Source organism: Pseudomonas sp. A2 (assembly GCF_023100865.1).
Lineage (GTDB): Bacteria > Pseudomonadota > Gammaproteobacteria > Pseudomonadales > Pseudomonadaceae > Aquipseudomonas > Aquipseudomonas asiatica.
Window position 1 is genome coordinate 1431338 of the sequence record NZ_CP039127.1, and the last position, 115343, is coordinate 1546680.

The 115343-nt window shown below is 63.0% G+C and carries 101 protein-coding genes, 4 tRNA genes and 1 pseudogene (2 of these 106 running past the window's edge); 68 read left to right on the forward strand and 38 right to left on the reverse strand.

Annotation, left to right across the window (positions count from 1 at the left end; all coding sequences use genetic code 11):
- The 9 genes from cobT to E5221_RS06740 form a co-directional block, all read left to right on the forward strand.
- A protein-coding gene (cobT, locus tag E5221_RS06705; RefSeq protein WP_182328617.1) for a nicotinate-nucleotide--dimethylbenzimidazole phosphoribosyltransferase crosses the window boundary here: on the forward strand, nt 1-1025 show its 3' portion. It extends 31 nt beyond the left edge of the window; only the last 1025 of its 1056 coding nucleotides appear in the window; its start codon lies beyond the left edge, outside the window; the stop codon is at nt 1023-1025.
- Nucleotides 1022-1588 carry an alpha-ribazole phosphatase family protein gene (gene cobC / locus E5221_RS06710; RefSeq protein ID WP_003257717.1) on the forward strand — a complete coding sequence of 189 codons (567 nt, stop codon included), beginning with the start codon at nt 1022-1024 and terminating at the stop codon, nt 1586-1588. The genes cobT and cobC overlap by 4 nt, the downstream gene beginning before the upstream one ends.
- Before the next feature lies 1 nt (nt 1589).
- The gene (locus E5221_RS06715) at nt 1590-2312 is read left to right on the forward strand and encodes an adenosylcobinamide-GDP ribazoletransferase (RefSeq protein ID WP_061552261.1); all 723 of its coding nucleotides are present in this window, start codon (nt 1590-1592) and stop codon (nt 2310-2312) included.
- 225 nt (nt 2313-2537) lie between these two features.
- Complete coding sequence (locus E5221_RS06720; RefSeq protein WP_247847726.1) at nt 2538-3653, forward strand: cellulase family glycosylhydrolase; 1116 nt, start codon at nt 2538-2540, stop codon at nt 3651-3653.
- 60 nt (nt 3654-3713) lie between these two features.
- A complete protein-coding gene (locus tag E5221_RS06725) occupies nt 3714-4118 on the forward strand; it encodes a MarR family winged helix-turn-helix transcriptional regulator (protein ID WP_013971386.1) in 405 nt (134 codons plus the stop codon).
- A 73-nt stretch (nt 4119-4191) separates the two neighbouring features.
- Nucleotides 4192-5385 (forward strand): MFS transporter, encoded by a 1194-nt coding sequence (locus tag E5221_RS06730; RefSeq protein ID WP_161551462.1) that lies wholly within the window; start codon nt 4192-4194, stop codon nt 5383-5385.
- A complete protein-coding gene (locus tag E5221_RS28795; protein WP_013971388.1) occupies nt 5382-5504 on the forward strand; it encodes a hypothetical protein in 123 nt (40 codons plus the stop codon). Before E5221_RS06730 ends, E5221_RS28795 begins: the two co-directional genes overlap by 4 nt.
- Nucleotides 5505-5550: 46 nt before the next feature.
- The gene (locus E5221_RS06735) at nt 5551-6102 is read left to right on the forward strand and encodes a glutathione peroxidase (protein WP_182328615.1); all 552 of its coding nucleotides are present in this window, start codon (nt 5551-5553) and stop codon (nt 6100-6102) included.
- A gap of 635 nt (nt 6103-6737) precedes the next feature.
- Nucleotides 6738-7073 (forward strand): hypothetical protein, encoded by a 336-nt coding sequence (locus E5221_RS06740; protein ID WP_247847025.1) that lies wholly within the window; start codon nt 6738-6740, stop codon nt 7071-7073.
- Here E5221_RS06740 and E5221_RS06745 read toward each other — a convergent pair.
- Nucleotides 6980-7240 (reverse strand): DUF2798 domain-containing protein, encoded by a 261-nt coding sequence (locus E5221_RS06745; protein WP_061303109.1) that lies wholly within the window; start codon nt 7238-7240, stop codon nt 6980-6982. The genes E5221_RS06740 and E5221_RS06745 overlap by 94 nt on opposite strands.
- A gap of 114 nt (nt 7241-7354) precedes the next feature.
- On the opposite strand from E5221_RS06745, the gene E5221_RS06750 reads away from it, so the two are divergent.
- On the forward strand, nt 7355-8284 hold the full coding sequence (locus E5221_RS06750; RefSeq protein ID WP_247847027.1) for a LysR family transcriptional regulator: 930 nt from the start codon (nt 7355-7357) through the stop codon (nt 8282-8284).
- Between the two features lie 41 nt (nt 8285-8325).
- On the opposite strand, the gene E5221_RS06755 is transcribed toward E5221_RS06750, so the two are convergent.
- The 3 genes from E5221_RS06755 to E5221_RS06765 all read right to left on the reverse strand — a co-directional run bounded on the left by E5221_RS06755 (nt 8326) and on the right by E5221_RS06765 (nt 10710).
- The gene (locus tag E5221_RS06755; RefSeq protein WP_039614588.1) at nt 8326-9606 is read right to left on the reverse strand and encodes an outer membrane protein transport protein; all 1281 of its coding nucleotides are present in this window, start codon (nt 9604-9606) and stop codon (nt 8326-8328) included.
- Between the two features lie 147 nt (nt 9607-9753).
- The gene (locus E5221_RS06760) at nt 9754-10236 is read right to left on the reverse strand and encodes a hypothetical protein (RefSeq protein ID WP_003257336.1); all 483 of its coding nucleotides are present in this window, start codon (nt 10234-10236) and stop codon (nt 9754-9756) included.
- 249 nt (nt 10237-10485) lie between these two features.
- Nucleotides 10486-10710 carry a hypothetical protein gene (locus tag E5221_RS06765; RefSeq protein WP_003257337.1) on the reverse strand — a complete coding sequence of 75 codons (225 nt, stop codon included), beginning with the start codon at nt 10708-10710 and terminating at the stop codon, nt 10486-10488.
- A gap of 951 nt (nt 10711-11661) precedes the next feature.
- On the opposite strand from E5221_RS06765, the gene E5221_RS06770 reads away from it, so the two are divergent.
- Nucleotides 11662-12081 (forward strand): SEL1-like repeat protein, encoded by a 420-nt coding sequence (locus E5221_RS06770; protein ID WP_024086418.1) that lies wholly within the window; start codon nt 11662-11664, stop codon nt 12079-12081.
- Nucleotides 12082-12373: 292 nt separating this feature from the next.
- Nucleotides 12374-13747 (forward strand): DNA recombination protein RmuC, encoded by a 1374-nt coding sequence (gene rmuC, locus E5221_RS06775; protein WP_176483534.1) that lies wholly within the window; start codon nt 12374-12376, stop codon nt 13745-13747.
- Here rmuC and E5221_RS06780 read toward each other — a convergent pair.
- Both E5221_RS06780 and E5221_RS06785 read right to left on the reverse strand, forming a co-directional pair.
- Complete coding sequence (locus tag E5221_RS06780) at nt 13719-17195, reverse strand: hybrid sensor histidine kinase/response regulator (protein WP_247847028.1); 3477 nt, start codon at nt 17193-17195, stop codon at nt 13719-13721. The two genes, rmuC and E5221_RS06780, sit on opposite strands and share 29 nt — an antisense overlap.
- A gap of 231 nt (nt 17196-17426) precedes the next feature.
- Complete coding sequence (locus tag E5221_RS06785; RefSeq protein WP_247847029.1) at nt 17427-18605, reverse strand: MFS transporter; 1179 nt, start codon at nt 18603-18605, stop codon at nt 17427-17429.
- Nucleotides 18606-18865: 260 nt separating this feature from the next.
- Between E5221_RS06785 and E5221_RS06790 the strand changes: the two genes are divergently transcribed.
- Nucleotides 18866-20743, forward strand: coding sequence for an MFS transporter (locus tag E5221_RS06790; protein WP_015269262.1), 1878 nt, complete (start codon nt 18866-18868; stop codon nt 20741-20743).
- A gap of 9 nt (nt 20744-20752) precedes the next feature.
- Here E5221_RS06790 and sugE read toward each other — a convergent pair whose 3' ends face one another.
- The 3 genes from sugE to rdgC form a co-directional block, all read right to left on the reverse strand.
- Nucleotides 20753-21070, reverse strand: a complete 318-nt coding sequence (gene sugE / locus E5221_RS06795; protein ID WP_009686221.1) for a quaternary ammonium compound efflux SMR transporter SugE — start codon at nt 21068-21070, stop codon at nt 20753-20755.
- A gap of 230 nt (nt 21071-21300) precedes the next feature.
- A complete protein-coding gene (locus E5221_RS06800; RefSeq protein WP_039614584.1) occupies nt 21301-22266 on the reverse strand; it encodes a bile acid:sodium symporter family protein in 966 nt (321 codons plus the stop codon).
- Nucleotides 22267-22391: 125 nt separating this feature from the next.
- Nucleotides 22392-23312: a recombination-associated protein RdgC gene (rdgC, locus tag E5221_RS06805; RefSeq protein ID WP_013971401.1), complete on the reverse strand. Its 921-nt coding sequence runs from the start codon at nt 23310-23312 to the stop codon at nt 22392-22394.
- A 217-nt stretch (nt 23313-23529) separates the two neighbouring features.
- On the opposite strand from rdgC, the gene E5221_RS06810 reads away from it, so the two are divergent.
- From E5221_RS06810 to E5221_RS06825, 4 genes are all read left to right on the forward strand, one after another.
- Nucleotides 23530-23605: transfer RNA gene (locus tag E5221_RS06810), tRNA-Val, on the forward strand.
- Between the two features lie 13 nt (nt 23606-23618).
- A tRNA-Asp gene (locus tag E5221_RS06815) sits at nt 23619-23695 on the forward strand.
- 170 nt (nt 23696-23865) lie between these two features.
- Nucleotides 23866-23941: transfer RNA gene (locus E5221_RS06820), tRNA-Val, on the forward strand.
- A 13-nt stretch (nt 23942-23954) separates the two neighbouring features.
- Nucleotides 23955-24031: transfer RNA gene (locus tag E5221_RS06825), tRNA-Asp, on the forward strand.
- 207 nt (nt 24032-24238) lie between these two features.
- Here the strand turns inward: E5221_RS06825 and map are convergent.
- Nucleotides 24239-25087: a type I methionyl aminopeptidase gene (gene map / locus E5221_RS06830; RefSeq protein ID WP_080676024.1), complete on the reverse strand. Its 849-nt coding sequence runs from the start codon at nt 25085-25087 to the stop codon at nt 24239-24241.
- A 266-nt stretch (nt 25088-25353) separates the two neighbouring features.
- Between map and E5221_RS06835 the strand changes: the two genes are divergently transcribed.
- From E5221_RS06835 to E5221_RS06870, 8 genes are all read left to right on the forward strand, one after another.
- Entirely contained in the window at nt 25354-29379 is a 4026-nt protein-coding gene (locus E5221_RS06835; RefSeq protein ID WP_247847031.1) for a bifunctional nitrate reductase/sulfite reductase flavoprotein subunit alpha, read from the forward strand.
- Between the two features lie 292 nt (nt 29380-29671).
- Nucleotides 29672-32224: a nitrite reductase large subunit NirB gene (nirB, locus tag E5221_RS06840; RefSeq protein WP_061550808.1), complete on the forward strand. Its 2553-nt coding sequence runs from the start codon at nt 29672-29674 to the stop codon at nt 32222-32224.
- Nucleotides 32224-32586 carry a nitrite reductase small subunit NirD gene (gene nirD, locus E5221_RS06845; RefSeq protein WP_061550809.1) on the forward strand — a complete coding sequence of 121 codons (363 nt, stop codon included), beginning with the start codon at nt 32224-32226 and terminating at the stop codon, nt 32584-32586. The genes nirB and nirD overlap by 1 nt, the downstream gene beginning before the upstream one ends.
- Before the next feature lie 151 nt (nt 32587-32737).
- Nucleotides 32738-33670 (forward strand): pca operon transcription factor PcaQ, encoded by a 933-nt coding sequence (pcaQ, locus tag E5221_RS06850; protein WP_182328610.1) that lies wholly within the window; start codon nt 32738-32740, stop codon nt 33668-33670.
- Nucleotides 33671-34005: 335 nt separating this feature from the next.
- Entirely contained in the window at nt 34006-34770 is a 765-nt protein-coding gene (locus E5221_RS06855) for an FKBP-type peptidyl-prolyl cis-trans isomerase (RefSeq protein WP_003257347.1), read from the forward strand.
- Between the two features lie 292 nt (nt 34771-35062).
- Nucleotides 35063-35503 (forward strand): YkvA family protein, encoded by a 441-nt coding sequence (locus E5221_RS06860; protein WP_003257348.1) that lies wholly within the window; start codon nt 35063-35065, stop codon nt 35501-35503.
- Nucleotides 35504-35614: 111 nt separating this feature from the next.
- Nucleotides 35615-35953, forward strand: coding sequence for a helix-turn-helix transcriptional regulator (locus E5221_RS06865; RefSeq protein WP_003257349.1), 339 nt, complete (start codon nt 35615-35617; stop codon nt 35951-35953).
- The gene (locus E5221_RS06870) at nt 35950-36318 is read left to right on the forward strand and encodes a hypothetical protein (protein WP_013971408.1); all 369 of its coding nucleotides are present in this window, start codon (nt 35950-35952) and stop codon (nt 36316-36318) included. Before E5221_RS06865 ends, E5221_RS06870 begins: the two co-directional genes overlap by 4 nt.
- 48 nt (nt 36319-36366) lie before the next feature.
- Here the strand turns inward: E5221_RS06870 and E5221_RS06875 are convergent, their stop codons facing one another.
- The gene (locus E5221_RS06875; protein WP_061550812.1) at nt 36367-37347 is read right to left on the reverse strand and encodes an EAL domain-containing protein; all 981 of its coding nucleotides are present in this window, start codon (nt 37345-37347) and stop codon (nt 36367-36369) included.
- A gap of 116 nt (nt 37348-37463) precedes the next feature.
- Nucleotides 37464-39545, reverse strand: coding sequence for a carboxy terminal-processing peptidase (locus E5221_RS06880; RefSeq protein ID WP_013971410.1), 2082 nt, complete (start codon nt 39543-39545; stop codon nt 37464-37466).
- A 144-nt stretch (nt 39546-39689) separates the two neighbouring features.
- On the opposite strand from E5221_RS06880, the gene E5221_RS06885 reads away from it, so the two are divergent.
- On the forward strand, nt 39690-40652 hold the full coding sequence (locus E5221_RS06885; RefSeq protein ID WP_061550813.1) for an NAD(P)H-quinone oxidoreductase: 963 nt from the start codon (nt 39690-39692) through the stop codon (nt 40650-40652).
- A 123-nt stretch (nt 40653-40775) separates the two neighbouring features.
- Here E5221_RS06885 and E5221_RS06890 read toward each other — a convergent pair whose 3' ends face one another.
- From E5221_RS06890 to E5221_RS06915, 6 genes are all read right to left on the reverse strand, one after another.
- The gene (locus E5221_RS06890; protein ID WP_061550814.1) at nt 40776-41429 is read right to left on the reverse strand and encodes an HAD family hydrolase; all 654 of its coding nucleotides are present in this window, start codon (nt 41427-41429) and stop codon (nt 40776-40778) included.
- Nucleotides 41430-41443: 14 nt separating this feature from the next.
- Nucleotides 41444-42433, reverse strand: coding sequence for an ABC transporter ATP-binding protein (locus E5221_RS06895; protein ID WP_182328607.1), 990 nt, complete (start codon nt 42431-42433; stop codon nt 41444-41446).
- Nucleotide 42434: 1 nt separating this feature from the next.
- The gene (locus tag E5221_RS06900; RefSeq protein ID WP_013971414.1) at nt 42435-43229 is read right to left on the reverse strand and encodes an ABC transporter permease; all 795 of its coding nucleotides are present in this window, start codon (nt 43227-43229) and stop codon (nt 42435-42437) included.
- Nucleotides 43219-44070 (reverse strand): ABC transporter permease subunit, encoded by an 852-nt coding sequence (locus tag E5221_RS06905; protein WP_247847032.1) that lies wholly within the window; start codon nt 44068-44070, stop codon nt 43219-43221. Before E5221_RS06905 ends, E5221_RS06900 begins: the two co-directional genes overlap by 11 nt.
- Nucleotides 44067-44873, reverse strand: a complete 807-nt coding sequence (locus E5221_RS06910; protein WP_025338062.1) for an alkaline phosphatase family protein — start codon at nt 44871-44873, stop codon at nt 44067-44069. Before E5221_RS06910 ends, E5221_RS06905 begins: the two co-directional genes overlap by 4 nt.
- A gap of 147 nt (nt 44874-45020) precedes the next feature.
- Nucleotides 45021-46085 (reverse strand): ABC transporter substrate-binding protein, encoded by a 1065-nt coding sequence (locus tag E5221_RS06915; RefSeq protein ID WP_024086428.1) that lies wholly within the window; start codon nt 46083-46085, stop codon nt 45021-45023.
- A 315-nt stretch (nt 46086-46400) separates the two neighbouring features.
- On the opposite strand from E5221_RS06915, the gene phnR reads away from it, so the two are divergent.
- The gene (gene phnR / locus E5221_RS06920; protein WP_013971418.1) at nt 46401-47114 is read left to right on the forward strand and encodes a phosphonate utilization transcriptional regulator PhnR; all 714 of its coding nucleotides are present in this window, start codon (nt 46401-46403) and stop codon (nt 47112-47114) included.
- A gap of 100 nt (nt 47115-47214) precedes the next feature.
- Here the strand turns inward: phnR and E5221_RS06925 are convergent, their stop codons facing one another.
- From E5221_RS06925 to minC, 7 genes are all read right to left on the reverse strand, one after another.
- Entirely contained in the window at nt 47215-49344 is a 2130-nt protein-coding gene (locus E5221_RS06925; RefSeq protein ID WP_013971419.1) for a mechanosensitive ion channel domain-containing protein, read from the reverse strand.
- A gap of 44 nt (nt 49345-49388) precedes the next feature.
- Entirely contained in the window at nt 49389-49556 is a 168-nt protein-coding gene (locus E5221_RS06930; RefSeq protein ID WP_003260099.1) for a hypothetical protein, read from the reverse strand.
- Nucleotides 49557-49771: 215 nt separating this feature from the next.
- Nucleotides 49772-51061 carry a M18 family aminopeptidase gene (locus E5221_RS06935; RefSeq protein WP_247727188.1) on the reverse strand — a complete coding sequence of 430 codons (1290 nt, stop codon included), beginning with the start codon at nt 51059-51061 and terminating at the stop codon, nt 49772-49774.
- Between the two features lie 169 nt (nt 51062-51230).
- Nucleotides 51231-51866 (reverse strand): RluA family pseudouridine synthase, encoded by a 636-nt coding sequence (locus E5221_RS06940; RefSeq protein ID WP_011532730.1) that lies wholly within the window; start codon nt 51864-51866, stop codon nt 51231-51233.
- A gap of 155 nt (nt 51867-52021) precedes the next feature.
- Complete coding sequence (minE, locus tag E5221_RS06945; protein ID WP_025338068.1) at nt 52022-52276, reverse strand: cell division topological specificity factor MinE; 255 nt, start codon at nt 52274-52276, stop codon at nt 52022-52024.
- Nucleotides 52277-52279: 3 nt separating this feature from the next.
- Nucleotides 52280-53092 carry a septum site-determining protein MinD gene (minD, locus tag E5221_RS06950; RefSeq protein WP_013971423.1) on the reverse strand — a complete coding sequence of 271 codons (813 nt, stop codon included), beginning with the start codon at nt 53090-53092 and terminating at the stop codon, nt 52280-52282.
- A 101-nt stretch (nt 53093-53193) separates the two neighbouring features.
- Nucleotides 53194-53952, reverse strand: coding sequence for a septum site-determining protein MinC (gene minC, locus E5221_RS06955; RefSeq protein ID WP_023660587.1), 759 nt, complete (start codon nt 53950-53952; stop codon nt 53194-53196).
- Between the two features lie 111 nt (nt 53953-54063).
- On the opposite strand from minC, the gene E5221_RS06960 reads away from it, so the two are divergent.
- Together E5221_RS06960 and E5221_RS06965 are read left to right on the forward strand one after the other, a co-directional pair.
- Complete coding sequence (locus E5221_RS06960) at nt 54064-54999, forward strand: lipid A biosynthesis lauroyl acyltransferase (RefSeq protein ID WP_024086430.1); 936 nt, start codon at nt 54064-54066, stop codon at nt 54997-54999.
- 149 nt (nt 55000-55148) lie between these two features.
- Nucleotides 55149-56297, forward strand: a complete 1149-nt coding sequence (locus tag E5221_RS06965; RefSeq protein ID WP_013971426.1) for a patatin-like phospholipase family protein — start codon at nt 55149-55151, stop codon at nt 56295-56297.
- Nucleotides 56298-56396: 99 nt separating this feature from the next.
- On the opposite strand, the gene E5221_RS06970 is transcribed toward E5221_RS06965, so the two are convergent.
- Nucleotides 56397-57221: a VacJ family lipoprotein gene (locus E5221_RS06970; protein WP_013971427.1), complete on the reverse strand. Its 825-nt coding sequence runs from the start codon at nt 57219-57221 to the stop codon at nt 56397-56399.
- Entirely contained in the window at nt 57214-58512 is a 1299-nt protein-coding gene (locus E5221_RS06975) for a hypothetical protein (protein ID WP_003260096.1), read from the reverse strand. The genes E5221_RS06970 and E5221_RS06975 overlap by 8 nt, the downstream gene beginning before the upstream one ends.
- A gap of 190 nt (nt 58513-58702) precedes the next feature.
- Here E5221_RS06975 and E5221_RS06980 point away from each other — a divergent pair, with 190 nt between their 5' ends.
- On the forward strand, nt 58703-59071 hold the full coding sequence (locus E5221_RS06980; protein WP_196184696.1) for a hypothetical protein: 369 nt from the start codon (nt 58703-58705) through the stop codon (nt 59069-59071).
- An 85-nt stretch (nt 59072-59156) separates the two neighbouring features.
- On the opposite strand, the gene E5221_RS06985 is transcribed toward E5221_RS06980, so the two are convergent.
- Nucleotides 59157-60722, reverse strand: a complete 1566-nt coding sequence (locus E5221_RS06985; protein ID WP_247847033.1) for a beta (1-6) glucans synthase — start codon at nt 60720-60722, stop codon at nt 59157-59159.
- Between the two features lie 197 nt (nt 60723-60919).
- Here E5221_RS06985 and E5221_RS06990 point away from each other — a divergent pair, with 197 nt between their 5' ends.
- From E5221_RS06990 to E5221_RS07000, 3 genes are all read left to right on the forward strand, one after another.
- Nucleotides 60920-61780: a glycine betaine ABC transporter substrate-binding protein gene (locus E5221_RS06990; RefSeq protein ID WP_013971431.1), complete on the forward strand. Its 861-nt coding sequence runs from the start codon at nt 60920-60922 to the stop codon at nt 61778-61780.
- Between the two features lie 249 nt (nt 61781-62029).
- Nucleotides 62030-62341 (forward strand): DUF485 domain-containing protein, encoded by a 312-nt coding sequence (locus tag E5221_RS06995; protein ID WP_003260090.1) that lies wholly within the window; start codon nt 62030-62032, stop codon nt 62339-62341.
- Nucleotides 62338-64002 carry a cation acetate symporter gene (locus tag E5221_RS07000; RefSeq protein ID WP_013971432.1) on the forward strand — a complete coding sequence of 555 codons (1665 nt, stop codon included), beginning with the start codon at nt 62338-62340 and terminating at the stop codon, nt 64000-64002. The genes E5221_RS06995 and E5221_RS07000 overlap by 4 nt, the downstream gene beginning before the upstream one ends.
- Nucleotides 64003-64056: 54 nt before the next feature.
- Here the strand turns inward: E5221_RS07000 and E5221_RS07005 are convergent, their stop codons facing one another.
- Nucleotides 64057-64209, reverse strand: coding sequence for a DUF3309 family protein (locus tag E5221_RS07005; protein ID WP_013971433.1), 153 nt, complete (start codon nt 64207-64209; stop codon nt 64057-64059).
- A gap of 281 nt (nt 64210-64490) precedes the next feature.
- On the opposite strand from E5221_RS07005, the gene E5221_RS07010 reads away from it, so the two are divergent.
- Complete coding sequence (locus E5221_RS07010; protein WP_247847034.1) at nt 64491-65300, forward strand: SDR family oxidoreductase; 810 nt, start codon at nt 64491-64493, stop codon at nt 65298-65300.
- 120 nt (nt 65301-65420) lie between these two features.
- The gene (gene csrA / locus E5221_RS07015; RefSeq protein WP_003259056.1) at nt 65421-65609 is read left to right on the forward strand and encodes a carbon storage regulator CsrA; all 189 of its coding nucleotides are present in this window, start codon (nt 65421-65423) and stop codon (nt 65607-65609) included.
- Between the two features lie 52 nt (nt 65610-65661).
- Here the strand turns inward: csrA and E5221_RS07020 are convergent, their stop codons facing one another.
- The 5 genes from E5221_RS07020 to mnmC all read right to left on the reverse strand — a co-directional run bounded on the left by E5221_RS07020 (nt 65662) and on the right by mnmC (nt 73201).
- Entirely contained in the window at nt 65662-65889 is a 228-nt protein-coding gene (locus E5221_RS07020) for a YheU family protein (protein WP_247847035.1), read from the reverse strand.
- An 82-nt stretch (nt 65890-65971) separates the two neighbouring features.
- Nucleotides 65972-67156 (reverse strand): osmoprotectant NAGGN system M42 family peptidase, encoded by a 1185-nt coding sequence (locus tag E5221_RS07025; RefSeq protein ID WP_061550822.1) that lies wholly within the window; start codon nt 67154-67156, stop codon nt 65972-65974.
- A 129-nt stretch (nt 67157-67285) separates the two neighbouring features.
- Nucleotides 67286-69031 carry an N-acetylglutaminylglutamine synthetase gene (gene ngg, locus E5221_RS07030; protein ID WP_096010050.1) on the reverse strand — a complete coding sequence of 582 codons (1746 nt, stop codon included), beginning with the start codon at nt 69029-69031 and terminating at the stop codon, nt 67286-67288.
- A gap of 3 nt (nt 69032-69034) precedes the next feature.
- Complete coding sequence (locus E5221_RS07035) at nt 69035-70822, reverse strand: N-acetylglutaminylglutamine amidotransferase (protein WP_013971438.1); 1788 nt, start codon at nt 70820-70822, stop codon at nt 69035-69037.
- Nucleotides 70823-71236: 414 nt separating this feature from the next.
- Nucleotides 71237-73201: a bifunctional tRNA (5-methylaminomethyl-2-thiouridine)(34)-methyltransferase MnmD/FAD-dependent 5-carboxymethylaminomethyl-2-thiouridine(34) oxidoreductase MnmC gene (mnmC, locus tag E5221_RS07040; protein ID WP_247847036.1), complete on the reverse strand. Its 1965-nt coding sequence runs from the start codon at nt 73199-73201 to the stop codon at nt 71237-71239.
- Between the two features lie 153 nt (nt 73202-73354).
- Between mnmC and pap the strand changes: the two genes are divergently transcribed.
- The gene (pap, locus tag E5221_RS07045; RefSeq protein ID WP_013971440.1) at nt 73355-74848 is read left to right on the forward strand and encodes a polyphosphate:AMP phosphotransferase; all 1494 of its coding nucleotides are present in this window, start codon (nt 73355-73357) and stop codon (nt 74846-74848) included.
- Between the two features lie 254 nt (nt 74849-75102).
- On the forward strand, nt 75103-76065 hold the full coding sequence (locus E5221_RS07050; protein WP_247847038.1) for a DMT family transporter: 963 nt from the start codon (nt 75103-75105) through the stop codon (nt 76063-76065).
- Between the two features lie 123 nt (nt 76066-76188).
- On the opposite strand, the gene E5221_RS07055 is transcribed toward E5221_RS07050, so the two are convergent.
- Complete coding sequence (locus E5221_RS07055; protein WP_247847040.1) at nt 76189-77583, reverse strand: class II fumarate hydratase; 1395 nt, start codon at nt 77581-77583, stop codon at nt 76189-76191.
- Between the two features lie 155 nt (nt 77584-77738).
- Here E5221_RS07055 and E5221_RS07060 point away from each other — a divergent pair, with 155 nt between their 5' ends.
- The 7 genes from E5221_RS07060 (at nt 77739) to E5221_RS07090 (ending at nt 85702) form a co-directional block, all read left to right on the forward strand.
- Nucleotides 77739-78263 carry a DUF2059 domain-containing protein gene (locus tag E5221_RS07060; protein WP_003259051.1) on the forward strand — a complete coding sequence of 175 codons (525 nt, stop codon included), beginning with the start codon at nt 77739-77741 and terminating at the stop codon, nt 78261-78263.
- Nucleotides 78264-78273: 10 nt separating this feature from the next.
- The gene (locus E5221_RS07065) at nt 78274-78570 is read left to right on the forward strand and encodes a BolA family protein (protein WP_003252644.1); all 297 of its coding nucleotides are present in this window, start codon (nt 78274-78276) and stop codon (nt 78568-78570) included.
- A 227-nt stretch (nt 78571-78797) separates the two neighbouring features.
- Nucleotides 78798-79730, forward strand: a complete 933-nt coding sequence (locus E5221_RS07070) for a rhodanese-related sulfurtransferase (RefSeq protein WP_247847042.1) — start codon at nt 78798-78800, stop codon at nt 79728-79730.
- Nucleotides 79731-79733: 3 nt separating this feature from the next.
- The gene (locus tag E5221_RS07075) at nt 79734-80366 is read left to right on the forward strand and encodes a DsbA family protein (RefSeq protein ID WP_015269296.1); all 633 of its coding nucleotides are present in this window, start codon (nt 79734-79736) and stop codon (nt 80364-80366) included.
- Nucleotides 80359-82191, forward strand: a complete 1833-nt coding sequence (locus tag E5221_RS07080; protein WP_039614565.1) for an ABC transporter ATP-binding protein — start codon at nt 80359-80361, stop codon at nt 82189-82191. Before E5221_RS07075 ends, E5221_RS07080 begins: the two co-directional genes overlap by 8 nt.
- Nucleotides 82192-82429: 238 nt before the next feature.
- Nucleotides 82430-84886, forward strand: a complete 2457-nt coding sequence (locus E5221_RS07085) for an EAL domain-containing protein (protein WP_247847045.1) — start codon at nt 82430-82432, stop codon at nt 84884-84886.
- Nucleotides 84887-84916: 30 nt separating this feature from the next.
- Nucleotides 84917-85702 (forward strand): iron-containing redox enzyme family protein, encoded by a 786-nt coding sequence (locus E5221_RS07090; protein WP_247847047.1) that lies wholly within the window; start codon nt 84917-84919, stop codon nt 85700-85702.
- Nucleotides 85703-85828: 126 nt separating this feature from the next.
- Here E5221_RS07090 and E5221_RS07095 read toward each other — a convergent pair whose 3' ends face one another.
- The 3 genes from E5221_RS07095 to ubiG form a co-directional block, all read right to left on the reverse strand.
- Nucleotides 85829-86569: a YciK family oxidoreductase gene (locus E5221_RS07095; RefSeq protein WP_015269300.1), complete on the reverse strand. Its 741-nt coding sequence runs from the start codon at nt 86567-86569 to the stop codon at nt 85829-85831.
- Nucleotides 86570-86721: 152 nt separating this feature from the next.
- Entirely contained in the window at nt 86722-87393 is a 672-nt protein-coding gene (gene mupP, locus E5221_RS07100; RefSeq protein ID WP_024086445.1) for an N-acetylmuramic acid 6-phosphate phosphatase MupP, read from the reverse strand.
- Nucleotides 87394-87395: 2 nt separating this feature from the next.
- Nucleotides 87396-88094 (reverse strand): bifunctional 2-polyprenyl-6-hydroxyphenol methylase/3-demethylubiquinol 3-O-methyltransferase UbiG, encoded by a 699-nt coding sequence (gene ubiG / locus E5221_RS07105; RefSeq protein ID WP_003260863.1) that lies wholly within the window; start codon nt 88092-88094, stop codon nt 87396-87398.
- A 111-nt stretch (nt 88095-88205) separates the two neighbouring features.
- On the opposite strand from ubiG, the gene mtnA reads away from it, so the two are divergent.
- The 24 genes and pseudogenes from mtnA to E5221_RS07225 form a co-directional block, all read left to right on the forward strand.
- Nucleotides 88206-89282 carry an S-methyl-5-thioribose-1-phosphate isomerase gene (mtnA, locus tag E5221_RS07110; protein ID WP_247847049.1) on the forward strand — a complete coding sequence of 359 codons (1077 nt, stop codon included), beginning with the start codon at nt 88206-88208 and terminating at the stop codon, nt 89280-89282.
- A 366-nt stretch (nt 89283-89648) separates the two neighbouring features.
- A complete protein-coding gene (gyrA, locus tag E5221_RS07115) occupies nt 89649-92414 on the forward strand; it encodes a DNA gyrase subunit A (RefSeq protein WP_085721640.1) in 2766 nt (921 codons plus the stop codon).
- A 267-nt stretch (nt 92415-92681) separates the two neighbouring features.
- Entirely contained in the window at nt 92682-93767 is a 1086-nt protein-coding gene (gene serC, locus E5221_RS07120) for a 3-phosphoserine/phosphohydroxythreonine transaminase (RefSeq protein WP_015269304.1), read from the forward strand.
- Entirely contained in the window at nt 93767-94861 is a 1095-nt protein-coding gene (gene pheA / locus E5221_RS07125; RefSeq protein WP_013971453.1) for a prephenate dehydratase, read from the forward strand. Before serC ends, pheA begins: the two co-directional genes overlap by 1 nt.
- Before the next feature lie 211 nt (nt 94862-95072).
- Nucleotides 95073-97280, forward strand: coding sequence for a bifunctional prephenate dehydrogenase/3-phosphoshikimate 1-carboxyvinyltransferase (locus tag E5221_RS07130; RefSeq protein WP_247847727.1), 2208 nt, complete (start codon nt 95073-95075; stop codon nt 97278-97280).
- On the forward strand, nt 97277-97963 hold the full coding sequence (cmk, locus tag E5221_RS07135; protein ID WP_003260862.1) for a (d)CMP kinase: 687 nt from the start codon (nt 97277-97279) through the stop codon (nt 97961-97963). The genes E5221_RS07130 and cmk overlap by 4 nt, the downstream gene beginning before the upstream one ends.
- Nucleotides 97964-98087: 124 nt before the next feature.
- The gene (rpsA, locus tag E5221_RS07140; RefSeq protein WP_003252673.1) at nt 98088-99764 is read left to right on the forward strand and encodes a 30S ribosomal protein S1; all 1677 of its coding nucleotides are present in this window, start codon (nt 98088-98090) and stop codon (nt 99762-99764) included.
- Nucleotides 99765-100171: 407 nt separating this feature from the next.
- Complete coding sequence (ihfB, locus tag E5221_RS07145) at nt 100172-100471, forward strand: integration host factor subunit beta (protein WP_013971456.1); 300 nt, start codon at nt 100172-100174, stop codon at nt 100469-100471.
- Between the two features lie 19 nt (nt 100472-100490).
- The gene (locus tag E5221_RS07150) at nt 100491-100754 is read left to right on the forward strand and encodes a lipopolysaccharide assembly protein LapA domain-containing protein (RefSeq protein WP_016715026.1); all 264 of its coding nucleotides are present in this window, start codon (nt 100491-100493) and stop codon (nt 100752-100754) included.
- Between the two features lie 102 nt (nt 100755-100856).
- The gene (locus tag E5221_RS07155) at nt 100857-102281 is read left to right on the forward strand and encodes an MBL fold metallo-hydrolase (protein ID WP_247847050.1); all 1425 of its coding nucleotides are present in this window, start codon (nt 100857-100859) and stop codon (nt 102279-102281) included.
- Nucleotides 102282-102515: 234 nt separating this feature from the next.
- A complete protein-coding gene (locus tag E5221_RS07160) occupies nt 102516-103577 on the forward strand; it encodes a Wzz/FepE/Etk N-terminal domain-containing protein (RefSeq protein WP_137188617.1) in 1062 nt (353 codons plus the stop codon).
- Between the two features lie 80 nt (nt 103578-103657).
- Nucleotides 103658-104218, forward strand: a pseudogene (gene rfbC, locus E5221_RS07165) (dTDP-4-dehydrorhamnose 3,5-epimerase); the annotation flags it as partial.
- 27 nt (nt 104219-104245) lie between these two features.
- The gene (locus E5221_RS07170; protein WP_223998121.1) at nt 104246-104632 is read left to right on the forward strand and encodes an FdtA/QdtA family cupin domain-containing protein; all 387 of its coding nucleotides are present in this window, start codon (nt 104246-104248) and stop codon (nt 104630-104632) included.
- Nucleotides 104625-105092, forward strand: coding sequence for an acyltransferase (locus E5221_RS07175; protein ID WP_061550832.1), 468 nt, complete (start codon nt 104625-104627; stop codon nt 105090-105092). The genes E5221_RS07170 and E5221_RS07175 overlap by 8 nt, the downstream gene beginning before the upstream one ends.
- Nucleotides 105085-106197 carry a DegT/DnrJ/EryC1/StrS family aminotransferase gene (locus E5221_RS07180; protein ID WP_061550833.1) on the forward strand — a complete coding sequence of 371 codons (1113 nt, stop codon included), beginning with the start codon at nt 105085-105087 and terminating at the stop codon, nt 106195-106197. The genes E5221_RS07175 and E5221_RS07180 overlap by 8 nt, the downstream gene beginning before the upstream one ends.
- Before the next feature lie 3 nt (nt 106198-106200).
- Nucleotides 106201-107472, forward strand: a complete 1272-nt coding sequence (locus E5221_RS07185; RefSeq protein ID WP_061550834.1) for an O-antigen translocase — start codon at nt 106201-106203, stop codon at nt 107470-107472.
- Nucleotides 107473-107478: 6 nt separating this feature from the next.
- A complete protein-coding gene (locus tag E5221_RS07190) occupies nt 107479-108912 on the forward strand; it encodes a hypothetical protein (RefSeq protein WP_247847052.1) in 1434 nt (477 codons plus the stop codon).
- A 2-nt stretch (nt 108913-108914) separates the two neighbouring features.
- Nucleotides 108915-110180, forward strand: coding sequence for a hypothetical protein (locus E5221_RS07195; RefSeq protein ID WP_247847054.1), 1266 nt, complete (start codon nt 108915-108917; stop codon nt 110178-110180).
- Entirely contained in the window at nt 110119-110988 is an 870-nt protein-coding gene (locus E5221_RS07200; protein WP_236222635.1) for a hypothetical protein, read from the forward strand. The genes E5221_RS07195 and E5221_RS07200 overlap by 62 nt, the downstream gene beginning before the upstream one ends.
- Nucleotides 110985-112103, forward strand: a complete 1119-nt coding sequence (locus E5221_RS07205) for a glycosyltransferase family 4 protein (protein WP_247847056.1) — start codon at nt 110985-110987, stop codon at nt 112101-112103. Before E5221_RS07200 ends, E5221_RS07205 begins: the two co-directional genes overlap by 4 nt.
- Nucleotides 112093-113202 (forward strand): DUF1972 domain-containing protein, encoded by a 1110-nt coding sequence (locus E5221_RS07210; protein ID WP_282189724.1) that lies wholly within the window; start codon nt 112093-112095, stop codon nt 113200-113202. Before E5221_RS07205 ends, E5221_RS07210 begins: the two co-directional genes overlap by 11 nt.
- Entirely contained in the window at nt 113202-114191 is a 990-nt protein-coding gene (locus E5221_RS07215) for an SDR family oxidoreductase (protein WP_247847059.1), read from the forward strand. The genes E5221_RS07210 and E5221_RS07215 overlap by 1 nt, the downstream gene beginning before the upstream one ends.
- The gene (locus tag E5221_RS07220; protein ID WP_247847060.1) at nt 114188-115201 is read left to right on the forward strand and encodes a glycosyltransferase family 4 protein; all 1014 of its coding nucleotides are present in this window, start codon (nt 114188-114190) and stop codon (nt 115199-115201) included. Before E5221_RS07215 ends, E5221_RS07220 begins: the two co-directional genes overlap by 4 nt.
- Nucleotides 115202-115259: 58 nt before the next feature.
- Nucleotides 115260-115343: the 5' end (the start) of a nucleoside-diphosphate sugar epimerase/dehydratase gene (locus E5221_RS07225; RefSeq protein WP_247847061.1), read on the forward strand. Its footprint extends 1914 nt past the window's final position; only the first 84 of its 1998 coding nucleotides appear in the window; it begins with the start codon at nt 115260-115262; the stop codon falls past the right edge of the window.

A 115343-nucleotide genomic window follows, 5' to 3' on the forward strand; every position in this document is an offset into this window, starting at 1 on the left:
AACCTCTCGACAACGCCGCCATGGACCAGGCCCGCGCCCGTCAGCAGCAGCTGACCAAACCTGCCGGTTCGCTAGGCCAACTGGAAGGATTGGCCATTCAGCTGGCCGGCCTGCAGGGGTGTGAACGGCCGACCTTGGATAACGCCGCAATCAGCATTTTTGCCGGTGACCACGGCGTGGTCGAGGAAGGCATCTCGGCCTACCCGCAAGCGGTGACCGGGCAGATGCTGCGCAACTTCGTCGGTGGTGGCGCGGCAATCAGCGTGCTGGCGCGCCAGCTGCAGGCGAGTCTGGAAGTGGTCGACCTGGGCACCATCGACCCCCACCTGGAACTGCCTGGCGTGCGCCACCTGCGCCTTGGCGCCGGTACCGCCAACTTCGCCCGCCAGCCGGCGATGACCGAGGGCCAGCTGCAGGCCGCCCTGCAGGCCGGTCGCGATAGTGCCCTGCGCGCCGCCGAACAGGGCGCGCAGCTGTTCATCGGGGGCGAGATGGGTATTGGCAACACCACGGCTGCCGCTGCCCTGGCCAGCGTGTTGCTCGGCTGCCCGCCGGCTGAATTGAGTGGTCCGGGTACCGGCCTGGACCACGCCGGGGTGCGGCACAAGGCCGAGGTCATCGAGCGTGCGTTGAGCCTGCATGGCCTTAGCGCCAACGATCCATTGCAGGCACTGGGCTGTGTCGGTGGTTTCGAGATCGCGGCCTTGGCCGGTGCCTACATTGGCTGCGCGCAGGCGGGTATCGCGGTACTGGTGGACGGCTTCATCTGCAGTGTCGCCGCGCTGCTGGCGGTGCGCCTCAACCCGCAGTGTCGGGCCTGGTTGCTTTTCGCCCACCAAGGCGCAGAGCCTGGGCACAAAGCCTTGCTCGACGCCTTGCAGGCCGAGCCGTTGCTGGCCTTGGGACTGCGCCTGGGCGAGGGCAGTGGGGCTGCCCTGGCCGTGCCGCTGTTGCGCCTGGCCTGTGCGTTGCACGGGCAGATGGCGACCTTTGCCGAGGCTGCTGTGGCGGACCGCCCGGCATGATTCTCGACCTGCTACGCCATGGCGAAACCGAACAGGGCGGCTTGCGTGGCAGCCTTGATGATGCCTTGACCGACAAGGGCTGGGCGCAGATGCGTCAAGCCGTGGCCGAAGCCGGCCCGTGGGAGGTGCTGGTCAGTTCGCCGCTGCAGCGCTGTGCCCGTTTTGCCGAGGAACTGGGCGAGCGGCTGAACCTGCCTGTGCAGCGCGAAGCGGCATTGCAGGAGCTGCATTTTGGCGACTGGGAGGGCCGTAGTGCCGCGCAGATCATGGAAGACCAGGCGGACGCGCTGGGGCGCTTCTGGGCGGACCCTTACGCGTTTACACCGCCCAATGGCGAGCCGGTTGAGGCGTTCGCCGAGCGAGTACTGGCGGCTGTCGAGCGCTTGAGCCAGCAGCATGCTGGCAAGCGTGTGCTGCTGGTCACCCATGGCGGCGTGATGCGGCTGCTGCTGGCCCGTGCCCGTGGTTTGCCAAGGGCGCAGTTGCTGCAGGTCGAAGTCGGCCACGCTGCGCTAATGCGATTGGTGCCGGGTGACGACGGCCAGTGGGTCGAGGGGCGCTGACATGTTGCCGTTGTGGATTGCCTTGCAGTTTCTCAGCAGCCTGCCGGTGAGTCTGCCGGGCATGCCGGCGCCGCGTGAGGTGGGGCGCTCGCTGCTCTGCTACCCGCTGGTCGGGTTGCTGTTCGGCCTGTTGCTGTGGCTGGCCAGCTACCTGCTGCAGGGCACGCCTGCGCCGCTGCACGCGGCCCTGCTGCTCACGTTGTGGGTGTTGCTCAGTGGCGCCTTGCACCTGGATGGCCTGGCGGACAGCGCCGACGCTTGGCTTGGCGGTTTCGGTGACCGCGAACGCACCTTGCTGATCATGAAGGACCCACGTAGCGGGCCGATTGCCGTGGTCACCCTGGTGCTGGTGCTGTTGCTGAAGTTCTGCGCTTTGTGGGTGCTGGTCGAGCAGGGCATTGGCGCACAGTTGCTACTGGCACCGTTGATCGGGCGGGCGGCGATGCTCGGGCTGTTCCTGAGTACGCCATATGTACGGCAGGGCGGTTTGGGGCAGGCGCTGGCCGAGCACCTGCCCCGGCATGCGGCCGGCTGGGTGCTGCTGGGCTGTGTGCTTTTTTGCCTGGTCCTGGGCGGGTGGGTCATGGTACTGGCGTTGGCGGTGTTTGCCTGGTTGCGACAACTGATGTGCCGGCGCCTGGGCGGGACTACCGGCGATACCGCTGGTGCAATGCTGGAGTTGCTCGAACTGGCCGTGGTGCTGGGGTTGGCGTTGGGCCTCTGAGCCTTGCTCTGGGCCCTGCAGGAGCGCAATCAGATGTGTCTGTAGGGCGTTTCTGAGCCTAACGTGTCGGTAAATTCCTGAAAAAACTCAGCAAGAACCGGCATCTTTTCAATGGCGTATGCTTGCCCCTCCCGCAAACTGTCGAGGAGTGTCGGCACCATGCGTCATGTCATTCTTGCTGCGTTTTTGTTGGCCATGGGGCCTGCCGCCGTGGCAGCCGATCTCATGGCTTTCTGGAACACCCCCCGCCACGGTGGCAACAGCTTCAACCGGCTGCCACCTGACCAAGCCTACTTCGACGCCTTGAGCGGTTATGGCGCGACCTGGGTGCGGCTGTCCTACGACAAATGGCAGCCGGCGGAACGCGATTTCCTCATCGGCGATGCCGATGCCTACCAAGGCCTGCCTGCCGCCGACCTGGCCACGCTGCGAGCTACCCTCGACCGCGCCCACCAGGCCGGCCTCAAGGTGGTCATCTCACCGCTCTCGTTACCCGGTATGCGCTGGTCGCAAAACAACCAGGGCCAGTTCGACGACCGCCTCTGGCAGGACAAACGCTACTGGTTGCAGTCTGCGGCCTTCTGGCGGGATCTGGCCCGTGAGCTGAAAGGTCACCCGGCCATCGCCGCCTACAACCTGGTCAACGAGCCCGCCCCGGAGAAGCACGGTGGCCTGGCCGAGCATGCCAACCCTGGGCAAATGCAGCAGTGGTATGCAGGGCAGCAGGGCACTGCGCGTGATCTGCCGGCCCTGTATCGGCAGTTGATAGCGGCTATTCGCGAGGAGGACGCGGACACGCCGGTCATGCTCGATGCCGGCTGGTTCGCCGCCGCCGACGCCTTCGGTTACTGGCCGGCTCCCCTGGAAGACCAGCGGGTGCTGTACAGCGTGCACATGTACGAGCCCTATCTGGTGACCAGTGCACCGAACATGACGCGCAAGCAACCCATCGCCTATCCCGGCCCGGCACCGTTTGCGGGCCAGACGCAGCAGTGGGATGGCCAGCGTGTGGCGCAATACCTGCGCCAGCCGCTGGATTGGGCCGCGGCCATGAACGTGCCCCGCTCTCGGTTGGTGGTGGGAGAGTTCGGCTGCATGCGCAGGCTGCCGGGCTGCCGGCAATACCTGGAAGACGTGCTCAGCGTGCTGGATCGCCACCAGTTGCACTGGGCCTTCTACAGCTTCCGTGAAGACAACTGGGATGGCATGGACTATGAGCTGGGCTCGACCAAGGTGCCGTGGCGCTATTGGCAGGCAATCGAGCAGGGCGCTCCAGACCCGCTACCGCGCAAGGCCACGGTGGAGTTCGAGCCGATTCGCAAGCGGCTGAACCCAGGCTGAGGTGTCTGGCAGTCGTGAAAACTCTTGCAATACACATGATGCGGGTATATACACGTATCCATGTTGACCAGTGAATGCATCTGCACCCATCTGCGTCGCGCCGCCCGTGGGGTGAGCCGGCATTACGACGAGGCCCTTGCCAGCTTTGGGGTCAATGTCGCCCAGTTTTCCCTGTTGCGTCATCTGCAGCGGCTCGATCGTCCCAGTATCACCACCCTGGCGGAGGCCATGGGCCTGGAGCGCAGTACCCTGGGCCGCAACCTGCGGGTGCTGGAGGCTGAAGGGCTGGTGGCCTTGGCCGATGGTGACGACCAACGCAACCGCGTGGTGCTGCTGACCGAGGCCGGTACCCAATTGCTGCACGCGGCCCATCCGGCCTGGGAACAGGCACAGGCAGAGTTGGTGGAGCGGCTGGGGGCAGGGCAGCGGGATGAACTGGTCCGTTTGCTGAATCAGCTGGCTTGAAATTGGTACGACTATAAGCGGGTATATACCCGTAAAACCTTGCGATGTGCTGGAGATAACGACAATGACTTCGGTGTGGCGAACCAGCGGGTGGGTATTGGTGGGGGCAGCGCTGATCCTGGCGCTATCCCTGGGTGTGCGGCACGGCTTCGGCCTGTTCCTGGCGCCTATGAGCGCGGACTTCGGCTGGGGGCGTGAGGTGTTTGCCTTCGCCATCGCCTTGCAGAACCTGATCTGGGGCCTGGCGCAACCGTTCGCCGGCGCCCTGGCTGACCGCATGGGCGCGGCGCGGGTGGTGATCATTGGCGGTATTCTCTACGCTGCCGGGTTGGTGCTGATGGGTATGGCCGACTCGGCCTGGTCGTTGTCGCTGAGTGCCGGCTTGTTGATCGGTATCGGTCTGTCCGGCACCTCGTTCTCGGTCATCCTCGGCGTGGTCGGGCGTGCCGTGCCGGCGGAAAAGCGCAGCATGGCCATGGGCATTGCCAGTGCTGCTGGTTCTTTTGGCCAGTTCGCAATGTTGCCGGGCACGCTCGGCCTTATCCAGTGGCTGGGCTGGTCCGCAGCGTTGCTGGTCCTGGGCCTGATGGTGGCGCTGATCGTGCCTTTCGTCGGCCTGCTGCGCGACCGGCCTCTGCCCACTCATGGAGCCGAACAGACCCTGAGCCAGGCTTTGCGCGAGGCTTGCTCGCACTCCGGCTTCTGGTTGCTGGCGCTGGGCTTTTTCGTTTGTGGTTTCCAGGTGGTGTTCATTGGCGTGCATCTGCCGGCCTACCTGGTCGACCAGCATCTTGCCGCGACTACCGGCACCACGGTGCTGGCGCTGGTAGGCCTTTTCAATATCGTCGGTACCTTCACTGCCGGCTGGCTGGGCGGGCGCATGTCCAAGCCGCGCCTGCTGACCGGGCTGTACCTACTGCGTGCGGTAGTGATCGTGCTGTTCCTCTGGGCGCCGGTGACCGAATTCAGTGCTTATCTGTTCGGCATCGCCATGGGCCTGCTGTGGTTGTCCACGGTGCCGTTGACCAACGGCACCGTGGCTACCGTATTCGGCGTGCGCAACTTGTCCATGCTTGGCGGTATCGTCTTCCTGTTCCACCAGCTGGGTGCCTTCCTGGGCGGTTGGTTGGGCGGGGTGGTGTATGACCGCACCGGCAGCTACGACCTGGTCTGGCAGATTTCCATCCTGCTCAGCCTGCTGGCTGCCGCCCTCAATTGGCCCGTGCGCGAACGCCCGGTCGCCCGCCTGCAGGCCCAGGCCGCATGAACCGCTACCTGGCTCGAGGGCTACTGGCCCTCGCCGCCCTGTCGTTGCTGGCGCTGGTGTGGTGGGGCTGGCACAAGGGCGGGATGGCGTTGATGCAACTGGGCATGAGTGTTTGTTAGGCGCTACCCTGCAAGTTCAAGGATTGTCTTGCGGGAGAAACGAGTCATGCGTGCACATTGGTTGACGGTGCCGGTGCTGGCCCTGCTTGCCGGCGCATCGAGCTGGGCTGCCGATTGCCCGGCGTTGTTGCAGGGTAGCCTGCCAGAGTTGCGGGGCAAGGGGCAGGTGGACCTGTGCGAGCGCTTTGCCGGCAAGCCCTTGGTGGTGGTGAATACAGCCAGTTACTGCGGTTTCGCGCCGCAGTTCGAGGGGCTTGAGGCGACCTACAAGGAATATCACGGGCAAGGCTTGGAAATGCTTGGCGTGCCGTCCAATGACTTCAAGCAGGAGGACGCCGACAGCGAGAAGACTGCCAAGGTTTGTTATGCCAACTATGGCGTCACCTTTACCATGACCAAGACACAGGCGGTTCGGGGCGCGGATGCGATACCGCTGTTCGCGGAGCTTGCCAGCCAGAGCAGTGCGCCGAAGTGGAATTTCTACAAGTACGTGGTGGACCGTAAAGGCAAGGTGATAGGTAACTTCTCCAGCCTGACCAAGCCGGATGATCCAGCGTTCCGGGCAGCCATCGAAAAGGCCATTGCCTCCCAGCCATAACCTAGCAGCTCTTGCTCTTGCTCTTGCTCTTGCTTTTGCTTTTAAGCGCGCGATAGTTCAGGCACCGCCGATTGCGACTTCAGGAGGCCGAGCGAAGGGACTGCGGAGGGAGGTGACGGGCATGGATGCCCGTCAAGCGCTGAGGCCCCATGGATGGGGCCTGCAGCGCGTACTCCCGGGAGCAGGCCCGTAGCGAGGGGACCCCGGAGCGCAGCGTAGGGGCCGGATGATAGGAGCCAGCGTTTTTTGGTTACTTTTTGTCGCGTTTGACAAAAAGTGACCCGCCGTAAGGGCGGAAAGGTGATTAAGCGCCACCTTCGAAAATGAATGTTGACCTTGTTGTTGATGCCCACGCTTGAAAGCGAAGAGCGAAGAGCGAAGAGCGAAGAGCGAAGAGCGGAAAAGTACTGGTCTTGATATCGCGCATAGTCCATTTACGATGGCGACGCATACTCACCTTTTCGCCCTTACGGCGAGTCACTTTTTGCCAAACGCGGCAAAAAGTAACCAAAAAACGCTGCGCTCCCATCATCCGGCCCCTGCGCTGCGCTCCGGGGTTCCCTCGCGCCGGTCTTGCTCCCGGGAGGACGCGCTGCAGGCCCCATCCATGGGGCCTCAGCGCTTGACGGGCATCCATGCCCGTCACCTCCCTCCGCAAGACCTCTGCTCGGCCTCCTGAAGTCGCGAAGATCAAGATCAAGATCAAGATCAAGATCAAGATCAAGATCAAGATCAAGATCAAGAGCAAGATCAAGATCAAGATCAAGATCAAGAGCAAGATCAAGAGCAAGAGCAAGATCAAGAGCAAGAGCAAGAGCAAGAGCAAGAGCAAGAGCAAGAGCAAGAGCAGGGGGCTTGCCTGGGCTTTGGGGTTACTTCACTTTGCATGCACAGTAATCGCCACCAACCGCACAACCACCGGCCTGACCATCAATACACAAACGAACGCCACAGGCATCGCCAACTGGTAAGCCTTCAGCACGTTGCCAAGGTACTCAGGGTTGACCCCCGCATTCGCTGCCGTGATCACGAAACACATCAATAGCGCCATGATCGACGACATGTAAAAGGCAAAAACGTAAGGCGTGGCGGCGGGATGCAATTTGCGTCGGCTGCGTGCCTGGGACAAGTTGCTCATGCGAACTCCTGAAAAGTAAGTAGAGACGCAGGTTAGCAACGCACCCGGCAGCAGCTGTAGACCAGCCGCATTGAGTTCTTTATAAAGATATTCTTACGAATCCAAGGGCTCAGCATGGACCTGCTCAACGCCATTCGCAGTTTCATCAAGGTGGTCGAAGCCGGCAGCATCGCCGCCGGTGCCCGCAACCTGGGCCTGAGCCCGGCCGCGGTTAGCCAGAACCTGGCACGCCTGGAAGGCCACTTGCAGGTTCGCCTGCTCAGCCGCACCACCCGCAGTATGGCGCTGACACCCGCCGGCACCCAGTATTACGAACGCGTCAGGCACATCGAGCGCGACCTGGCCTTGGCCGAACAGGCCGTCACCACCCCCGACAGTGAGCCCCAAGGGCGGCTGTGCATTGCCTCGACGTCCGCCTTCGGTCGCCACGTGCTGGCGCCATTGATACCTGCGTTCAGCGCCCGCTACCCACTGCTTTCGATAGAGTTGGTAACGACTGATCGCCGGGTCAACCACGCGCGGGAGGATGTGGACGTGAGTCTGCGCATTGCCCCGCAACTCGAAGACCAGTTGCTGGCCCGGCATATCGCCCGTATACCGTTCATATGCTGTGCCTCGCCCGGTTACCTGCAAAGCGCCGGCGTGCCGGCCATGCCCGAGGCCTTGCGTGACCACCGCTGCCTGGTGTTCCGCTACCCGGTGGATGGGCGCTTCCTGCGTTGGGGGTTCATGCGCGACGGGCTGCGGTTCGAGGCAGAGTTCGGCGGTGTCCTGATCAGCGACGACATCGATGCCCTGACCCAGATGGCGCTGCACGATGGCGGCATCACCCGCCTTGCCGAGTTCATCGTAAGGCCGCATCTGGATAACGGGGCGCTGGTGCCGTTGTTCGAATACAGCGATAGCGGCCAGGCCTATGCCCAGACCGAACCGATGGATATCTATCTGTGCCTGGCCGACCGCTTTGCCATGACCGCAAAAGTACAGGTGTTCATGGACTACCTGCGCGAATGCCTGGGCGATGACTGGCAGGTGAAGGTGTAAAAAAACCGCCACGAGGGCGGTTTTCATGTCACGCGTATGAATCAGAAGCGGTAGGTAAGGGATGCACCAATACCGTGAGCACTGTTCTCATACTTGGCCTGATAGGTGCCTTTCAGCGCCTGTTGTGTCGGCGAGCCGGACACATTGTTCACCTTGGTATCCTCTTCCCACAGATACGAGTAGGCAACATCGATGGTCATGTCGTCGTTCGGGCTCCAACCGGCACCAAAGCTGACAGCCTTGCGGTCGCCGGTAGGAATGCGCGGCGAGCGATCATGGTTGTTGGTGGGCGACTGGTCGACGGAGAAGCCTGCACGCAGGGTCCACTCCTTGTTCACCTTGTAGGCAGCACCAATGGCGTGTGCCCAGGTGTCATGCCAGTTTTGCTCTTCGGTGATGGTCTGCAGTGGGTAGCCCGTCGGTGCTTCGTTCTTGACAACGATGCTCTCCAGGCGGCTCCAGCGAGTCCAGGTACTACCCGCATAGAGTGTCCACTGGTCATCCAGTTCATGGGTGATCGAGAAGTCCACCGATTCTGGCGTCTTTATTTTCAGGCTGGCGTCGAATTTGCCGTTCAGGCCGAGGGCTGCAATCGGGTACGACACTCGCGTGTCGCCTTCAAGCTTGTAGTCGACCATGGAGTGATAGGTCAGGCCCAGGCGGGTACGGTCTGTGGCTTGCACGAGGACGCCAATGTTGTAACCGATCGCGGTGTCGTCGCCCTTGATCTTGATTTCGCCATCCGGCCCGTTCGGGCCCAGCAGCGCCTTGCTGGACAGATTCGAGCCCAGTTCACCCTTGATACGGTTGATGGTCGGACCGAAACCGATCGACACCTTGTCGTTGAAGGCATAGCTGATGGTTGGCTGGAAGGTGACAACCTCGACCTTGCTCTTCTTGCCCCAGTAGCGTGCCGCGTCGTCGCTGCCGTAGTCCGTGATCAGGCCGTATGGCACGTAAACGCCGAAACCGACGCTCCAGTGATCATCGATAGGTTTGACGTAATAGCCCATGGGTACACCCACGACCGGGACCATGTCGCCATCGGTTTCCCCCCCGAAATTGCTACCACGACCTGAAATATCAGTTTTGGCAATGACAGCCGCGCCACCCACGGTGACCTGTTCGCGCTTGAGGCGAGACATGCCCGCAGGGTTGCCATACACCGTGCTGGCATCTTCGGCAGAAGACGAACGTCCCGCAAAACCGGTTCCCATGCCGCTGATGCTTTGTTCGTTCAGCGCGAAACCTGCGGCGAGCAGTTGGCTGGAAGCAAGTGCAACGGCTACGCCGAGGGAGGCTTTGAGCATTACTTTTTTCATTATTAGAAAACTCCTTGGGATCTCCGGGGCGAAAAGCTACCAACAAATCACGCGCCGCGCTATAGCCTCAATCGCAGGAGATAGAGCGGTTTTGTAGGACAATCCGACCAAAATTCCCTTTTTTCCGGGCACGTTGTAGGACGCGTCTTAAGATGCCTGCGGCAATCTCTGATCTATGCAGGTATGCCAGGCGTGTGTGAAGTCGCGCAGGCGACCTTGGGGGTTGAAAATCTGTCGCCAGATTCGCGCAAGTGCGAGAAGGTCATCGGCGGCCGGCAGTGGCGTGGCCTGCTCTTCGATGAGCATCCAGGCAATCGCGGTTGAATAACGCAGGTTGACGGTGAGTTCCAGGTGCGGGCCGCCGAGGAAGGCGTGCTGGCTGGCCAGGCCGCGGACCAGGCTGGCCAGGTCGGGGTCACGGGCAAGATAGTCGTCCCAGATAGCCTGGTGACGGTGTTCGCCGATACGGTACAGACCGTGCCCACGACGGTCGTGCAAGGCCGACCCCAGGGCCGACTGGCTGGCGGCGATGCCAAGCAACAAGGCTTCGGCGCTGGCACAGTGACGGTTCAGGTAGACCAGGGTGGGTCGGATCACATACTGACACAATTCATTCGCCGCGATACCCATGATGCCCTCGAGCAGTTAAGGGCCGGACGGGCGCTGGAGCTTGGCAGCTGGTGAGTGATCAGGCCCGCCGGAAGCGGCAAGCACCGCTCGAGTTGAAGTGTAGTGTGATAATCGTGGTGTAAAGGGCTGTTTTTAAATCGATTGCTGCCTGACGTACTTGGCTATATGCCTTAAGGCAATTACGCCACGAACGTTCAGGCAGGCTTGCGATGGCATGATTCAGCGCTTGAATACCGCAGCATTCGCCGCTCACGCGGTGAGCGACTGGCGGGTTCGGGCGATGACCGCCTGCAGCGGTTCGCTGCGGCTGTACTGTTCGGGGTACAGGCGCTCGGTGTGGCAGGCGACGCCGTGTTCGTCTACCAGGGTGAAGCTAAAGCTGCCTTTGCGAGGGGCAACGATAAGGCACTTCAACGGCGAGAAGGCCTGGGAGAGGGTGCCAATGGCAGCCTGAATCTGATGATGAGTTTGCATATTGTTGGAGGTTCCTGCTTTAAACACGGGGTTATGATCCGTGCATGATAGAAACGTTCCAGTGACGCCTTTATTAAGGGACGAACGAACCTGACTGGAACAGGGCAGCCAGAGGGAGCGCAATCAAAGGTGGGCGCGTGGGCTGACTGGTAGGTACTTCAGAGGGCAGGCAGCACGCCGGGGCCATGGTTCTAGGCCGTCGGGGTGGGATCCTGATCAATCTGTCACGTGATTCGTGCTTGAACAGCGCTGGGCTGGCGAGTGAATCATCGAATGGGCCGGTCCTGGTTTCAGCAGCGCCACCCTTGGGAGGAGTGTGTCTGCAAGGACGCTTGAGGCCAGAATTGACTTTCAGCTTGGTACTAACGATGCGCACCTTAACGAAAATACAGGTGCTTGGCAAGGACTTCGTGTAAGTACAGGTTAGCCGCGCAGTATGGCGCGTATTTTCCCTGATGGGAAGGGTCTGCAAAAGGCCCGTATCCGGCCTGATGTACCGATTTCGTGCATTCAATTGAAGGTTTTTGGTGCACTTGTTCACATTCGGAGCAGCGCTTGCAACTGCCTTGCAGCATGCCATGACAGCCTCGCCAATGCCTTGACTGGCCGGTTAAGTCAATGAAAAAAAACACTATTTTTAGCTGGTGAAAAAATCGTCAGTTTGAGCGAAAGCCCCAATTCATAGGGGTTTGCGAGGGATGCCAGGGGGTTGTCCACCGAGTTATCCACAGGAACTGTGGATTGTCCCTGGCGCTTGCTCTAGGACGGGCGTGCCAGCAATACAGTGAACTGTCCGACAATCGACATGCTTCAGGAACCTAGTTGGTCATCCACTTGAAAACGTCAAGAAAAGATCATTGAAATTTTTTTCAATCCTGCAGAAATCGGAAGGCCATGTCGCAAAAAAAAGGGTAGAGTGGCGCGCCTTTCGAGTTGCCAATCCTGTTGCTCATGAAGTTTCGCGGTAAACACCTCGCCAGCCCTGCTGCATCGACGCCTGCGCCTCCCCCCAAACGTTTCTCCCTCAAAGTGGCCTTGTGGTTGCTCGACAACCCGCGCCTGGGTGACAAGCCGCAGGTCAAGCACTTGGCCGGGCGCCTGTTGAAACAGCCGGCGCGTCAGGGTGTGGTAGTGGCGCAAAGCCGCCTGGGACAGATGTTGTGCCGTGATTGCGGCAATGCCCGTGACCGGCGTATTGGCCATGAACTGCTGCGCCAGGCGGCCCGCGCCGGTGATCGGCGGGCGCAGCTGGAGTATGCGCGGCTGTGCCAGCACAACGAGCCGGAGCAGGCGCGGTACTGGCTGGAACTGGCGGCGGGGCAGGGGTCGCAGGAAGCGCGGCGGCTTTTGCGGCAGTGGTTCCATGCCTGAGGTGTGTTGCCAGCACTGGCCTTTTCGCGGGTAAACCCGCTCCCACAGGAATAGCTATACCTCGGATACTGTGCAATCCCTGTAGGAGCGGGTTTACCCGCGAAGAGGGCTGAACAGGCAACACACCGCTCAGGCTGATAAGCTGCGATGCATTCATCCAGGATCATTCGGGGTAAGCATGACAGTGGATCTGGCCAGCATTCTGCTGGGCTTGGTGGCAGGTGCATTACCTTGCCTGGGTTGGGCCATGCAGTTGCAGCGTCGCCAGGGCACGCGGCAAGGCGAGCAGGCTTTGCTCGAAGAGCGCCTCAGTGCTGCCCAGCTGGCCCTGGCCGGCCTGCAGGCGCAACTGGACGCCTGCCGCGATGAAATCAGCGATCTCAGCGAAGCCAACACCGTCAAGCAGACCCAGCTGGCCGCCCAGGGCCGTGAGCTGGAACTGCTGCAGATCGACCGTGACAATGCCCGTGATGCCGCTCACGCCTGGAACCTCGAACGTGCCAACCGCGAAGCCGAACTGCGTCGCCTGGAGGCCCAGACCGCACGCCTGGACGCCGAGCTGCGCGAGCAGCAGGAAAGCCACCAGCAGCGCCTGGAAGACCTGCAGGAAGCCCGCGACACCCTGCGCGCCCAGTTCGCCGACATGGCTACCAAGATCTTCGACGAGCGCGAACAGCGCTTCGCCCAGACCAGCCAGCAGCATCTCGGCCAGTTGCTCGACCCGCTCAAGGAGCGCATCCAGGCTTTCGAAAAACGCGTGGAAGAGAGCTACCAGCAGGAAGCCCGCGAGCGCTTCTCGCTGGGCAAGGAGCTGGAGCGCCTGCAGCAACTCAACCTGCGCCTGTCCGACGAAGCCACCAACCTGACCCAGGCGCTGAAGGGCCAGAAAACCCAGGGCAACTGGGGTGAGCTGATCCTCGAACGGGTATTGGAGCATGCCGGCCTGGAAAAGGGCCGCGAATACCAGACCCAGGTCAGCTTGAAGAGCGCCGATGGCGAGCGCTTCCAGCCTGACGTTCTGATCATGCTGCCCGGCGACAAGCAGGTAGTGGTGGATGCCAAGGTCAGCCTCACCGCCTACCAGCAGTTCGTCGCCGGCAATGACGAGGCTGCGCTCAAGCAGCATGTGCAGTCGCTGCGCAGCCACGTCAAAGGCCTGTCGAGCAAGGACTACAACCGCCTCGAAGGCCTGCATAGCCTGGATTTCGTGCTGCTGTTCGTGCCGATCGAGGCCGCCTTCTCGGCAGCCCTGCAGGCCGAGCCGAACCTGTTCCAGGAAGCCTTTGACCGGCAGATCGTGATCGTCAGCCCGACCACCTTGCTGGCCACCTTGCGGGTGATCGACAGCCTGTGGAAGCAGGAACGCCAGGGCCAGAACGCCCGCGAGATCGCCGAACGCGCCGGCTGGCTGTACGACAAGTTCGTGCTGTTCATCCAGGACCTGGACGAGTTGGGCAGCCGCCTGCAGCAGGTGGACAAGGCCTATGCTGCCGCGCGTAACAAGCTATGCGAAGGGCGCGGCAACCTGGTCAGCCGCAGCGAACAGTTGAAGCTGCTGGGCGCCCGCGCCAGCAAGAGCCTGCCGGCCGACCTGCTGGAGCGGGCGCTGTCCGATGAGGCGTTGCCGGACGAAGCGCTTACTGAACCAGGCTCAGATGGCGATTGAGCATGGCACGCAGGGCCGCCGGCTTGACCGGCTTGGCCAGGTAGTCCAGGCCAGAGGCATGCACCATGGCGATGGTTTCCTTGCTGCCGTCAGCGCTGATCACCACGCCCGGCACCGGCTCGCCAAGGCGCGCGCGTAGCCAGCCCATCAGCCCGGTACCAGTTTCGCCGTCGTCCAGGTGGTAGTCCACCAGCGCCAGGTGCGGGCGCATGCCCTTGGCCAGCAGAGCTTCGCATTCGGCGCGGTTGCGCGCGGTCCACACCTGGCAACCCCAGCGGCTGAGCAGGCTGTTCATGCCGATCAGGATGCTGTCTTCGTTATCCACGCACAGTACCTGCAGCCCGGCCAGTGGCTGGCCGCCCTGTTCCACCGGGGCGGCGGGCGCCGGTGCGGCCTGGTGGGCAATTGGTACGCTGACGCGGAACACCGTGCCCTTGCCCGGCCACGAGCGCACTTCCAGCTTGTGCCCCAGCACCCGGCACAGGCCGTCGGCGATCGCCAGGCCCAGGCCCAGGCCCTTCTCGGCACGGGTCTGGTGGCTGTCCAGGCGCTTGAACTCCTGGAAGATCACCTGCAGCTTGTCGTCGGCGATGCCGGGGCCGCGGTCCCACACTTCAAGCCACAACTGTTCACCCTGGCGCCGTGCGCCCAGCAGGATCGGGCTCTTGCCGTAGCGCAGGGCGTTGGTCAGGAAGTTCTGCAGCACCCGGCGCAGCAGCTTCATGTCACTGTCCACCCGCAGGCGGCTGCCGCGCAGGCGGAATTCCAGGCCCTTCTCGGCGGCCAGCACCTTGAATTCGGCACCCAGGGTGTCGAACAGCTCGTTGAGGGCAAAGGGTTTGGCATCCGGGGTAATCTTGCCGTTTTCAAGGCGTGAGATGTCCAGCAGGTCGCTGATCAGCTCTTCGGCCGAGCGCAGCGAACTGTCCATGTGCTGCACCAGCTGCCGGGCCTCTTCATTCATGCCCTCGGCCTGTTGCGACAAGGCGGCGGAGAACAGCCGGGCCGCGTTCAGCGGCTGCATCAGGTCATGGCTGACCGCAGCCAGGAAACGGGTCTTGGACTGGCTCACCGCTTCTGCACGGCTCTTGGCTTCGGACAACGCCTGGTTCAGTTGCGACAGCTCCTGGGTGCGTTCCGCCACCCGTTGCTCCAGGCGTTCGTTGGCATCGCGCAGGGCCTGCTCGGCCTCACGGAACGGGGTGATGTCGGTGAAGCTCATGACGAAACCGCCGCCCGGCATCGGGTTGCCGATCAGCTCGATCACCCGGCCATTGGGGAACAAGCGCTCGGAGGAGTGCGCCCGGCCCTGACGCATCCAGTGCAGGCGACGCGCCACGTGCACCTGCGCCTCGCCCGGTCCGCACAGGCCACGCTCGGCGTTGTAGCGGATGATGTCGGCGATCGGCCGGCCCACGCTGATCAGCCCGTCGGGGTAGTTGAACAGTTCCAGGTAACGGCGGTTCCAGGCCACCAGGTGCAGGTTCTGGTCGACCACGCTGATGCCCTGGTTGATGTTCTCGATGGCCCCTTGCAGCAGGGCGCGGTTGAACTGCAGCACCTCGCTGGCTTCGTCGGCGATACGCACCACGTCTTCCAGCTGCATGTCGCGGCCTTCGATGGCGGCCTTGACCACGGCGCGGGTCGACGACGTGCCGAGTACGCCGGCCAGCAGGCGTTCGGTATGTTCGATCCAGTCGCCGTCGGCGTTCTGGTTGGGGTTGAAGCCCTTGCCCTGGCGGTAGGCGAAGCGGATGAAGCTCTGCCGGGCGCGTTCTTCACCAACGAAGCGCGAGGCCAGGGTCAGCAGGTCGTCGATCTGCACCGCCAGCAGCGGCTTGCTGCTGGGCCTGGCGCTAGTCTGCTGGCCGATGAAGCGGCCGGCCTGCCAATGCTCGGAAACCCGCGTGCGCGAAAGCACCGAGACCCAGGCGAACAGCGTGAAGTTACCCGCCAGCGACAGCACCACGCCTTGGGTCAGCGGGCTGATCGGCAGGTTTAGCGGATTGCCGTGCAGCCACGCCAACCCCGGAAACAGCTGTAGCGACCATCCCAGGCTGTGCGCCGCGATCGGCAGGACGAGGGTGTAGAACCAAAGGAAGATACCTGCAGCCAGGCCGGCGAATACGCCGCGGCGGTTGGCCTGCTTCCAGTACAGCGCACCGAGCATGGCCGGGGTCAGCTGGGTCACGGCGGCAAAGGCGATCTGGCCGATGGTCGCCAGGCTGGCGGTGGAACCCAGCAAGCGGTAGCTGACATACGCCAGCAGCAGGATCACCACGATGGTCACCCGGCGTACCGAGAGCATCCAGTGGCGGAATGCCTCGAACGGCCGCTCGGCGTTGGTACGGCGCAGCAGCCAGGGCAGCAGCATGTCGTTGGAGACCATGGTCGACAGCGCCACGGCCTCGACGATGACCATGCCCGTGGCCGCCGATGCACCACCGATGAATGCCAGCAGGGCCAGGCTCGGGTGTGCCTCGGCCAGAGGAAGGCTGATGACGAACGAATCGGAGATCACCGTGTCCGGCAGCAGCATCTGCCCGGCCAGGGCGATCGGCACCACGAACAATGCGGCGAGTGCCAGGTACATCGGGAATACCCAGCGCGCCAGGCGCATGTCCTGGGGTTCGATGTTCTCCACCACGGTGACGTGGAATTGCCGTGGCAGGCAGATGATCGCCATCATCGCCACGGCGGTCTGCACCACCATCGACGGCCAATTGATGGTCTCCTGCCAATAGTCCTGAAGGTGGATCGACTGGCGCGCCTGGCTGAACAGGTCGTCGAAGCCGTCATACAGGTTGAAGACGACGAAGATGCCCACGGCGAGGAAGGCCAGCAGCTTGATCAGTGATTCGAAGGCAATCGCCAGGACCATGCCACGGTGGTGTTCGGTCACGTCCAGGCTGCGGGTACCGAAGACGATGGCGAACAGTGCCAGCACCAGGGATACAACCAGTGCGGTGTCCTGTACGCGGGTGCCGGTGGCGTCGGCGTTGGCGCCGATCAGCAGGTTCACGCCCAGCACGATGCCCTTGAGTTGCAAGGCGATGTACGGCAGCACGCCTACCAGGCAGATGAGCGCCACGACCACCGCCAGGGACTGCGACTTGCCATAGCGCGCGGCGATGAAGTCGGCAATCGAGGTGATGTTCTGTTGCTTGCTGATCAGCACCATCTTCTGCAGCACCCAGGGCGCGAAGATCAGCAGCAGCACCGGGCCCAGGTAGATCGGCAGGAATGCCCAGAGCTGTTCGGCGGCCTGGCCGACCGCGCCGAAGAAGGTCCAGCTGGTGCAGTAAACGGCCAGCGACAGGCTGTACACCCAGGCACGCAGCTTCGGCGGCAACGGGGTGCTGCGGCGGTCGCCGTAGAAGGCGATGGCGAACATGATGGCCATATAGGCCAGGGCGACCACGGCGATCAGCCCGCTGGACAACGACATGAAGACTCCGAAGCAAAAAGATAACGCGGTCCCGATCAATCAGTCTGGCACGCAGGTGCCGCTTCGTCAGCGCAGACGATGGTCGCAGTGGCAGGTGGTCGCAGGGTTCTCTTTAACCTGTGCCGGCCCTTTCGCGGGTGAACCCGCTCCCACAGGTACTGCACAGGCTTCGAAAGCGGCGCTGTCCCTGTGGGAGCGGGTTCACCCGCGAAGAGGCCAGCAGAGCGGACATCATCCTTTGCGGGTACCCAGCCAATAAAACACCCCCGCCAGTATCACCGACAACACCAGCAGGTAGAAGATCGCCCCCGGCCACAGATGTACCAGGGCAAACCCCACCATCACCGGCCCCAGCGCCGCACCGAGGTTGGACAGGTTCTGCGCACCGTAATACACCCCACGCAAATGCTCCGGTGCGATCAGGTCGATGAACATGTACTCGGCCGGGATCACGATGATCTCGCCCAGGGTGAACACCAGCATCGCCAGGCACCACGCCAGCGCCGAACCGGCCAGGGCAAAGCCCAGCAGCCCGGCGATGAACAGGCCCATGCCGGCCAGCAGCCAGGGCATCAGGCGCTGGCGGCTGATGCGGCGGCCGATCAGGTACTGCAGGGCAATCACCGTCACCGCGTTGGTGGTCACCAGGTAACCGATCAGGCGCGCCGCCTCGGCCGGGCTGCTGGTTATCACCAAGTACTGCGACAGGTAGGCAGTGAACTGGCCGAATACTACCGCGCTCAGCACCCCGCCCAGGGTGAAGCATACCAGCCGTCGGTCACGGGCCAGACCCAGCGCCACCTGGCCAAAGCCGACCCCGGGTTTGTCCGGCACACTGGCCTGCAGGCCGCGGTCCCCCAAGCGCCAGTAGGTCAGGCACATACCCAGGCCGAGCAGGGCGGAGGCAATGAACGGCATATGGTCGTTCAGCTCCAGCATGGCCACGCCCAGCAGCGGGCCGGCGGCGTAGCCGACGTTGCTGAGGGTGTACTTGATGGCGAACACTTCGGCCCGTGCCTCCACCGGCAGCAATGCGCAGAAGCCCGCCTTGGCAGCGATGTCGACCACTGCCAGGGCCAGGTTGATCAGTACCAGGCAGATAAAGAACAGCAGCGCCGAGTTACTGGCGACCGCGCCGACGAAAGCCAGGGCAAACAGCAGGGTGCTGGCGCTGACCAGGGTGTGGTTGCGCAAGGTATCCACAAGGTGGCCGCCATACAGGCTCAGCAGCGAGGCGATGATCAGCGCACCACCGATCAGCAGGCCGATCTGGCTGATCGGCAGCTGGAAGTTGTCAGCCAGGTACACCACCAGGTAGGGCAGGGTAAGGGCACGGGCGACGGTGAGGGTGAAGGTGGTGCCGAGCAGCAGGCGCACACTGTGCGGGTAGCGTTTTATGGCGGCGAGCATTACACATCCTTGTTGTTCTGTTTTGCCGGGGGCCAGCATATGCCAACAGAGGCCTGCTGCGCAGGCCTTTCGCGGGCACACCCGCTCTCACATACCCTCAAGGCATGTGATATCCCTGTGGGAGCGGGCGTGCCCGCGAAAGGGCCGGTACAGCCCTCCAAAATCCTTGAGCGCTTGCCAGTCAGTGCATTTCCCATGCAGATTTGTGGCTTGTCGCGCCCTGCGCGCCTCCAATTGAAAAGCCCTCAGGACCAAGGACGATGAGTCACTCCTCGCAATTCACCTTGCTCGGCAAGCGGCGTTTCCTGCCGTTTTTCATCACCCAGTCGCTGGGTGCCTTCAACGACAACCTGTTCAAGCAGTCGCTGATCCTGGCGATCCTGTTCAAGCTCAGCCTGGGCGACGGCGACCGTTCGATCTGGGTCAACCTGTGCGCCCTGCTGTTCATCCTGCCGTTCTTCCTGTTCTCTGCGCTGGGCGGGCAGTTTGGCGAGAAGTTCGCCAAGGATGCGCTGATCCGGGCCATCAAGTTGGCCGAGATCGCGATCATGGCGGTAGGCGCGCTCGGTTTCATCACCAACCACCTGGCACTGATGCTGGTGGCGCTGTTCGGCATGGGAACCCACTCGGCGCTGTTCGGCCCGGTGAAGTACTCGATCCTGCCGCAGGCCCTGCGCGAGGAAGAGCTGGTCGGCGGCAACGGGCTGGTGGAAACCGGTACCTTCCTGGCCATCCTCGCCGGCACGATCGGCGCCGGGGTGATGATGTCGGCCGACAGCTATGCCACCGTGGTGGCTGGTGGCGTGGTCGGCACCGCCGTGCTCGGCTACCTGGCCAGCCGCTGGATCCCGCGGGCCGCTGCCGCTTCACCGCAAATGCCGCTGGACTGGAACATCTTCAGGCAGTCGTGGGCGATCCTGCGCATGGGCCTGGGGCAGCCGCCGGCGGTGTCGCGCTCGATCGTCGGCAACTCGTGGTTCTGGTTCGTCGGTGCCATCTACCTCACGCAGATCCCGGCCTACGCCAAGGACTGGCTGCACGGTGACGGCACGGTGGTGACCCTGGTGCTGACCCTGTTCTCGGTGGGGATTGCCTTGGGTTCGCTGCTGTGCGAGCGGCTCAGCGGGCGCAAGGTGGAAATCGGCCTGGTGCCGTTCGGCTCGTTCGGGCTGAGCCTGTTCGGCCTGCTTTGGTGGTGGCACTCCGGCGATGTGCCGGCTGCGGCGGCACCGCACGACTGGCTGGCGCTGTTGGGCATGGGCCAGGCCTGGTGGATCCTGCTGTCGATCGTCGGCCTTGGGGTGTTCGGCGGCTTCTACATCGTACCGCTGTATGCACTGATCCAGGCCCGCACCGCCGAAGACCAGCGCGCCCGGGTGATCGCGGCCAACAACATCCTCAATGCCCTGTTCATGGTGGTGTCGGCAGTGCTCACCATCATCCTCCTGGGCCTGGCCGAGCTGACCATCCCGCAGCTGTTCCTGGTGGTGTCGCTGCTCAACATCGCGGTCAACGCCTATATCTTCAGGATCGTGCCCGAGTTCACCATGCGCTTCCTGATCTGGCTGCTCAGCCATTCGATGTACCGCGTGCAGCACCGCGACCTCGAACGCATCCCCGACGAAGGCGCGGCGCTGCTGGTTTGCAACCACGTGTCGTTCGTCGATGCGCTGCTGCTGGGCGGGGCGATTCGCCGGCCGATCCGCTTCGTCATGTACTACAAGATCTACAACCTGCCGGTACTCAACTTCGTGTTCCGCACCGCAGGCGCCATCCCGATTGCCGGGCGCAACGAAGACCTGGCCATCTACGAACGTGCTTTCGCGCGCATTGCCGAGTACCTGGCCGATGGCGAGCTGGTATGCATCTTCCCTGAAGGCAAGCTGACCGGGGATGGCGAAATCGACGTGTTCAAGGGCGGCGTCAACCGCATCCTCGAAGAAACCCCGGTGCCGGTCATTCCGTTGGCCTTGCAGGGGCTGTGGGGCAGCTTCTTCAGCCGTGACCCGGCCAAGGGCTTTTTCAAGCGCCTGTGGTCGCGGGTGACCATCGTGGCAGGCGCCGCCATCCCGGTGGAGGCGGCGCAGCCAGAAGCCTTGCGTGAGCAGGTCAGCCGCCTGCGCGGCAACCTGCGCTAGGGGAGGGCGTCAGCTGGCGCTGACTTTCAGGCCGACCAGGCCGGTAATGATCAGCGCCACGCTGACCAGGCGTACCAGGGCCATGGACTCGCCGAACAGGATGATACCGGCGATCACCGTGCCGACGGCGCCGACGCCGGTCCAGATGGCATAGGCGGTACCCAGCGGCAGCTCTTTCATGGCCAGGCCCAGCAGGCCCAGGCTGATGGCCATGGCGGCGACGGTGAGGACGGTGGGCAGTGGCTTGCTGAAGCCGTCGGTGTATTTCAGGCCGACGGCCCAGCCGACCTCGAACAGGCCGGCGAAGAACAGGATGATCCAGGACATGGTGCGTCTCCATCGTTGTGAATGATGGGGCCGTCCCCGGAATGGTCACGCGGTGCGTCGTGAGGTCGTCCTCACAGTGGGTGCCATGGTGCACATATGCAGCCCTCTGGGCAAGCCTGCGCGGGCCTCTTCGCGGGTAAACCCGCTCCTACAGGGATCTCCACAATTTTCAGACCTGTGCAGTACCTGTGGGAGCGGGTTTACCCGCGAAGGGGCCAGTTCAGGCAACATCAATGCCTGGCCGGCTCCCCACCTTCGGCTTCTGCCACAGGTTCCCCCATGCGCCGGAACCAGGTAGACAGCAGCGCCCCGGAAATATTGTGCCAAACGCTGAACAACGCACTCGGCACCGCAGCCAGCGGCGAAAAATGTGCCGCCGCCAGTGCCGCGCCCAGCCCGGAGTTCTGCATGCCCACCTCCAGCGCCAGCGACTTGCGCTGTGCCAGCGGTAGCTTGCACAGCCTGCCGGTCAGGTACCCCAGCAAGTAGCCGAAGCTGTTGTGCAATATCACCACCGCCATGATCAGCAGCCCCGACTCGGCGATCTTCGCCTGGCTGGCCGCCACCACCGCGCACACGATCATCACGATACTCACCACCGACACCAGCGGAAGTACCTGCACCGCCGCCTGCACCCGCGCGCCAAGCAGCCGCTGGGTCAGTACGCCGAGCACGATCGGCAGCATCACCAACTGCAGGATCGACCAGAACATGTCCATGAAGGACACCGGCAGCCAGGCCGAGGCCAGGAACCAGATCAGCGCCGGAGTCAGCAGCGGGGCGAGCAGGGTGGTGACCGCAGCGATGGCCACCGCCAGCGCCAGGTCGCCGCGTGACAGCCAGACCATCACGTTCGACGCCGTGCCGCTCGGGCAGCAGCCAACCAGGATCACGCCCACGGCGATTTCCGGCGGCAGGTGGAACAGCTGGCACAGCAGCCAGGCCATGCCCGGCATGATCACGAAGTGCGCGACCACACCCAGCATCACCCGCCAGGGCTGGCGGGCGAGGGCGGCGAAGTCATCGAGCTTGAGGGTGAGGCCCATGCCGAACATCACCAGGCCCAGCAGCGGCACGATGGCCACCTTCAGAGCGATGAACCATTGCGGTTGCAGGAAGGCCAGTACGGCGAACACCAGCACCCACAGGGCGAAGGTATTGCCGACGAAGCGGCTGAGGGTGGCGAGGGCACGCATGGGGGGCAATTCCTTTTTGTTTTATCGCTTCAAGAATTTCACTGGCCTCTTCGCGGGCAAGCCCGCGAAAGGGCCAGTACGGTCTGAGGATATCTCCCAGGCCAGCACCGGCATTTCAAAACCAGTCAGACCCCTTGCGGAATCTCTTCCCCACCCAGCGCCTCGAACAGCACCGGCAGGAATTCGGCAAAGGTCATCATCATCAGCTGGAAGCTGGCATCGAACTGTTGCGCAGCCTCATCGCCACCATCCTGTTCGGCCTGCTCCTGCAGCAGCTCTTCGAACTTCAGGCGCTTGATCACCATCTTGTCATCCAGAATGAACGACAGCTTGTCCTGCCAGGCCAGGGCCAGCTGGGTGACCACCTTGCCAGTGCTCAGGTGCAGCTGGATTTCCTCGCCGGTCAGGTCCTGGCGCTTGCAGCGCACGATGCCGCCGTCTTCGGCGGTGTCGCGCAGTTCGCACTCGTCCAGCACATAGAAGCCTTCAGCTGCTTCCTGCGACTTGACCCACTCGGTCATGGTGGCAACCGGTGCGATTTTCACGGTGGCCGGACGCACCGGCAGCGAGCCCATCACTTCACGCAAAGTCGACAGCAGGTCTTCGGCACGCTTGGCGCTGGCCGAGTTGACCAGAATCACGCCCAGGCGCGGGGCGATGGCGGCGAAGATCATCGAGCGGCGAATGAACGCGCGCGGCAGGAAGGCCTGGATGATCTCGTCCTTGATCTGGTCGCGTTCTTTTTTATAGACCTTGCGCATCTGCTCGGTCTCGATCTCTTCGACCTTTTCCTTCACCGCGTCGTTGACCACGCTGCTGGGCAGGATGCGTTCCTCCTTGCGCGCGGCAATCAGCAGGTACTCGCCGCTGACATGCACCAGGGGAGCGTCTTCGCCCTTGCCGAATGGCGCGACGAAACCGTAGGTGGTCAGCTCCTGGCTGGCGCAGGGGCGGGCCGGCTTGCTGGCCAGGGCCGCTTCTAGCGCTTCAGGCTCGAACGGGACTTCCTGGGTCAGACGGTAGGTCAGCAGGTTCTTGAACCACATGAGGGGCAATCTCTCCTTAATGCATAAGGCGGGCATTATTCTCCGAGCGGTGCTCTCAGGCCAACCCTGTCGGAGTGCCAGTAGCTGTAGCTGAATGTAAAGATGCACGTGGCAGCGCTAGGTCTTTGAAAGGCCTGAGGTTTTTTTTGAAAAAAGTTAAAAAAGTGCTTGCCAGGGTACGGGGTCGTCCGTAGAATGCGCGCCACACCGAGACGAAGGGTGATTAGCTCAGCCGGGAGAGCATCTGCCTTACAAGCAGAGGGTCGGCGGTTCGATCCCGTCATCACCCACCACTCGATGTTTAGCGCAGCGGTAGTTCAGTCGGTTAGAATACCGGCCTGTCACGCCGGGGGTCGCGGGTTCGAGTCCCGTCCGCTGCGCCATATTTCACTTCCAGGGCCTACTGAACACCCGGAAGTAACAGAGAAAGCGACCTCAGGGTCGCTTTTTTTGTGCCTGCGATTTGGTGTTTTCGCGAATTTTGCAAAAAGTTTGATAAGTGCTTGCCAGAGCGCCAAGTCGCCCGTAGAATGCGCGCCACACCGAGAGACATGGGTGATTAGCTCAGCCGGGAGAGCATCTGCCTTACAAGCAGAGGGTCGGCGGTTCGATCCCGTCATCACCCACCACTCGATGTTTAGCGCAGCGGTAGTTCAGTCGGTTAGAATACCGGCCTGTCACGCCGGGGGTCGCGGGTTCGAGTCCCGTCCGCTGCGCCATATTCCACTTCCAGGGCCTACTGAACACCCGGAAGTAACAGAGAAAGCGACCTTAGGGTCGCTTTTTTTGTTTCTGCAAAAAACCATCAGGCGCTGCCTGGCCCCTGTGGGAGCGGGTTTACCCGCGAAGGATGCGACACGGTGCATGGCACCGGCTTTGCCGGTGTTCGCGGGTGAACCCGCTCCCACAGAGGATCTGTAGCAATTTCAGCGGCGACGCTCTTCTTCCCGTAAGGTCAGCACCTCGACCCCATCCTCGGTCACCGCCACGGTATGCTCCCACTGCGCCGACAAGCTGTGGTCGCGGGTAATCACTGTCCAGCCGTCCTTCAGCGTGCGCGTCCCGCGTCCGCCCTGGTTGATCATCGGTTCGATGGTAAACACCATCCCCGGCTTCAACTTCAGGCCCATCCCGCGCTGGCCAATGTGCAGCACCTCGGGCCCTTCATGCATCTGTTGGCCAATGCCATGCCCGCAGTACTCACGTACGACGCTGTAGCCCGCCGCTTCGGCATGGGTCTGGATGGCATGGCCAATATCACCCAGCGTAGCCCCGGGGCGTACCTGTTCGATGCCTTTCCATAGCGCGTCATAGGTGGTGTCGACCAGGCGCTGCGCCTCATCGCTGATCGGCCCGATGCTGTACATCTTCGACGAGTCGGCGATATAGCCGCCTTGTTCCAGAGTGATGTCGACGTTGATGATCGAGCCTTCCTTCAGCACTTCATCGACCTTGGGCATGCCATGGCACACCACATGGTCCACCGAGGTGTTGAGCGAATAGGGGAAACCATACTGGCCCTTGCTCGCCGGGCGGGCCTTGAGCGTGCCGACGATGAACGCCTCGGCGCGGTCGTTGATCTGCATGGTGGTCACGCCGGGGCGGATGAAGCTGTCGAGGTCGGCGAACACCTGGGCAAGCAGCTGGCCGGCGCGGCGCATCAGGTCGAGTTGGGCGGGGGTCTTGATAATCACCTGGGACATGGGGGGAGGGCAGTGGCTCATGCTGGAATGTGCCCCAGCATAGCGCCATGGGGTGCGGGGTTGCCATCGCATGGTGCACGGCCTGTACCAGCCTCTTCGCGGGCACGCCCGCTCCCACAGGTGCAGCACCGCCCTCAGGCCTTGCGATATCCCTGTGGGAGCGGGCATGCCCGCGAAAGGGGCGGCACAGCTGGCCCATAAATTGCTGTTTCACCTCCATCCAGGGCTATCAACGTCGACAGCCCACAAAACTTCACGACAAAGGCGCCGTGTTGTCCCGCTTGCCCAGCAAGCAGGGGCAGCCGGCGCCTTTTTGCGTTCCCTACAGGAGCCCGCCCATGGCCAACAGCGAAGTACGCAGCGTCTGCCCCTACTGCGGCGTCGGTTGCGGCATCGTCATGAGCGTCGCCGATGGCAAGGTCGGCAAGATCAGCGGCGACAAGCAGCACCCCAGCAACTTCGGCCGCCTGTGCACCAAAGGTCTCACCGCACACCTGCCGCTGACTGCTGCCGGGCGCATGGAGGATGCCTATGTGCGCCACCAGCGCAGCCAGCAGCCAGCGCGTACCGGCATCGACCAGGCCATCGCCGCAGCCGCCGGGCGTTTGCGCGGCATCATCGACCAGCACGGCCCCGACGCCGTGGCGCTGTACGTGTCCGGGCAGATGTCGCTGGAGGCGCAGTACCTGGCCAACAAGCTGGCAAAGGGCTTTATCCGCACCCGCCACATCGAGTCCAACTCGCGCCTGTGCATGGCCAGTGCCGGCAGCGGCTACAAGCTGTCGCTCGGTGCCGATGGCCCGCCCGGCAGCTACCAGGACTTCGAGCACGCCGACGTATTCCTGGTGATCGGCGCCAACATGGCCGACTGTCACCCGATCCTGTTCCTGCGCCTGCTCGACCGGGTCAAGGCGGGGGCCAAGCTGATCGTCGTCGACCCGCGGCGCAGTGCCACCGCCGACAAGGCCGACCTGTTCCTGCAGGTGCGCCCCGGCAGCGACATGGCCTTGCTCAATGGCCTGCTGCACCTGCTGCTGCGTAACGGCCACACCGACCCCGGCTTCATCGCCCGCCACACCGAAGGCTGGGATGAACTGCCGGCTTTTCTCGATGACTACACCCCTGACCGCGTGGCTGCCGTCACCGGGTTGGCCGAGGCCGACATCATCAAGGCCGCCGAATGGATCGGCAGTGCCCGCAACTGGATGAGTTGCTGGACCATGGGCCTGAACCAGAGCATCCATGGCACCTGGCACACCAATGCGATCTGCAACCTGCACCTGGCCACGGGCGCGATCTGCCGCCCGGGCAGCGGCCCGTTCTCGTTGACCGGCCAACCCAATGCCATGGGCGGCCGCGAGATGGGCTACATGGGCCCCGGCCTGCCAGGCCAGCGCTCGGCGCTGGTAGCGCAAGACCGTGCCTTCGTCGAGCAGCAGTGGCAACTGGCCCCAGGCAGCCTGCGCAGCGAAGGCGGTGAGGGCACGGTGGCGCTGTTCGAGCAGATGAAAAGCGGCGTGGTAAAGGCCTGCTGGGTCATCTGCAGCAACCCGGTGGCCAGTGTCGCCAACCGCCAGCAGGTGATCGACGGCCTGCGCCAGGCTGAACTGGTGATTACCCAGGATGCCTTCCTCGACACCGAGACCAACCGCTACGCCGACATCCTGCTACCAGCTGCGCTGTGGGCCGAAGGCGAGGGCGTGATGATCAACAGCGAGCGCAACCTCACCCTCATGCCACGTGCCGTCGAACCGCCCGGGCAGAGCCTGCCGGACTGGCAGATCATCGCCCGGGTCGCCTGTGCCATGGGCTATGCCGACGCCTTCGACTACCCCGATGCCGAGGCGGTGTACGAGGAAATCCGTCGCTTCCACAACCCGGTCACCGGCTACGACCTACGGGGTATCGGCTATGCCGAACTGCGCGAGCAGCCACACCAGTGGCCCTGCGCCCCAGGCAACAACAACCCGCGAAGCCCGCTGCGCTACCACAACGACGGCAGCAGCCAGACGCTGTTGCGCGATGCCCAGGGCGAGTGCCCGGTGTTGGCCTTCCCGACCGCCAGCGGCAAGGCCCGCTTCTTCGCCCGGCCCTGGTTGCCGGCGGCGGAGCTGCCGGATGCCGATTACCCCATGGTGCTGAATACCGGCCGCGTGCAGCACCAGTGGCACACCCTGACCAAGACCGGCAAGGTCCCGGCGCTGAACAAGCTGGAGCCCGGCCCCTTCGTGGAAATCCACCGCGACGATGCTGCCCGGCTGGGCATTGCCGAAAAGGACCTGGTGGCCATTCGCTCGCGCCGCGGGCAGGCCGTGCTACCCGCGCGAATCAGCGACCGGGTCATGCCTGGCAACTGCTTTGCCCCGTTTCACTGGAATGACCTGATCGGCGAGCAACTGGCGATCAACGCCGTGACCTGCGATGCGGTCGACCCGCTGTCGCTGCAGCCGGCGTTCAAGCATTGTGCCGTGACCCTGGAGCGGGTTGCCGGTGAGCGCATCGAAGCCCTTGATCTGAACACTGCCCATCCGGAGCCTGCCCGCATGCCGACCGCCACCCTGTCCCGTCTGCTTGGCCTGGACACCCTGCCAGCTCCGGTGCTGGCCGAGGAAGAGCGCCATTACCTGCAAGGCTTTCTGCTGGGCCTGGACCAGGCCCGCGCCGAGGGCGTGCCCTGTCTGCCGGCCAGTGCGCCGCTGGCCGCCAACCGCCGGTTGTTCGTCGATGGCTTGCTGGCCGGGCTGTTCGCCCAGCCGGCGGTGCTGCCCGATGCGGCGTTGATGGCACCACGGCACCAGGTGCTGTGGGCTTCGCAAACCGGCAACGGCGAGCTGTTGGCCGAACGCTGTGCCGAGCGCCTGCGCGGTGCCGGCCTCGACGTGCAGCTCAGCTGCATGGAAGCGGTCAGCCCGCGCCAGCTGCAGGGCGCCGCCAGCGTGGTGCTGATCGCCAGCACCTTTGGCGATGGTGACGCGCCCGACAGCGCAGCGGCATTCTGGCAAGCCTTGCAGGGCGAGGAGGGCGCCCACTGCGCCGAACTGCCTTTTGCCGTGCTGGCCCTGGGCGACTCCAGTTACGACCAGTTCTGCGGCTTTGGCCGCAAACTCGACCAACGCCTGGCCGAGCTGGGCGGGCGGCGCCTGCTGCAGCGGGTGGACTGCGAGCCGGACTTCGACGACGCCTTCGCCGCCTGGCTGGATGCGCTGCTGCCCACGCTAAGCAGCGCTGCTGCACCGCAACCGGTCACCGAGCCTGCGCCCGTGGCGGCCTATGGCAAGCAGCAACCCTGGGCTGCCACCTTGCTGGAAAACCGCCTGCTGAACGGCCCGGGTGCTACCAAGGAAACCCGTCAACTGGTGTTCGACCTCAGCGGCAGCGGCTTCACCTATGCCGCCGGTGATGCCCTGGGCGTGTGGCCGCGCAACTGTCCCGCCCTGGTCGACGAACTGCTGGCGCTAATACAGCTCGATGGCCAGACCATGGTCGAGCTGAAAGGCCAGCCCGCCATGCCGCTGACCGAAGCCCTGCAAGCGCACCTGGAAATCGCCAAGGTCACCACGCAGCAGCTGCAGGCCTTCGCCGGCAATGCTCCGGACCTGCAGCGCCTGCTGCAGCCCGAGTGCAAGGCCGAGCTGCAGGACTGGTTGTGGGGGCGGCAACTGGTCGATGTGCTGCGCGCCTTCCCCCAGCAACTGCCGCTGGCCAGCTGGCTGGAGCTGCTCAAACCGTTGCAGCCGCGCCTGTACTCGATCAGCTCCAGCCCGCTGGCGCACCCGCAGCAGGTGCACCTGACCGTGTCCACGGTGCGCTATGGCGCGCGCAAAGGGGTGTGTTCAAGCTTCCTTGCCGACCGTGCGCAGGCGCTGAAGGTTGCCATCTTCCCGCAGGTGTCGAAGCACTTTCGCCTGCCCGAGGACGACAGCGTGCCGGTGATCATGGTCGGTCCCGGCACCGGCATTGCGCCGTTCAGGGCCTTTCTCGAAGAACGAGAGGCACGTGGGGCGAAAGGGGCTAACTGGCTGTTCTTTGGCGAGCAGTACGCGGCAACCGATTTCTATTACCAGGAGCAGCTACAGGCCTGGCAGGCTGCAGGGCACTTGCGCCTGGACACAGCGTTCTCGCGCGACCAGGCCGAGAAGGTCTACGTGCAGCAGCGCATGCTCGAGCACGGCGCGCAGTTGTGGCAGTGGCTGGAGGCGGGCGCGTACTTCTATGTGTGTGGCGATGCGCAGCGCATGGCCAAGGATGTGGATGCGGCGTTGCGGGTCATCGTCGCCGAGCATGGCGGCATGGATGCCGCGGCGGCTGCGGCTTATGTCGAGGATTTGAGCAAAGCCAAGCGCTATCGGCGCGACGTGTACTGAGTGCACCGGGATGGGGTGTGGTGCACCCCGGTTGTGCAGTTTGATCGCTTGTGCCGGCCTCTTCGCAGCACAAGGCTGCTCCTACAAGGGGGCGCGAAACCTGTAGGAGCAGCCTTGTGCTGCGAAGAGGCCGGCACAGGCAACCCAGTTGGCACACTCCCTGCTTTACCCTGGATACAACAAAGCCCACTGATCAACGGCGATCAACCCGGGCCCCCTACCGTGATGAATACAGGCAAAGGCGCCTGGAGCTTCGGCTCCAGGCGCTTTTTTTTTGATCGAGGATCGGCTTATGAAGGCAACAGCGAGCAGCGGGCAACGAGAGCGACTGGTCATCGTCGGCAACGGCATGGTCGGCCACCATTGCGTCGAACAACTGGTCAGCCGCGGCGCCTTGCAGCGCTTCGAAGTGCATGTGTTCGGCGAAGAGCGCCAGCGTGCCTACGACCGCGTGCACCTGTCCGAGTACTTCGGCGGCAGCTGTGCCGAAACCCTGGCCCTGTGCGGGCAGGACTTCTACGGCGCCAACGGTGTGCACCTGCACCTCGGCGAAGCAGTGCTGGAAATCGACCGTGAGCGCGGCGAACTGGTTACCGCCGAGGGCCGCTACGGCTACGACCAGCTGGTGCTGGCCACGGGTTCCTATCCCTTCGTGCCACCGATCGAAGGCTCCAGCGGCAATGCCCGCCTGGTCTACCGCACCCTCGACGACCTCGACGCCATCCGCGCTGCCGCAGCCAGTGCCCGACGTGGCGTGGTAGTGGGCGGTGGCTTGCTTGGCCTGGAAGCAGCCAACGCCCTCAAGTCGCTGGGCCTGGAAGCCCACGTGGTGGAATTCGCCCCACGGTTGATGCCGGTGCAGCTGGACGGCGAGGGCGGTGCCGCGCTCAAGGCACAGATCGAAGCGCTGGGTGTTGGCGTGCATCTGTCGCGGGCCACCCAGTCGATCAGTGCGGGTGAAGACTACCGCTACCGCATGAACTTCGATGGCGGCGAGCACCTGGAAACCGACCTGATCGTGTTCTCCGCAGGTATACGCCCGCAGGATGCCCTGGGCCGTGCCTGTGGCCTGGACATCGCCGCGCGTGGTGGCGTGGTGATCGACAACCACTGCCGCAGCAGCGACCCACGCATCTTCGCCATCGGCGAGTGCGCCTCGTGGAACGGCAGCGTGTTCGGCCTGGTCGCCCCGGGCTACAGCATGGCGCGCAACCTGGCGGCATTGCTGATGGGCGAAGCCGCTGGCGAATTCACCGGTGCCGACATGTCGACCAAGCTCAAGTTGCTGGGCGTGGATGTCGGCTCCATCGGCGATGCCCATGGCGCCACTCCGGGCGCACGCAGCTACCGCTTCATCGACGAAGCCAACAGCGCCTATCGCCGGCTGGTGGTGGATGCCAGCGGCAAGCACGTGCTCGGTGCGGTGCTGGTGGGCGACAACAGCTACTACGACACCCTTCTGCAATACGCCCAGAACGGCATCGCCCTGCCAGCCGACCCGGCGGCACTGATCCTGCCGCAAGGCGGCGGTGCACCGGCCCTGGGTGCCGATGCGCTGCCCGACAGCGCGACCATCTGTTCCTGCCACAACGTCAGCAAGGGCGCGGTCTGCGCCGCCATCGACAGCGGCTGCGGCGACCTTGCCGCAGTCAAGGGCTGCACCAAGGCCGCCACCGGTTGTGGTGGTTGCGCGGCACTGCTCAAGCAGGTATTCGAGCACGAGCTGACCGCTCGCGGCGTGGCGGTGGACAAGAGCCTGTGCGAGCACTTCGCCTACACCCGTCAGGAGCTGTACGGGCTGGTGCGGGTAGAGGGTATCCGCACCTTCAACGAACTGCTCGAACGCCACGGCAAGGGCCACGTTGGCTGCGACATCTGCAAGCCGGCGGTGGGCAGTATTCTCGCCTCGTGCTGGAATCAGCCGATCATGGACCCGGCGCTGGTGCCGCTGCAGGACACCAACGACACCTTCATGGCCAACATGCAGAAGAACGGCACCTACTCGGTGGTGCCGCGCATCCCCGGTGGTGAAATCACCCCCGACAAGCTCATCGTGATCGGCCAGGTGGCGAAAAAGTACGACCTGTACACCAAGATCACCGGCGGCCAGCGCATCGACCTGTTCGGCGCCCAGTTGCACGAGCTGCCGCTGATCTGGGGCGAGCTGATCGAGGCCGGCTTCGAAACCGGCCACGCCTACGGCAAGTCGACCCGCACGGTGAAATCGTGCGTCGGCAGCACCTGGTGCCGTTACGGCGTGCAGGACAGCGTCGGCATGGCCCTGCGCCTGGAAGACCGCTACAAAGGCCTGCGCAGCCCGCACAAGCTCAAGTTCGCGGTGTCCGGCTGCACCCGCGAATGCGCCGAAGCACAGAGCAAGGACATCGGCGTGATCGCTACCGACAAGGGCTGGAACCTGTACGTATGCGGCAACGGCGGCATGCGCCCGCGACACGCCGAACTGTTCGCCACCGACCTCGACGACGAAACCCTGGTGCGCCTGATCGACCGCGTGCTGATGTTCTACATCCGCACCGCCGACAAACTGCAGCGCACCTCGGTGTGGCGCGAGAACCTGGAAGGTGGGCTGGACTACCTGAAGCAGGTGATCCTCGACGACAGCCTGGGCCTGGCCAGCGAGCTGGAGGCGCAGATGCAGCATGTGGTCGACCAGTATGAATGCGAATGGGCCAACGCCCTCAACGACCCCGAGAAGCTCAAGCGCTTCCGTACTTTCGTCAACGACCGCCGCGCCGACCCGGACGTGCACTTCGTGCGCGAACGCGAACAGCGCCGGCCTGCTGCGCCACTGCACCTGATCCCAACCGTCGAGGAGGCTGTCTGATGAACTTGTCCAATGCTGCTGTGAAAACCCACGAGAACTGGCAGGTGGTGTGCCAGGCCGATGACCTGGTGGCTGATTCCGGGGTGGTGGTCTGGCTCGACGGGGCCCAGGTGGCGCTGTTCTACCTGCCGGGGCAGGCGCAGCCGCTGTACGCGGTGGACAACCGTGACCCGCGATCCGGCGCCAACATCATCGGCCGCGGCCTGGTTGGCAGTGTGCAGGGCGAGCTGGTGGTGGCCGCGCCGTTGTACAAGCAGCACTTCAGCCTGGAGAGCGGGGAGTGTCTGGAAGATGCCGGGCAGCGTTTGCGGGTGTGGCCGGTGCGTTTGAACGGGGAGGCGGTGGAATTGGCTGTGGCCTGATATTCATCTGCCGCCTGCACCGGCCTCTTCGCGGGCACGCCCGCTCCCACAGGTACTGCGCAGGTCTGGAGAGCTGTGGAGATCCCTGTGGGAGCGGGTTCACCCGCGAAAGGGCCGGTACAGGCTATCTGCATGCGGTAAGCTTGAGCCCATGAACCTCGACACCCGCATCAAGTACCGCCACCTGCTGTGCTTCCTGGAGATTGCCCGGCAGGGCAGCCTGGCCAGGGCTGCCGACATCCTGGCAATCAGCCAGCCAGCCATCTCCAAGACCCTCAAGGAACTCGAAGACCTGCTGGAAACGCGCCTGTTCGCGCGCAGCCGTCAGGGCGTCGAGCTGACCCCGGCCGGCACGCGTTTCATGCGCTACGCCGGGCCCAGCGTGCAGGCCCTGCGCGATGGCGTCAGCAGCCTGCGTGGCGAGGCGCGGGCGCCGTCGCAGGTGCGCATCGGTGTGCTGTCCACGGTCGAAGGCCTGCTCATGCCCGAAGTGCTGTGCCGCCTGCACCAGCGGCATGAGGCGCTGGTGATCAGTGTGGTCACCGGAGTCAGCGCGCAGCTGCTCGGCCAGTTGCGCCTCGGCGAACTGGAACTGGTGGTCGGGCGCATGACCGACAGCCCGCAAATCCAGGGCCTGTCGTTCGAGCACCTGTACAGCGAGTCGATGAGCCTGGTGGTGCGGCCAGGCCACCCGCTGCTGGCCAGCAAGCCAGTAGAGCGCGGGGAGGTTGGACATTACCCGCTGGTGCTGCCGCCAGCCGGCACCACCATCCGCCAGCATGCCGACAGCCTGTTCGTGCAATGTGGCATCCAGATGCCCGCCCAGCGCCTGGAAACCCTGTCGCTGGCGCTGAGCCGGCGCTACCTGCTGGGCAGCGATGCCATGTGGGTGGCACCGCGCGATGCGGTGCTGCTCGACCTGCGCCGGGGCGAGCTGGTCGAGCTCGACCTGGGTGTGCGCGAGCCGGGCGGCTCGGTCGGCATCTGTCGCAATGCCGCCTTGCCGCAGAGCCTGCCTGGGCAGTGGGTATGCGAGGTGTTGCGCGAGGTAGCGGGGCAGTACCGAGAGGGCAGCTACCCCTGAACGCAGGTTTTTTTAGCCCTTTCGCCGGCAAGCCACACACAGGGATAGCAACTGCTTCCGGGCCTGTGGTGAACCTGTGGGAGCTGGCTTGCCGGCGATAGGGCCAGTGCAGGCTTCTCAGCATTCAGCTAAATAAATCCGCCGCAAAACCGGGCAAAGGCGCCGCAACCGATCAATACTGGCCAGTGGCTGCACATCCTTTGATGAATAAGCGTTTAACTACTGAACTTCCTTACCAAAACCCGCTCCTATGCCGGTAGCCATTGGTCATGGCCGCCTGCTAAGCTCGCGGCTTTACCCTGATTGCCCTTTTGGCGCATGAACAAGGAAATAGCATGAAACAGCATCGTTTGGCGGCTGCGGTTGCCCTGGTAGGCCTGGTACTGGCTGGCTGTGATCAACAGACCAGCAGCCCCGAGCTGAAGACTCCGGCACAGAAAGCCTCCTACGGTATCGGCCTGAACATGGGCAAGAGCCTGGCTCAGGAAGGCATGGAAGACCTTGATTCGAAAGCAGTAGCCCTCGGCATCGAAGACGCCGTTGGCAAGAAGGAACAGCGCATCAAGGACGAAGAGCTGGTAGAGGCCTTCACTGCGCTGCAGAAGCGTGCCGAAGAGCGCCTGGCCAAGGCCAGCGAAGAAGCCGCCTCCGCCGGCAAGAAATTCCTCGAGGAAAACGCCAAGAAGCCAGGCGTGGTCACCACTGCCTCGGGCCTGCAGTACGAAGTGGTCAAGAAGGCCGACGGCCCGCAGCCCAAGGCGACCGACGTGGTCACCGTCCACTACGAAGGCAAGCTGATCGATGGCAAGGTGTTCGACAGCTCCGTCGAGCGCGGCAGCCCGATCGACCTGCCGGTCAGCGGCGTGATCCCGGGTTGGGTCGAAGGCCTGCAGCTGATGCACGTCGGCGAGAAGTACAAGCTGTTCATCCCGGCTGAACTGGCTTACGGCGCACAAAGCCCAAGCCCGCTGATCCCGGCCAACTCGGTACTGGTATTCGACCTGGAACTGATCGCCATCAAGGATCCGGCCCAGCTGCAAGGCGCCGAGCCGGAAGCGGAAGCTCCTGCCGAGGCCCCGGCCGAAGCGCCTGCCAAGTAACACTGGCTGGCCCACGCAAAACGCCCCGTCCCGACGGGGCGTTTTCGTTTGTGCCGGGTAGTTGGACGAACCTGCAACTGCTGATACTGTCCGAGGAAATGCAGCGTGAAGAAGCAGAATGCTTCTGACGCAAACCGTTTGCGGCGTACGTACCCAAGGTGTGAAACGACTGTGTAAAAAACGCCCGATCTGACCGAGGCCCTTGCCTGGCAGGCACCTGGGGTCAGAAACGTCCCCCTGTTCACAAGGTTATCCACAATAAATGTGGATAACCTTTTCCTCTGGAGGCTCCATGAGCGCACCCTGGAATTTTGCCCGTTTCCTGCCGTTGGCCGAGCGCCTGCTCAGCCGCGGCCGGTTGCCCGCCTTGCTGTTCGCGGTAGCTCGCAAAGGCCCGCGCATCGGCCAGCTGCGTGAAGACGTGAAGCTGCTGCAGTCGTTGTGCCTGGCCTGGTGGCGCGGCGAGTACCGTGCCATCAGCCCCAAGGCGCTGGTCACCATCGTCGCCGGGCTGCTGTATTTCGTCAGCCCCATCGACGCCATTCCCGACTGGCTGCTGGGCGTGGGTTTCCTCGATGACATCGCGGTGCTGGGCTGGATACTGAAGACCGTGGCTGACGAACTGGCGCGCTTCAAGGCCTGGCGCGACAGCCAGGCGCCCGAACGGCTGCGCGTGGTCGAGCGCCTGCCGGCCACCCCCGAAGCGCTGCGGTTGGAACGCAACACGCAGTGAAACTGGCCGCAACCGCAGCGCAACTGCACAGACCCCAGAGTTGGTAATATAATTGGCATAAGGGTTATGCCTACGGATTACATGCTGTAATCCTTTTTAAAGGGGTTTGTAATGGGTATTCAGGTCATCAGCCGGGACGGTCAACCCGAGTACGCCGTCGTTCCCTGGGAACAGTACCAGGCACTGCTCAAGGCCGCTGGGCAGGCACCAGCCGAGGTGCTTGCCAGTGAAGCGCAGGGCGATGTGGCCAGTGCGCCATTGCCGGCCTTCAGCGAAGTGGCACAGATTCGCCAGGCCAAGGGCATTGCCCCTGAGCAACTGGCGCGCAATGTCGGGGTAAGCCCGGCATACCTGGCCATGATCGAATCAGGTGAACGCCAGCCGGATGCTGCTATCCGCCGTGCTCTGGCCTGGCATCTGGGGGTGGCTGGCTGGAGCGAACCATCATGAGCCAGGTCAGGATCAGCCGTCAGCACTGGGATAACCTGCTGGGCGAGCTTGACCTGGCCCGTCGTCAACGTCACTTGCTGACCTATCGAGCGCTGATCGAGCGTTTGCAGTTGCCCAGCCCGGCCATGCAGACGCTGACAGCCGCGCTGGAGTACCTGGCGGTGCTGGATGCCCGCGCCGAGCAGCCATTGCGCAGCTCGCTGGTGATCAGCCAGGGTGCCAGCCGTTTGCCGCGTACCGGGTTTTTTGAGTGCGTTGAACGGTTGGGCCGATTTTCCGGGCCGGTCGACGGCATGGAAGCAGCCTCATGGCATGCCTCCGAGGTGGTCAGGGTGTTCGAGTACAGCTATCCCGAAACGGCCTGATTCGTTGCCTGTCCCGGCCTCTTCGCGGGTAAACCCGCTCCCACAGGTTCACCACAGGTCTTGAGCCTTGTGTTGTACCTGTGGGAGCGGGTTTACCCGCGAAGAGGCCGGAACAGGCAAAGCATCTCTGTGGATCAGCCCACAAGCCCTGCCATCGGCATCCACCACCTCCAATACCTCCAGGTGCCGGTGCCGGCCAAACAACTTCAGTAACTGCCCAATCGTCGCATTGAGCCGCACCGTCGGCTGTTCGGCCTGCGGAACGTTCATCAGCGCCGGTAGTGGCCGGCTTTCGCGCGCCCCCAGCTCCTGCGGCCGCCCCAGCAGGTAGCCCTGCACCAGGTCCACCCCCATCTCCACCAGCACCGCCAGCTCCTCCGCCATTTCGATGCCTTCGGCAATTACCTGCGCCTTCGACGCTCGGGCAATCTGCAATATCGAACCGACAAATTCACGCTTGAGCGGGTCGCGGTGGATGCCGTCGATGAAGTGGCGATCGATTTTCACATATTCGGGGCGCAGCTCCGACCACAGGCGCAGGCTCGAATAACCCGCTCCCAGATCGTCGATGGCAATCGAGAAGCCCATGTCCCGGTAGTGGTGCAGGGCGTTGGACAGCAGCTGGAAGTCGTCGGTCGGGGTGTGTTCGGTCAGCTCGATTACCACCCGGCTAGGCGGCAGGCCGACCTGTCCGAGCAGTTTCAGGGTCTGCCCGGACGGGTAGTGCGGCTCGAGCAGCGATTCTGGCGAGATGTTGAGAAACAGTTTGCCCTGCAACTGCTGTTCGCTGAAACGCCGGCAGGCGCTTTCCCGGCAGGCAGCCTCCAGTTCGGTCAGGCGGCCGGCCTGGCGGGCGATGGTAAACAGGTTCAGCGGTGCGTGCAGCGGGCTGTTGGACGGCCCGCGGCTCAACGCCTCATGGCCGAAAACCCGTTGCTCGCTCAGGCACATGATCGGCTGGAACAGACTGTGGATGCTGCGTTGAGCCAGGATGGCACTCAAGGCACTGAGCTGTTCGGCGACGGTCATGGCGTATTCCTGAAAATGAAAGGGCCGGGCGATTCCACGCCCGGCCCCTCTATTTCACGACAGCGCGATGACTGTTTAATGACAAGTAGAGCTAATTTGCCATCATTCCTACAGTCTTACTTCTTGGCCACCTTGGTGCTTGCACTCAGGTAGTCGATAAGGATGCGGCCGGTTTCCGACAGGTAGGCATCGTCTTCCGGCTTGGTGTTTTCATCCTCGGTCGGCAGCGCGTCCTCGTCCTCTTTCTTCAGCTCCTTCAGCGGCTCTTCACCCTTGGCCTTGCGGCGGATGTTCTCCAGTGCCAACTGCTTGGCCTCGATTGCATCGTGGCGTGCACGACGGTCCTGCTCGTTGAGGCTGACGGTCTTTTCGTTCATCAGCTTCTGGGTCAGGGCCAGGCGGTCGCGGATGTAGGTGAACTCTGCATCCTTGTCGCTGCGCGCTTCATGCTGGGCCTTGAGTTGGGCCAGGAACGGCTTGAACGGGTCGGCCGCCGGCTTGACCACCGGGCGAATGGTGTCCCACGGCATGGCCTCGGGCAGGGCGCTCTCGCCGATCTCTTTGGTATCGATGATCGACGGGTAGTCGATGTCCGGCAGCACGCCCTGATGCTGGGTGCTCTGCCCGGAAACCCGGTAGAACTTGGCCAGGGTAAGCTTCAGTTCGCCATGGTTGAGTGGCTGGATGGTCTGCACGGTGCCCTTGCCGAAGGTCTGGCCGCCGATGATCAGCGCACGGTGGTAGTCCTGCATGGCACCGGCGAAGATCTCCGAAGCCGAGGCCGACAGGCGGTTGACCAGCAGTGCCAATGGGCCTTTGTAGAAGGCACCGGGGTTTTCGTCTTCCAGCACGTCTACACGGCCGTCGCTGTTGCGCACCAGCACGGTCGGGCCTTTCTCGATGAACAGGCTGGTCAGCTCGGTGGCTTCCTGCAGCGATCCGCCGCCGTTGTTGCGCAGATCGATGACCACGCCGTCGACTTTTTCTTTCTGCAGCTCGGTCAGCAGCTTCTTCACGTCACGCGTGGTGCTCTTGTACTCCGGGTCACCGGCGCGATAGGCCTTGAAGTCGAGGTAGAAGGCCGGGATCTCGATGATGCCCAGCTTGTAGTCACGCCCGTCCTGCTTGAGCTTGAGTACCGACTTCTTCGCTGCCTGCTCCTCGAGCTTCACCGCCTCGCGGGTGATCGACACGATCTTGCTGGTCTGGTCGCTAGGCGCGTTGCTGGCAGGGATGATCTCCAGGCGCACCACCGAGCCTTTCGGGCCGCGGATCAGCTTGACCACTTCGTCCAGGCGCCAGCCGACCACGTCGACCATCTCCTTGTTGCCCTGGGCCACACCGATGATCTTGTCGGCCGGTGCCACCTGCTTGGTCTTGGCCGCCGGGCCAGCCGGCACCAGGCGCACGATTTTGACCTGGTCGTTGTCGCTTTGCAGCACTGCGCCGATGCCTTCCAGCGACAGGCTCATGTTGATGTCGAAGTTTTCTGCGTTGTCCGGCGACAGGTAGTTGGTGTGCGGGTCGTAGGACTGGGCGAAGGTATTGATGTAGGCCTGGAAGATGTCCTCGGCACGGGTCTGGTCCAGGCGCGACAGTTGGTTCTTGTAGCGCTTGGTCAGGGTTTCCTGGATCTGCTTGGGTTCCTTGCCGGCGATCTTCTGGCGCAGCACTTCGTCCTTGACGCGTTTGCGCCACAAATCGTCGAGCTCGGCCTGGTCCTTCATCCACGGGGCGTCCTTGCGGTCGATCAGCAAGGTTTCCTTGGCGTTGAAGTCGATCTTGTCCACGCCCTTGTTCAGCTCGGCCAGGGCGAAGTCCAGACGTTGCTTGACGCGGTCCAGATAGCGTTTGTAGATGGTGAAGCCCGGGTCCAGGTTACCGCTCTTGAGGAAATCGTCGAATTGCGTTTTCCACTTGTCGAATTCGGCGATGTCGGCAGCGGTGAAGTAGCTGCGCGCCGGGTCCAGCAGCTTGATGTAGCTGTCATAGATGATGACCGAACGGGCGTCGTCCAGCGGCGGCTTGCTGTAGTGGTGGCGCTTGAGCAATTCCACCACGTTGAGGCTGGCGACGATCTCGTCGCGGTCCGGCTGCAGGCTGTCCCATTTGTTGGCGGCCGCCGCATTGCCGCCGAGCGTGAGGCTGCCCAGGCCGATCATCAGCGCCAGGGCGGTGCTTGGGAGGAAATGCTTCATGCTGATTCGACGTGGAGACAATTGATCACGCATAGTAGGCCGTCTTTTCTGTTCACCGGTTGCAAAAAACCGGATGCATACTGCAAAAAGCCTGGGGACTTGGCGTTCCCAGGCTCGGTCATATGATTCAACTATGGAGGCACTGTGAAGGCATTGCAAGGCGTTGACGGACATGTGGCTTGGGTCGAGGCCGAGCGCCCGGCCTGCGACGCGGGTCAAGTGCGCATTCGCGTGGCTGCTGCGGGGCTGAACCGCGCCGATCTGCTGCAGATGAAAGGTTTGTACCCACCACCGCCAGGCGCCAGCCCGTACATGGGCCTGGAGTGCTCCGGGGTGGTCGAGGAAGTGGGGGCCGGTGCCGACTGGCGGGTGGGTGACCGGGTGTGCGCATTGCTGGCCAGCGGCGCCATGGCCGAGGAAGTGGTGGTGGATGCCCGCCACGTGCTGCCGGTGCCCGAAGGCCTGAGCCTGCACGAAGCGGCGGCGTTGCCGGAGGTATATGCCACTGCCTGGCTGAACATCTTCCAGCTGGGTGGCGTGAAAGCTGGCGAGAAGGTGCTGGTGCACGCTGGCGCCAGCGGCGTTGGCTCGGCCGCCATCCAGCTGTGCAAGGCGTTCGGCAGCCCGGTGTGGGTCAGCGTCGGTTCCCAGGACCGCCTGGCCTACTGCGAGGCGCTGGGCGCCGCCGGTGGTGTGGTACGTAACGAAAACCTGGAAGCGCTGGAAGGTTTTGGCCCGTTCGACGTGATTCTCGACCCGGTGGGCGCCAGCTACGGCGAGCTCAACCTCAAGCTGCTGGCGCGTGACGGGCGCTGGGTGATCATCGGCCTGATGGGCGGGCGCAAGTTCGAGCTGGACCTGGCACAGGTACTGGGCAAGCGCCTGGAGATTACCGGCTCCACGCTGCGCAACCGCGATGACGGCTTCAAGGCCGAACTGCTGCGCGATTTGCAGCAGCAGGTTTGGCCGCTGTTTGCCGAAGGGCGCCTGTCGCCGCAACTGGTGGATACCTACCCGGTGGAGTTTGCCCAGGCGGCGTATGCCGAGCTTGAGACCAACCAGGTGTCGGGCAAGCTGGTGATGGTGATAGACCCTAGCCTGGTGTAAGCAGGCCTGGCCTCTTCGCGGGTGAACCCGCTCCCACAGGGATTACCACAGGCTTGAAAACTGTGTGGTCCCTGTGGGAGCGGGTTTACCCGCGAAAGGGCCGGTGCAGGCGATGCGATTACCTCAGGCCCAGCTCAGGATCGGCCACTTGTTGATCTCGGCATGCTCCCGCAACACCGCATCCGGGTTCACCACATGCGGATGATCCACCTTCAACAACAACGGCAAATCGTTGCGCGAGTCGGAATAGAAAGTCGCTCCTTCCAGGTTCTCCTGCTCCTGGTCCAGCCATTCCAGCAACCGCGTGATCTTCCCTTCGCGATAGGTCAGCACCCCGTGGGTCTTGCCGGTATAAACCCCGTTCACCGCCTCCAGTTCGATCGCCAGGTATTCGTCCACCCCCAGCCGCGCCGCAATCGGCCCGACCAGGTGCGTACCCGACGCCGAAATGATCAGGATGCGATCCCCGCGCTTGCGGTGCTCGGCAATGCAGCGGCAGGCGTCGCCGTAGATGATCGGCTCGATCACCTCTTCGACCCAAGGCGCCACCAGGTGCTCGACCTCTTCCAGGGTGCGCCCGGCAATCGGCTCCAGGCTGAAGGCCATGTACTCCTCCATCCGCAGGTGGCCCTTGCCGTAGGCTTCCATCAACTCATGGTCGCGGCGCAGGAAGGCTTTGCCGTCGACCCAGCCCAGCCGGGCCATCTGCTCGCTCCACAGCGACGCGCAGTCGCCGTGGATCAGGGTTTCGTCCAGATCGAAAATTGCCAGTGCCATGGTGTTGATTCTCCTTAGGCCACTTCTCGTAGCGCCGTGGGGTCGATCGACAAGCTTACCCGTTGCCCGTCCGAGTGCAGGTCGGACGGTGAGCGGTTGAGCACATCGACCACCAGCTCCACCCCGCGTACCTGCACCCGGTAGCGGATCACGTTGCCCAGCAGGCTGTGGCTGCGCACCTCGGCGTCCATTTCGCCGTTCACGCTCAGGGTGATCGATTCGGGGCGGATCGCCAGGCGGCTGGCCACCGGGCGCTGCAGCAGGCGGCTGGCGCTGTCGGCGTCGAGCAGGTTGTAGTTGCCGATGAAGCCCGCGGCAAACAGGTCCACCGGCGCTGTATAGAGTGTTTCGGCATCGCCGCTCTGGACGATGCGCCCCTGGTTCATCAGGAAGATGCGGTCGGACATGGTCAGCGCCTCTTCCTGGTCGTGGGTGACGAAGATGGTGGTCAGCCCCAGCTCGCGCTGGATGGCACGGATCTGCTCGCGCAGGTGCTTGCGGATGCGCGCATCCAGCGCCGACAGCGGCTCGTCGAGCAGCAGCAGGCGCGGGCGGGTGACCAGCGAGCGGGCCAGGGCAACGCGCTGGCACTGGCCGCCGGACAACTGGTGCGGGTAGCGCCCGGCGAAGTTGCCCAGTTCCACCAGTTCCAGCGCCTCGCGCACCCGGGCCTGACTTTCGTCGGCCTTGACCTTCTGCATGCGCAAGCCGAAGGCGACGTTCTGCTCCACGGTCATGTTGGGGAACAGCGCATAGCTTTGAAACACCATGCCGATGCCACGCTTTTGCGGGCTCAGCGGTACGATGTCATGGCCGTCGAGCAGGATCTGCCCGCTGTCCACCGGGGTCAGCCCGGCGATGCAGCGCAGCAGCGTTGACTTGCCGCAACCGGACGGGCCAAGCAGGGTGACGAACTCACCGCGTTCGATATGGCAGTCGATGTTCTCGAACACCGGGCTGCCGGCGTAGCTTTTTTGCAGTTTCTGTACGCTGACGAAGCTCATGTCAGGTCTTGTCCTTGTTCAGGCGGTTGGCGACCCAGGTCAGTACCAGCACGAAGGCGAAATACGAGATCACCAGCGCGCTGTTGAAGTGGCCGCTGCTGTTGCGCATGTTGTTCAGGTACACCTGCAGGGTCTCGTAGCGGGTGCCGACCAGCAGGTTGGCGAACACGAACTCGCCGAACAGGAACGAGAACGACAGCAGCAGTGCCACCATCAGGCCCTTGCGCAGGTTCGGCAGCACCACCAGCAGCGCCGCCTGCCAGGTGCTGGCGCCCAGCAGCTGGGCGGCGTCCATCAGGTCGCGCAGGTTGATCGCCTGCAGGTTGTTGGTAATGGCCCGGTACATGAACGGCAAGGCGATGGTGAAATAGCAGCCGATCAGGATCCACGGTGTACCGACCATGGCCATGGGCCCGCTGCCATACAGCTGCAGCAGCCCCACCGACGACACCACCGGCGGCACCGCGAACGGCAGCAGGATGAGGATGTTCATCAGCGCGTCGAGCCTCGGGAAGTGGTAGTGCACCACGAACAGCAGCGGCAGGATCAGCACCACCGACAGCAGCAGCGCGCCCACGCACACCAGCAGCGACTGGCCGAAGGCGGCCAGGAAGCGCGGCTCGCTCCACAGCGCGATGTACCACTTGAAGGTCAGGCCGCTGGGCAGCAGGCTGGCCGACCAGCTGGTGGCCAGCGAGTAGAGCAGGGTGCCGGCCAGCGGCAGCAGCAGGATGAGGAACAGCAGGTAGACCACGGCGCGGTGGTACCAGCCGCCGGAACGGGCGTCAGCGCGCATGGTAGCTCCTTTTCAGCAGCCATTGGTGCACCACCGTGACCAGCGTCATCAGCCCCACCAGTACCATCGCCAGGGCGCTGGCCAGGTTGGGATCGAGGCTGATGTCACCGGCCACCAGGCCGGCGATGCGGATCGGCAGTACGTTGAAGTTGCCGGTTGTCAGCGCGTACACGGTGGCGTAGGCACCGAGGGCGTTGGCCAACAGGATGACGAAAGTGCCCAGCAGTGCCGGGGTCAGCACCGGCAGGCCGATGTGCCGCCAGAATTGCCAGTGGCTGGCCCCCAGCAGTGCGGCCGACTCGCGCCAGTCTTCGCGCAGTGCGTCGAACGCGGGGTACAGCAGCAACACGCCAAGCGGGATCTGGAAGTAGGTGTACACCAGGATCAGCCCGCTCTTGGAATAGATGCTGAAGTCCTCCAGCAGGCCGACCTGCTTCAGCAGCAGGGTCAGCGCGCCGTTGAAACCGAGCAGGATGATGAAGGCGAAGGCCAGCGGCACCCCGGCGAAGTTGCTGGTCATGTTGGCGAAGGCGCTGACGAAGTCGCGCAGCTTCGAGTCCACCTGGCGCAGCGAGTAGGCGCCCAGGGTGGCGATGACGATGCCGAACAGGCTCGACCAGAAGCTGATCTCCAGGCTGCGTTGCAGGGCCTGCAGGTAGAACTTCGAGGCGAATACCTTGCTGAAGTTGTCCACGCCCCAACCTGCTTCCGATTGCAGGCTGTTGATCGCCACCCAGGCCAGCGGGGCGATCTGGAAGATGACGAAGAACACGGCGAACGGTAGCAGGCAGAGCAGGGCCAGGTAGCGGCCACGGGCGCTGCTGCTCTTGGGTGTGGTCACTTCAGCAACTCCCGGCAGACACTCTTGTCATGCGGTGCGCCGAGCAGCTCGCAGATGGTCCCGCACAGCTCGGTCTGCAGCGGTTTGGCCGCAGGATCGAGGCTGAAGGCATCGCCGAAGACGAACAGCGGCACTTCGCGCTCCTCGGTCAGCAGGCCATTGTGCGAGCGGTCGTTGTTCATGCCGTGGTCGGCGGTGACCAGTACCTGGTAGCCCTCTTCGAGCCAGCCTGGCAGGTAGTCGGCCAGCAGGATGTCGGCGCTGCGTGCGGCGTTGCGGTACTGGCTGCTGTCCAGACCGTGGTGGTGGCCGACATCGTCGATGCTCATCGGGTGCACCAGCAGGAAATTGGGGGCGTGGCGGCGGCGCAGGTATTCGCCATCGGCCAGCAGGTGCGAATCGGGGTAACGGTCGTCCCAGTAGAACAGCCCGTGCTGGATCGGCAGCTTCGGTGCGTGGGTATGGCGGTCGCGCTGCGGGTCGAAGGGCGAGCGGTTGTACAGCTCGCTCATCCAGTGATAGGCCGCAGCCGCAGTGCCCAGGTTGGCCTCGCGGGCGTAGTGGAACACGCTGCGCTGGTTGGACAGACGGTTGACGTTGTTGTGCACGATGCCGCTGTCGATCGGCGGTACACCGGTGAGGATGCACTCGTACAGCGGCCGCGACAGCGACGGCAGTTCGCATTCCACGCGGTACAGCGCGGCACGGTCGGCCTCGACGTAGGCGTGCAGGTGGCCCATGGCGTGGTGGGCGACCTGATAGTTGAGGCCGTCGAGCAGGACCAGGATGACGTTGTGTTGCATGGTGGCTCCAGTCATAAACCGCGTTGGCTTCTTCGCGGGTAAACCCGCTCCTACAGGGTCATGCGCCGGCCTTGAGGTGTGCGCTGTACCTGTGGGAGCGGGTTTACCCGCGAAAGGGCCCGTCCAGGCGCTAGAGAAACTAGCCCCTTACTCCATCTCGATGATCACCTGCTCTTGCCACATCTGCGGCAGTTTCTTCGAGCTCGCTTCCCAGGCCTCGGCATTCTTGATCGGCTGTGCAGCCTTGTACTGTTCGTTGGGCAGCAACTTGGCCTGCACATCGTCCGGCAGCTTCAGGTGCTCGGCACGGATCGGCCGCGCATGCCCTTTGGCCAGGTTGATCTGCCCGGCATCGCTGAAGATGTATTCACGTGTCAGCTTGGCCGCATTCGGGTGCTTGGCGTACTTGTTGATGATGGTGGTATAGCCGGAGATCACCGAGCCATCCGACGGGATCAGCACTTCGAAACGCTTGGGGTCGATCTGTTCACGGTAGCTCAGGCCGTTGAAGTCCCACACCACGCCCACTTCCACCTCGCCCTTCTCCAGGGTCTGGATGGTCGGGTTGGCCAGCGACAGGCGCTTCTGCTGGGCCAGCTTGGTGAACAGTTGCAGGCCCGGTGCCAGGTTGGTCTCGTCACCCTTGTAGGCGATAGCCGCTGCCAGCACGCCGTTGGCGGCCTGGGCTGCGGTGCCGACGTCACCGATGGCAACCTTGTACTTGCCTTTTTCCAAGTCGTGCCAGGTCGTTGGCCGCTCGCCTTCCTTGACCAGGTCCTTGTTGATGATGAAGGCGATGGTGCCGGTATAGGCCAGCGCCCAGTGGCCGTCCTTGTCCTTGGCCCAGGTCGGCACCTGGTCCCAGGTGCTCGGCTTGTATGGTTGGCTCACGCCCTTGCTCACGGCGATCGGGCCGAAGGCGGCACCCACGTCGCCGATGTCGGCGCTGGCGTTGTCCTTCTCGGCTTCGAACTTGGCGATTTCCTGGGCCGAGCTCATGTCGGTGTCGCTGTGCTTCAGGCCGTACTTGCTGGCCAGGTCTTCCCAGGTGCCTTTCCAGTTGGCCCAGGCATCGGGCATGCCCACGCTGTTGACGTTGCCTTCCTTGCGGGCGGCGTCTTCCAGGGCCTTGAGGTCGGTATCGGCGGCCATTGCCGTGGTACACAGGGCGATGGCCGAACCGAGCAGTGACGCCATGAACAACTTTTTCATCCGAAGCTCCTTGGTGGGTGCCTTTAGCGATGGTTGTTATGAGTGAAGCCGTTGTCTGGTGACCGTTGGTCTAGGTCAGCAAACCTTGAGCCAAGGTAGGCTGCTTGCGTGACAGTTTGATGTAGGGAAGGGCTGGTGAAGGCCCTGAAGCTACAGCGTAGACCACTGAACCGCCCCGGTTCTGCTGGCTTGGCGCGTTTCTGGCAGTGTCTGGCCAAAGCCTTGTCACAGGATGTTCATCAGCCCTGCCTAGGCTTGCACTAATCTCCAAGTGCCCTGTTCTGGGGCTGGACTAGTCCAGATAGGTAACCTTTGATGCAGCCGATGCCACCGCGTGCGGTAACAGCCATCTGTCACGCCCTGCAGGAACAGATCGAGCACGGCTTGCTGGCGCCGGGCGGCAAGCTGCCGGCCGAGCGCAAGCTCAGCGAGGTGTTCGATACCACGCGCATTACCCTGCGTGAGGCGCTGGTGCAGCTGGAAGCCCAGGGGCTGATCTACCGCGAAGAGCGTCGCGGCTGGTTCGTCGCGCCCGAGCGGCTGACCTACGACCTGATCGAGCGCAGCCACTTCCATGCCATGGTCCGCGACCAGGGGCGGGTGCCCAGTACCGAACTCTTGTCGGCTCGGCTACAGCCGGCGTCGGCGGCCATCTGTGCGCGCTTGCAACTGCCTGCGTTGTCCAGCGTGGTACGTATCTGCCGGTTGCGGCGGATCGATGGGCGGGCGGTGCTGTATGCCGAGCACTACCTCAACCCCAGGTACTTCCCGGAGATTCTCGAACAGGACCTGGCCCAGTCGCTGACCGAGATTTATGGGCGGGTGTACGGCATCCAGTATGGGCAGGTGTGCTTCGAGATCTTGCCGACGGCGTTGCCGGTGGAGGCAGCCGGTGCCTTGAAGGTGTCGGCGGGAAGCCCCGGGTTGCATATCACCCGGGTCAACAGTGACCAGCATGGGCACCTGATCGACTGCGACCTGGAGTATTGGCGGCATGATGCCATCCGCATCCGCGCCCAGGCGGGTTGAGGTGTTGGCTTCTTCGCGGGCTCGCCCGCTCCCACAGGGGCCGCACAGGTTTCAGCCTTTGCACAGTACTTGTGGGAGCGGGTTCACCCGCGAATAGGCCTTAACTGGAAGAACCGGCAGTCACTACCTGCACTGACAACCGTGGCGTTGCCAAATCCAGCCCGGCCTCATCCAGCTGCCGCTTCAAAGCCAGGTTGAAGGCCCGCGATACTTCCCACTGCTTGATCGGCGCAGTCTTGAACCGCGCTCGCAAGATCGCCGACCCCGACTCGAAGCTCTCCACCCCCTGCAGCTCCAGCGGCGACCAGATGTTGCGGCGCATCAGCGGGTCGTTGCGCAGCTTCTGCCCCACTTCGCGAATCAGCGTGATGGCCTGGTCGATGTTCATGCTGTGCGGGATCGCCACGCGGAAGATCGCGTAGCCGAACTCGCGCGAGTAGTTCTTGATGCTCTTGATCTCGCTGAACGGGATGGTATGCACGATGCCGTCGATGTCACGCAGGCGTACGGTACGGATGGTCAGCCCCTCCACCGTGCCCAGGTGGCCGCCCACATCCACGTAGTCGTCGATGGCCAGCGAGTCCTCGATGATGATGAACAAGCCGGTGATCAGGTCGGCCACCAGCGACTGGGCACCAAAGCCGATGGCCAGGCCGATCACACCGGCACCCGCCAGCAGCGGGGTGACGTTCATGCCCATGTTGGCCAGGGCGACGATCACCGCGATGATGAAGATGACCACGAACATCACATTGCGGATCAACGGCATCATGGTTTGCGCGCGGGCGTTGGCCAGGCCCCGGCGCGAACGCACCAGGGCGTGGTGCACGGCGGTGTCGGCAAGGATCCACACCAGCCAGGCGACGATCAGCGTGCCGGCCAGGCCCAGCAGGCGCACGCTTATGTCGTGACCGTCGCCTTCGGCGAAGCTGATCATCGACAGGCCCCACACACGCAGCCCCAGTTCGATGAACACCAGCCAGATGAACAGGTGCACCAGCAGGTAGCCGAAGTTGCGCAGGCGTTCGGCATACACCGCCTGGCGCTTGCTGGCGCGCTTGGGGTTGGCGGCGTGGCGGCGCACCAGGCCGTTGAGCACCATGCACACCACCACCAGCACCGTGCACATCAGCGACTGGCGCAGGGCGGTGCTGGTGTCGCCGGCCGAGATAAAGGTAGCGAACAGCGAAATCGCCACCAGGATCAGTGCTGGCACGAACCAGAAGCTGCCGAGGATCTCGATGGTGTCACTGAGGGTGCGCCGGGTCAGGCGCCGTGACAGCGGCTGGTTGCGGATCAGGTGGGCGATCGGGCGACGGAAGCGCAGGATGAACAGCCCGGTGCACAGCGCCGCGATCACGTTGGCCAGGGTGGCCAGGGCGTGGGCCAGGTGGGTGCCGAGGGCGACCATCAGGCGCGGGTCGCTCATCGCTTCGCCAAACGCGGCGAAACTGCCGATCAGCCACAGCGGGCGGAAGGCCTGGTGGCGCAGGATGTACAGGGCGCGGTGGCGGTGGGGGCCGTCGAGCAGCGAGAAGGCAATCACGCAGATGGCCGAGAAGCAGGTGCCGACCACCAGTGCGTAGGCCAGCACCATGGCCAGCGACTTGCCCAGCGACGGCGGCAGCACGAAGCTCAGGTAAACGGTGAACACCAGCGCCACCAGCCATGGGCCCAGCTTGCGCAGGGCAAAGCGCACCAGGTCCCAGGTGCGTGGGTGCTGCGGCAGTTCCTCGCTCAGGCCAAAACGCAGGCGTACCCGATGCCCTACCCAGTTGAAGGCGTAGGCCAGCACGCTCCAGACGGCGATGACGGCGGCAAAGCCGAACAGAATGGCCGGCCACTGGTGCACCGGCACCATCAACTCGGTCAGTTCGGCCTGGGCCTGTTCGATTTCCGCGGCCCAGCGATGGAACGGGCTGGCATCGCCGCTGAACTGCTTTTCGAAGTCCTGCAGGGCGCCGCCGATCAGGCCGAGCACGCCCTGTTCGACGGTGGGTTGCGATTGCCTGGTGGCGTCGCGCAGCTTTTTCAGGTCGGCCAGGAGCTTGGCCCGCTGCTGGTCGTTTTCCAGGTTCTTGATCACCTCGTCCAGCGACTTGCCCAGCGGTTCGCTGGCTTCTGGCTGCGCGGGCGCGCTGCCACCCAGCAGGCCTGGCAGGCCCGCAGCCTGTAACGGGGTGACAAACAGGAACAGCAGCAGGAACAGGCAACGCAGGAGAGCAGGCACTGGCAAAACTACCTCAGGTCAAACGATTGACCGAGTGTAGAGGTTCACGACGGCAGTTGCTCCAGGATTTTCCAGCAGGTGAGGCCGAAGATACCCAGTGTGCCGACCCACATCATCACAACGCCGATATTGCGCTCGCGCAGGCTGAAACCGATGGTCAGCAGCAACAGGAACAGAAACACCGGCACGAACAGGGACAGGAACGGGGACATGGACAGCAATCCTTTTGCAATGGGGCCATGTAACAAGCATAGCGGGTGGCAGACGAAGCGGGATTGACCTTGAGCACTACCAGGCAACGACGCTCTCTGTAGGAGCAGCCTTGCGCTGCGAAGAGGCCAGTACACCCCAAGCATCTCTGCTGGTTGTACCGGCCTCTTCGCAGCGCAAGGCTGCTCCTACAAAGGGCGGGGTGGTCTTCAGGATCTCAAGGCAACTCGCGGCAACGGTAGAAGGCGCTCAGCACCTTCACCAGGTGCGCCAGGTCATGGCTGCCGCACAGTTCGCGAATCGAATGCATGGCAAAGGTCGGCAAGCCGATATCCACCGTACGCACGCCCAGGTGGCTGGCGGCAATCGGCCCGATGGTCGAACCACAGCCCATGTCGCTGCGTACCACGAAGCTCTGCACCGGCACTTCCTCGGCCATGCACAGGTGACGGAAGAACCCGGCGGTTTCGCTGTTGGTAGCGTAGCGCTGGTTGTTGTTCACCTTGATTACCGGCCCGGCGTTGAGCTTGGGCCCGTGGTTGCCGTCGTGCTTGTCGGCGTAGTTGGGGTGCACGCCGTGGGCGTTGTCGGCCGACACCATCAGCGAGCGCTGGATGGTGCGCACGTAGGCGTCGCCATCCGGCAGCAGGCGTTGCAGGGTCTGCTCCAGCATCGGCCCGTCGGCGCCACAGGCCGAGCAGCTGCCGACTTCTTCATGGTCGTTGCACACCAGTACGCAGGTCTCGTCGCTGTCGGCGGCCAGCAGTGCCTGCAGGCCGGCATAGCACGACAACAGGTTGTCCAGGCGCGCGCCGGCGATGAAATCGCCGTTCAGGCCGACCAGCGCGGCGTTTTGGGTGTCGTAGAAGCTCAGCTCGTAATCCAGCACCACGTCGGCGATCAGCTCGTGCTCGCGGGCCAGTTGCTCGGTGAGCAGGGCGCGGAAGTCGATGCGCTCGTCACCCGCGACCTGGGCCAGGATCGGCGGCAGCTCGTTCTGCGGGTTGATCGCCCAGCCTTCGTTGGCGGTGCGATTGAGATGGATTGCCAGGTTGGGGATGACCGCGATCGGCAGCTTGAAGTCGATCAGCTGGCTTTCGACCTTGCCGTCACGGCGGTAGGTGACCCGGCCGGCCAGCGACAGGTCGCGGTCGAACCATGGCGCCAGCAGGGCGCCGCCATACACTTCGACGCCCAGCTGCAGGAAGCCCTGGCGCTGCAGCTCGGGCTGCGGCTTGACCCGCAGGCACGGGCTGTCGGTGTGGGCACCGACCATGCGGATGCCGTTCAGCAACGGTGCCTGCTTGCCCAGCTTGATGGCGATGATCGACGAGTCGTTACGGGTGACGTAGTAGCGGCCGCCAGGTACCGTGGCCCAGCTGTCGCGCTCGTCCAGGCGCTGGTAGCCGGCAGCTTCCAGGCGCTGGGCCAGGCTGGCGGTGGCATGGAAGGGCGTGGGGGAGGCCTTGAGGAAGTCGATAAGGCCAGAATTCAGTGCGTCGCGCATAGCTCACTCCAGACAGCAGTGGCGCGAGTTTAGCGTATTAGGTCGACAAATTGTGTCTGCCTCTTCGCGGCTGAAGCCGCTCCCACAGGTACTGCACAACCGTCGAAAGCGGTGCGGTCCCTGTGGGAGCGGCTTTAGCCGCGAAGAGGCCAGTACAGGCTGTACACAATCAGAAGGGCGCAGGGCACTCGAACTTCAACCGCTCCCCGGACACCGGGTGGGTAAAGCTCAGCATCGAGGCATGCAAGCACAACCGCTCATGGGCAGCCAGTGCCTCGGGGTTGGCATACAGCCGGTCGCCCAGCAGCGGGTGCCCGATCGACAGCATGTGCACGCGCAACTGGTGCGAACGCCCGGTAATCGGTGTCAGCTCTACCCGGCAGTAATCACCGCAGCGCTCGACGATGCGCCAGAAGGTCAGCGCATGCTTGCCCTGCTCGTGGTCCACCACATGCCGTGGCTTGGTCGGCGGGTCGTAGCGCAGCGGCAGGTCGATGCTGCCGCTGTCCAGCGCCGGCTGGCCCCAGCATAGTGCGGTGTAGGCCTTTTCGGTTTCGCGGTCGTGGAACTGGCGCGACAGCTCACGGTGGCTGTCGGCATCCCGTGCCAGCAGGATGATGCCGGAAGTTTCCCAGTCCAGGCGGTGCACGATCAGCGCGTCGGGGTAGCCGTTTTCCTGCAGGCGAGTGATCAGGCAGTCCTTGTTGTCCTCGGCGCGGCCGGGTACCGACAGCAGCAGGGTCGGTTTGTTGATCACCAGGATGGCGGCGTCTTCGTGCAGTATCTGGATGTTGGACAGCGGCATTGCAGTATCTCTGTGATATCGGGGAAAACCATCGGGGCCGCCTTGCGGCCCATTCGCGGCACAAGGCCGCTCCTACAAGGAAATGCGTACCCCTGTAGGAGCGGCCTTGTGCCGCGAATGGGCTGCAAGGCAGCCCCGATGGCCAATTGCGCGGATCAGCGATCCGGCAAGGTGATGTTCAGCTCCAGAATCGAGCAGCTACCCTGGTTTTCCAGCTCGATATGCACATCATCGTTGCCGATGTTCACATATTTGCGGATCACTTCCAGCAGTTCTTTCTGCAGCGCTGGCAGGTAGTCCGGTTCGCTGCGTTGGCCGCGCTCGTGCGCCACGATGATCTGTAGACGCTCTTTCGCTACCGACGCGCTGGTAGTTTTCTGTCTGCCACGAAAGAAGTCAAAAAGGTTCATGGTTTACTTGCCTCCAAACAGGCGCGCGAAGAATCCTTGCTTCGGCACTTCGATGAACCGCAGGGGCTTTTCTTTGCCCAGCAGACGGTCGACGGTATCGCTATAGGCCTGGCCGGCATCGCTCTGGTCGTCGAGGATGACCGGGATACCCTGGTTGGAAGCCTTGAGCACTGCCTGGCTCTCGGGGATCACACCCTTGAGCTTGATCGCCAGGATCTCTTCGACGTCGGCGATGCTCAGCATTTCGCCCTTTTCCACGCGCTCCGGGTGGTAGCGGGTGATCAGCAGGTGTTCCTTGATCGGCTCTTCGCCGTTCTCGGAGCGGCGCGACTTGCTCGACAGGATGCCCAGCATGCGGTCAGAGTCTCGCACCGAGGATACCTCGGGGTTGGTGACCACGACGGCTTCGTCGGCAAAGTACATGGCCAGGTGTGCGCCTTTCTCGATACCGGCCGGCGAGTCGCAGATGACGAAGTCGAAGTCTTTCTTCAGCTCCATCAGGACCTTTTCCACGCCTTCCTGGGTCAGCGCGTCCTTGTCACGGGTCTGGCTGGCGGCCAGCACGTACAGGTTCTCGAGGCGCTTGTCCTTGATCAGGGCCTGTTGCAGGTTGGCTTCGCCGTTGACCACGTTGACGAAGTCGTACACCACGCGGCGTTCGCAGCCCATGATCAGGTCGAGGTTACGCAGGCCCACGTCGAAGTCGACGATGACGGTCTTGTGGCCACGCAGTGCGAGGCCGGTACCAATGGCGGCGCTGGTGGTGGTCTTGCCCACACCCCCCTTGCCGGAAGTAACCACGATAATCTTGGCCAAGGTGTTTCACCCCTAAAATAATCGGGACACACGTCCCTGCAAAAATACAAATAAATGGCAACGGTAAGAAAAGTTGCACTAAAAATGCTGGCAAGTATCCGTTAAAGACGGGTGATGTTCAACACGTCGCCAGACAGGCTGACTTGCACGCCTGTGCCCCACAGCGGGTCGCGGCGCAGGTCCTCGCAGACCTTGTACTGGCCGGCGATGGAGACCATTTCGGCGGTCATCTGCTGACAGAAGATACGTGCCTTGGTATTGCCTTTGATGCCGGCCAGGGCGCGGCCGCGCATGGCGCCGTACACATGGATGTTGCCATCGGCCAGAAGTTCCGCCCCCGGGCTGACCGAAGCAGTCACCACCAGGTCGCCGCCCTGGGCGTAGATCTGCTGGCCGCCACGTACTGGCGCAGTGATGATGCGGGTCGGGCGCACCTCGGGTTCGAGGATTGGTGGCGGGACAGGGGCTGGCTCGGGCTTCTTCACCTCGGGTTCGGGCTCCAGCGGCCGTTCGCGGGCGCCGGATGGCGGCAGCACCGGCAGGTCGATGGCGATGGCGGCGGCGATGTCCTCGATGCGGTTGGCACGGATGGCCAGGGTACGCAGGCCGTGGTGGCGGCAGATCCGCATCAAGCCGGGCAGGTCGATTGCCCCCTCGTCGGCCGGCAGCTTGTCCAGCGCCAGCACCAGTGGCGTGTTGCTGAAGAAGTTCGGTGCCTGGGCGACTTTGGCCGCCAGTTGGCGGTCGAGGGCTTCAAGGTCATTGCGCGCCAGCTCCAGCACTGTAATGGCGAGCATGCTGCCCTTGAGCTGGAACACGGAGGCGGTGTCGGGTGTGTGGTTTGGGCTCATGGTCTGCATAGACGGCTTGTTGCGAAAAAAGTGCCCTGACTTATAACGATAAGACCGGTTGCCCGCAACATGCGCTGATCCGTTGTAGAATGCGCGGCCTTTGTCTTTCCGGAAGCTTCAATGGAACGCCCGCGTTTTCGTCCCTATTTCCTTCACCCACGTTTCTGGGGCCTGTGGCTGGGCCTGGGCCTGCTGTGGCTGGTGGTCCAGTTGCCGTACCGGGTCCTGTTGAAAGTCGGTGCCGCGCTGGGAGCGGTGATGTACCGCTTTGCCGGTGAGCGGCGGCGCATTGCCGCGCGCAACCTGGAGCTGTGCTTCCCGGAGCTGTCGGTCGACGAACGGCAGCGCCTGCTCAAGGCCAACTTCGCCTCCACCGGTATCGCCTTCTTCGAAATGGCCATGAGCTGGTGGTGGCCCAAGGCCCGGTTGGCGCGCCTGGCCCATGTCGAGGGGCTGGAGCACCTGCAGGCCGCCCAGCAGGCGGGGCAGGGGGCCATTCTGATGGCGGTGCACTTCACCACCCTGGAGATCGGCGCCGCACTGCTGGGCCAGCAGCACACCATCGACGGCATGTACCGCGAGCACGGCAACCCGCTGTTCGACTTCATCCAGCGCAGCGGCCGCGAGCGGCATAACCTCGACTCGCTGGCAGTGGAGCGCGAGGACGTGCGCGGCATGCTAAAGCTGCTGCGTTCGGGTCGGGCGATCTGGTACGCACCCGACCAGGATTATGGCGCCAAGCAGAGCCTGTTCGTGCCGCTGTTCGGCATCCCGGCGGCGACGGTGACCGCTACCACCAAGTTTGCCCGGTTGGGCAAGGCGCAGGTGATTCCGTTCACCCAGAAGCGCCTGGAGGACGGCAGCGGCTATCGCCTGGTGATCCACCCGCCGCTGGCGGATTTCCCCGGGGAGAGCGAAGAGGCTGACTGCCTGCGAATCAACCAGTGGGTGGAAAGCGTGTTGCGCGAATGCCCCGAGCAGTACCTGTGGGCGCATCGCCGGTTCAAGTCGCGGCCCGAAGGGGAGCCGCGGCTGTATGACAAGAAGAAGCGCTGAATTTTGTTTTGCCTGTGCCGGCCCTTTCGCGGGTGAACCCGCTCCCACAGGTATTGCACAGCCTTCAAGGCCGGTGAAGAACCTGTAGGAGCGGGTTTACCCGCGAAAGGGCCGGCACTGACAGCCCACCAACCCCAGGAAGGACTCCTATGGCCCCACCCCCGGTAACCGGTCTTATCCTTTCTGGCGGCGGCGCCCGCGCCGCCTACCAGGTGGGCGTGCTGGCCGGCATCGCCGAGCTGCTGCCCGCCGGCGCGCACAACCCGTTCCCGGTCATCGTCGGCACCTCCGCTGGCGCCATCAACGCCGTCACCCTGGCCAGCGGCGCCACCCATTTCAGCGATGCCGTACAACGGCTCACCGCCTTCTGGCAGAACTTCCGCAGCCACCTGGTCATCCGCAGTGACTGGCCCGGTGTGGTCCGCCAGGCCAGCCGCTTCGTCGCCCACAACCTGCTGGGCGTGGGTGGCCCGGCGCCAGTGGCGCTCCTGGACAGCAGCCCATTGCGCGGCTTGCTGCAGGCGCACCTGAACCTGGACGGCATCGCCCACTCCCTGGCCGCCGAGCAACTGCGCGCCGTCGCGGTGACCGCGTTTGGCTACGAGTCCGGCCAGGCGGTGACCTTCTACCAGGGCCGCGGCACCATCGAAGCCTGGTTGCGCCATCGCCGTATCGGCATGCCCACGCCATTGACCATCGATCATCTGCTGGCCAGTGCGGCCATCCCGTTGCTGTTCGCCCCGGTGCGGCTGGGTGATGAATATTTCGGCGATGGTGCGGTGCGCCAGTCGGCACCGATCAGCCCGGCCCTGCACCTGGGCGCCAGCCGGGTACTGGTGGTCGGGGTCAGTGGCAACCCGCAGCGGCCGGCGCCACCGTTGCCGACCCAGCGCGTGTTCAGCGGCCAGCAGCCGAGCCTGGCGCAGATCGGCGGGCACATGCTCAACAGTACGTTCATTGACAGCCTGGAAGACGACATCGAGCTGTTGCAGCGCCTCAACCACCTGAGCCACCTGTTGCCGGCGCACCTGGACGCCCGGCGCCTGGGCCTTGCGCCGATCGACGTGCTGGTGGTGGCGCCCAGCCAGCCGCTGGACGAGATTGCCGCGCGACATCGGCGCGAGTTGCCGGCGGCGTTGCGCATGTTCCTGCGTGGGCCGGGGGCGACGCGTACCAGCGGGGCGGGGGTGTTGAGCTATTTGCTGTTCGAGGCCAGTTACTGCAGCGAGCTGATAGAGCTGGGGCGAAAGGATGCCTTGGCCAAGAAGCGGGAGCTTTGTCAGTTCCTGGGGATTTGATGTTGCTTGTGCCGGCCTTTTCGCAGCACAAGGCTGCTCCTACAGGGTAGCGCGTCGCCTTGTAGGAGCAGCCTTGTGCTGCGAAGAGGCCTGGCCTGCCTACTCCGCTATCTGCAACTTGCGCGCCTGGGTATACACATACCGCACCTTCTCGTACTCGAACGGCGAGTTGAGCTGGCCATAGCGGAATTTGGTGCTGTAGCGCTTGTCCACCACGCGCAGCACGGAGATTTCCGGGTGGTCGCTGCTGGCTTCGGCCACGTTCAGGTAGTTGATCGCCTGTTCGCCTGCATAGTCCACCACCAGCCCGGTGGTATCGCGCAGGTTCGAAGGCCCCAGCACCGGCAGCATCAGGTACGGCCCGTCCGGTACGCCATAGAAGCCCAAGGTCTGGCCAAAGTCTTCACTTTGCCGCGGCAGGCCCATCTTGGTTGCCGGGTCCCAAAGCCCACCCACGCCGATGATGGTGTTGAACATCAGCCGCGCGGTGATCTCGGCCGAGCGCTTGGCCTTGAGCTGCAACACGCTGTTGAACAGGTTCGGCACGTCGCCCAGGTTGTTGAAGAAGTTGGTCACCCCGGTGCGCACGAAGCGCGGGGTGACGTACTGGTAGCCGCTTACCATCGGCAGCAGCACCCATTGGTCCAGACGGTAGTTGAAGTGATAGACGCGCCGGTTGATCGACTCCAGCGGGTCGTACACGTTCAGCGCTTGCAGGGTGGAGCGCTCGAACTCGCGCTGGTCCAGCCCCGGGTTGAATTTCAGCTCACGCAGCGGGTCGAGGAAACCATCGGTCTCGGGCGCCAGTGGCGCTTCGGTGACTTGCGGGTCGGCCTCGACCACGCTGGCCCGGGGGGCGGTTTCGGCAGCCAGGGCGTGGCCGGCGGCGAACAGGGCAGTGGCGAAGAGGAGTTTGTTAACCACGGAAGAACTCCAGCATGGCGTCACTGTTGACGCGGTAATTGAGGTTGCCGCAATGGCCGCCATGGGGGTAAAGGGTCAGACGCTCACCGAACACCTTGCGCAGGAAGCCGATGTCACCAGGGCCGAGGATGACGTCGTCGGCGTTGTGCATCACGGCGATCTTGTCGCTGCTGCTCAGGTAGTCTTCAAGTGCATACAGGCTGACCTGGTTGACCAGTTGCAGGATGCTGTTGCCGTCGGTACGGGCGCGCCACATGGGGATGACCTGCTCGGTCATGTAGCAGTCGAAGTCGCACTGCAGGGCACGCTTGAAGAATGGCGTGAGGCTGCTGCCCTCGGTGATCGGGAACTTCGGCGGAATGATCAGGCCGCGGCGGTTGATCAGGTCGGAGGTGAAGGCAATATCGGCCGCCGAGAAGCGGAACGAGGTGCCGATCAGCATGGCCATCTGCTCGTTGGACAGGTGCTGGCGCGACTGCTGGAAGTCGTACAGCAAGGCCTCATTAAGGTCGATGTAGCCCTTTTCCTGGAAGTAGCGGGTCAGCTTGGCCAACATCAGCTCGTAGAAGGTGGTGCTGCGGTCGATGCCCTTGACCTGGGTCTGCACCAGCTTGTCCAGATTGTTGATCGAGGTGTACAGGTTGACCGGCGGGTTCAGCAGCAGTACACGCTTGAAGTTGAAGCTGCGGCGGGTTTCGTCCAGGTGGCTGACAAAGGCAGCGTCGAGTGCGCCCAGGCTGTAGCCGGTGAGGTAGAACTCGCTGATCGGCAGGCGCGGGTGCTGGGCACGCACGGCCTGCATCACCCGGTACATGTCTTCGGCATCCTCCTGGCTGACGCCTGGGGTGGCGAAGCGCGAGGCGGCGCTCATGAAGTCGTAACTGGTTGGCGACGACAGCTGCACCACGTGGAAGCCGGCCTGGTAGAACAGCTTCTTCAGGTATTCGTTGATGCTGCTGGTGTAGGGCGCACCGGTGCCGGCGATGATGAAGATCAGCGGCGCCTCGCGGTCCTGGCGGGCCAGGCGGTACTTGAGCTTTTTCACCGCCCAGAAATTGTCCGGCAGAGTGAATTCACGGTCCGGGCGCAGGTTGAGGCTGTAGTCGGACTGGTTGATTTCATCATCTTCGGGCAGGGTGGGGCGCTGGTCCGGTGGCGTGGTGGCGATGGTTGCCTCGAACGGGTTGGTCAAGGGGAAACCATAGCTCGCGGCGTCGATATCCCGCGCCGAAGCGGCCACAGCCATGAGCAGGCCACCGAGCAAGGCAGCGAGGCGCAAAGATCGAAGCATGTAATCCCCCAAAAGAACGCAAGGTCGAGCAGTGTGCAGGCTAGGACCACAACGGGCCGGGCAAAGTTGCCAGGTGCGGTGGTCTTTGGTGTGCTTGTTATCTGCAACATAGCTGCAGGGATGTGATTTTGCCTTACAACTGGGCATAAGCGATCATGGATGCTTTCGATTACCGCTATTGGAGAGCTGGATGTCTCGTTCGCTGCCGGCTGCGCTGCTTGTGCTGTTTCTGGGGCTCTGGCTTGCTGCCAGTTATGGCGTGCGCTATGGGCTGATGGAGGACGGGCAGTGGGTGGGGCTGTGCACGGCGCCGGCGGCGTACTGGCAGTGTGAGGTGCGGTCTTTGCTGGGGTTGGGCATTCATCATCAGGTGATGGCCTGGAGCGGGCTGGCGCTGGCGCTGCTGGCGCAGGTCGTTGCCGGCCGTGGCGGCTGGTGGCTGGCGGTGGTGGCGTTGGTGTTCGCGGTGCCGGCACTGGTGCTGTATACCGCCAGCATTGCCGTGTTCGCGCTGGTGCTGGCGGGGTTGCGGTTGGTCAGGTTGCCGGATCAAGGCTGAAAGGGGCCGCTTTGCGGCCCATCGCAGGCAAGCCAGCTCCCATAGGAGTTATGCTGCCTATGAAATCGGCGCGGTCCCAAAGATATCAGGCCGGGCGCAGCCGCAAGCTACGCCACAAGGCCGCGGTCATCAGCACACTGACCACTGCCCACCCCCAGGCCTGTTGGTTCTCCAACCCTTCCACAAACAACTGAGGCGCCACCCCGGCACCGACGATGAACGCCAGTAACGCCACCTCCGCACGCCGCGCCCGCACCGGCCACACTGCAAACACCAGCGCCGGCAACGCCAACGCCGCGCTGGGGAAGCTGCGGTAGCGTGGGTCGAACACCATCGCCAGCATGCTCACCGCCGCGGCAAAACCCGCCGCCAGCAACAGCCAGCCGGCCCGCGCCTGCAACCAGGCGTACAGGCGCTCGCGCCAGCCCGCGCGCCGTGCCAGGGCCAGCACGGCATGGGCCAGCACCAGCAGGTTCAGTCCTGCCAGCAGCACCGCCCACAGCCACTCCCCGGCAAAACGCGCATGGGTGCGCATCAGCTCGCCCCAGAGCCCCAGGCAGCCTGCCCCAAACGCTGCCAGCAACGGCAGCAGCATGGCTGCCGCCGGGGTGGCGGGGCGCCCGGCAAGCATCAGCATCACCACCGTCAGCACGGCACTGGCCAGCAACCACTGCGGCCAGTAAGGCAGGTTGCTCACCGGCCCTTCGAGTATGCCCTTGTCCTGCCGGTCGGCATCGTAAAGCCCCCAGTAACCACCAACCGCCCCTTCATTGGCGCGCTTCCATGGCTGGTCGAACGCCTCGATCAGGTTGTAGTGCCAGCCGTTGCTTTCGGCCATGGCCACGAACCCGCGAATGAAACGCGCCTCGTTGACCCGGCTGGGCTGTGCGGTTTCGCGCTGGCGGCCTTCGCTGGGCCAGCCGGTTTCACCGATCAGAATGTCCTTCGGCGCGAAGCGCGTGGCGAACACCCGGCGCACATCGGCGACGTGGGCCAGGGCTTCGTCGATGCTCCGCGGGTCGTCTTCCCAGTAAGGCAGCAAGTGGATAGTCAGGAAGTCCACCGCAGGCGCTACCTGCGGGTGCTGCAACCAGAATTCCCACACATCGGCGTAGGTTACCGGCACCTTGACCTGGCTTTTCACCCGGGCGATCAGCGTGGCCAGGTGTGCGCCGGTCACCTCCTTGCGTAGCAGCGTCTCGTTGCCGACGATCACCGCGCTGACCACGTCGGGGTTGGCATTGGCGGCGGCGATCAGTAGCTCGATTTCTTTCTCGGTGTCGGCCGGGTGGGCGTTGACCCAGGCACCCAGCATCACCTTCAGGCCATGCTTGCGTGCCAGCGCCGGGATTGCTTCAAGACCGGTCTGGGAATAGGTGCGGATGCACTGGAAACGCTCAGCCAGCAACGCCAGGTCGGCATCCATGCGGGCCGGGCGCAGGCGCAACGGCTGGTCGTAGGGCGACTGGTCCTTGTCGAACGGGGTATACGAGGCGCATTGCAGCTTGTGCGTCGGGCTGGCCGCATCCGGCAGTTGCACCGGCTTGCCAAGCCCGTACCAGAGCCCTCCGAGCCCGAGCAGGGCGAGCAGGCAGGCAAGCAGGTACAACGGCAGCAGCAGGCGGGTAGAACTGGGCATCGGGCGGTCCATCGTCAGGCGCAAAAGGGTAGATAGTAGCCCGGCGCCAAACTTTTGGCATGCAAGGATCGCGCAGGGCGGCATAGGCCGATGGCGCTAATGGCATAGTGCTGTCGCATATGGGGCGGATATAGGTCGTAGCTGGAGCAGGTCGACTATTGTTGCAGGACGATGATGCAAATTCCGAGACCTGACGAGGGGATGCTTTGATGGCTGCTAATACAAAAATGCGACGTTTCCTGGGTGTGGGCACCGCCATGGTACTGGCCATGAGTGCGGCACAGGCAATGGCCAAAGAAGTCAGCATTGGTTACGTGGATGGTTGGGCTGACAGCGTGGCGACCACCAACGTGGCTGCCGAAGTAATCAAGCAGAAACTCGGCTACGACGTGAAGTTGCAGGCCGTGGCCACCGGGATCATGTGGCAGGGCGTGGCCACCGGCAAGCTCGATGCCATGTTGTCGGCCTGGTTGCCGGTAACCCATGGCGAGTACTGGGCCAAGAACAAGGACAACGTGGTCGACTACGGCCCGAACTTCAAGGACGCCAAGATTGGCCTGATCGTCCCTGAGTACGTCAAGGCGGTGAGCATCGCCGACCTCAAGACCGATGACACCTTCAAGCAGAAGATCGTCGGCATCGACGCCGGCTCCGGCGTAATGCTCAAGACCGACCAGGCCATCAAGGACTACGACCTGACCGGTTACAAGCTGCAGGCCAGCTCTGGAGCGGCGATGACTGCGGAACTGGGCCGTGCCTATGCCAAGCAGCAGTCGATTGCGGTGACCGGCTGGGTACCGCACTGGATGTTCGCCAAGTGGAAGCTGAAGTTCCTCGAAGACCCGAAAGGCGTGTATGGCGCTGCGGAAACCGTGAACAGCATCGGCAGCAAGGAACTGGCCACCAAGGCACCGGAAGTGGCGGAGTTCCTGAAGAAGTTCAACTGGCAGTCGAAGGACGAGATTGGCGAAGTGATGCTGGCTATCCAGGAAGGCGCCAAGCCTGAAGCGGCGGCCAAGGACTGGGTGGCCAAGCACCCTGATCGCGTGAAGGAGTGGACTGGCAAGTAACAACCCGTTCCGTTGTAGGAGCAGCCTTGTGCTGCGAAGAGGCCGGTGCAAGCTGCGAAGATTCGGGCAGCCTGTACCGGCCTCTTCGCAGCACAAGGCTGCTCCTACAGGGATATGTGCAGCTGTTTTGTTGCGTGATCCGTAAAACACCGTTGCATCTAAGACTAAGGTCGTCTGGTTGGCGTCCGATAGCCGCATAAAGTAAGGGTCGTGGGTTCCACCCCTATCTGTGCTGCTAGGACAAAAACAATGAACGACAGCATTTACCTCTCGATACAAAACAGCCCCCGCTTCAAGGAGCTGGTCACCAAACGCGAACGGTTCGCCTGGATTCTCTCGGCGATCATGCTCGGCCTGTACTGCGCCTTCATCCTCCTGATCGCCTACGGTCCTCAGATCCTGGGCACCAAGCTCAGCCCTGAGTCGTCGATTACCTGGGGCATCCCCCTGGGCGTCGGCCTGATCGTCTCGGCATTCGTCCTGACCGCCATCTACGTACGCCGCGCCAACGGCGAATTCGATGAGCTGAACAAGGCCATCCTGAAGGAGGCGCAACAATGATTCGCCACGCCAAAGCCCTGGCCGTACTGGCCTGCGGAGCCTTCGCACCCGCCGTGTGGGCCGCCGATGCCCTGACCGGCGAGGTGCAGAAGCAACCGCTGAACGTCTCCGCGATCGCCATGTTCGTGGCCTTCGTCGCCTTCACCCTCGGTATCACCTACTGGGCCTCCAAGCGCAACAAGTCGGCGTCGGACTACTACGCCGCCGGGGGCAAGATCACCGGCTTCCAGAACGGCCTGGCGATTGCCGGTGACTACATGTCGGCCGCCTCGTTCCTGGGTATTTCCGCACTCGTGTTCACCTCTGGCTACGACGGCCTGATCTATTCGATTGGCTTCCTGGTCGGCTGGCCGATCATCCTCTTCCTGATCGCCGAACGCCTGCGCAACCTGGGCAAGTACACCTTCGCCGACGTGGCCTCGTACCGCCTCGGGCAGAAGGAGATCCGCACCCTGTCGGCCTCCGGTTCGCTGGTGGTGGTGGCGTTCTACCTGATCGCGCAGATGGTCGGTGCCGGCAAGCTGATCGAGCTGCTGTTCGGCCTGGACTACCATGTGGCGGTGATCCTGGTGGGTATCCTGATGTGCCTGTACGTGCTGTTTGGCGGCATGCTGGCCACCACCTGGGTACAGATCATCAAGGCCGTGTTGCTGCTGTCCGGTGCCAGCTTCATGGCGCTGATGGTGATGAAGCACGTGGGCTTCGACTTCAACACCCTGTTCTCCGAGGCAATCAAGGTGCACGCCAAGGGCGAGGCGATCATGAGCCCGGGCGGCCTGGTCAAGGACCCGATCTCGGCATTCTCGCTGGGCCTGGCGCTGATGTTCGGTACCGCCGGCCTGCCGCACATCCTGATGCGCTTCTTTACCGTCAGTGACGCCAAGGAAGCGCGCAAGAGCGTGCTGTACGCCACCGGCTTCATCGGTTACTTCTACATCCTCACCTTCATTATCGGCTTTGGCGCCATCCTGCTGGTCAGCACCAACCCGGACTTCAAGGACGCCGCTGGCGCCCTGCTGGGTGGCAACAACATGGCAGCGGTGCACCTGGCCAACGCCGTGGGTGGCAGCGTGTTCCTCGGCTTCATCTCGGCCGTTGCCTTCGCCACCATCCTGGCGGTGGTCGCCGGCCTGACCCTGGCCGGTGCCTCGGCGGTGTCCCACGACCTGTACGCCAGTGTATGGCGCAAGGGCAAGGCCAACGACAAGGACGAGATCCGCGTGTCGAAGATCACCACCGTCGCCCTGGGCGTACTGGCGATCGGCCTGGGTATCCTGTTCGAGAAGCAGAACATCGCCTTCATGGTCGGCCTGGCGTTCTCCATCGCGGCCAGCTGCAACTTCCCGGTACTGCTGCTCTCGATGTACTGGAAGAAGCTGACCACCCGCGGCGCCATGATCGGCGGCTGGCTGGGCCTGGTGAGCGCGGTGACGCTGATGATCCTCGGCCCGACCATCTGGGTGCAGATCCTCGGCCACGAGAAGCCGATCTACCCGTACGAGTACCCGGCGCTGTTCTCGATGCTGATCGCCTTCGTCGGTATCTGGTTCTTCTCGGTCACCGACAAGTCCAAGGCTGCCGAAGACGAACGTGCGCTGTTCTTCCCGCAGTTCGTGCGTTCGCAGACTGGCCTGGGCGCTTCGGGTGCTGTTTCGCACTGATCCTTCCGGCAATGAAAAACCGCGCTTCGGCGCGGTTTTTTTGTGTTTTCGCCGCTAGATCATGCCTAGCAGCAACAAAACCAGCAGAACTACCAGCACCACGCCGATGATGCCGGACGGGCCATAGCCCCAGCTGCGCGAGTGCGGGAAGACCGGTAAGCCACCAATCAGCAGAAGGATCAGGATGATGATGAGAATCGTTGTCATGACGGAGTCCTTGCGTGGTTGAGGGTCAAGGGCCTCGGACTGCTGGCCTCTTGTAAATAAGGACTGGTGGTGAGTGTCAAAGATTCCATTTGTGTAGGGCTTGTACCGGCCTCTTCGCAGCACAAGGCTGCTCCTACAGGTGTGTGCGGTCCCTGCAGGAGCAGCCGGTGCAGGCTAACCACACAGTCATGCCCGTCCATTCACTACCCTGATGAACCCTGCCTGCCCACCAGGCCTTGATTAGACTGGTTGCACAACTCATCAGAACAAGGCCAGTCACCATGCAAAACCGCATCATGATTACCGGCGCCGGGTCCGGCCTCGGTCGCGAGATCGCCCTGCGCTGGGCGCGCGAGGGCTGGCGCCTGGCGCTGGCCGATGTCAACGAAGCCGGCCTGCGCGAAACCCTGGAGCTGGCCCGCGCAGCCGGTGGCGATGGCTTTGCCCAGCGTTGCGACGTGCGCGACTACAGCCAGCTCACCGCCCTGGCCCAGGCCTGCAGCGAGCAGTTCGGTGGTATCGATGTGATCGTCAACAACGCCGGCGTTGCTTCGGGCGGGTTCTTCGCCGAACTGTCGCTGGAGGACTGGGACTGGCAGATCGCAGTCAACCTGATGGGCGTGGTCAAGGGCTGCAAGGCCTTTCTGCCGCTGCTGGAGCGCAGCAAGGGGCGGATCATCAACATCGCCTCGATGGCTGCGCTGATGCAGGGGCCGGGCATGAGCAACTACAACGTGGCCAAGGCCGGCGTACTGGCCCTGTCGGAAAGCCTGCTGGTCGAGCTACGCGAACTGGAAGTGGCGGTGCACGTGGTGTGCCCGTCTTTCTTCCAGACCAACCTGCTGGACTCGTTCCGCGGGCCGAACCCGGCGATGAAAGCCCAGGTCGGCAAGCTGCTTGAAGGCTCGCCGATCAATGCGGCGGGCATCGCCGAATACATCCACCGGCAGGTTGCCGCTGGTGAGTTCCTGATCCTGCCCCATGAAGCCGGGCGCCAAGCCTGGCAACTGAAGCGTCAGGCACCTGAGCGGCTGTATGACGAGATGGCTGAGATGGCGATGAAAATGCGGGCCAAGGCTCGGTCGCGATGATTCGTCTGTAAGGAAAGTTACCGGCAGATGTAGGGTGCTTCTGAATCACGGTAGAGCTATTGAGTAGCCCTATGCCGTCAAGGCAGGCTCCGGTTTTCCCTTTCGCTGGAGGAACGGAGCATGCTGGTAATAGGGCGCGAAGTGGGAGAGATCATCGTGATTGGTGATGACATTCGGATCATGGTCGTGGAAACGCGGGACGGGATGGTGCGCTTTGGCGTGGATGCACCGCGGCAGGTACCGGTGCATCGGGCCGAGGTGTACAAGCGCATCAAGGAAGGGCAGCAGGCCAAAGCCCGCAGGGTTTGATGTTGCCTGTGCCGGCCTCTTCGCGGGCGAGCCCGCGAAGGGGTCAGACCTGTTAGTCGAGCAGCTCCTTGGGCACATCATGCTTGGCCAGCAACTGGCACTGCTGGCTTTCCGGGTCGAACAGGATGAACGCCTGCCCCTTGGCCAATGCCTGGCGCACCCGCAGCACTCGGGTTTCCAGCGGGGTGTCGTCGCCGTTGTCGGTACCGTCGCGGGTGACGAAGTCCTCGATCAGGCGGGTCAGGGTTTCGGCTTGCAGTTGGTCGTAGGGGATCAGCATGGTGGCGTTGCCTAGGGTGTTGGTGGGGGCATGCTACGCGAAACATTCGGGATTTTGGGGCTGCAACGCAGCCCCCAGGGCCTCAAGCCTTGTTGCCAACCAGGCTATCCACCGCCGGCACCCGCGTATCGCTCTCCATCTGTGCATCATGTTCCAGCTGGTGGCTGAAGCGCTCCAACGACGCATTGGCCGGCTGCGAATCACTGGCAAACACCGGCGGGCTCAGCAGGTACGCCGACAACAAGCGGCTCAACGCCGCCAGGCTGTCGATGTGTGTTCGCTCGTAGCCATGGGTGGCATCGCAACCAAAGGCTACCAGCGCGGTACGAATATCGTGCCCCGCCGTCACTGCCGAATGGGCATCGCTGAAGTAGTAGCGGAACAGATCGCGCCGCACCGGCAGGTCGTGGTCGCCGGCCAGTTTCAGCAGGTGCCGGGACAGGTGGTAGTCGTAAGGCCCCGACGAGTCCTGCATGGCCACGCTCACTGCATGTTCGCTGGAGGCCTGCCCGGGCGCCACCGGGGCGATGTCGATGCCGACGAACTCGCTGACGTCCCAGGGCAGGGCGCCAGCCGCTCCCGAGCCGGTCTCTTCGGTGATGGTGAACAGCGGGTGGCAGTCGATCAACGGTTGGCGGCCGCTTTCCACCACGGCTTTCAGCGCCGCCAGCAGCGCTGCCACGCCGGCCTTGTCGTCCAGGTGGCGGGCGCTGATGTGGCCGCTTTCGGTGAATTCGGGCAGCGGGTCGAAGGCAACGAAATCACCGATGCCTATACCCAGCGCCTCGCAGTCGGCGCGGGTGGCGCAGTAGGCGTCCAGGCGTACCTCAACGTGCTCCCAGCTGACCGGCATCTGGTCGATGGCGGTGTTGAAAGCATGCCCGCTGGCCATCAGCGGCAGCACGCTGCCCCGGTACACGCCGGTGTCGGTGAATACGCTGACCCGGCTGCCTTCGGCGAAGCGGCTGGACCAGCAACCGACTGGCGCCAGGGCCAGGCGGCCGTTGTCCTGCAACTGGCGCACGCTGGCGCCGATGGTGTCCAGGTGAGCGGACACGGCGCGGTCGGGTGAGGTCTGGCGGCCCTTGAGTGTGGCGCGGATGGTGCCGCGGCGGGTCAGCTCGAAAGGGATGCCCAGTTCGTCCAGGCGTTCGGCCACGTAGCGCACAATGGTGTCGGTGAAACCGGTGGGGCTGGGGATGGCGAGCATCTCCAACAGCACGCGCTTGAGGTAGTCGAGATCAGGTTCGGGATGTCGGTCGGACATGGTTGGGGACTCCTTTACTCCTGTGCCGGCCTCTTCGCGGGCACGCCCGCTCCCACAGTGCCCCCACAGAGCCCGAGTGCAGCACCGTACCTGTGGGAGCGGGTTTACCCGCGAAGAGGCCAGCAGCGGTTACGCCAAAGGCCGGCTATGCGGAAACAGCAGATCGATAAAACGCTCGGCGGTCGGTTGCGGTTCATGGTTGGCCAAGCCGGCACGCTCGTTGGCCTCGATGATCACGTACTCCGGTTGCCCGGCATCACGCACCATGAAGTCCAGCCCCACCACCGGGATCTCCAGCGCCCGTGCAGCGCGCACGGCGGCGTCGGCCAGCACCGGGTGCAGGCGTTCGGTCACGTCTTCCAGGGTGCCGCCGGTGTGCAGGTTGGCGGTGCGTCGCACGGCCAGGCGCTGGCCGGCGGGCAACACGTCGTCGTAGCCAAAGCCCGCCGCGCGCAGGGTGCGCTCGGTTTCGTCGTCCAGTGGAATGCGGCTTTCGCCACCGGTTGCGGCCTGGCGCCGACGGCTCTGGGCATCGATCAGCTCGCGGATGCTGTGCTTGCCATCGCCCAGCACTTGCGCTGGGTGGCGGATGGCTGCCGCCACCACTTCATAGCCGATCACCACGATGCGCAGGTCATGCCCGGCATGGAAGCTTTCCAGCAACACGCGGCTGTCGAACTGGCGGGCATGCGCCACGGCGTGGGTGATGTCGTCGATGCAGGTGAGGTTCACCGCCACGCCCTGGCCTTGCTCGCCATCGACCGGCTTGACCACCACCGCGCCATGCTCTTCGAGAAACGCCAGGTTGTCGTCGGCATTGCCGGCCAGCTGCTGCGCCGGCACCTGCAGCCCGGCATTGTGCAAGGCATGTTGGGTAAGGCGCTTGTCCTGGCACAGGGTCATGGTCACGGCGCTGGTCAGGTCGCTGAGCGATTCACGGCAGCGAATGCGGCGCCCGCCCAGGCTGAGGGTGAACAGGCCGCCGGCGGCATCGTCGACTTGTACCTCGATGCCTCGACGCAGCGCTTCGTCGACGATGATGCGTGCGTAGGGGTTGAGGTCGGCTTGAGGCCCCGGCCCCAGAAACAGCTGTTCGTTGATGCCGTTCTTGCGCTTGACCGCGAAGGTCGGCAGGTTGCGAAAACCCAGCTTCTGGTAAAGGCGCTTGGCCTGGCGGTTGTCGTGCAGCACCGACAGGTCCAGGTAGGCCAGGCCGCGGCTCATGAAGTGTTCGATCAGGTGGCGCACCAGCACCTCGCCCACGCCAGGGCGGGTGCAGTGCGGGTCTACCGCCAGGCACCAGAGGCTGCTGCCGTGCTCGGGGTCGTCGAACGCCTTGGCGTGGTTCAGGCCCATGACGCTGCCGATCACCGCGCCGCTGTCTTCGTCCTCGGCCAGCCAGTACGCCGGGCCGCCCAGGTGCAGTGGCGTAAGCAGCTCGGCGTCCACCGGCAACATGCCGCGCGCCTGGTACAAGGTGTTTATCGCCTGCCAGTCGCCCGGGTTCTGCGCCCGGCGCACACGAAAGCCGCGGAACACCCGCTGCGCCGGGCGGTAGTCGGTGAACCACAGGCGCAGGGTGTCGGACGGGTCGAGGAACAGTTGCTGCGGGGCCTGGGCCAGCAGCTGCTGCGGCGCGGCCACGTACAGGGCGATATCGCGCTCGCCGGGGCGTTCTTCCAGCAGGTCGGCGGCCAGGTCGGCCGGGTTGGGGTAGGTGTGGCCGATCAGCAGCCGGCCCCAACCGCAATGTACGGCGCGCGGCTGGTCGTGGGGCTGGCTGCCGTCGCCGGCCAGGCGCGCCTGCAGGCGCTCGTAGGACGGCGCCTGGCCGCGCAGCAGGCGCTGACCGTAAGCGATTTCATGGGCTTTCATCGGTCAGATTCCTTGTTCGCTCAGCCACAGGTTCAGCGCCGCCAGCTGCCACAGCTTGGAGCCGCGTAGCGGTGTCAGCTGGCCGTGCGGGTTGCTCAGCAGGCGGTCGAGCATGGCTGGGTTGAACAGCCCGCGGTCCTGGCTGGGGTCGGTCAGCAGTTCACGTACCCAGCCGAGGGTGGCGCCTTCCAGATGCTTCAGGCCCGGCACCGGGAAGTAGCCCTTCTTGCGGTCGATCACCTCGTGCGGGATCACCCGCCGCGCCGCCTGCTTGAGCACCTGCTTGCCGCCGTCGGGCAGCTTGAAGCGTGCCGGAATGCGTGCCGAAAGCTCCACCAGCCGGTAGTCGAGGAATGGCGTGCGCGCCTCCAGGCCCCAGGCCATGGTCATGTTGTCGACCCGTTTGACCGGGTCGTCGACCAGCATCACCGTGCTGTCCAGGCGCAGCGCCTTGTCTACCGCATCGGGGGCGCCAGGGCGGGCGAAGTGTTCACGGACAAAGTCGCCCGCTGCGTCGCTTTCCAGCAGCCAGGGTGCCTGCACGGTGTCGCGGTACTCGGCGTGGCTGCGATCGAAGAAGGCTTCGCGGTAGGCGGCAAAGGCATCCTCTGCGCCGTCCACCTGCGGGTACCAGTGGTAGCCGGCGAACAGCTCGTCGGCGCCCTGGCCGCTTTGCACCCCCTTGCAGTGCCTGGCCACTTCACGCGACAGCAGGTAGAAGGCGATGCAGTCATGGCTGACCATGGGTTCGCTCATGGCGCGGAAGGCGGCTGGCAACTGGTCGATGATTTCGTGCTCGGCAATGCGCAGCTGGTGGTGACGGGTGCCGTAGTGCTTGGCGATCAGGTCGGAGTACTGGAACTCGTCGCCGCGTTCGCCACCGGCATCCTCGAAACCGATGGAGAAGGTCGACAGGTCATCCACGCCCACTTCGCGCAGCAGGCCGACCAGCAGGCTGGAATCGACCCCGCCAGACAGCAGTACACCTACGTCCACTGCTGCCCGTTGGCGAATGGCCACGGCGTCGCGGGTGGCGTCGAGCACGCGGGTGGTCCAGCCTTCCAGGTCCAGCTCACGTTCATCGGGGTTGGCGCCGTAGTGCAGCTGCCACCAGGTCTGGCGTTCCACTTCGCCATGGCGGTCGATGCGCATCCAGGTACCGGGTTCCAGCTTTTGCACGTTGGCCAGCAGGGTGCGTGGCGCCGGCACCACGGCGTGGAAATTCAGGTAGTGGTTGAGTGCCACCGGGTCGAGCATCGGGTCGATGTCACCACCCTTGAGCAGCGCTGGCAGGGTCGAGGCGAAGCGCAGGCGCTCGCCGTTGCGCGACAGGTACAAGGGCTTTACGCCCAGGCGGTCGCGGGCGAGGAACAGGCGCTGGTTGTCGCGTTCCCAGATCGCCAGGGCGAACATGCCATTGAGCTTGGGCAGCAGGGCCGCGCCCCAGGCGTGGTAGCCCTTCAGCAACACCTCGGTGTCGCCGTCGGACCAGAAGCTGTAGCCCAGGGCCTGCAGCTCCTGGCGCAGTTCGGGGAAGTTGTAGATGGCGCCGTTGAAGGCCAGCGACAGGCCCAGGGTGTTGTCCACCATCGGCTGGGCAGAGCCGTCGGACAGGTCCATGATTTTCAGGCGCCGGTGGCCGAGGGCGATGGGGCCTTGGCTATGGAAGCCCCAGGCATCCGGGCCGCGGGGCGCCAGGTGGTGGGTTATGCGCTCTACCGCAGCCAGGTCGGCTGGGCGAGGGGCTTGGTCGATGGGTGTAAAACGCAACTCTCCTGCTAATCCGCACATAGGTCCTTACCGGTTTTTCCGTTGGGGAGGGGGTGCCCCGGATTAGGGCACCTTAAGGAACTGACCCATGTGGTTAGCGAGAGTTTTAGATCGATCTGTTATATGAGGTGGCGTTGGCAGGTGCCTGTCTTGGGTGTTGTGGTGTTGCGGACATCGAGCGCCGCCCGCGCGGCGCTTCGCAGCACAAGGCTGCTCCTACATCTGTTTCGGGCCAGTAACGCCTGTACCAATGCGCGCGCGACCGCCTTGTTTGTCCGACACGATATCGGGGTGAGCGCAAAGGGGCCGCGTGCTTGTATCGCAGGAATGACTGGCCCGAAACAGATGTAGGAGCAGCCTTGTGCTGCGAAGCGCCGCGCGGGCGGCGCTCGATCTCACAGGCGCAACCAATTCAACGGCATGCACCCGATGCAATCACTTCCCGCGGATCAATTTACGCAACCCAAACCGATTCGGGTGGCACGCCTCCGCCACCGCCCGTGGCAACGGCAGCGGTTCACCGCACACCCACGCCGCCACCAGTTCGCCGCTCAACGGCGCCGTGATCAACCCGCGCGAGCCGTGCCCGCTGTTCACATACAACCCATCCAGCCAGGGGCAGGCCACGTCCGGCACCTGCCGCGCATCCCGGCCCAGCACTGCATAGGCCTGGGCGAACGCCTGCGCATCCGCCACCGGCCCGACGATCGGCAGGTAATCCGGGCTGGTGCAACGGAACGCTGCACGTCCCTGCAATTGCCCGGGGTCCAGTTCGGCGGTGCCCAGGCGCTGGGCCAGATCGACCGAAATCTCGTCCAGCAATGCCAGGTTGCCCTGATGCTCGGCTACCGTCGGCGCCAGGTCTGTGCTGTGGAAGTCGAAGCTCGCGCCCAAGGTGTGTTCATCCCCGCGCGGCGGCGCTACATAGCCTTCCGCACACACCACGGTGCGCAGCGCGCGGCTGCTGGGGGTGGCCGGCAGGCGGGTGATCTGCCCGCGGATGCGCTTGAGTGGCAGCTGCGCGCATGGTTCGAAGCGCAGTACGTCGGCGGCACCGGCCAGCACCACCACCGGCGCGCTGGCCAGCAAACGTTCGCCAGCCCAGGCTTGCCACTGCCCGTCGACCTTGCGCAGCTCGAGCACCTCCTGGTGCGTCAGCAGGCGAATACCCGGGTGCTGCAACTGCTGCTGGCACAGCGCCGGCGGGTGCACCCAGCCACCTTCGGGATAGAACAGCCCGCCAGCCGGCAAGGCCACACCTGCGATGGCTTCGGCTTCTGCACGTTCCAGCGAGTGCAGCAGGCCATGTTCGAAGGCGTCAGCCAGTTTGCCCTGGCGTTCGGCTTCCTTGCTGTCGAAGGCCAGTTGCAGCACGCCGCAGGCATCCCAGTCGTGGCCACGTTGCAGGCGCTGCAACTGGCGCCGGGTGTAACCGAAACCGGCGAGGATCATCTGCGACAACGCCGTGCCATGGGCGGACAACTTGAGGTACAGCACCCCTTGCGGGTTACCCGAAGCTTCCTGAGCCGGCGTGTCGTGGCGTTCCAGCACGGTAACCTGCCAGCCACGCCGTGCCAGGCTGGCGGCGGTGGTGCTGCCGGCGAGCCCGGCGCCTATCACCAGCGCTTCACGCGGCCCTGCAACGGCAGCCGGGCGCGCATACCATGGCGCACCGGGGCTGGGCACAGGGCCGACATAGGCGCCGCTCATCACTTCCCATTTCTTGCCGATGCCCGGCACCTTCTTCATGGCGAAGCCGGCATCGACCAGGCTGCGGCGTACCCAGCCGGTGGTGGTGAAGGTGCCTAGCACCGTGCCCGGGTGTGACAGCCGTGCCAGTTGCGCGAACAGCTCCGGGGTCCACATGTCGGGGTTCTTGGCCGGCGCGAAGCCGTCGAGGAACCACACATCGATCTGCGCATCGAGTTGCGGCAACTGCTCCAGTACGTCGCCTATCAGCAGGGTGAGGGTGACCCGGCCGTTGTCGAAGGTGAACTGCTGGAAGCCAGGGTGCACCGCCACGTACTGCTCCAGCAGGGGCTGGCTGTAGGCCGTCAGTTCCGGCCACAGGCGTATGGCACGGGCCAGGTCGTCGCGACCGAGGGGGTATTTTTCGACGCTGACGAAATGCAGGCGGGACTCGGCATGGGCGTGCTGCTCGAACAGTTGCCAGGCGCAGTAGAAATTCATGCCGGTGCCGAACCCGGTTTCGCCGATCATCACGCAGGCGTGCGGGGCGAGGTTGGCAAAGCGCTCGGCCAGACGGGTTTGCCCGAGAAACACGTGCCTGGTTTCTTCGATGCCTTCGTTGACTGCGAAATAGACGTCGTCGTATTGCCGCGAATGGGGGCGGCCCTGGTCGTCCCAGTCGATCTGGGCGTGCTGGAGGAGGGTGGACATGGTTGGCTCGGTTGCAGCGGATGGGCGGATTTTATGCCATCTGAGGATTTTACGCTGGCTGTGCCGGCCCTATCGCCGGCACGCCCGCTCCCACAGGTACTGCACAAGCCTTCAAATCCGCTAGTCTTGCTTATCCATTGAAGGAGCCAGTGCATGTTCGAATCCGCAGAAATCGGCCACAGCATCGACAAGGAGGCTTACGACGCCGAGGTACCCGCTTTGCGCGAGGCCCTGCTCGAAGCCCAGTACGAACTCAAGCAGCAGGCGCGCTTCCCGGTGATCGTGCTGATCAACGGTATCGAAGGCGCCGGCAAGGGCGAGACGGTCAAACTGCTGAACGAGTGGATGGACCCGCGCATGATCGATGTGCTCACCTTCGACCAGCAGACCGACGAAGAGCTGGCCCGCCCGCCGGCCTGGCGCTACTGGCGGGCCCTGCCACCCAAGGGGCGGATGGGCGTGTTCTTCGGCAACTGGTACAGCCAGATGCTGCAGGGGCGGGTGCACGGGGTGTTCAAGGATGCCGTGCTCGACCAGGCCATCACCGGCGCCGAACGCCTGGAAGAGATGCTGTGCGACGAAGGTGCGCTGATCATCAAGTTCTGGTTCCACCTGTCCAAGAAGCAGATGAAGGCGCGGCTGAAATCGCTCAAGGACGACCCGCTGCACAGCTGGAAGATCAGCCCGCTGGACTGGCAGCAGTCGGAAACCTACGACCGTTTCGTGCGCTTTGGTGAGCGCGTGCTGCGCCGCACCAGCCGCGACTACGCGCCATGGCATGTCATCGAGGGCGTCGACCCGAACTACCGCAGCCTGGCGGTAGGGCGCATCCTGCTGGAAAGCCTGCAGGCGGCACTGGACAACAACCCCAAAGGCAAGCACCAGGGCAACGTCGCCCCGCTGGGCCGCAGCATCGACCAGCGCAGCCTGCTCGGCGCGCTGGACATGACCTTGCGCCTGGACAAGTCCGACTACCAGGAGCAACTGGTCACCGAGCAGGCCCGCCTGGCCGGCCTGCTGCGCCACAAGCACATGCGCCGGCATGCCCTGGTGGCGGTGTTCGAAGGCAACGACGCTGCCGGCAAGGGCGGTGCCATCCGCCGCGTGGCGGCAGCGCTGGACCCGCGCCAGTACCGCATCGTGCCCATTGCCGCACCCACTGAAGAAGAACGCGCGCAGCCATACCTGTGGCGGTTCTGGCGGCACATTCCGGCGCGTGGCAAGTTCACCATCTTCGACCGTTCCTGGTATGGGCGGGTGCTGGTGGAACGTGTGGAAGGCTTCTGCAGCCCGGCGGACTGGATGCGTGCCTACAGCGAGATCAACGATTTCGAGGAACAGCTGGTGAATGCCGGCACGGTGTTGGTCAAGTTCTGGTTGGCGATCGACCAGCAGACCCAGCTGGAGCGTTTCGAAGAGCGCGAGCAGATCCCGTTCAAGCGTTACAAGATCACCGAGGATGACTGGCGCAACCGCGACAAGTGGGACGACTATGTCCAGGCGGTGGGCGACATGGTCGACCGCACCAGCACCGAAATTGCGCCGTGGACGCTGGTGGAGGCCAACGATAAGCGCTGGGCGCGGGTGAAGGTGTTGCGCACCATCAACCAGGCGCTTGAGGCGGCGTTTGCCAGGGACAAGAAATAATCGAAGTTCCTGTTTGCCTGTTCTGGCCTCTTCGCGGGTGAACCCGCTCCCACAGAAATACCACAGGGCTGAATCTTGTGTGATCCTTGTGGGAGCGGGTTTACCCGCGAATAGGTCAGAACAGGCAGCACAACTGCCAAGCCATGCCGCAGAAGAATGACCTGATGAATTCTTTTCCCGGCACCCACCACCGTCCCCGCCCTCCAAGCCCGTAGAATTCAACCACCCCCACCACGGGCTCGATCGAGGATTCTATGCACACCATTACCGGCCGCTGGGGCTATGGCCTTTTCCTGGCACTTTTGACGGCGTTGCTCTGGGGCATCCTGCCGATCAAGCTCAAGCAGGTGCTGCAAGTGGTCGACCCGGTCACCGTCACCTGGTACCGCCTGCTGGTCTCCGGCGGCCTGCTGTTCGCCTGGCTGGCCGCCAAGCGCAGGTTGCCTTCCTTGCGCAAACTGGCGCCCAAGGGCAAAGGCCTGGTGGTAGTGGCCGTGCTTGGCCTGATGGGCAACTACGTGCTGTACCTGATTGGCCTGAACCTGCTCAGCCCGGGCACCGCGCAACTGGTCGTGCAGATCGGCCCGGTGCTGTTGCTGGTGGCCAGCGTGTTCGTGTTTCGCGAGCGCTTCAGCCTGGGGCAGGGCGTGGGTCTGCTGATCCTGCTGGCGGGGTTCGGGCTGTTTTTCAACCAGCGCCTGGAAGAGCTGCTGACCTCGCTCGGCACCTATACCACCGGCGTGCTGACCATCCTGCTGGCCACCAGCGTCTGGGTGTTCTATGCGCTCAGCCAGAAGCAGTTGCTGACGGTGTGGCATTCGCAGCAGGTAATGATGGTGATCTACCTCAGTTGCGCCGCGCTGCTGACACCCTGGGCCCACCCGTTGGAGGCGTTGCAGCTGACCCCGGTGCAAGGCTGGCTGTTGCTGGCCTGTTGCCTGAACACCCTGGTGGCCTATGGCGCGTTCGCCGAGGCGCTGGCGCACTGGGAGGCGTCGCGGGTGAGTGCCACGCTGGCGCTGACCCCGCTGGTGACCTTTGTCGCGGTGGCACTGGCGGCGTTGGTGTGGCCTGATTATGTGCACGCCGAGGACATCAATGCCCTGGGCTATGTGGGGGCGGTGACCGTGGTGCTGGGCTCGGCGCTGGTGGCGCTGGGGCCTTCGCTGGCGGCCGGGTGGCGCGCCCGCAGGGCGCGGTTGGCCCAGGCTCAATGATCGCCTGTACCGGCCTCTTCGCGGGTGAACCCGCTCCCACAGGGATCCCACAATATTCAGCCTTGTGGTAATCCTGTGGGAGCGGGTTCACCCGCGAAAGGGCCGGTAAAGGCAGTGCACGACTCAGCCCTTACCCCCCGGAGCCAGCATGTTCTCCGGCCTCACCCACTGGTCGAACTGCTCATTGGTCAGGTACTTCAACTCCAGTGCCGCCTCGCGCAAGGTCTTGCCTTCGCCATAGGCCTTCTTGGCAATTTCCGCTGCCTTGTCATAGCCAATATGCGGGTTAAGTGCCGTCACCAGCATCAACCCCCGCTCCAGGTGTGCCGCCATCTGCTCGGCATCCGGCTCGATGCCCGCCACGCAGTGCTGCTGGAAGTTGCGGCAGCCGTCAGCCAGCAATTCGATCGACTGCAGCAGGTTGTGGATGATCACCGGCTTGAACACGTTCAGTTGCAAATGCCCCTGGCTGGCGGCAAAGCCGATCGCCGCGTCGTTGCCCAGCACCTGACAGGCCAGCATCGACAGCGCCTCGCACTGGGTAGGGTTGACCTTGCCTGGCATGATCGAGCTGCCCGGCTCGTTGGCCGGCAGGCGTACCTCGGACAACCCGGCGCGCGGGCCGGAACCCAGCAGGCGCAGGTCATTGGCGATTTTCATCAGGGTCACGGCCAGGGTCTTCAGGGCGCCGGCCAGGCTGGTCAGCGGTTCGTGGCCGGCGAGGGCAGCGAACTTGTTCGGCGCGGTGACGAACGGCAGGCCGGACAGCGCCGCCAGTTCGGCGGCAATGGCTTCGGCAAAACCGTGCGGGGCGTTGAGCCCGGTGCCCACGGCAGTGCCGCCCTGAGCCAGCTCGCACACCGCCGGCAGGGTGGCGCGGATGGCACGCTGGGCGTAGTCGAGTTGGGCGACGAAGGCCGATACCTCCTGGCCGAAGGTGATCGGCGTGGCGTCCATCATGTGCGTGCGGCCGGTCTTTACCAGCTTGTGGTGGCGTGCCGACAGCTCGGCCAGCCCCGAGGACAGCTCGGCGATGGCCGGCAGCAGCTTTTCGTGCACCGCCTGCGCCGCAGCGATGTGCATGGCGGTGGGGAAGCAGTCGTTGGAGCTCTGCGAGCGGTTGACGTGGTCGTTGGGGTGCACGGGCGCCTTGCCGCCACGGCCCTTGCCGGCCAGTTCATTGGCCCGCCCGGCGATCACTTCGTTGACGTTCATGTTGCTCTGGGTGCCGCTGCCGGTCTGCCAGACCACCAGCGGGAACTGGTCGTCATGCTCGCCGCCAAGCACTTCGTCGGCGGCCTGTTCGATCAGCCGGGCGATGTCGGCCGGCAAGTCGCCGTTGCGGTCGTTGACGCGTGCCGCGGCCTTCTTGATCAGCGCCAGGGCATGCAGCACCGCGATGGGCATGCGTTCCTTGCCAATGGCGAAGTTGATCAGCGAACGCTGGGTCTGCGCACCCCAGTAGGCGTCCTCAGGAACTTCGACCGGGCCCAGGCTGTCTGTCTCGATACGGCTCATTCTGTACTCACTCCCTTGTAGTTCGAAATCGCAGTTTAGGCCCTGATTCGACCGAGCGGTTCCGTCGCTCGTCGTGCCACTTGAGCACATCGCCACCACGGCGCAGAATGCTCTACTCTGAGGTACCCGCCTCCCTCTCTTCTGAAGGAAATGCAATGACCCGTCTCCGTGTCCTTTGTGCCGCCGTTGCCCTGGCTTGCGCCAGCGGCCAGGTACTCGCTGCCACCGCCAGCCACAACGCTGCTGCCGAGAAATTCCTGACCCTGGCCAACGCCGACAAGCTGGGCACCCCGGTGTACATGCAGGTCCAGCAGATGTTCGCCCAGCGTTTCGCCCAGACCAAGGCCCCGGCCACCAAGCAGCCGGTGCTGGAAAGCTACCAGGCCAAGGCCAACGCCGCGCTGGACAACGCCATCGGCTGGAACAAGCTGAAGCCGAAGATGGTCGACCTGTACACCCAGACCTTCACCGAGCAGGAGCTCAAGGACCTGGTCAAGTTCTACGAATCGCCGCTGGGCAAGAAAGTGCTGCGCGAAATGCCCAAGGTCACCCAGCAGTCGGCCCAGCTGACCCAGCAGAGTCTGGAGCCAGCGGTACCGGTGGTGAACAAGCTGCTGGATGACATGACCAAGGAACTGGACCCGAACGCTGGCAAGGCCGCCGCCCCGGCGAAGAAGTGAGTACGCCGCGATGACCATGCAACAGCGTATCGAACAGCAGCTGGCCGCCCTGGCGCCGCAACACCTGCAAGTGCTCAATGAAAGCCACATGCACAGTCGTGGTCAGGAGACCCACTACAAGGCAGTGATCGTCAGCGAGCAATTTGCCGGGTTGAACAGCGTCAAGCGCCACCAGAAGGTGTACGCCACCATGGGTGAGCTGATGGGCGAGATCCATGCCCTGGCCATCCACACCTACACCGCCGAAGAGTGGGCCAAGGTCGGCGTTGCACCGGCCTCGCCGGTGTGCGCGGGCGGCGGGCACTGAAACCTTGCTGTTGTTCTGGTAGAATCCTGCAAAATCCGGGGGCCGCTTTGCGGCCCATTCGCGGCACAAGGCCGCTCCTACAGGGATAGCGCAGCCCGTCGGCTGGTGCATTCCCCTGTAGGAGCGGCCTTGTGCCGCGAATGGGGCGCAAAGCGCCCCCTGCTTTTTTGTCACACTGTCAAACCCGGTCCGCCCCTTACGAGGGCAACCACTGGAGATCCTGCTTCATGTCCCAACCCATCGTCGTCGCGGCGCTGTACAAGTTCGTCACCCTGGAAGACTACGTCGAGCTGCGCGAGCCGCTGCTCAAGACCATGCTCGACAACAACGTCAAGGGCACCCTGCTGCTGGCCCGCGAGGGCATCAACGGCACCGTGTCGGCCACCCGCGAAGGCATCGACGGCCTGCTGGCCTGGCTGCGCAACGACCCACGCCTGGCCGATGTCGACCACAAGGAATCGTACTGCGACGAACAGCCGTTCTACCGCACCAAGGTCAAGCTCAAGAAAGAGATCGTAACCCTCGGCGTACCGGGCGTGGACCCGAACCAGGTGGTCGGCACCTACGTCGAGCCCAAGGACTGGAACGCGCTGATCAGCGACCCGGAAGTACTGCTGATCGACACCCGCAACGACTATGAAGTGGCAATCGGCACCTTCAAGGGCGCCATCGACCCGAAGACCGAAACCTTCCGCGAGTTCCCCGACTACATCAAGGCCAACTTCGACCCCAGCAAGCACAAGAAGGTTGCCATGTTCTGTACCGGCGGTATCCGTTGCGAAAAAGCCTCCAGCTACATGCTCGGTGAAGGCTTCGAGGAGGTCTATCATCTTAAGGGCGGCATCCTGAAATACTTCGAGGAAGTGCCTCAGGAAGAAAGCCTGTGGGACGGCGACTGCTTCGTCTTCGACAACCGCGTCACGGTGCGCCATGACCTGAGCGAAGGCGAGTACGACCAGTGCCACGCCTGCCGCCACCCGATCAACGCAGAGGAGCGCGCGTCCGAGCACTATTCGCCAGGGGTCAGCTGCCCGCATTGCTGGGACACCCTGAGCGAGAAGACCCGGCGTAGCGCCATCGACCGGCAGAAGCAGATCGAGCTGGCCAAGGCTCGCAACCTGCCGCACCCGATCGGTTACAACTACAAAGCCGAGGCTTGATGCATGTCTGCACGCCTGATCTATGTGATGGACCCGATGTGCTCCTGGTGCTGGGGTTTCGCACCCGTGGCAGCGGCCCTGATCGCCCAGGCGCGTGACGCGGGCGTGCCCACCCGCCTGGTGCCGGGCGGGCTGCGTACCGGCGGCAGTGCCCTGGACAGCTCTACCCGCAAGTACATCCTTGAACATTGGCAGGCGGTGGCCGACGCCACCGGCCAGCCGTTCCGCTTCGAGGGGGCCATGCCCGACGGCTTCGTCTACGACACCGAGCCGGCCTGCCGTGCCCTGGTCACCGCCCGCGAGCTGGACGCCGAACGCGTCTGGCCGCTGCTGGCGCTGATCCAGCGTTCGTTCTACGAGCAGGGCGTGGACGTGACCATTGCGCCGCATCTGGTCGACCTGGCCGAACAGGCAGGCTTCGACCGCACCGTGTTCGCCGAGGCCTTCGCCTGTGCCGACACCCGCGCCGCCACTGCAGCCGATTTCAGCTGGGCCCAGGACCTGGGCATCGCCGGTTTCCCGACCTTGCTGGCCGAACGCAATGGCCAACTGGCCCTGCTGACCAACGGCTATCAGCCGCTGGAGCGCCTGCAACCCTTGCTCGGCCGCTGGCTGCAGCAGGCCGCCTGTGCTTGATGTGCCTGGGTCACCCGACCCGGTGCCGGGCAAGCCTCACACTGCGGCCGATCGACTGAGCTGGGCGGAAATCCGCCGCCTGGCCCTGCATCACAAGAAAAACCTCTGGTCCGCCAACTTCATTGCCGTATTGGCGGCCTGCTGCAGCGTGCCCATCCCGCTGTTGCTGCCGCTGCTGGTGGACGAAGTGCTGCTGGGCCACGGCGATGCCGCGCTGAAGTGGATGAACCACCTGCTGCCGTCCAGCTGGCAGGTGGCGGCGGGCTACATCGGCCTTATGTTGCTGCTGACCCTGTGCCTGCGCTTGGCCGCGCTGGCGTTCAACGTGATCCAGGCCAAGCTGTTCGCCGGCCTGGCCAAGGACATCGTCTATCGCCTGCGCATTCGCCTGATCGAGCGGCTCAAGCGCATCTCGCTGAAGGAATACGAAAGCCTGGGCAGCGGCACGGTAACCACTCACCTGGTCACCGACCTGGACACCCTCGACAAGTTCGTCGGCGAAACCCTGAGCCGCTTCCTGGTGGCCATGCTGACCCTGACCGGCACGGCGGCCATCCTGATCTGGATGCACTGGCAGCTGGCCATGCTGATATTGCTGTTCAACCCGCTGGTGATCTATTTCACCGTGCAGTTGGGCAAGCGCGTCAAGCACCTGAAAAAGCTCGAGAACGACAGCACCGCACGCTTTACCCAGGCGCTGGCGGAAACCCTCGACGCCATTCAGGAAATCCGCGCCGGTAACCGCCAGGGCTACTTCCTCGGTCGCCTTGGCCTTCGCGCCCGCGAAGTGCGGGACTACGCCGTGGACTCGCAGTGGAAAAGCGATGCCAGCGGCCGCGCCAGTGGCCTGCTGTTCCAGTTCGGCATCGATATCTTCCGCGCCGCGGCCATGCTCACCGTGCTGTTCTCCGACCTGTCGATCGGCCAGATGCTGGCGGTATTCAGCTACTTGTGGTTCATGATCGGCCCGGTGGAGCAGTTGCTCAACCTGCAATACGCCTACTACGCCGCCGGTGGTGCGCTGAGCCGCCTCAACGAACTGCTGGCACGCGACGACGAGCCGCAGTACCCGGCTGCCAGCGACCCGTTCGCCGGCCGCGAGACGGTGGGCATCGAAGTGCGCGACCTGCGCTTTGCCTATGCCGACGAGCCGGTGCTCGAGCACCTCGACCTGTCCATCGCCCCGGGCGAGAAGGTGGCGATAGTCGGCGCCAGCGGTGGCGGCAAGAGCACCCTGGTGCAGCTGTTGCTGGGGCTTTACAGCGCCCAGGCCGGCACCATCCGCTTTGGCGGTGCCAGCCTGCAGGAAATCGGCCTGGAAACCCTGCGTGAAAACGTCGCGGTGGTGTTGCAGCACCCGTCGTTGTTCAACGACACCGTGCGCGCCAATCTGACCATGGGCCGTGACTGCAGCGACGAGGCTTGCTGGCAGGCACTGCGCATCGCCCAGCTGGATGCCACCATCGCCGCCTTGCCGCAAGGCCTGGACAGTGTGGTGGGGCGCTCCGGCGTGCGCTTGTCCGGTGGCCAGCGCCAGCGCCTGGCCATTGCCCGCATGGTGCTGGCCGAACCCAAGGTGGTGATCCTCGATGAAGCCACCTCGGCCCTGGATGCCGCCACCGAGTACAACCTGCACCAGGCCCTGGCGCGCTTCCTCAGCGGCCGCACCACACTGATTATCGCCCACCGCCTGTCGGCGGTGAAACAGGCCGACCGGGTGCTGGTGTTCGACGGCGGGCATGTGGCCGAGGATGGCGACCACCAGCAGCTGATTGCCGAGGGTGGGTTATATGCCAAGCTTTACGGGCACCTGCAGCAAAGCTGAATTTGTGGCTGCCTGGGCGGGCCCTATCGCCGGCAAGCCAGCTCCCACAGGATTACCACAGGCCTGAGCATTGTGGGGTACCTGTGGGAGCTGGCTTGCCGGCGATAGGGCCGGGAAGGCCGTGCGAACCCCCCCGGGTTTCCTGTCATAAAAAACCCAACCGCGAGGATGGCAAATGGCCTACGCTGTGCTTTGTCTGGGTTGATTTGCGCCTTATCTGCTCTGTGACAGGGACTCCATGAAGGGACATCGCACTCTAGAAGCGCCAAAGTTGCTCGGCATCACCTGGCCCTTCATCGCCGTTGTGGTCTTCCAGGTAGCCTTGGGCAGCCTGAGCCTTTATACGCTCTCGGCCGTGCGTGCCTACGTCGCGGGCGAAAGTTTGTGGTCCAAGGCGCAGAAAGACGCCATCTACTACCTCAACCTGTACGCCGAGACCCGCGACGACAGCACCTATCAGCGCTATCGCCAGGCTATCACCGTGCCCCAGGGCGACCACCAACTGCGCGAAGTGATGGACCAGCCCAGCCCCGACCTGGATGCCGCGCGCCAGGCCGTGCTGCAAGGCGGTAACCACCCCGACGATGTCGAGCGGATCATCTGGTTCTACCGTAACTTTCGCAATGTAAGCTACATGCAGACGGCCATCGACTACTGGGACATCGGCGACGACTACCTGGGCAAGCTGGATATGCTGGCCATGGAAATGCGCAGCAGCTTCGCCGCTGGCCCGGTCGACGCCCGCACGGTAAGCGACTGGAAGGCGCGCATCGTCACCATCAACGAAGGGGTAACCCCGGCCGCCAAGGCGTTCAGCGATGCCTTGGGCGAAGGCTCGCGCATGCTGCTGCGGGTGCTGCTGATCACCAACCTGCTGACCGCAATGTTCCTGATTGCCATTGCCTGGCGCCGCTCCAGCAAGCTGCTGGCCCAGCGCCAGGCCTTTGCCAGCGCCCTGCAAGAAGAAAAGGAGCGGGCGCAGATTACCCTGCAGGCCATTGGCGATGCGGTGATTACCACCGATGTGGAGGGCAGTATCGGCTACATGAACCCGGCCGCCGAACAACTGACCCACTGGCAGGCCGGCCAAGCCCAGGGCCTGCCGTTGTCGGCGCTGTTCAGCCTGGTGGACGAGCAGGCAGAGGAAGACGGCCGCAGCCTGGTCGAGCAGGTGCTCAGTGGCAGCCTCAAGGGCGGCGCCGAGCATGCCCGGCTGATCCAGCGCCTGGACGGCAGCACTGTGTCGGTCAACCTGGTCGGCTCGCCGATCGTCAATGACGGCCAGGTCAGCGGTATCGTGCTGGTGCTGCACGACATGACCCAGGAGCGCCAGTACATCGCCAACCTGTCCTGGCAGGCGACCCACGATGCCCTGACCGGCCTGGCCAACCGCCGCGAGTTCGAATACCGCCTGGAGCAGGCGCTCAATGACCTGGCGCGCCAGGCCGGGCGGCATTCGCTGATGTTCCTCGACCTCGACCAGTTCAAGCTGGTCAACGATACCTGCGGGCATGCCGCCGGCGACGAGCTGCTGCGGCACATCTGCGCCGTGCTGCAGTCCGGCCTGCGCGAGGGCGATACCCTCGCCCGGCTGGGTGGTGACGAATTCGGCGTGCTGCTGGAAAACTGCCCGCCCGACCAGGCCGAGCGCATTGCCGAGCAGCTGCGCCAGCTGGTGCAGAGCCTGCATTTCGTGTGGAAAGGGCGGCCGTTCGTCACCACCGTCAGTGTCGGCCTGGTGCACATGGCCCAGTCCCCCGGCACCCTCGAAACCTCGCTGCGCGCCGCCGACATGGCTTGCTACATGGCCAAGGAAAAGGGCCGCAACCGCGTGCAGGTGTACCATGCCGACGACAGCGAGCTGTCCATGCGCTTTGGTGAAATGGCCTGGATCCAGCGCTTGCACGTGGCCCTGGAAGAAAACCGCTTCTGCCTGTACGCCCAGGAAATCGCCCCGCTGAAAACATTCGAAGGCCCCGGCCATATCGAGATCTTGCTGCGCCTGCACGACGAAAGCGGGCGTACCATCCTGCCCAGCAGCTTCATCCCGGCGGCCGAGCGCTACGGCCTGATGACCGCGCTGGACCGCTGGGTGGTGCGCAATGTGTTCCTGGTCATCCGCCAGTGCCTGGACGAAGGGCGCGAGGGGCCGCTTTCGATCTGCGCGATCAACCTGTCGGGGTCGAGTATCGGCGACGACAAGTTCCTCGAATACTTGCAACGCCTGTTCGTCGAATACGCTATTCCGCCACGGATGATCTGTTTCGAAATCACCGAAACCAGCGCCATAGCCAACCTTGGCAGTGCCATCCGCTTCATCAACGAGTTGAAGGGGTTGGGTTGTCGCTTCTCGCTCGACGATTTCTGCGCCGGCATGTCGTCGTTCGCCTATCTCAAGCATTTGCCCGTGGATTACCTGAAGATCGACGGAAGTTTCGTCAAGGACATGCTCGACGACCCGGTCAACCGGGCCATGGTCGAGGTCATCAACCACATCGGTCATGTAATGGGCAAGCGCACCATTGCCGAATTCGTCGAAACACCCTTGATCGAGCAGGCCTTGCAGGAAATTGGCGTGGATTATGCCCAGCGCTACCTCATCGAACGCCCCCAGGTGTTCACCTGTGACAGTCTGCAGCGCCAACGGATCGCCGCCCGGCCTCTGTTGCAGCGGGCACCTGGCACGTTTCGCTAGCTAGAAATCACAAGGATCAAGGAGCTGAAAGTGATTGACGCATTCGTTCGTATCGGGCCTTTGATGGATCCCGCCAGCTACCCCCAATGGGCCCAGCAACTGATTGAAGACTGCCGCGAGAGCAAGCGCCGGGTAGTCGAGCATGAATTCTACGCGCGCCTGCGCGATGGCCAGTTGAAGCAATCGACCATCCGCCAGTACCTGATTGGTGGCTGGCCGGTGGTGGAGCAGTTCTCGCTGTACATGGCCCACAACCTGACCAAGACCCGCTATGGCCGGCACCAGGGCGAAGACATGGCGCGGCGCTGGCTGACGCGCAACATCCGTGTCGAGCTTAACCACGCCGACTATTGGGTGAACTGGTGCCAGGCGCATGGCGTGCACCTGCACGAACTGCAGGCCCAGGAAGTGCCGCCTGAACTGAACGGCCTGAACGACTGGTGCTGGCGCGTGTGCGCCACCGAGAACCTGGCCATTTCCATGGCGGCGACCAACTACGCCATCGAAGGTGCGACCGGTGAATGGTCGGCGGTGGTGTGCTCCACCGACACCTATGCGCTGGGCTTCCCGGAGGACCAGCGCAAGCGGGCGATGAAGTGGCTGAAGATGCATGCCCAGTATGACGATGCGCACCCGTGGGAGGCGCTGGAGATCATCTGCACCCTGGCGGGCGAGAACCCGACCCTGGGGCTGCGCAATGAACTGCGCAAGGCGATTTGCAAGAGCTACGACTGCATGTACCTGTTCCTGGAGCGGTGCATGCAGCTGGAAGGGCGCCAGCAAGGGCGCATGCGCCCGGTGTTGGCAGCGGGCTGATCGCTTTCCTGTCCCGGCCTCTTCGCGGGTAAACCCGCTCCCACAAGTACTGCGCTGCCCTCATGGGCGGTGAATAACCCTGTGGGAGCGGGTTCACCCGCGAAAGGGCCGGTACAGGCAAAAGCCTTACTGGGCGTTGAACGCCTGCCCATTCACCCCTTTGCTGTCCGGCCCCATCAGGTACAGGTACACCGGCATGATCTCTTCCGGCAGCGGGTTGTTCTGCGGGTTCTCGCTGGGGTAGGCCTGTGCCCGCATCGCCGTGCGCGTGGCACCCGGGTTGATGCTGTTGGAGCGCACCGGTGCCACGCCTTCCAGTTCATCGGCCAGGGTTTGCATCAGGCCCTCGGTGGCGAACTTGGACACGCCATAGGCGCCCCAGTAGGCCCGGCCCTTGCGCCCGACGCTGCTGCTGGTGAACACCACCGAAGCGTCTTCCGACAGCTTCAGCAGCGGCAGCAGGGTGCTGGTGAGCATGAAGGTGGCATTGACGTTGATGTGCATCACGCGCATGAAGTTGTCACCCGACAGCTGCTCCAGCGGCGTACGCGGGCCGATGATCGAAGCATTGTTCAGCAGGCCGTCGAGGCGGCCGAACTGGTCTTCGATCATCACTGCCAGTTCGTCGTACTGGTGGGGCAGGGCGGTTTCCAGGTTGAACGGGATCACCACGGGTTGCGGGTGCCCGGCGGCTTCGATCTGGTCGTAGACCTCGTTGAGATTGGCCTCGGTCTTGCCCAGCAGCAGCACAGTAGCGCCCAGCGCAGCGTAGGCCTTGGCGGCAGCGGCGCCGATGCCGCGGCCGGCACCGGTAACCAGGATGACCCGGCCTTGCAGCAGGTCGGGGCGGGCGGTGTAGTCGAACATGGTAGGTCCTTCGAGTTCGTTGGCGCGGCACCGTCCCCTGTGGGAGCGGGTTTACCCGTGAATGCGTACTATCAGACGCTGGTATCGCCTGGGCTGGCGCATTCGCGGGTGAACCCGCTCCCACAGGGGCTGTGCTGCGGTCTAGACGGGGTTCAGCAGCCGCACAGCGCGCTGTCGATCACCTTGCGCAGTTCCAGCGGGTGGTCCACCACCACATCGGCGCCCCAGTTGTTGGGGTTGTCCTCTGGATGAATATAGCCGTAGCGCACTGCAGCCGTGCGAGTACCGGCGTCGCGGCCAGACTCGATGTCGCGCAGGTCGTCGCCGACGAACAATACGCTGGCCGGGTCCAGGCCGAGGGTCTTGCAGGCGAGGATCAGCGGCTCGGGGTCGGGCTTGCTGTTCTTGACGTGGTCCGGGCAGATCAGCAGCGCCGAACGCTCGGCCAGGCCCAGTTGCTGCATGATCGGCTCGGCAAAGCGCACCGGTTTGTTGGTGACCACGCCCCACAGCAGGTTGCCTTTCTCGATGTCGGCCAGCAGCTCGGCCATGCCGTCGAACAGCTTGCTGTGCACCGCGCAGTCGCGCTGGTAGCGCTCGAGGAACTCCAGGCGCAGGGCTTCGAAGCCCTCGGCCTCCGGGCTGATGGCGAAGGTCGCGGCGACCATCGCGCGGGCACCGCCGGAGATCACGTCGCGGATCACCTTGTCATCGACGGCCGGCAGGCCGCGCTCGGCGAGCATGGCCTGGCAGATGGCGATGAAGTCCGGCGCCGTGTCGAGCAAGGTGCCGTCCATGTCGAAGAGTACTGCTCGCAAACTCATGTTTATTCCTCGCGCAGGGTCTGGACCATGTAGTTGACGTCGACGTCGCTGCTGAGCTTGTAGTGCTTGGTCAGTGGGTTGTAGGTCAGGCCGATGATGTCTTTCACCTGCAGGCCGGCAACGCGGCTCCATGCGCCCAGCTCGGACGGGCGGATGAACTTCTTGAAGTCGTGGGTGCCGCGCGGCAGCATCTTCAGGATGTACTCGGCGCCGACGATGGCCAGCAGGTAGGCCTTGGGGTTGCGGTTGATGGTGGAGAAGAACACCTGGCCGCCAGGCTTGACCATGCGGTAGCAGGCGCGGATGACCGAAGACGGGTCGGGCACGTGCTCGAGCATTTCCAGGCAGGTGACCACGTCGAACTGTTCGGGCATTTCCTCGGCCAGGGCTTCGGCGGTGATCTGCCGGTATTCCACCTGCACGCCCGACTCCAGCTGGTGCAGCTGGGCCACGGCCAGTGGCGCCTCGCCCATGTCGATGCCGGTGACCGTGGCGCCGCGCAGGGCCATCGCCTCGCTGAGGATGCCGCCGCCGCAACCCACGTCCAGCACCTTCTTGCCGGCGAGGCTGACGCGCTCGTCGATCCAGTTGACGCGTAGCGGGTTGATTTCGTGCAGCGGCTTGAACTCGCTTTCGCGGTCCCACCAGCGGTGGGCCAGCGCTTCGAACTTGGCGATTTCGGCGCGGTCGACGTTGCTCATTAGAACAGTCCTCTGAAACTTCGCAAAATTGCGCCGGAGTATACCCGAGCGCTCGGCCCCGAGGGTCGCTATAATCGCCGGCTTTTGATATCCGAACGACGGGGAGAGGCGATGCGCGAGCGACTTTTGGCGGCGGAGAAGGTGACCGGGATCCGCTGGCAGGGCGGCGTCCTGCACCTGCTCGACCAGCGCCTGCTGCCGTCGGAAGAGCGCTGGCTGGCCTGCGACAATGTCGCGCAGGTTGCAGCGGCGATCCGCGACATGGCCGTGCGCGGCGCCTCGGCCATCGGCATTGCCGCGGCCTATGGCCTGGTGCTGGCCCTGGAAGAGCGGCTGGCCGAGGGCGGCGACTGGGAAATGGACCTGGAGGAAGACTTTCTTGTCCTGGCGGAAGCGCGCCCTACCGCCGCCAACCTGTTCTGGGCGCTGAACCGCATGCGTGAGCGCCTGCAGCGCCTGCGTCAGGACGAAGATGTGCTGGCGGCACTAGAGGCCGAAGCGGTGGCCATCCACGAGAGCGATCGCGAGGCCAACCTGACCATGGCCCAGCACGGTATCGAGCTGATCCGCCGCCACCAGGGCAACGCCCAGATCCTGCTCACCTATGGCAACGCCGGTGCTCTGGCCTGTGGTGGTTTCGGTACCGCGCTGGGGGTGATCCGTGCCGGTTACCTGGAGGGCATGGTCGAGCGTGTATACGCCGGCGAGACCCGCCCTTGGCTGCATGGTTCGCGCCTGACTGCCTGGGAACTGGCCAACGAAGGCATCCCGGTGACCCTGTGCGCCGACTCGGCGCTGGCCCACCTGATGAAAAGCAAGGGCATCACCTGGGTGGTGGTGGGCGCGGACTGCATCGCCGCCAACGGCGATGTGGCCAGCAAGATCGGCACCTATCAGCTGGCGGTCAGCGCCATGCATCACGGCGTACGGTTCATGGTGGTGGCGCCGAGCACCAGCATCGACCTGAACCTGGCCACGGGCGAGGACATCCCGCTGGAAGAGCGCGCTGCCGACGAGTTGCTGGACATTGGCGGCACCCGCGTGGCGCCGGATGTCGAGGTGTTCAACCCGGTATTCGACGTGACCCCTGCCGACCTGATCGACGTGATCGTGACCGAGCGCGGCATCGTCGAGCGGCCGGATGCCGCCAAGCTGGCGCAATTGATCTGCCGCAAGCGGCTGCACTGATATTCGTAGTGCCTGTGCCGGCCTCTTCGCGGGTAAACCCGCTCCCACAGGGATAGCACAAGGCCTGAGGGCGGTGGTGTACCTGTGGGAGCGGGTTTACCCGCGAAGAGGCCGGCACAGGCTATAAAAAATCCAGATTTACCCTCGTGTGAGGCCACCTGCCACATCTCCCCACCGCCCCTGCCTTTGTGATAACATCCGGCAGTTTCCAAGACCGCCCACCACGGCGGCCTTCATTGCGCAGATCCATGGCACAACTCATTGATTTGTCGTAAGTCGTCGCACCCTTATGCGCTGCGGCGGCGAGCTTCGTTCGGCCCTTGATGGAGCTGCGAAGTTTCACCAGAAAAAGGAATCAGGCTTCTCATGGGCGAACTGGCCAAAGAAATCCTCCCGGTCAATATCGAAGACGAACTGAGACAGTCTTACCTCGACTACGCGATGAGCGTGATTGTCGGGCGAGCGCTGCCCGATGCGCGTGACGGCTTGAAGCCCGTGCATCGTCGCGTTCTCTATGCGATGAGCGAACTGGGCAACGACTGGAACAAGCCGTACAAGAAATCCGCCCGTGTGGTCGGTGACGTGATCGGTAAGTACCACCCGCACGGCGACACCGCGGTCTACGACACCATCGTGCGTATGGCCCAGCCGTTCTCGCTGCGCTACCTGCTGGTCGACGGCCAGGGCAACTTTGGTTCGGTGGACGGCGACAATGCCGCAGCCATGCGATACACCGAAGTGCGCATGGCCAAGCTGGCCCACGAGCTGCTGGCCGACCTGCACAAGGAGACCGTCGACTGGGTGCCCAACTACGACGGCACCGAGCAGATCCCGGCGGTCATGCCGACCCGTATTCCCAACCTGCTGGTCAACGGTTCCAGCGGTATCGCCGTGGGCATGGCGACCAACATCCCGCCGCACAACCTCGGCGAGGTCATCGATGGCTGCCTGGCACTCATCGACAACCCCGAAGTCACCATCGATGAGCTGATGCAGCACATCCCTGGCCCGGACTTCCCGACTGCCGGCCTGATCAACGGCCGCCAGGGCATCATCGAGGCCTATCGTACCGGTCGTGGCCGCATCTACATGCGCGCCCGCTCCGAGATCGAAGACATCGACAAGGTCGGCGGCCGCCAGCAGATCGTGGTTACCGAGCTGCCGTACCAGCTGAACAAGGCTCGTCTGATCGAAAAGATCGCCGAGCTGGTCAAAGAGAAGAAGATCGAAGGCATCACCGAGCTGCGCGACGAGTCCGACAAGGACGGCATGCGCATCGTCATCGAGCTGCGTCGCGGCGAGGTGCCGGAAGTGGTGCTCAACAACCTCTACCAGCAAACCCAGCTGCAGAGCGTATTCGGTATCAACGTGGTGGCCCTGGTCGACGGCCGTCCGCGTCTGCTCAACCTCAAGGATCTGCTCGAAGCGTTCGTGCGTCACCGCCGTGAAGTGGTAACCCGCCGTACCGTGTTCGAGCTGCGCAAGGCCCGCGAACGCGGCCATATCCTCGAAGGCCAGGCGGTTGCGCTGTCCAACATCGACCCGGTCATCGCCCTGATCAAGGCCTCGCCGACCCCGTCCGAGGCCAAGGAAGCCCTGATCTCCACTGCCTGGGAATCCAGTGCCGTGCAGGTCATGGTCGAGCGCGCCGGCGCCGATTCCTGCCGCCCCGAGGACCTGCCGGAGCAGTACGGCCTGCGTGAAGGCAAGTACTACCTGTCGCCGGAACAGGCCCAGGCCATTCTCGACCTGCGCCTGCACCGCCTGACCGGCCTGGAGCACGAGAAGCTGCTGGCCGAGTACCAGGAAATCCTCGAGCAGATCGGCGAGCTGATCCGCATCCTCAGCAGCGCCGAGCGCCTGATGGAAGTGATCCGCGAAGAACTGGAAGCCATCCGCGCCGAATATGGCGATGCCCGCCGTACCGAAATCCTCGATGCGCGCCACGACCTCAACTACGGCGACATGATCCCGGAAGAAGAGCGCGTGGTGACCATCTCCCACGGCGGCTACGCCAAGACCCAGCCGCTGTCCGCCTACCAGGCCCAGCGCCGTGGCGGCAAAGGCAAGTCGGCTACCGGGGTGAAGGACGAGGACTACGTCGAGCACCTGCTGGTTGCCAACAGCCATGCCACCCTGCTGCTGTTCTCCAGCAAGGGCAAGGTGTACTGGCTGAAGACCTACGACATCCCTGAAGCGTCCCGCGCCGCCCGCGGCCGCCCGCTGGTCAACCTGTTGCCGCTGGAGGAAGGTGAGCGCATCACCGCCATGCTGCAGATCGACCTCGAGGCCCTGCAGCAGAACGCTGACGCCGACGAAGAGCTGGAGGACGCGGAAGACACCGTGCTCGAAGGCGAAGTGGTCGAGGCCGAGGAAGTGGACGAGGAAGACGGCGACACCCCTGAATGGGTGGCCGAGCCGACCGGCGCCTACATCTTCATGGCCACCGCTTCGGGTACCGTGAAGAAGACCCCGCTGGTGCAGTTCGCCCGTCCGCGCTCCAACGGCCTGATCGCCCTGAAGCTGAAGGAAGGTGACACCCTGATCGCCGCGGCCATCACCGACGGCGCCAAGGAAGTCATGATGTTCTCCGACGCCGGCAAGGTGATCCGCTTCGCTGAAAGCGTGGTGCGCGAGATGGGCCGTAACGCCCGTGGCGTGCGCGGCATGAAGCTGGGCAAGGGCCAGCAGATCATCTCCATGCTGATCCCGGAATCTGGCGCGCAGATCCTCACCGCGTCCGAGCGTGGCTTCGGCAAGCGCACTCCGCTGTCCAAGTTCCCGCGTCGCGGCCGTGGTGGCCAGGGTGTGATCGCCATGGGCACCAAGGGGCGCAACGGTCTGCTGATCGGTGCCATCCAGGTGCAGGAAGGTGAGGAGATCATGCTGATCTCCGACCAGGGCACGCTGGTGCGTACCCGCGTTGGCGAGGTGTCCAGCCTGGGCCGCAACACTCAGGGCGTGACCTTGATCAAGCTGGCTACCGACGAGACACTGGTGGGCCTGGAGCGTATCCAGGAGCCTTCCGAGGACGAACTCGATGATGTGATCGAGGCGGGGGAAGAGGGCGTCGAGGCTGAAGTGCCAGACAACGAAGAAGCTGCTGGCGCCGAAGAGGCCCCGCAGGAGTAAGCAAGCGTAAAACCCGAACGGGGCGACCAAGATCGCCCCGTTTGACTGATTACAGCAGGCAATGGCTGGCCCTGAAGGGGCATGCTGTTTTTGTAGGAGCAGCCTTGTGCTGCGAATGGGACGCGAAGCGGCCCCGGAATTTCAGCGTCAACGCATGGATAGCCGGGGCCGCTACGCGTCCCATTCGCAGCACAAGGCTGCTCCTACAAGAGCGATGCGAGGCCTGCAAGAAACGAATTTGTACCATTTGGCAGAGCGAGAGTGGATGTGAGCAAACGAGCCTTTAACTTCTGCGCAGGCCCTGCCGCGCTTCCTGACGCTGTTCTGCAGCGCGCCCAGGCCGAGATGCTGGATTGGCGTGGCAAGGGCTTGTCGGTGATGGAAATGAGCCATCGTAGCGACGATTACGTGGCCATCGCCGAAAAGGCCGAGCAGGACCTGCGTGACCTGCTGTCCGTCCCCTCCAACTACAAGGTGCTGTTCCTGCAGGGCGGCGCCAGCCAGCAGTTCGCCGAAATCCCGCTGAACCTGCTGCCGGAAAACGGCACCGCCGACTACATCGAGACCGGCATCTGGTCGAAAAAGGCCATCGAGGAAGGGCGCCGCTTCGGCAACGTCAACGTCGCCGCCAGCGCCAAGCCTTACGACTACCTGGCCATTCCGGGCCAGAACGAGTGGAAGCTGACCAAGAACGCTGCCTACGTGCACTATGCGTCCAACGAGACCATTGGTGGCCTGCAGTTCGACTGGGTGCCGGAAACCGGTGACGTGCCACTGGTGGTCGACATGTCGTCCGACATCCTCTCGCGCCCGATCGATGTGTCGCAGTACGGCCTGATCTACGCCGGCGCGCAGAAGAACATCGGCCCGAGCGGCCTGGTGGTGGTGATCGTGCGCGAAGACCTGCTGGGCCGCGCCCGCAGCAGCTGCCCGACCATGCTCGACTACAAGGTCTCGGCCGACAACGGCTCGATGTACAACACCCCGGCCACCTACTCCTGGTACCTCTCGGGCCTGGTGTTCGAGTGGCTGAAAGAGCAGGGTGGCGTCGATGCCATGGAACAGCGCAACCGCGCCAAGAAAGACCGCCTGTACGGCTTCATCGACAGCAGCGAGTTCTACACCAACCCGATCAGCCACAACGCCCGTTCGTGGATGAACGTGCCGTTCCGCCTGGCTGACGAGCGCCTGGACAAGGCCTTCCTCGCCGGCGCCGATGCCCGTGGCCTGCTCAACCTCAAGGGCCACCGTTCGGTAGGCGGCATGCGCGCCTCCATCTACAACGCCCTGGGCCTTGAAGCAGTCGAAGCCCTGGTGGCCTACATGGCCGAATTCGAGAAGGAGCACGGCTGATGTCCGAGCACGAACTGAAGGCGTTGCGCGTTCGCATCGACAGCCTCGACGAGAAGATCCTCGAGCTGATCAGCGAGCGCGCCCGGTGCGCCCAGGAAGTGGCCAAGGTCAAGACCGCCTCGCTGGCGGAAGGCGAAAAACCGGTGTTCTACCGCCCTGAGCGTGAAGCCGCCGTGCTCAAGCGCGTGATGGAGCGCAACAAGGGGCCGCTGGACAACGAAGAGATGGCGCGGCTGTTCCGCGAAATCATGTCGTCGTGCCTGGCCCTGGAAGAGCCGCTGAAAATCGCCTACCTCGGCCCTGAAGGCACCTTCACCCAGGCTGCGGCCATGAAGCACTTCGGCCACGCGGTGATCAGCCGGCCGATGGCGGCCATCGACGAAGTGTTCCGCGAAGTGGCGGCTGGTGCCGTCAACTTCGGCGTTGTGCCGGTGGAAAACTCCACCGAAGGCGCGGTCAGCCACACCCTGGACAGCTTCCTCGAGCACGACATGGTGATTTGCGGCGAGGTCGAGCTGCGCATTCACCACCACCTGCTGGTGGGCGAGAACACCAAGACCGACAGCATCACCCGCATCTACTCCCACGCCCAGTCGCTGGCCCAGTGCCGCAAGTGGCTGGACGCGCACTACCCGAACGTGGAGCGCGTGGCCGTGTCGAGCAATGCCGAGGCCGCCAAGCGGGTCAAGGGCGAGTGGAATTCGGCGGCGATCGCCGGCGATATGGCGGCCAACCTGTACGGTTTGACTCGCCTGGCCGAGAAGATCGAAGACCGCCCGGACAACTCCACGCGCTTCCTGATGATCGGTAACCAGGAAGTACCGCCGACCGGCGACGACAAGACCTCGATCATCGTTTCGATGAGCAACAAGCCGGGTGCCTTGCACGAGCTGCTGGTACCGTTCCACCAGAACGGCATCGACCTGACTCGCATCGAGACCCGCCCGTCGCGTAGCGGCAAGTGGACCTACGTGTTCTTCATCGACTTCGTCGGCCACCACCGCGACCCGCTGATCAAGGCGGTGCTCGAGCAGATCAGCCAGGAGGCTGTGGCGCTGAAGGTGCTGGGGTCGTATCCGAAGGCGGTGCTTTGATCGAAGATTGCCGGGGCCGCTGTGCGGCCCATCGCGACACGAGGCCGCTCCTACAGGTATTGTGCAGGCCTCGAAACTGTACTGGCCCCTGTAGGAGCGGCCTTGTGCCGCGATGGGCTGCAAGGCAGCCCCAATGGCCCTCACAGGCTGTCTAGATTTCTGAACAGGGTTCGCACCAGTGGTAAAAGCAGTAACAACCAAACCCGCGCCAATCATCAACCGCCTGGTCGTAGTCGGCCTCGGCCTGATCGGTGGCTCGTTCGCCAAGGGCCTGCGTGAAAGCGGCCTGTGCCGCGAAGTGGTCGGTGTCGACCTGGACGCCCCCTCGCGCAAGCAGGCTGTGGTGCTGGGCGTGGTCGATCGCTGCGAAGAAGACCTTGCCGCCGCTTGTGTCGGTGCCGATGTCATCCAGTTGGCTGTGCCGATCCTGGCCATGGAAAAAGTCCTGGCCCGCCTGGCCAAGCTCGACCTTGGCGCTGCCGTCATCACCGACGTCGGCAGCGCCAAGGGCAACGTCGTGCGTGAGGCGCGGGCGGTCTTTGGGGAGCGCTTGCCGCGCTTCGTCCCCGGCCACCCCATCGCCGGCTCCGAGCAGAGCGGGGTAGAGGCCTCCAACGCCACCCTGTTCCGCCGGCACAAGGTCATCCTCACGCCGCTGGCCGAAACCGACCCGGCCGCCCTGGCCCTGGTCGACCGCTTGTGGCGCGCGCTGGACGCCGATGTGGAGCACATGTCGGTCGAACGCCACGACGAAGTGCTTGCCGCCACCAGTCATTTGCCGCATCTGCTGGCCTTCGGCCTGGTCGATTCACTGGCCAAGCGCAATGAAAACCTCGAAATCTTCCGGTACGCTGCGGGAGGCTTCCGCGATTTCACGAGAATCGCTGGCAGCGACCCGACCATGTGGCACGACATCTTTCTCGCCAACCGCGACGCTGTCCTGCGCACGCTTGATACATATCGCAGCGATCTCGACGCCTTGCGCGACGCGATCGCTGAAGGGGACGGGCACCAGCTGCTGGGTGTATTCACCCGCGCACGCGTTGCCCGCGAGCATTTCAGTAAAATCCTGGCCCGCCGGGCCTATGTGGACGCTATGAACGCCAACGATCTGATTTTCCTGGCCCAACCGGGTGGCCGCCTGTCCGGGCGAATCCGCGTACCGGGCGACAAGTCGATTTCCCACCGCTCGATCATGCTCGGCTCGCTGGCCGAAGGCACCACCGAGGTCGAAGGCTTCCTCGAAGGTGAGGACGCGCTGGCGACCCTGCAGGCATTCCGTGACATGGGTGTGGTCATCGAAGGCCCGAACCACGGTCGCGTGACCATTCACGGTGTCGGCCTGCACGGCCTCAAGCCACCACCCGGGCCGCTGTATGTGGGCAACTCGGGTACCTCGATGCGCCTGCTGTCGGGCCTGCTGGCCGGCCAGCCGTTCGACGTGACCATGACCGGCGACGCTTCGCTGTCCAAGCGCCCGATGAACCGTGTGGCCAACCCGCTGCGCGAAATGGGTGCCGTGGTCGAGACCGGCCCTGAAGGCCGCCCGCCGCTGACCATCCGCGGTGGCCACAAGCTCAAGGCGCTGACCTACACGCTGCCGATGGCCAGTGCCCAGGTCAAATCCTGCCTGCTGCTGGCCGGCCTGTACGCCGAAGGCAAGACCACCGTCACCGAGCCTGCACCAACCCGTGACCACACCGAGCGCATGCTGCGCGGCTTTGGCTACAGCGTCGAAAGCAACGGCCCGGTGGCCTCGCTGCAGTCCGGCGGCAAGCTAACTGCTACCCGTATCGAAGTACCGGCCGACATTTCCTCGGCGGCGTTCTTCCTGGTGGCGGCGTCCATCGCCGAAGGCTCCGAACTGGTGCTGGAACACGTTGGCATCAACCCGACCCGTACCGGCGTGATCGACATCCTGCGCCTGATGGGCGGCGACATCACCCTGGAAAACCAGCGTGAAGTCGGCGGCGAACCGGTGGCCGACCTGCGTGTGCGCGGTGCCAAGCTGAAGGGTATCGACATCCCTGAAGAGCTGGTGCCACTGGCCATCGACGAGTTCCCGGTGTTGTTCGTCGCCGCTGCCTGCGCCGAAGGGCGTACCGTGCTGCGTGGTGCCGAAGAGTTGCGGGTGAAGGAATCCGACCGTATCCAGGTCATGGCCGACGGCCTGATCACCCTTGGCATCAAGTGCGAGCCGACCCCGGACGGCATCATCATCGACGGCGGCCAGTTGGGCGGCGGCGAAGTGCATGGCCACGGTGACCACCGTATCGCCATGGCCTTCAGTGTGGCCTCGCTGCGCGCCAGCGCGCCGATCCGCATCCACGACTGCGCCAACGTTGCCACCTCGTTCCCCAACTTCCTGGCGCTGTGTGCCGAAGTGGGCATCCGCGTGGCCGAAGAGGGCAAGTCGTGAGTGCCCTGGCGCCGGTCATCACCATCGACGGGCCAAGCGGTTCGGGCAAGGGCACGGTCGCCGGGCTGCTGGCCCGCGAGCTGGGCTGGAGGTTGCTGGACTCTGGCGCGCTGTACCGTCTGCTGGCGTTCAACGCCAGCAACCACGGCGTCGACCTGACCAACGAAGAGCTGCTGACCAAGCTTGCCGCCCATCTGGATGTGCAGTTCATCGCCGCCGAGCCCGGTAAGCTGCAACAGATCATCCTCGAGGGCGAGGACGTCAGCAACGTCATCCGCACCGAGACCGTCGGTGCCGGTGCCTCGATGGTTGCTTCGCTGCCGGCCGTGCGTGATGCACTGCTGGTGCGCCAGCGCGAATTCCGCGAGGCGCCGGGCCTGATTGCCGACGGCCGCGACATGGGCACCGTGGTGTTCCCGGACGCGCCGTTGAAAGTCTTCCTCACCGCCAGCGCGGAGGAGCGGGCGCGTCGCCGCTACCTGCAGTTGAAGGGCAAGGGTGAAGATGTTAGTCTGTCGAGTCTGCTGGATGAGATTCGTGCGCGTGATGAGCGCGACACCCAACGTGCAGTGGCCCCGCTGAAGCCAGCGGTCGATGCCATTCAGTTGGACTCTACCGAGTTGTCCATCGAGCAGGTGTTGCAACGTATCAGGAGCGAGATCGCACTGCGCGACCTTCTCTGATAGCCAGGAAAGCAGGCAGGGGCACCAGTCAACGTCCTGCAGGCTTTCCTTTACTTAAAACAAACCCACATTGTCTGGAATGTGGCTATGGGCGTCTGTTTCGCCCGAATCTACAGGAATTAAAATGAGCGAAAGCTTTGCAGAACTCTTTGAAGAAAGCCTGAAAACCCTCAATCTTCAGCCGGGTGCCATCATCACCGGTATCGTTGTCGACATCGACGGCGACTGGGTTACCGTACACGCTGGCCTGAAGTCCGAGGGCGTCATCCCGCTCGAGCAGTTCTACAACGAAGCTGGCGAGCTGACCATCAAGGTCGGTGACGAAGTTCACGTTGCGCTGGACGCGGTCGAAGACGGCTTTGGCGAAACCAAGCTGTCCCGTGAAAAAGCCAAGCGCGCCGAGTGCTGGATTGTTCTGGAAGCAGCTTTCGCCGCCGAAGAAGTGGTCAAGGGCGTTATCAACGGTAAGGTTAAGGGCGGCTTCACTGTCGACGTTAACGGCATCCGTGCGTTCCTGCCGGGCTCCCTGGTTGATGTCCGCCCTGTGCGCGACACCACCCACCTGGAAGGCAAAGAGCTGGAATTCAAGGTCATCAAGCTGGACCAGAAGCGCAACAACGTTGTCGTTTCCCGTCGCAGCGTGCTGGAAGCCGAGAACAGCGCCGAGCGCGAAGCCCTGCTGGAAACCCTGCAGGAAGGCCAACAAGTCAAAGGTATCGTCAAGAACCTCACCGACTACGGCGCCTTCGTGGACCTGGGCGGTATCGACGGCCTGCTGCACATCACCGACATGGCTTGGAAGCGCATCAAGCACCCATCGGAAATCGTTAACGTTGGCGACGAAGTCGACGTACGCGTTCTGAAGTTCGACCGCGAGCGCAACCGCGTTTCGCTGGGTCTGAAGCAGATGGGCGAAGATCCGTGGGTAGCTATCACTGCCCGTTACCCAGAAGGTACTCGCGTACAGGCTCGCGTTACCAACCTGACCGACTACGGCTGCTTCGCTGAGCTGGAAGAAGGCGTTGAAGGTCTGGTACACGTTTCGGAAATGGACTGGACCAACAAGAACATCCACCCGTCGAAAGTCGTTCAGGTTGGCGACGAAGTGGAAGTCATGGTTCTGGACATCGACGAGGAGCGTCGTCGTATCTCCCTGGGCATCAAGCAGTGCAAGTCCAACCCATGGGAAGACTTCTCCGGCCAGTTCAACAAGGGTGACAAGATCACCGGTACCATCAAGTCGATCACCGACTTCGGTATCTTCATTGGTCTGGACGGCGGCATCGACGGCCTGGTTCACCTGTCCGACATCTCCTGGAACGAAACCGGCGAAGAAGCCGTACGTCGTTTCAAGAAGGGCGACGAGCTGGAAACCGTCATCCTGTCGGTCGACCCAGAGCGCGAGCGCATCTCCCTGGGCATCAAGCAGCTGGAAGACGATCCGTTCTCCAACTTCGTTGCTGTCAATGACAAGGGCGCTATCGTCAAAGGCATCGTGAAAGAAGTTGACGCCAAAGGCGCCATCGTCACCCTGGCCGACGACATCGAAGCTACTCTGAAAGCTTCCGAAATCAGCCGTGACCGCGTTGAAGACGCGCGTAACGTCCTGAAGGAAGGCGAAGAGATCGAAGCCAAGATCATCAGCGTTGACCGCAAGTCCCGCGTTATCAGCCTGTCGATCAAATCGAAAGACGACGCTGAAGAGCGCGAAGCCATCCAGAGCCTGAAAAACGCTCCGGAAGCGGCTGCCGACACCACCATGGCTGCGCTGCTGCGCGAAGCAATGGCCAAGCAGAACTGAGTTCTGTTTGATCGGTAAAAAAGGGCGACCCTCGGGTCGCCCTTTTTTTTGGCGTGGATTCAGGTTTGTGTTGTTCGTCGTGGGTTATGTGGCGTCTGGCAGAGTTTGTTCCACGCGATATCGAGACATGCGCCAAGGCGTTTGCGCGCAATCCCCCGGGAATGACTGGTCCGAAACAAACGTAGGAGCGAGCGCAGCTCGCGATGCGCCGCGCGGGCAGCGCTTGATCTCCGCGTCACCGCAACCCCCTGGCCGCACGCCTCCAGCCCCCGCCAGCTAGACCATTCCTGTAAAACTTCAATCTTGAATTTTTTTATTAAGTCAAGAACCGCCCTGTTCAAATCCCTCCCAGCGTGCTACAAACTGGTTAAGCAATGATCTAGCTGCTTGATAACGAAGGGAAAAATATGACGAAGTCGGAGCTGATCGAACGTATTGTCACCCATCAGGGGCTGCTCTCGTCCAAGGACGTGGAGCTTGCCATCAAGACCATGCTTGAGCAGATGTCACAATGCCTTGCCACCGGCGATCGCATCGAGATTCGCGGTTTTGGCAGCTTCTCGCTGCACTATCGCGCCCCTCGCGTAGGCCGCAACCCGAAGACCGGCCAGTCGGTCAGCCTCGAAGGCAAGTTCGTGCCGCACTTCAAGCCCGGCAAAGAGTTGCGCGACCGGGTCAATGAAGAAGAGCATGAGGCCCACACCTGATTCCACAAGGAGCAATCTGATGCGTAACCTCAAGCGCGCCCTGGCGGCGGTGTTCGTGCTGCTGTTGGCGGCTGTGGTGCTGTTCTTCGTGCTGGAGAACCAGCAAACCGTCTCGTTGGTTCTGTTCGGTTGGGCCGCCCCGGCCATGCCTGTCGCCGTGCTGGTTCTGGCCGCCCTGGTCATTGGCCTGGCAGTCGGGCCATTGCTGGGTGCGTACGGCGTGCAGCGCAGCAAGCGCAAGATCAGGGCTTCTGCCCGCCAGGCAGCGTTGAGCGGTAACTAAGGGTATTTCCTACATCCTTTTAGGAAAGTCTCACCTATGCCAGTGCCGGCCGTCATGGAGTAATAACGCACTTCATTTTCGGCCCAGGCGAGTGTGCGCAGCATGGAATATCCCGTCCTTTCCCATCATGGTGGCACCCGCGGCGTCACTGGCTCCTGCCATCAACTGCACCTCGACCTGTCCACCAGCCTGCTGATCGACTGCGGCCTGGAGCAGGGCGCCGAGGCAGCGCCAGGCGCAGCATCGGCGCCGCTCGGTTTCGATGTGCACGGCATCCAGGCCCTGGTCATCACCCATGTGCATCTCGACCACGTTGGCCGCATCCCGGCACTGCTGGCTGCCGGCTACCGTGGCCCCATCCTGTGCAGCGAGCCGTCCGCCCGGCTGCTGCCACTGGTGCTGGAAGATGCCTACAAACTGAGTATCAGCAGTGAGCCCGCCCATGTGGCGAGGTATCTGGAGTTCATCCGCGACCTGATCAAGCCCGTGCCTTTCGAGCAGTGGCACACCCTGGTCGAGCGCCCCGGCCTCAGTTGCCGCATTCGCCTGCAGCGCGCTGGTCATCTGCTGGGTTCGGCCTATGTCGAATGCGATGTGCAGCGTGAACAAGCCAATACCCGATATGTGTTCTCCGGTGATCTGGGCGCCGGTGGCAACCCGTTGCTGCGCCCTGTGGTGCCCCCGGAGCGGGCCGATGTGCTGGTACTGGAAAGTACCTACGGCGACCGCCTGCACCCGCCTGCAGGCGACCGGCAGCAGCGGCTGGAAGCGGCCATCGACCGCGCTCTGGCCGACCAGGGCACGCTGCTCATTCCGGCCTTCAGTCTGGGCCGCACCCAGGAGCTGCTGTACGAGCTCGAAGGTATTCTTCATCGCAAGGCCTTGCTGAACAAGGCCGGCCCGGCCTCAGAGGGCGACCCGCTCGACTGGTCACAGCTGCCCATCATCCTTGACTCGCCACTGGCCCAGCGCATTACCGGTGTGTACCGGGAGTTGCACGAGTACTGGGATGCCGAAGCCAGGGCACGCCTGGCCGAAGGGCGCGACCCGCTTGGCTTCAGCCAGTTGATCAGCGTGGACACCCATGCCCGCCACCAGCAGGTGGTCAATTACCTGAAGAGCACCGGGCGCCCGGCGATCGTGATTGCCGGCAATGGCATGTGTTCGGGTGGGCGCATCGTCAATTACCTCAAGGCCATGCTCGGGGATCCGCGGCACGAGGTGATGTTTGTCGGTTACCAGGCCAAGGGCACGCCGGGCGCGGTGATACAGGCCAGCGAAGGGGCGGAAGGGTTTGTGCAGATTGATCTGGATGGGCGGATGTATGAGGTGCGCGCAAAAGTCGTAACCTTGCCGGGCTACTCTGGTCATGCGGATCAGCAGGGGTTGGTGAGCTTCGCGCTGGATGGTGCGAAAGCCGCAAGGAAGGTTGTGCTGGTACATGGAGAAGCTCGGGCGAAATCAGCTTTGGCCGAAGCATTAAGCAAGTGCGGCGGTAGGGAGGTCGACGTCATGGTTGCCCAGTAGCGAGCCGCAGGCCGTCGGCTCGTGGGGCGGCGGCGGAACTTTGTTGACGGTATCTTTCTCTTAGATCGGATAAGTGCTAAAGCTGTAGGTCGTTTCGAGCGGTCTGCGGTGGATGAGCAAAATGCCGCTACGCTTAGCTTCAGCTGGTCTTTCGTCAGGTCAGCTGCAGCCAAGGCTAAGCCGAGCTGGCATAGGAATCATGCAATTGGCCGGATCTAAGGAAAACGAGAACAAATGCGAAATGAACGTAGTCCCGGAGTCGAAAATGACGAAGTTGATGTTCTCGAACTCTGGCATGCCTTGTGGAGTCGTAAACTGCTCATCCTTTCGTGCGTTGTTTTAGTTACTGCAGCTACTCTTGTTTATGTTTGGCTAAAGACGCCGATGTATGAGGCCAAGTCTTTTATATTGCCACCTACCAAGAATGATATTGCCCAGTTGAACTATGGCCGCACTGAAGCCAGCGGCCTCAAAGCGTTTACACCCAAAGATGTTTATCAGATTTACCTGCGTTCCCTGCAATCCGAGTCACTGCGGCGCCAGTTTTTTCGCGCGGTCTATTTGCCAAATTTGCCAGAGGTCGCCCGCCAAGGCTCTCAAGATGCACTTTATGACCAGTTTGGCAAGGTATTGACTGTGGGGGCTGTGGCGGGAGATAGTGCCGAGCGCTTTTTGATCAGGGCGTTAAGCGACGACCCCAAGATGAGTGTGAAGTGGGTAACGCGTTTTTCGGAAATGGCCAGCGACCTTGCTAAAAAGACGCTGGTTGAAGATGCCGATACTGAAGTGAAGGTGCTGGTCAAGAACCTGGAGCAACAGATCCGCAGCGCACGAGATGCGGCGCACAAGCAGCGGGAAGATCAAATTGCCCGCCTTGAAGAGGCGCTGAAAGTTGCCAAGGCAGTGAACCTGAGCAAGCCCCCCATCATTGCCAGTGGCATGGATACTGAGGTTTCTGGCGGCATGCAGGGCGCACTGACCTACATGCGCGGTAGCCAGGCCCTTGAGGCAGAGCTTGCAAACCTTCGCACGCGGGAGTCTGATGACCCATTCGTCGCCGGTTTGCGGGAGCTCCAGGAGAAACTCGACTTCTACCGCAACCTGCAGCTGAACCCGGCCGTGATCGAGGTGTTTCAGCAGGATGGTGCCATCGAGGTGCCTGATACCCCGGTCCGGCTGCGCAAATTGCTTATTGTCGTAGGGGGTGTGTTCGCAGGGCTGGTACTCGGTGTGCTCCTGGCCGCATTTACCCACCTGGTATCTACTGAAAGAGAGCGTCGTCTGGGGCGCGTGTGAGCTACCCCGCCCCCCCCGAGCCTGTATGCTGCGGGAAGAGTCGAACTGATAGTAATAAATTTCAACAAGAGGCTGGTTGCGTGAAGCTCATAGAAACAAATATCTCGGACGTAGTCGTTTTTGAACCTACCGTTTTCGAGGACGACAGGGGCTGGTTCTATGAGTCTTATAGCGAGCCTAAGTTTCATGCCTTGCTCAGTGCGCAAGGTATTACCCTTCCGCCTTCTTTTGTTCAGGAAAATTGCTCTTTATCCAAAAAGGGCGTCATGCGCGGCTTGCACTATCAGCTTTATCCATTTGCCCAAGGCAAGTTGGTAAGCGTAGTCAAGGGCGCAGTGTTCGACGTGGCAGTGGATATTCGAAAAGGCTCCCCTACCTTCGGGCAGTGGGTAGGCATGGAACTGTCGGCGGCCAACCGCAAGATGATGTGGGTGCCTGAAGGCTTCGCCCATGGTTTTATCGCGCTGGAAGAAGATACGGTGTTTCAGTACCGCACGACCAATGTCTATTCCAAAGAGCATGAACGCAGCATTGCCTGGAATGACCCGGACCTTGCCATCGAATGGCCAGAGCTGGAGGGGCTGCTGATCAGTGACAAGGATGCGATTGCGCCAACCCTTGCCGAGGCTGACTTGCCACCGCTGATCCTGAAAGGGCAGGCGGAAGACTTGGTACTACCGATCATTGGTGATGATCGCGGGAGCCTGATCAGTATTGAAAAGGCGTTGAATATCCCGTTTGCCATCCGTCGCGTCTACTACATCTTCGGTACCAAGGCCGGCGTCAGCCGCGGCTTCCATGCCCACCGGGATCTCCAGCAACTGATAATCTGCCTGGCCGGCAGTTGCCGCATGACCCTGGATGACGGTACCGGCCGAGTCGACCATATGCTTGACGCGCCACAGAAAGCCTTGCTGATCAAGAATATGGTCTGGCGTGAAATGCATGATTTCAGTGAAGACTGCGTACTCATGGTCATCGCCAGTGAAACCTACGACGAGCGTGATTACATTCGCAGTTACGATGACTTCAAGAGGCTGATCGCCCATGCCTAGCATTCATGCCTTGGCCGATGTACAAACCGATGCCATCGGTGAAAAAACCAGAGTCTGGCAATACGCGGTCATCCTCAAAGGTGCGCGAATTGGCAGCAACTGCAACATATGCGCCCACACCTTGATCGAAGGAGGGGTTGTAGTCGGGGACAACGTCACTGTGAAAAGTGGTGTGTTTCTGTGGGAGGGGCTCGTGATCGAGGACAATGTCTTCATTGGCCCCAATGCTACATTCACCAACGACAGAGTACCGCGCTCCAAGTGTTACCCCGAGGCTTACGAAGTCACGGTGCTGAAGGAAGGCTGCAGCATCGGTGCAAACGCAACATTGCTCCCGGGCGTCACGATTGGTCGACATGCCATGGTAGGTGCCGGTGCCGTCGTGACAAAGGATGTACCTGATTACTGCGTGGTAGTGGGTAATCCGGCAAAAATAATAAGGGAGCTAGAGCATGGTTGATTTCCTGAATCTCAAGGCCGTCAATAAACAGTACCGCGAAGAATTGTTGCAAGCGTGTGCCGATGTCATCGATTCCGGCTGGTACATCGGCGGTAGCGCTCTGGCCCGCTTTGAAAGCAACTTTGCCGCTTATTGCGGTACCGCTCATTGCATTGGCGTGGCAAATGGCCTCGATGCGCTGACGTTGACCTTGACTGCCTGGAAACAGCTGGGGCGGGTGAAGCAGGGTGATGAAGTCATCGTCCCGGCCAATACCTACATTGCGAGCATCCTGGCGATCACCGCCAGTGGGCTGGAGCCTGTGCTCGTCGAACCTGACCCCGCAACCTTCAATATTGATACCTCCCTCATACGCCAGGCTATTACCGACAAGACGCGCGTCATCCTGCCGGTACACCTGTATGGGCAAATTGCAGACATGAAGGCGATCACCGAGATTGCCGCCGAATACGGTTTGCTGGTACTCGAAGACTCGGCCCAGGCTCACGGTGCCTCAATCGATGGCAAGCGGGCGGGGAGCTGGGGGAATGCCTCGGGCTTCAGCTTCTATCCGGGCAAGAATCTGGGTGCGCTCGGCGATGCCGGGGCGATAACCACCTCGGATGCCGAGTTGGCGGAAGTGCTGCGCGCCCTCAGAAACTACGGCTCCCATGAGAAGTACAAGAACTTGTACGTCGGAGTGAACAGTCGTTTGGACGAGATCCAGGCGGCTATGCTGGACGTGAAGCTCAAGTATCTGGGTGAAGAAATCAGCCGGCGCCGGCACATCACCACGTGCTACCGCGCGGGCATTCAAAATGCTCAAATCGTCCAGCCGCAAAATAGTGTTGTCGAGGAGCATGTCTGGCATCTGTATGTAGTACGCACGCCGCACAGAAACGATTTGCAGCAACATCTTCGCGAGCAAGGGATACAGACGCTGGTTCACTACCCAATCCCGCCTCACAGGCAGCAGGCTTACAGTCAGTACAACGGTTTGAGCCTGCCGCTGACTGAAAAAATTCATGATGAAGTGCTCAGCCTGCCTGTCGACCCCACCATGAGCGACGCGGATATTCAGACGGTCATCGATGCCTGCAACAGTTTTACTGTGTCCGGGCAATAATACATGACGTTGATCAAGACCAGTCTGCTGAATGCTATTGCTGTTTTTGTAAAGATGGCGACATTGCTGGGGCTCAACAAGGTGCTGGCCCTTTATGTAGGGCCAGCGGGTTACGCAGCGATCGGGCAATTGCAGAATGCCGTTACCATGTTCACGACACTGGCCAGCGGCGCTGTCAGCACAGGGGTAACCAAGTACACGGCGGAGTTTGCTGATCGGCCGGACGAACAACACAGGATCTGGCGAACTGCCGGGACGCTGTCACTGCTGGTTTCGTGTGTATTGGCAGTGCTGATCGTGGCCATGCGGGCACCATTGGCAGGTTGGTTTTTCAACGACGAAAAACTCGCCCCGGTGCTGGTGTGGTTTGCCGCTACCTTGGTATTTTTTGCTTTCAACTCTTTGCTGCTGGGCATTCTGAACGGCAAGAAAGACGTTCAGCGCTACGTGCTTGCCAATATTTTTGGCAGCCTGATATCGCTGGTGGTGACCTGTGCCCTGACCATTAGGCTGGGGTTGTACGGTGCGCTGGTTTCGCTGGCTGTGTACCAGTCGTTGAGCTTCGTGGCCACCTTGGTCATCTGCATGCGCACATCATGGTTCCGCCTCTCAGATTTCATCGGGGCGCTGGACAAGCAGTCCTTGTCCCGGCTGGCAAAGTTTGCCCTCATGGCCGTTGTGACAGCATGTTCTCTGCCCGTTTGCCATGTGTTCATCCGGGATTACCTGGGGGCGGAGTTCGGCTGGGATCACGCTGGTTACTGGGAGGCCATGTGGCGGTTGAGCACGGCCTATCTCATGTTGATCACCACGACGCTTGCGGTCTATTACCTGCCGAGGCTCTCGGAGCTTTCAGATGCAGGTGAACTTCGTCGGGAAATCATTCAGGGATACAAGCTCATCCTGCCCCTGACCATTGCTGCCGGCCTGGTTATCTACCTGCTCAGGGACTTCATCATCCATGTCCTTTTCTCAGCGTCATTCCTGCCCATGCGTGAGCTGTTCGCATGGCAGATGGTAGGGGACAGCTTGAAGGTCATCAGTTGGTTGATGGCCTACCTGATGCTCGGCAAGGCACTCACCCGGTTGTATCTGATTACCGAAGTCCTCTCGACGCTTTCGCTTTATGCTCTGACGGTCTATTTCACCCAGTTGTGGGGGTATGAAAAAGTTACCCTTGCATACGCGGCAAACTACCTGTTGTACGGAGTCGTGATGTATTTCTCGGTATTCCGTCGTTTGCACATTATTGTTGGCGATACGGCGCGGAGCTGAGTAGAGATGAAGGACGTCATCGAACAGTTACATGGGCGCATCCTTGGCGCTGAACCTGCCCAGGCATTGGTGCAGGCGCAGGTCTATGGGGCACTGCTCTGGGCGGTGGACCTGGGTATTTATGATGCCACCGCGCTGGAGCGCCACCTGGTGGCCCGATGCGCCAGCCAGGTCACGCTGCCGGCTGTCAGCAGCATATCGCGCGGCTGCCTGCATGTGGTCAGCGAACCCTATATGCAAGGCGGGCACACCCGGCTGATGGAGCGCCTGGCGCACATGCACGAGGGGCCTGTGGACCTGCTGGTCGCGCGCAGCGCCAAGCCCCAGGTGCTCGAACGCCTGGCAGGCTATTTCGCCCATATCGAGGTGGCGCGCGGCGATGACCCGTGCGCCCGCCTGCAGTCCATCGTCGACACCCTGGCCCAGTACGACAAGGTGGTGTTGCACATTCACCCGGACGACATCATCACCACCGTCGCCTGCGGCCTGCTGAAGCAACAACGAGGCGCCGCGCTGACAGTGTATTTCGTCAATCATGCCGACCACGTGTTCAGCTTTGGCGCGTCGGTGGCCGACGTGTATTTCGAGATCAGCGCCTACGGGCACCACCTGGACAAGAAAAAGCACCTCACCTGCCAGAAGAGCTTCCTGGCGATCCCGATCGAGACCAGCGGCGCCAAAGTGCCGGATGCCGTGCCAACCCACGAGCGGATCAAGGTGTTCAGCGCTGCCTCGGCGGCCAAGTACAAGCCCCACGGCGGCCTGGACATGCGTCCGTCGATCACGGCGATTCTTCAGCGTTTCCCCAATGCCGAGTGCTGGATCATCGGTGCCAACCCCCTGACCAACACCTGGTGGTGGACAGTGAAGCTGCGCTACCCCAAGCGCTTCTTCATCCGCCGTCACCTGCCGTACAAGGACTACCTGGCCTTTGCGGAAAAAGCCGACTTCTACCTGGACAGCTACCCTATACCCGGTGGCACGGCGTTCGCAGAGCAATTGCTCAAGGGCCGGCGTTGCGTGGGGCTGGTGGCGCCGATTCAGGGCTATTCCCCGGCAGACGGCCTGAAGGTGGCTAGCATCGACCAGCTACTGGCCAGCATCGAACAACCCCGGCCCAGTGCCTCGGTGGTGGAAGCGGTGCAGCGGGTCAACTCGCTGGAGTCGGTGAAAGCGCGTTACCTGGCTTGCATCGAGCGGGGCGAATTCAGCGAGAACGAACTGGCAGCCATGTTGCCGTGGACGGGCAACCTCGATTTCATGAAACCGACAGGTAAGGTCACTAGCATGATCCCTGCGGATGTCTTCGACGCCCTGTGCCGCATAGACACGAACCTGGCGTTGCGAACGCTGTTTGCCTACGCCTGGGTGCCGAGAATCAAACTCTTGATCAAGGTCGTGCTGTTCCGGCTGGCCAGGCTGACCAGAGCGCGAGGGTGAGTGTGATCAGGATCTTTATCGGCGTGCTGTTCTGCCTGCTGTTCTTCAGCGACTTCGTCGTGTTGACGCTGGGGCTGGGCAGTGTGTTTGCCGGTTGGCGAGAAATGCTCAGCCTGCTGATGATCATGTGGCTGCTGCTGCGGGTGCTGGCTAGTGTAACGGCACGTGGCATGGTCAACCTCGAAGTCGGGCGGTGGTTGCTGGTCGTGCTGTTCTTCGTCTTCCTGTATCTGCTGTTTGGCGACCTTAGCGCGTCGTCGGTGCGCATGTTCCGCGCACTGGCCGTGCCGGTGTTCGTCGGCATGGCAGTGGCCATCTGGGCCCACGCGGTGTCGACCGAGAAAAAGCTGCGCCATGTGTACTGGTCGGTGCTGGCGATGAGCGTACTTACCGGCGTGTATGCGTTTTACCAGTACCTGACCATCGTCTCGGCCGAGCAGTTCTGGTACTGGCCGCTGCTTACCGCCAAAGGCTATGAGCTGCAACCCTACAACTCGATGCGTGACGGGCTGCCGCGGGTTTCCGGCTTCTTTACCGGCACGCTGGAGTTTTCTGCGGTAATCCTCAATACCGCCGCCATGACCCTGGCCGTGTTGCTCAGCGGGCGCAACTGGTCGTTAACCCGGCGCCTGCTGCTGAGTGTTGCCTTCCTGCTGCTGTGCGGGCTGATTGTGATCGGTTCGGTGCGTACGGCTATGATCGGCCTGGTGTGCATCTGCTCGATGCTGGTGGCGGCCCGGGTACTGCGTACGGCCTGGCTGATCTCGCTATTGGGCTACCTGCAGTTCGTGGGTCTGACCGCAGCGATTTTCGCCTACCTGTCGATGGGCTACACCGGTGACTTGTCGGCACTGGACCGCGAGCGGCAGTGGCTGCACATGTTTGAGGTGCTGAGCGCGCACCCCATGGGCTATGGCTTTGGCGCGGTGGGCCCGGGCCAGCCGCACTGGTTCGATTCGTTCTGGCTCAACCTGCTGGCCACCTGTGGTTGGGTCGGCCTGTTGATCATGGCCGGGTTGATCCTTTGGTATCACAAGCTGGTGACGTTCATCGTCCGGGACAGGGCCCATGCCAGCTCCTGGAAAAACGGCCTGGGCAACTTCGTGATTGCCAGCTACCCGTTCTTCCTGAGCTCGTTCTTTTTCCAGTCCTATACGAACAGTGTTGTCCTCTACATTTTCGCGATCGTGGTGATGGTGATCATTGGTGAAAACAGAAGAACAAAAGTTGAGCCTGGCAGTCCTGATCGTTCTGTATCGGAAAACTAGCCAGGACTCGATTGCCCTGCAGTCACTGCTCGCGCAGCAGGCGCTGTTGCATGACGAGGGTATCGACCTGCAGCTGTACGTCTGGAACAACTCCCCAGGCGTGGCGCAGCCGTGCCCAGGCGTGCGCTGGTACGAGGCGGACAACCAGCGGCTTTCGGTGGTCTACAACCAGGTGGCCGAACAGGCGTTTGCCGCCGGGGTCGACCTGTTCATGATCTCGGACGATGATACCAACTATTCGGATGTAAGCCTTTCCCACTGCCTGGAACAGATTCAGCAAGTGCTCAACACGCATGATGGTGATCAGGTTGGTGTATACCTGCCAATGATGGTCAGTAACAACCAATTGGTCAGCCCAGGAGCACGTTGGCAATTCAAGGGCCGTTTGACACCCTCCGTCACCCCCGGCGTAGTCCCTTCAAAGAACCTTGTGGGTATCAATAGCGGTTTGATCTTCACCAAAGCCTGCTACCAGCGCATGTCTCCGTTTTATGATGAGCGCTTACGCTTTTATGCCACCGACAGCAACTTTTTTATTCGCTATGAAAAGGTATTTCCTAAAGCCTGCGTGCTGGATGTGACGATTGCACATGACCTGTCTGAGCACAGCGCCGATACTCCTGCGCGCGCTTTGTTTCGGTTTGAGGAGATGGTATTCGGCCTGCGTATCAGTTTCGAATCGCACTCGTTGGCAATCCGTGGCTTGCTGAATACCTATCTGTTGTATGCCGCTGTGCGCAAGGCCGTGGCTTACCGTCGCCTGTCTTTCTTGAAGGCATTGTTTGTCACTAGGGAGTTGGCGAAATGAACGAAGAGCAAAGAAGTAGCGCCGGGAAGCAGTTACATTGTGCCCACCTACTGAATGATTACAGCGGCAGCCCGCGTATGCTGGGGCAGACCATCTCCGCTTTACAGTCGCGGGGGCACGCATGCAGCGTGTATGTCGGAAGCAATGGACGAGGCGTATTGGATGAGCTGGATGTTCCCGCTTATAAGTATACGTACAGGCGTTTCGGCAATCGGTGGCTGACTTTACTGGCATATTTCTGGTCCCAGTTCGCTCTGTTTCTTGTCCTTTTCAGGCGCTTGCGGCCAGGTGCGGTAGTTCTGGTCAACACAATGATGCCGTTTGGCGCAGCCCTGGCTGGAAAAGTTCGGGGCGCGACCGTGGTCTATCACCTGCACGAGACGTCGATCAAACCGGCTGTGCTCAAAAAATTTCTCCGTTGGGTTATAGGTTACTGTGCCAGCAAAGTTCTATATGTTTCAAAATACCTGCAGCAAAATGATGCGATTGTGGGCGTGCCTGGGATCACGGTTTACAACGGTCTGGCCGAATCCTTTCAGCGCCAAGCTGTTTCCACCGTTTATAAGCACCTGCATCATGGGCAGTTTAACGTCTTGATGTTGACGTCCTTGAAGGCTTACAAGGGCGTTAACGAATTTGTGGATTTGGCCTCGGCTATGGTTGACCAACGTCAGGTGAAGTTCTCATTGGTTCTTAGCGCCAGCCAGGGTGAGGTGGACGACTATTTCAAGAACCTGGCGGTACCCGAAAACCTGGATCTTCACTCTGCCACTTCGGATGTGGGGCGGTTCTACTCAAGCGCCAGCTTGGTAATGAATCTGTCTCGCGTCGACAGCTGCGTCGAAACCTTTGGCCTGACCATTCTCGAGGCGATGGCCTTCGGCATCCCGACTATCGTGCCCCCGGTAGGCGGCCCGGTCGAACTGGTCAGCGACGGGGTAGAGGGTTACCAGATCGATTCGAAGAACCATGAACAACTGGTGCGCACCGTTGCGCGCCTGTCGCAGGACCCACAGGTGTGCCAGGAGCTGTCCGAGCGCGCACGCAGGAAAGCGAGTGAGTTTTCCACCGCCAACTTCCAGAAGAATATCGTGATGGTGTTTGATGACTTATAAGATTGCAGTGATTGGTACGGTCGGTTTACCCGCCCAATACGGGGGGTGGGAAACATTGACCGAACAATTGGTGCGCAACCTGCCGGGTGACTGCGAACTCACCGTGTATTGCAGTGCGCCGCATTACCCCCAGCGCCCGAAGTTTTTCGAGCGCGCCCGCCTGGTCTACCTGAACCTCAAGGCCAATGGCGTGCAAAGCATTCCGTACGATGTACTGAGCATGCTGCATGCCTACCGCAAGCATGACCTGATGTTGATTCTGGGGGTTTCCGGCTGCATTGCCCTGCCGTTCATGCGCCTGCTGACCCGCAAGCCTATCGTGGTGAACATTGACGGCTATGAATGGAAACGCGCCAAGTGGTCCAACTTCGCCCGCTGGTTCCTGAAGTTGTCCGAAGCGGTGGCTGTGCGTTTTGCCCATGCGGTCATCACCGACAACAAGGTGCTGCAAGAATACGTGACCGCCGAATACAACAAGCCTAGCGAACTGATTGCTTACGGTGGCGACCAGGCCCGGGCCGGCGAGCCAACCGAGCAAGCCCGCCAGGCTTACCCGTTCCTTGGTGCGTCCTATGCCTTTACGGTGTGCCGCATCGAGCCAGAGAACAACATCCATGTCATTCTCGAGGCCTTCGCCGGCTCTGGCATGCCGCTGGCGATCATCGGCAACTGGAATCACAGCGAATATGGCGTGCAACTGCGCAAGCAATACGAAGGTGTAAGCAATATTCACCTGCTGGACCCGATCTACGACGTGGAGCAACTGAGCCCGCTGCGCAGCAATGCCACGGTGTACCTGCATGGACACAGCGCCGGCGGCACCAACCCGTCGCTTGTCGAAGCCATGTGGCTGGGCCTGCCGGTGGTGGCCTTCGATGTGTCGTTCAACCGCGCCACCACCGAAGACCAGGCGCTGTACTTTGCCGACAGCACCTCGCTGCGCAACCACGCCCAAGCCCTGTTTGCCGATGAAGGCGCCCGTGCGCAACTGTCGGCGCGCCTGCATGAAATTGCCAACCGCCGTTACCGATGGTCGGTGGTGGCAGACCAGTACCGTAGCGTGTTCACCCGCCTGCTGGGCCGGGTGGGGAGAGGCTGATGGCCGAGCAAGGCAACGGGCAACGGCCAGGTATCCTGGCCACTGGCGGTAGCGGTTTTGTCGGCAAGGTGTTGCTGCAGCGGCTTGCTGCAGACACACGCTGGGCGCCGCGCGCGCTGGTACGGCAAGCGCCTGGCCAGCGGCTGGCGGGCGTCGACTACCGGCCATTCAGCGAACTGGCGGCGGTGGATGTTGCGTCCGGGCATTTCGAGCAGGTCGACACCGTAATCCACCTGGCCTCCCGCGTGCACGTAATGCAGGAAACCGCCGCCGATCCGCTGGCCGAGTTCCGCCGGGTAAATGTGGAAGGTACCCTGAGCCTGGCCCGAGCCGCCGCTCAGGCCGGTGTGCGGCGCTTCATTTTTGTAAGTTCGGTGAAGGTGAACGGCGAAACCACCAACGGCCGCCAGCCGTTCACCGCCGATGAAACCCCCGCGCCTTCGGACCCGTACGGCATCTCCAAGCGCGAAGCCGAAGACGGCCTGCGCCAACTGGCGGCTGAAACCGGGCTGGAAGTGGTGATCGTGCGCCCGGTGCTGGTGTATGGTCCAGGCGTGAAAGCCAACTTCCGCAGCATGATGAACTGGCTGAGCAAAGGCGTGCCGCTGCCGTTCGGCGCCATCCACAACAAACGCAGCCTGGTGGCGCTGGACAACCTGGTGGACCTGCTGGTGACCTGCATCGACCACCCGGCCGCCGCCAACCAGACTTTTCTGGCAAGCGACGGCCACGACCTGTCCACCACCGAACTGCTGCAACGGCTGGGCAAGGCGCTGGGCAAGCCAGCCAGGTTGTTGCCCGTGCCCGCAGCCTGGTTGAAGGGCGCGGCCACCTTGGCCGGCAAGGCCGGGCTGGCTCAGCGCCTGTGCGGCTCGCTGCAGGTAGACATTGGCAAAACCCGTGAGCTGCTGGGCTGGAAGCCCCCGCTGGATGTCGACCAGGCACTGCGTGCCACGGCACTCAACTTTCTGAAAGAGCAAGACAAATGATGGCATGGTGGCTTATCCCCCTGGTCGCAGGGGCATCCCTGCTTTTGACCGCAGTGCTGCGGCGCTACGCCCTGAACAAGCAGATCATCGATGTGCCCAACGCACGCAGTTCGCACACCGTGCCAACCCCACGCGGTGGCGGTGTGGCCATTGTGCTGAGCTTTCTTGGCTGCTTGCCGCTGCTGGGCCTGGCGGGCGCTGTGCCGCTGCCGGCACTGGTTGCCATCGGCGGGGCTGGGGCACTGATCGCAGTAATCGGCTTCATGGACGACCACGGCCACATCGCTGCCCGTTGGCGCCTGCTTGGCCACTTCGCCGCAGCCGCCTGGATGCTGTACTGGCTGGGTGGCCTGGCGCCGCTGCAGGTGTTCGGCTTTACCCTGGACCTGCAGTGGTTCGGCTACATCCTGGCCGCGTTCTACAGCGTGTGGATGCTCAACCTGTATAACTTCATGGACGGTATCGACGGCATCGCCAGCGTCGAAGCGGTGACCGCCTGCCTGGGTATGGTGCTGCTCTCGGCCCTGGCTGGTGTGCCACAGTTGATGGTGCTGCCACTGTTGCTGGCTGCGGCCACGCTGGGCTTCCTGTTCTGGAACTTCCCGCCGGCCAGGATCTTCATGGGTGACGCTGGCAGTGGCTTCCTTGGTATCGTGCTGGCAGGCTTGTCGCTGCAAGCGGCCTGGGCCGCGCCGCAGCTGTTCTGGTGCTGGCTGATCCTGTTGGGCGTGTTCGTGGTCGACGCTACCTTCACCCTGATCCGCCGCCTGCTGCGCGGCGACAAGGTGTACGAAGCGCACCGCAGTCACGCCTACCAGTTCGCCTCGCGCCACTATGGCAAGCACCTGCCGGTAACCTTGGCTGTGGCCGGGCTCAACCTGTTCTGGCTGCTGCCGGTGGCCTTGTGTGTGCTGTTGCTGGGCCTGGACGGCGTGTTGGGCGTGATCATCGCCTACCTGCCATTGGCGTTTCTGGCCGTGCGCTGGCGCGCCGGTGAACTCGAACACTAGCTAGAGTGATAGAAAGAAGACGCTAGACATGTCACTTTGCAACACTCTCAGAGGTTCTATGGATAAGCTGCGCTCAAGACTGCTTGGACTACCTCGACGCCACAAACGGCTGATCCAGGTAGTGACCGATGTAATTCTGGTC

Bases quoted from the DNA above. Each gene is read 5' to 3' on its own strand.
- E5221_RS07010 (WP_247847034.1), top strand. From the start codon at position 64,491: ATGCAAAACCGCATCATGATTACCGGCGCCGGGTCCGGCCTCGGTCGC.
- E5221_RS06990 (WP_013971431.1), top strand. From the start codon at position 60,920: ATGGCTGCTAATACAAAAATGCGACGTTTCCTGGGTGTGGGCACCGCC.
- nirD (WP_061550809.1), top strand. From the start codon at position 32,224: ATGAACTTGTCCAATGCTGCTGTGAAAACCCACGAGAACTGGCAGGTG.
- E5221_RS06875 (WP_061550812.1), bottom strand. From the start codon at position 37,347: ATGACCGTCGCCGAACAGCTCAGTGCCTTGAGTGCCATCCTGGCTCAA.
- E5221_RS06740 (WP_247847025.1), top strand. From the start codon at position 6,738: ATGCCCGTCACCTCCCTCCGCAAGACCTCTGCTCGGCCTCCTGAAGTC.
- E5221_RS06915 (WP_024086428.1), bottom strand. From the start codon at position 46,085: ATGAAAAAGTTGTTCATGGCGTCACTGCTCGGTTCGGCCATCGCCCTG.
- ubiG (WP_003260863.1), bottom strand. From the start codon at position 88,094: ATGAGCAACGTCGACCGCGCCGAAATCGCCAAGTTCGAAGCGCTGGCC.
- rdgC (WP_013971401.1), bottom strand. From the start codon at position 23,312: ATGTGGTTCAAGAACCTGCTGACCTACCGTCTGACCCAGGAAGTCCCG.
- E5221_RS07185 (WP_061550834.1), top strand. From the start codon at position 106,201: ATGACGTTGATCAAGACCAGTCTGCTGAATGCTATTGCTGTTTTTGTA.
- E5221_RS06880 (WP_013971410.1), bottom strand. From the start codon at position 39,545: ATGAAGCATTTCCTCCCAAGCACCGCCCTGGCGCTGATGATCGGCCTG.
- E5221_RS07160 (WP_137188617.1), top strand. From the start codon at position 102,516: ATGCGAAATGAACGTAGTCCCGGAGTCGAAAATGACGAAGTTGATGTT.
- nirB (WP_061550808.1), top strand. From the start codon at position 29,672: ATGAAGGCAACAGCGAGCAGCGGGCAACGAGAGCGACTGGTCATCGTC.
- cobC (WP_003257717.1), top strand. From the start codon at position 1,022: ATGATTCTCGACCTGCTACGCCATGGCGAAACCGAACAGGGCGGCTTG.
- E5221_RS06960 (WP_024086430.1), top strand. From the start codon at position 54,064: ATGGAACGCCCGCGTTTTCGTCCCTATTTCCTTCACCCACGTTTCTGG.
- E5221_RS07220 (WP_247847060.1), top strand. From the start codon at position 114,188: ATGATGGCATGGTGGCTTATCCCCCTGGTCGCAGGGGCATCCCTGCTT.
- E5221_RS06750 (WP_247847027.1), top strand. From the start codon at position 7,355: ATGGACCTGCTCAACGCCATTCGCAGTTTCATCAAGGTGGTCGAAGCC.
- E5221_RS06910 (WP_025338062.1), bottom strand. From the start codon at position 44,873: ATGCAACACAACGTCATCCTGGTCCTGCTCGACGGCCTCAACTATCAG.
- mtnA (WP_247847049.1), top strand. From the start codon at position 88,206: ATGCGCGAGCGACTTTTGGCGGCGGAGAAGGTGACCGGGATCCGCTGG.
- E5221_RS07205 (WP_247847056.1), top strand. From the start codon at position 110,985: ATGAACGAAGAGCAAAGAAGTAGCGCCGGGAAGCAGTTACATTGTGCC.
- E5221_RS06715 (WP_061552261.1), top strand. From the start codon at position 1,590: ATGTTGCCGTTGTGGATTGCCTTGCAGTTTCTCAGCAGCCTGCCGGTG.
- E5221_RS06860 (WP_003257348.1), top strand. From the start codon at position 35,063: ATGAGCGCACCCTGGAATTTTGCCCGTTTCCTGCCGTTGGCCGAGCGC.
- E5221_RS06760 (WP_003257336.1), bottom strand. From the start codon at position 10,236: ATGGGTATCGCGGCGAATGAATTGTGTCAGTATGTGATCCGACCCACC.
- E5221_RS06985 (WP_247847033.1), bottom strand. From the start codon at position 60,722: ATGGACCGCCCGATGCCCAGTTCTACCCGCCTGCTGCTGCCGTTGTAC.
- E5221_RS06930 (WP_003260099.1), bottom strand. From the start codon at position 49,556: ATGTCCCCGTTCCTGTCCCTGTTCGTGCCGGTGTTTCTGTTCCTGTTG.
- E5221_RS06855 (WP_003257347.1), top strand. From the start codon at position 34,006: ATGAAACAGCATCGTTTGGCGGCTGCGGTTGCCCTGGTAGGCCTGGTA.
- mupP (WP_024086445.1), bottom strand. From the start codon at position 87,393: ATGAGTTTGCGAGCAGTACTCTTCGACATGGACGGCACCTTGCTCGAC.
- E5221_RS06725 (WP_013971386.1), top strand. From the start codon at position 3,714: ATGTTGACCAGTGAATGCATCTGCACCCATCTGCGTCGCGCCGCCCGT.
- E5221_RS07150 (WP_016715026.1), top strand. From the start codon at position 100,491: ATGCGTAACCTCAAGCGCGCCCTGGCGGCGGTGTTCGTGCTGCTGTTG.
- E5221_RS07025 (WP_061550822.1), bottom strand. From the start codon at position 67,156: ATGTCCGACCGACATCCCGAACCTGATCTCGACTACCTCAAGCGCGTG.
- E5221_RS06835 (WP_247847031.1), top strand. From the start codon at position 25,354: ATGGCCAACAGCGAAGTACGCAGCGTCTGCCCCTACTGCGGCGTCGGT.
- E5221_RS06790 (WP_015269262.1), top strand. From the start codon at position 18,866: ATGAGTCACTCCTCGCAATTCACCTTGCTCGGCAAGCGGCGTTTCCTG.
- E5221_RS06785 (WP_247847029.1), bottom strand. From the start codon at position 18,605: ATGCTCGCCGCCATAAAACGCTACCCGCACAGTGTGCGCCTGCTGCTC.
- E5221_RS06720 (WP_247847726.1), top strand. From the start codon at position 2,538: ATGGCTTTCTGGAACACCCCCCGCCACGGTGGCAACAGCTTCAACCGG.
- gyrA (WP_085721640.1), top strand. From the start codon at position 89,649: ATGGGCGAACTGGCCAAAGAAATCCTCCCGGTCAATATCGAAGACGAA.
- E5221_RS07020 (WP_247847035.1), bottom strand. From the start codon at position 65,889: ATGCTGATCCCCTACGACCAACTGCAAGCCGAAACCCTGACCCGCCTG.
- E5221_RS06980 (WP_196184696.1), top strand. From the start codon at position 58,703: ATGTCTCGTTCGCTGCCGGCTGCGCTGCTTGTGCTGTTTCTGGGGCTC.
- E5221_RS06895 (WP_182328607.1), bottom strand. From the start codon at position 42,433: ATGAGCTTCGTCAGCGTACAGAAACTGCAAAAAAGCTACGCCGGCAGC.
- E5221_RS07155 (WP_247847050.1), top strand. From the start codon at position 100,857: ATGGAATATCCCGTCCTTTCCCATCATGGTGGCACCCGCGGCGTCACT.
- E5221_RS06870 (WP_013971408.1), top strand. From the start codon at position 35,950: ATGAGCCAGGTCAGGATCAGCCGTCAGCACTGGGATAACCTGCTGGGC.
- E5221_RS07175 (WP_061550832.1), top strand. From the start codon at position 104,625: ATGCCTAGCATTCATGCCTTGGCCGATGTACAAACCGATGCCATCGGT.
- E5221_RS06940 (WP_011532730.1), bottom strand. From the start codon at position 51,866: ATGCCGCTGTCCAACATCCAGATACTGCACGAAGACGCCGCCATCCTG.
- E5221_RS07075 (WP_015269296.1), top strand. From the start codon at position 79,734: ATGTCTGCACGCCTGATCTATGTGATGGACCCGATGTGCTCCTGGTGC.
- pap (WP_013971440.1), top strand. From the start codon at position 73,355: ATGTTCGAATCCGCAGAAATCGGCCACAGCATCGACAAGGAGGCTTAC.
- E5221_RS07050 (WP_247847038.1), top strand. From the start codon at position 75,103: ATGCACACCATTACCGGCCGCTGGGGCTATGGCCTTTTCCTGGCACTT.
- sugE (WP_009686221.1), bottom strand. From the start codon at position 21,070: ATGTCCTGGATCATCCTGTTCTTCGCCGGCCTGTTCGAGGTCGGCTGG.
- phnR (WP_013971418.1), top strand. From the start codon at position 46,401: ATGCAGCCGATGCCACCGCGTGCGGTAACAGCCATCTGTCACGCCCTG.
- E5221_RS07215 (WP_247847059.1), top strand. From the start codon at position 113,202: ATGGCCGAGCAAGGCAACGGGCAACGGCCAGGTATCCTGGCCACTGGC.
- E5221_RS06755 (WP_039614588.1), bottom strand. From the start codon at position 9,606: ATGAAAAAAGTAATGCTCAAAGCCTCCCTCGGCGTAGCCGTTGCACTT.
- minC (WP_023660587.1), bottom strand. From the start codon at position 53,952: ATGCAGACCATGAGCCCAAACCACACACCCGACACCGCCTCCGTGTTC.
- E5221_RS06765 (WP_003257337.1), bottom strand. From the start codon at position 10,710: ATGCAAACTCATCATCAGATTCAGGCTGCCATTGGCACCCTCTCCCAG.
- E5221_RS07180 (WP_061550833.1), top strand. From the start codon at position 105,085: ATGGTTGATTTCCTGAATCTCAAGGCCGTCAATAAACAGTACCGCGAA.
- E5221_RS06975 (WP_003260096.1), bottom strand. From the start codon at position 58,512: ATGCTTCGATCTTTGCGCCTCGCTGCCTTGCTCGGTGGCCTGCTCATG.
- E5221_RS06735 (WP_182328615.1), top strand. From the start codon at position 5,551: ATGCGTGCACATTGGTTGACGGTGCCGGTGCTGGCCCTGCTTGCCGGC.
- E5221_RS07005 (WP_013971433.1), bottom strand. From the start codon at position 64,209: ATGACAACGATTCTCATCATCATCCTGATCCTTCTGCTGATTGGTGGC.
- E5221_RS07085 (WP_247847045.1), top strand. From the start codon at position 82,430: ATGAAGGGACATCGCACTCTAGAAGCGCCAAAGTTGCTCGGCATCACC.
- E5221_RS06935 (WP_247727188.1), bottom strand. From the start codon at position 51,061: ATGCGCGACGCACTGAATTCTGGCCTTATCGACTTCCTCAAGGCCTCC.
- pheA (WP_013971453.1), top strand. From the start codon at position 93,767: ATGTCCGAGCACGAACTGAAGGCGTTGCGCGTTCGCATCGACAGCCTC.
- rpsA (WP_003252673.1), top strand. From the start codon at position 98,088: ATGAGCGAAAGCTTTGCAGAACTCTTTGAAGAAAGCCTGAAAACCCTC.
- E5221_RS06780 (WP_247847028.1), bottom strand. From the start codon at position 17,195: ATGTCGTTGTCCAGCGGGCTGATCGCCGTGGTCGCCCTGGCCTATATG.
- pcaQ (WP_182328610.1), top strand. From the start codon at position 32,738: ATGAACCTCGACACCCGCATCAAGTACCGCCACCTGCTGTGCTTCCTG.
- E5221_RS06770 (WP_024086418.1), top strand. From the start codon at position 11,662: ATGAAGTTTCGCGGTAAACACCTCGCCAGCCCTGCTGCATCGACGCCT.
- map (WP_080676024.1), bottom strand. From the start codon at position 25,087: ATGCGATGGCAACCCCGCACCCCATGGCGCTATGCTGGGGCACATTCC.
- E5221_RS07095 (WP_015269300.1), bottom strand. From the start codon at position 86,569: ATGTTCGACTACACCGCCCGCCCCGACCTGCTGCAAGGCCGGGTCATC.
- E5221_RS06890 (WP_061550814.1), bottom strand. From the start codon at position 41,429: ATGGCACTGGCAATTTTCGATCTGGACGAAACCCTGATCCACGGCGAC.
- mnmC (WP_247847036.1), bottom strand. From the start codon at position 73,201: ATGTCCACCCTCCTCCAGCACGCCCAGATCGACTGGGACGACCAGGGC.
- E5221_RS07210 (WP_282189724.1), top strand. From the start codon at position 112,093: ATGACTTATAAGATTGCAGTGATTGGTACGGTCGGTTTACCCGCCCAA.
- E5221_RS07055 (WP_247847040.1), bottom strand. From the start codon at position 77,583: ATGAGCCGTATCGAGACAGACAGCCTGGGCCCGGTCGAAGTTCCTGAG.
- E5221_RS07060 (WP_003259051.1), top strand. From the start codon at position 77,739: ATGACCCGTCTCCGTGTCCTTTGTGCCGCCGTTGCCCTGGCTTGCGCC.
- E5221_RS06800 (WP_039614584.1), bottom strand. From the start codon at position 22,266: ATGCGTGCCCTCGCCACCCTCAGCCGCTTCGTCGGCAATACCTTCGCC.
- ihfB (WP_013971456.1), top strand. From the start codon at position 100,172: ATGACGAAGTCGGAGCTGATCGAACGTATTGTCACCCATCAGGGGCTG.
- ngg (WP_096010050.1), bottom strand. From the start codon at position 69,031: ATGAAAGCCCATGAAATCGCTTACGGTCAGCGCCTGCTGCGCGGCCAG.
- csrA (WP_003259056.1), top strand. From the start codon at position 65,421: ATGCTGGTAATAGGGCGCGAAGTGGGAGAGATCATCGTGATTGGTGAT.
- E5221_RS06900 (WP_013971414.1), bottom strand. From the start codon at position 43,229: ATGCGCGCTGACGCCCGTTCCGGCGGCTGGTACCACCGCGCCGTGGTC.
- E5221_RS07190 (WP_247847052.1), top strand. From the start codon at position 107,479: ATGAAGGACGTCATCGAACAGTTACATGGGCGCATCCTTGGCGCTGAA.
- E5221_RS07035 (WP_013971438.1), bottom strand. From the start codon at position 70,822: ATGTGCGGATTAGCAGGAGAGTTGCGTTTTACACCCATCGACCAAGCC.
- E5221_RS07070 (WP_247847042.1), top strand. From the start codon at position 78,798: ATGTCCCAACCCATCGTCGTCGCGGCGCTGTACAAGTTCGTCACCCTG.
- E5221_RS06865 (WP_003257349.1), top strand. From the start codon at position 35,615: ATGGGTATTCAGGTCATCAGCCGGGACGGTCAACCCGAGTACGCCGTC.
- E5221_RS07065 (WP_003252644.1), top strand. From the start codon at position 78,274: ATGACCATGCAACAGCGTATCGAACAGCAGCTGGCCGCCCTGGCGCCG.
- E5221_RS06965 (WP_013971426.1), top strand. From the start codon at position 55,149: ATGGCCCCACCCCCGGTAACCGGTCTTATCCTTTCTGGCGGCGGCGCC.
- E5221_RS06995 (WP_003260090.1), top strand. From the start codon at position 62,030: ATGAACGACAGCATTTACCTCTCGATACAAAACAGCCCCCGCTTCAAG.
- E5221_RS28795 (WP_013971388.1), top strand. From the start codon at position 5,382: ATGAACCGCTACCTGGCTCGAGGGCTACTGGCCCTCGCCGCCCTGTCG.
- E5221_RS06745 (WP_061303109.1), bottom strand. From the start codon at position 7,240: ATGAGCAACTTGTCCCAGGCACGCAGCCGACGCAAATTGCATCCCGCC.
- minE (WP_025338068.1), bottom strand. From the start codon at position 52,276: ATGAACCTTTTTGACTTCTTTCGTGGCAGACAGAAAACTACCAGCGCG.
- E5221_RS07000 (WP_013971432.1), top strand. From the start codon at position 62,338: ATGATTCGCCACGCCAAAGCCCTGGCCGTACTGGCCTGCGGAGCCTTC.